The 115,343-nt window shown below is 32.9% G+C and carries 107 protein-coding genes, 2 tRNA genes and 1 other RNA gene (1 of these 110 running past the window's edge); 68 read left to right on the top strand and 42 right to left on the bottom strand.

The window, feature by feature from the left end:
• Window positions 1-329: 329 nt before the first annotated feature.
• The 25 genes from lpdA to IW18_RS02075 all read left to right on the top strand — a co-directional run bounded on the left by lpdA (window position 330) and on the right by IW18_RS02075 (window position 20,937).
• Window positions 330-1,718: a dihydrolipoyl dehydrogenase gene (gene lpdA / locus IW18_RS01955; protein WP_041515916.1), complete on the top strand. Its 1,389-nt coding sequence runs from the start codon at window positions 330-332 to the stop codon at window positions 1,716-1,718.
• A 216-nt stretch (window positions 1,719-1,934) separates the two neighbouring features.
• Window positions 1,935-2,558 (top strand): hypothetical protein, encoded by a 624-nt coding sequence (locus IW18_RS01960; RefSeq protein ID WP_041515917.1) that lies wholly within the window; start codon window positions 1,935-1,937, stop codon window positions 2,556-2,558.
• A gap of 457 nt (window positions 2,559-3,015) precedes the next feature.
• Window positions 3,016-4,092, top strand: a complete 1,077-nt coding sequence (locus IW18_RS01965; RefSeq protein ID WP_041515918.1) for a DUF1214 domain-containing protein — start codon at window positions 3,016-3,018, stop codon at window positions 4,090-4,092.
• Window positions 4,093-4,263: 171 nt separating this feature from the next.
• The gene (locus tag IW18_RS01970; protein ID WP_041515919.1) at window positions 4,264-4,698 is read left to right on the top strand and encodes a copper resistance protein NlpE; all 435 of its coding nucleotides are present in this window, start codon (window positions 4,264-4,266) and stop codon (window positions 4,696-4,698) included.
• Window positions 4,699-4,853: 155 nt separating this feature from the next.
• A complete protein-coding gene (locus IW18_RS01975; protein ID WP_041515920.1) occupies window positions 4,854-5,357 on the top strand; it encodes a TPM domain-containing protein in 504 nt (167 codons plus the stop codon).
• Between the two features lie 415 nt (window positions 5,358-5,772).
• Window positions 5,773-7,221, top strand: a complete 1,449-nt coding sequence (locus IW18_RS01980) for a DUF1214 domain-containing protein (RefSeq protein WP_084607902.1) — start codon at window positions 5,773-5,775, stop codon at window positions 7,219-7,221.
• 20 nt (window positions 7,222-7,241) lie between these two features.
• The gene (locus IW18_RS01985; RefSeq protein ID WP_084607903.1) at window positions 7,242-8,729 is read left to right on the top strand and encodes a DUF1254 domain-containing protein; all 1,488 of its coding nucleotides are present in this window, start codon (window positions 7,242-7,244) and stop codon (window positions 8,727-8,729) included.
• A gap of 178 nt (window positions 8,730-8,907) precedes the next feature.
• Window positions 8,908-9,588 carry a DUF4919 domain-containing protein gene (locus tag IW18_RS01990; RefSeq protein ID WP_041515921.1) on the top strand — a complete coding sequence of 227 codons (681 nt, stop codon included), beginning with the start codon at window positions 8,908-8,910 and terminating at the stop codon, window positions 9,586-9,588.
• 23 nt (window positions 9,589-9,611) lie between these two features.
• Window positions 9,612-10,043 carry a GNAT family N-acetyltransferase gene (locus IW18_RS01995; RefSeq protein WP_041515922.1) on the top strand — a complete coding sequence of 144 codons (432 nt, stop codon included), beginning with the start codon at window positions 9,612-9,614 and terminating at the stop codon, window positions 10,041-10,043.
• Between the two features lie 30 nt (window positions 10,044-10,073).
• Window positions 10,074-10,703, top strand: coding sequence for a hypothetical protein (locus IW18_RS02000; RefSeq protein WP_041515923.1), 630 nt, complete (start codon window positions 10,074-10,076; stop codon window positions 10,701-10,703).
• 12 nt (window positions 10,704-10,715) lie between these two features.
• Window positions 10,716-11,282: a DUF3592 domain-containing protein gene (locus IW18_RS02005; RefSeq protein ID WP_041515924.1), complete on the top strand. Its 567-nt coding sequence runs from the start codon at window positions 10,716-10,718 to the stop codon at window positions 11,280-11,282.
• A gap of 28 nt (window positions 11,283-11,310) precedes the next feature.
• Window positions 11,311-11,901 carry a hypothetical protein gene (locus tag IW18_RS22585; RefSeq protein WP_052480053.1) on the top strand — a complete coding sequence of 197 codons (591 nt, stop codon included), beginning with the start codon at window positions 11,311-11,313 and terminating at the stop codon, window positions 11,899-11,901.
• A 51-nt stretch (window positions 11,902-11,952) separates the two neighbouring features.
• Window positions 11,953-12,411, top strand: coding sequence for a hypothetical protein (locus IW18_RS02015; RefSeq protein ID WP_115098661.1), 459 nt, complete (start codon window positions 11,953-11,955; stop codon window positions 12,409-12,411).
• 29 nt (window positions 12,412-12,440) lie between these two features.
• A complete protein-coding gene (locus tag IW18_RS02020) occupies window positions 12,441-13,052 on the top strand; it encodes a hypothetical protein (protein WP_041515926.1) in 612 nt (203 codons plus the stop codon).
• A gap of 242 nt (window positions 13,053-13,294) precedes the next feature.
• Entirely contained in the window at window positions 13,295-13,780 is a 486-nt protein-coding gene (locus IW18_RS02025; RefSeq protein WP_041515927.1) for an SRPBCC family protein, read from the top strand.
• A 33-nt stretch (window positions 13,781-13,813) separates the two neighbouring features.
• Window positions 13,814-14,233 carry a hypothetical protein gene (locus tag IW18_RS02030; RefSeq protein WP_041515928.1) on the top strand — a complete coding sequence of 140 codons (420 nt, stop codon included), beginning with the start codon at window positions 13,814-13,816 and terminating at the stop codon, window positions 14,231-14,233.
• 141 nt (window positions 14,234-14,374) lie between these two features.
• Entirely contained in the window at window positions 14,375-14,743 is a 369-nt protein-coding gene (locus IW18_RS02035) for a nuclear transport factor 2 family protein (protein ID WP_041515929.1), read from the top strand.
• A gap of 82 nt (window positions 14,744-14,825) precedes the next feature.
• Window positions 14,826-15,248 carry a DUF1801 domain-containing protein gene (locus IW18_RS02040; protein ID WP_041515930.1) on the top strand — a complete coding sequence of 141 codons (423 nt, stop codon included), beginning with the start codon at window positions 14,826-14,828 and terminating at the stop codon, window positions 15,246-15,248.
• A 315-nt stretch (window positions 15,249-15,563) separates the two neighbouring features.
• Complete coding sequence (locus tag IW18_RS02045; RefSeq protein ID WP_052480054.1) at window positions 15,564-16,661, top strand: MBL fold metallo-hydrolase; 1,098 nt, start codon at window positions 15,564-15,566, stop codon at window positions 16,659-16,661.
• Window positions 16,662-16,712: 51 nt separating this feature from the next.
• The gene (locus IW18_RS02050) at window positions 16,713-17,837 is read left to right on the top strand and encodes a lactonase family protein (RefSeq protein WP_041515932.1); all 1,125 of its coding nucleotides are present in this window, start codon (window positions 16,713-16,715) and stop codon (window positions 17,835-17,837) included.
• Between the two features lie 213 nt (window positions 17,838-18,050).
• Entirely contained in the window at window positions 18,051-18,578 is a 528-nt protein-coding gene (locus IW18_RS02055) for a GNAT family N-acetyltransferase (protein ID WP_041515933.1), read from the top strand.
• A gap of 3 nt (window positions 18,579-18,581) precedes the next feature.
• Window positions 18,582-19,163 carry an LOG family protein gene (locus IW18_RS02060; RefSeq protein WP_041515934.1) on the top strand — a complete coding sequence of 194 codons (582 nt, stop codon included), beginning with the start codon at window positions 18,582-18,584 and terminating at the stop codon, window positions 19,161-19,163.
• A gap of 76 nt (window positions 19,164-19,239) precedes the next feature.
• Entirely contained in the window at window positions 19,240-19,707 is a 468-nt protein-coding gene (locus IW18_RS02065) for an SRPBCC family protein (RefSeq protein WP_041515935.1), read from the top strand.
• Window positions 19,708-19,881: 174 nt separating this feature from the next.
• The gene (locus IW18_RS02070) at window positions 19,882-20,250 is read left to right on the top strand and encodes an iron chaperone (protein ID WP_041515936.1); all 369 of its coding nucleotides are present in this window, start codon (window positions 19,882-19,884) and stop codon (window positions 20,248-20,250) included.
• 6 nt (window positions 20,251-20,256) lie between these two features.
• On the top strand, window positions 20,257-20,937 hold the full coding sequence (locus tag IW18_RS02075; protein WP_041515937.1) for a 2'-5' RNA ligase family protein: 681 nt from the start codon (window positions 20,257-20,259) through the stop codon (window positions 20,935-20,937).
• A 77-nt stretch (window positions 20,938-21,014) separates the two neighbouring features.
• On the opposite strand, the gene IW18_RS02080 is transcribed toward IW18_RS02075, so the two are convergent.
• From IW18_RS02080 to IW18_RS02090, 3 genes are read right to left on the bottom strand one after another with little or no spacing between them, the layout of a single operon-like run.
• Complete coding sequence (locus tag IW18_RS02080; protein WP_041515938.1) at window positions 21,015-21,377, bottom strand: VOC family protein; 363 nt, start codon at window positions 21,375-21,377, stop codon at window positions 21,015-21,017.
• 51 nt (window positions 21,378-21,428) lie between these two features.
• The gene (locus IW18_RS02085) at window positions 21,429-21,854 is read right to left on the bottom strand and encodes an SMI1/KNR4 family protein (protein ID WP_041515939.1); all 426 of its coding nucleotides are present in this window, start codon (window positions 21,852-21,854) and stop codon (window positions 21,429-21,431) included.
• A gap of 34 nt (window positions 21,855-21,888) precedes the next feature.
• Window positions 21,889-24,036, bottom strand: a complete 2,148-nt coding sequence (locus IW18_RS02090) for a cation:proton antiporter (protein WP_041515940.1) — start codon at window positions 24,034-24,036, stop codon at window positions 21,889-21,891.
• 318 nt (window positions 24,037-24,354) lie between these two features.
• On the opposite strand from IW18_RS02090, the gene IW18_RS02095 reads away from it, so the two are divergent.
• The 8 genes from IW18_RS02095 (at window position 24,355) to IW18_RS02130 (ending at window position 36,453) form a co-directional block, all read left to right on the top strand.
• Window positions 24,355-25,782 (top strand): L-serine ammonia-lyase, encoded by a 1,428-nt coding sequence (locus IW18_RS02095; protein ID WP_041515941.1) that lies wholly within the window; start codon window positions 24,355-24,357, stop codon window positions 25,780-25,782.
• Between the two features lie 92 nt (window positions 25,783-25,874).
• Window positions 25,875-26,693 (top strand): 3-methyl-2-oxobutanoate hydroxymethyltransferase, encoded by an 819-nt coding sequence (panB, locus tag IW18_RS02100; protein ID WP_041515942.1) that lies wholly within the window; start codon window positions 25,875-25,877, stop codon window positions 26,691-26,693.
• 218 nt (window positions 26,694-26,911) lie between these two features.
• Window positions 26,912-27,601, top strand: a complete 690-nt coding sequence (locus IW18_RS02105) for an RluA family pseudouridine synthase (RefSeq protein WP_041515943.1) — start codon at window positions 26,912-26,914, stop codon at window positions 27,599-27,601.
• 74 nt (window positions 27,602-27,675) lie between these two features.
• The gene (locus IW18_RS02110) at window positions 27,676-29,004 is read left to right on the top strand and encodes an aldehyde dehydrogenase (RefSeq protein WP_041515944.1); all 1,329 of its coding nucleotides are present in this window, start codon (window positions 27,676-27,678) and stop codon (window positions 29,002-29,004) included.
• Between the two features lie 123 nt (window positions 29,005-29,127).
• Complete coding sequence (locus IW18_RS02115) at window positions 29,128-29,916, top strand: DUF2189 domain-containing protein (RefSeq protein ID WP_041515945.1); 789 nt, start codon at window positions 29,128-29,130, stop codon at window positions 29,914-29,916.
• 94 nt (window positions 29,917-30,010) lie between these two features.
• Complete coding sequence (locus IW18_RS02120) at window positions 30,011-34,063, top strand: PAS domain S-box protein (RefSeq protein ID WP_041515946.1); 4,053 nt, start codon at window positions 30,011-30,013, stop codon at window positions 34,061-34,063.
• Between the two features lie 93 nt (window positions 34,064-34,156).
• On the top strand, window positions 34,157-35,011 hold the full coding sequence (gene ypfJ / locus IW18_RS02125; RefSeq protein ID WP_041515947.1) for a KPN_02809 family neutral zinc metallopeptidase: 855 nt from the start codon (window positions 34,157-34,159) through the stop codon (window positions 35,009-35,011).
• A 431-nt stretch (window positions 35,012-35,442) separates the two neighbouring features.
• Window positions 35,443-36,453 (top strand): DUF535 family protein, encoded by a 1,011-nt coding sequence (locus IW18_RS02130; protein WP_052480055.1) that lies wholly within the window; start codon window positions 35,443-35,445, stop codon window positions 36,451-36,453.
• A gap of 401 nt (window positions 36,454-36,854) precedes the next feature.
• Here the strand turns inward: IW18_RS02130 and IW18_RS02135 are convergent.
• From IW18_RS02135 to IW18_RS02150, 4 genes are all read right to left on the bottom strand, one after another.
• Window positions 36,855-36,928 (bottom strand) — tRNA-His (locus IW18_RS02135).
• An 88-nt stretch (window positions 36,929-37,016) separates the two neighbouring features.
• Complete coding sequence (bshB1, locus tag IW18_RS02140; RefSeq protein ID WP_041515948.1) at window positions 37,017-37,733, bottom strand: bacillithiol biosynthesis deacetylase BshB1; 717 nt, start codon at window positions 37,731-37,733, stop codon at window positions 37,017-37,019.
• 117 nt (window positions 37,734-37,850) lie between these two features.
• Entirely contained in the window at window positions 37,851-38,915 is a 1,065-nt protein-coding gene (locus IW18_RS02145; RefSeq protein ID WP_041515949.1) for a chorismate-binding protein, read from the bottom strand.
• Window positions 38,916-38,920: 5 nt separating this feature from the next.
• Window positions 38,921-39,352 (bottom strand): PaaI family thioesterase, encoded by a 432-nt coding sequence (locus IW18_RS02150; RefSeq protein WP_041515950.1) that lies wholly within the window; start codon window positions 39,350-39,352, stop codon window positions 38,921-38,923.
• A 241-nt stretch (window positions 39,353-39,593) separates the two neighbouring features.
• Between IW18_RS02150 and IW18_RS02155 the strand changes: the two genes are divergently transcribed.
• The 5 genes from IW18_RS02155 to IW18_RS02175 all read left to right on the top strand — a co-directional run bounded on the left by IW18_RS02155 (window position 39,594) and on the right by IW18_RS02175 (window position 50,418).
• Window positions 39,594-41,108, top strand: a complete 1,515-nt coding sequence (locus tag IW18_RS02155; protein WP_041515951.1) for a hypothetical protein — start codon at window positions 39,594-39,596, stop codon at window positions 41,106-41,108.
• Between the two features lie 340 nt (window positions 41,109-41,448).
• On the top strand, window positions 41,449-45,102 hold the full coding sequence (purL, locus tag IW18_RS02160; RefSeq protein WP_041516133.1) for a phosphoribosylformylglycinamidine synthase: 3,654 nt from the start codon (window positions 41,449-41,451) through the stop codon (window positions 45,100-45,102).
• 391 nt (window positions 45,103-45,493) lie between these two features.
• Window positions 45,494-47,896 (top strand): TonB-dependent receptor domain-containing protein, encoded by a 2,403-nt coding sequence (locus IW18_RS02165; protein WP_041515952.1) that lies wholly within the window; start codon window positions 45,494-45,496, stop codon window positions 47,894-47,896.
• Between the two features lie 132 nt (window positions 47,897-48,028).
• Window positions 48,029-48,460 (top strand): hypothetical protein, encoded by a 432-nt coding sequence (locus IW18_RS02170; protein ID WP_041515953.1) that lies wholly within the window; start codon window positions 48,029-48,031, stop codon window positions 48,458-48,460.
• A 179-nt stretch (window positions 48,461-48,639) separates the two neighbouring features.
• Window positions 48,640-50,418, top strand: coding sequence for an AMP-dependent synthetase/ligase (locus tag IW18_RS02175; RefSeq protein WP_041515954.1), 1,779 nt, complete (start codon window positions 48,640-48,642; stop codon window positions 50,416-50,418).
• Between the two features lie 117 nt (window positions 50,419-50,535).
• Here IW18_RS02175 and IW18_RS02180 read toward each other — a convergent pair whose 3' ends face one another.
• From IW18_RS02180 to IW18_RS02205, 7 genes are all read right to left on the bottom strand, one after another.
• Window positions 50,536-51,039: a hypothetical protein gene (locus IW18_RS02180; protein WP_041515955.1), complete on the bottom strand. Its 504-nt coding sequence runs from the start codon at window positions 51,037-51,039 to the stop codon at window positions 50,536-50,538.
• 110 nt (window positions 51,040-51,149) lie between these two features.
• On the bottom strand, window positions 51,150-51,308 hold the full coding sequence (locus IW18_RS23140; protein ID WP_160113202.1) for a hypothetical protein: 159 nt from the start codon (window positions 51,306-51,308) through the stop codon (window positions 51,150-51,152).
• A gap of 1,064 nt (window positions 51,309-52,372) precedes the next feature.
• Window positions 52,373-53,470 carry a slipin family protein gene (locus IW18_RS02190; RefSeq protein ID WP_041515957.1) on the bottom strand — a complete coding sequence of 366 codons (1,098 nt, stop codon included), beginning with the start codon at window positions 53,468-53,470 and terminating at the stop codon, window positions 52,373-52,375.
• A gap of 464 nt (window positions 53,471-53,934) precedes the next feature.
• A tRNA-Ser gene (locus IW18_RS23145) sits at window positions 53,935-53,992 on the bottom strand.
• 386 nt (window positions 53,993-54,378) lie between these two features.
• Window positions 54,379-55,800, bottom strand: a complete 1,422-nt coding sequence (locus IW18_RS02195) for an RtcB family protein (RefSeq protein WP_041515958.1) — start codon at window positions 55,798-55,800, stop codon at window positions 54,379-54,381.
• A gap of 72 nt (window positions 55,801-55,872) precedes the next feature.
• Window positions 55,873-56,439, bottom strand: a complete 567-nt coding sequence (locus IW18_RS02200) for a hypothetical protein (RefSeq protein ID WP_052480056.1) — start codon at window positions 56,437-56,439, stop codon at window positions 55,873-55,875.
• A gap of 38 nt (window positions 56,440-56,477) precedes the next feature.
• A complete protein-coding gene (locus IW18_RS02205) occupies window positions 56,478-57,101 on the bottom strand; it encodes an AbiV family abortive infection protein (protein ID WP_041515959.1) in 624 nt (207 codons plus the stop codon).
• Between the two features lie 246 nt (window positions 57,102-57,347).
• Between IW18_RS02205 and IW18_RS02210 the strand changes: the two genes are divergently transcribed.
• The 9 genes from IW18_RS02210 (at window position 57,348) to IW18_RS02250 (ending at window position 69,938) form a co-directional block, all read left to right on the top strand.
• Window positions 57,348-57,962: an HD domain-containing protein gene (locus IW18_RS02210; RefSeq protein WP_041515960.1), complete on the top strand. Its 615-nt coding sequence runs from the start codon at window positions 57,348-57,350 to the stop codon at window positions 57,960-57,962.
• Window positions 57,963-58,202: 240 nt separating this feature from the next.
• Window positions 58,203-59,240, top strand: a complete 1,038-nt coding sequence (locus tag IW18_RS02215) for a helix-turn-helix transcriptional regulator (RefSeq protein ID WP_041515961.1) — start codon at window positions 58,203-58,205, stop codon at window positions 59,238-59,240.
• A 221-nt stretch (window positions 59,241-59,461) separates the two neighbouring features.
• A complete protein-coding gene (locus IW18_RS02220; protein WP_041515962.1) occupies window positions 59,462-59,920 on the top strand; it encodes a MarR family winged helix-turn-helix transcriptional regulator in 459 nt (152 codons plus the stop codon).
• A 50-nt stretch (window positions 59,921-59,970) separates the two neighbouring features.
• Window positions 59,971-62,361: a 3-hydroxyacyl-CoA dehydrogenase/enoyl-CoA hydratase family protein gene (locus IW18_RS02225; protein ID WP_041515963.1), complete on the top strand. Its 2,391-nt coding sequence runs from the start codon at window positions 59,971-59,973 to the stop codon at window positions 62,359-62,361.
• A gap of 30 nt (window positions 62,362-62,391) precedes the next feature.
• Window positions 62,392-62,772: a four helix bundle protein gene (locus tag IW18_RS02230; RefSeq protein WP_041515964.1), complete on the top strand. Its 381-nt coding sequence runs from the start codon at window positions 62,392-62,394 to the stop codon at window positions 62,770-62,772.
• A 32-nt stretch (window positions 62,773-62,804) separates the two neighbouring features.
• Window positions 62,805-63,986 carry a thiolase family protein gene (locus IW18_RS02235; RefSeq protein ID WP_041515965.1) on the top strand — a complete coding sequence of 394 codons (1,182 nt, stop codon included), beginning with the start codon at window positions 62,805-62,807 and terminating at the stop codon, window positions 63,984-63,986.
• Window positions 63,987-64,164: 178 nt separating this feature from the next.
• Window positions 64,165-65,970, top strand: a complete 1,806-nt coding sequence (locus IW18_RS02240; protein WP_041515966.1) for an acyl-CoA dehydrogenase family protein — start codon at window positions 64,165-64,167, stop codon at window positions 65,968-65,970.
• Window positions 65,971-66,268: 298 nt separating this feature from the next.
• Entirely contained in the window at window positions 66,269-67,360 is a 1,092-nt protein-coding gene (locus tag IW18_RS02245; protein WP_041515967.1) for a glycoside hydrolase family 18 protein, read from the top strand.
• 88 nt (window positions 67,361-67,448) lie between these two features.
• A complete protein-coding gene (locus tag IW18_RS02250) occupies window positions 67,449-69,938 on the top strand; it encodes a mechanosensitive ion channel family protein (protein ID WP_041515968.1) in 2,490 nt (829 codons plus the stop codon).
• Window positions 69,939-70,005: 67 nt separating this feature from the next.
• Here the strand turns inward: IW18_RS02250 and IW18_RS02255 are convergent, their stop codons facing one another.
• The 3 genes from IW18_RS02255 to IW18_RS02265 form a co-directional block, all read right to left on the bottom strand.
• On the bottom strand, window positions 70,006-70,491 hold the full coding sequence (locus IW18_RS02255; protein WP_041515969.1) for a hypothetical protein: 486 nt from the start codon (window positions 70,489-70,491) through the stop codon (window positions 70,006-70,008).
• A 73-nt stretch (window positions 70,492-70,564) separates the two neighbouring features.
• Complete coding sequence (locus tag IW18_RS02260; protein ID WP_041515970.1) at window positions 70,565-71,086, bottom strand: DUF4251 domain-containing protein; 522 nt, start codon at window positions 71,084-71,086, stop codon at window positions 70,565-70,567.
• A 32-nt stretch (window positions 71,087-71,118) separates the two neighbouring features.
• The gene (locus IW18_RS02265; RefSeq protein WP_041515971.1) at window positions 71,119-71,553 is read right to left on the bottom strand and encodes an META domain-containing protein; all 435 of its coding nucleotides are present in this window, start codon (window positions 71,551-71,553) and stop codon (window positions 71,119-71,121) included.
• A 211-nt stretch (window positions 71,554-71,764) separates the two neighbouring features.
• On the opposite strand from IW18_RS02265, the gene IW18_RS02270 reads away from it, so the two are divergent.
• From IW18_RS02270 to IW18_RS02285, 4 genes are all read left to right on the top strand, one after another.
• Complete coding sequence (locus tag IW18_RS02270; RefSeq protein WP_041515972.1) at window positions 71,765-72,292, top strand: superoxide dismutase family protein; 528 nt, start codon at window positions 71,765-71,767, stop codon at window positions 72,290-72,292.
• Between the two features lie 118 nt (window positions 72,293-72,410).
• The gene (locus IW18_RS02275; RefSeq protein ID WP_041515973.1) at window positions 72,411-73,613 is read left to right on the top strand and encodes an LETM1-related biofilm-associated protein; all 1,203 of its coding nucleotides are present in this window, start codon (window positions 72,411-72,413) and stop codon (window positions 73,611-73,613) included.
• Between the two features lie 156 nt (window positions 73,614-73,769).
• Window positions 73,770-74,630: a hypothetical protein gene (locus IW18_RS02280; RefSeq protein ID WP_041515974.1), complete on the top strand. Its 861-nt coding sequence runs from the start codon at window positions 73,770-73,772 to the stop codon at window positions 74,628-74,630.
• Entirely contained in the window at window positions 74,630-75,307 is a 678-nt protein-coding gene (locus IW18_RS02285) for a hypothetical protein (RefSeq protein ID WP_041515975.1), read from the top strand. The genes IW18_RS02280 and IW18_RS02285 overlap by 1 nt, the downstream gene beginning before the upstream one ends.
• A gap of 47 nt (window positions 75,308-75,354) precedes the next feature.
• Here the strand turns inward: IW18_RS02285 and can are convergent, their stop codons facing one another.
• From can to IW18_RS02305, 4 genes are all read right to left on the bottom strand, one after another.
• Window positions 75,355-75,993 (bottom strand): carbonate dehydratase, encoded by a 639-nt coding sequence (gene can / locus IW18_RS02290; protein WP_041515976.1) that lies wholly within the window; start codon window positions 75,991-75,993, stop codon window positions 75,355-75,357.
• Window positions 75,994-76,118: 125 nt separating this feature from the next.
• Window positions 76,119-77,768 (bottom strand): SulP family inorganic anion transporter, encoded by a 1,650-nt coding sequence (locus IW18_RS02295; RefSeq protein ID WP_041515977.1) that lies wholly within the window; start codon window positions 77,766-77,768, stop codon window positions 76,119-76,121.
• A gap of 80 nt (window positions 77,769-77,848) precedes the next feature.
• On the bottom strand, window positions 77,849-78,130 hold the full coding sequence (locus tag IW18_RS02300) for a hypothetical protein (RefSeq protein WP_041515978.1): 282 nt from the start codon (window positions 78,128-78,130) through the stop codon (window positions 77,849-77,851).
• A gap of 133 nt (window positions 78,131-78,263) precedes the next feature.
• Window positions 78,264-78,743: a Dps family protein gene (locus IW18_RS02305; RefSeq protein WP_041515979.1), complete on the bottom strand. Its 480-nt coding sequence runs from the start codon at window positions 78,741-78,743 to the stop codon at window positions 78,264-78,266.
• 109 nt (window positions 78,744-78,852) lie between these two features.
• Here IW18_RS02305 and IW18_RS02310 point away from each other — a divergent pair, with 109 nt between their 5' ends.
• Window positions 78,853-79,794 (top strand): LysR substrate-binding domain-containing protein, encoded by a 942-nt coding sequence (locus IW18_RS02310; protein WP_041516135.1) that lies wholly within the window; start codon window positions 78,853-78,855, stop codon window positions 79,792-79,794.
• 32 nt (window positions 79,795-79,826) lie between these two features.
• Here the strand turns inward: IW18_RS02310 and IW18_RS23325 are convergent, their stop codons facing one another.
• Together IW18_RS23325 and mnmD are read right to left on the bottom strand one after the other, a co-directional pair.
• On the bottom strand, window positions 79,827-80,024 hold the full coding sequence (locus IW18_RS23325; RefSeq protein ID WP_017496117.1) for a hypothetical protein: 198 nt from the start codon (window positions 80,022-80,024) through the stop codon (window positions 79,827-79,829).
• Window positions 80,025-80,189: 165 nt separating this feature from the next.
• Complete coding sequence (mnmD, locus tag IW18_RS02320; RefSeq protein WP_041515980.1) at window positions 80,190-80,855, bottom strand: tRNA (5-methylaminomethyl-2-thiouridine)(34)-methyltransferase MnmD; 666 nt, start codon at window positions 80,853-80,855, stop codon at window positions 80,190-80,192.
• Window positions 80,856-81,164: 309 nt separating this feature from the next.
• Here mnmD and IW18_RS02325 point away from each other — a divergent pair, with 309 nt between their 5' ends.
• The 3 genes from IW18_RS02325 (at window position 81,165) to IW18_RS02335 (ending at window position 83,324) form a co-directional block, all read left to right on the top strand.
• Window positions 81,165-82,235: a branched-chain amino acid aminotransferase gene (locus IW18_RS02325; RefSeq protein ID WP_041515981.1), complete on the top strand. Its 1,071-nt coding sequence runs from the start codon at window positions 81,165-81,167 to the stop codon at window positions 82,233-82,235.
• Window positions 82,236-82,320: 85 nt separating this feature from the next.
• The gene (locus IW18_RS02330) at window positions 82,321-82,899 is read left to right on the top strand and encodes a Crp/Fnr family transcriptional regulator (RefSeq protein WP_041515982.1); all 579 of its coding nucleotides are present in this window, start codon (window positions 82,321-82,323) and stop codon (window positions 82,897-82,899) included.
• 68 nt (window positions 82,900-82,967) lie between these two features.
• Window positions 82,968-83,324, top strand: a complete 357-nt coding sequence (locus tag IW18_RS02335; protein WP_041515983.1) for a DUF4406 domain-containing protein — start codon at window positions 82,968-82,970, stop codon at window positions 83,322-83,324.
• A 50-nt stretch (window positions 83,325-83,374) separates the two neighbouring features.
• Here the strand turns inward: IW18_RS02335 and IW18_RS02340 are convergent, their stop codons facing one another.
• Complete coding sequence (locus tag IW18_RS02340; RefSeq protein WP_041515984.1) at window positions 83,375-83,755, bottom strand: pyrophosphohydrolase domain-containing protein; 381 nt, start codon at window positions 83,753-83,755, stop codon at window positions 83,375-83,377.
• A gap of 81 nt (window positions 83,756-83,836) precedes the next feature.
• Between IW18_RS02340 and IW18_RS23330 the strand changes: the two genes are divergently transcribed.
• The 5 genes from IW18_RS23330 (at window position 83,837) to IW18_RS02365 (ending at window position 86,880) form a co-directional block, all read left to right on the top strand.
• Window positions 83,837-84,025: a hypothetical protein gene (locus IW18_RS23330; RefSeq protein WP_041515985.1), complete on the top strand. Its 189-nt coding sequence runs from the start codon at window positions 83,837-83,839 to the stop codon at window positions 84,023-84,025.
• 189 nt (window positions 84,026-84,214) lie between these two features.
• The gene (locus tag IW18_RS02350) at window positions 84,215-85,354 is read left to right on the top strand and encodes an SRPBCC family protein (protein WP_041515986.1); all 1,140 of its coding nucleotides are present in this window, start codon (window positions 84,215-84,217) and stop codon (window positions 85,352-85,354) included.
• A gap of 61 nt (window positions 85,355-85,415) precedes the next feature.
• Window positions 85,416-85,958, top strand: coding sequence for an RNA polymerase sigma factor (locus IW18_RS02355; RefSeq protein WP_041515987.1), 543 nt, complete (start codon window positions 85,416-85,418; stop codon window positions 85,956-85,958).
• A gap of 33 nt (window positions 85,959-85,991) precedes the next feature.
• Window positions 85,992-86,405 carry a hypothetical protein gene (locus tag IW18_RS02360; RefSeq protein WP_041515988.1) on the top strand — a complete coding sequence of 138 codons (414 nt, stop codon included), beginning with the start codon at window positions 85,992-85,994 and terminating at the stop codon, window positions 86,403-86,405.
• 16 nt (window positions 86,406-86,421) lie between these two features.
• On the top strand, window positions 86,422-86,880 hold the full coding sequence (locus IW18_RS02365; protein WP_041515989.1) for a hypothetical protein: 459 nt from the start codon (window positions 86,422-86,424) through the stop codon (window positions 86,878-86,880).
• Between the two features lie 84 nt (window positions 86,881-86,964).
• Here IW18_RS02365 and IW18_RS02370 read toward each other — a convergent pair whose 3' ends face one another.
• Window positions 86,965-88,026, bottom strand: coding sequence for a beta propeller repeat protein (locus tag IW18_RS02370; RefSeq protein WP_041515990.1), 1,062 nt, complete (start codon window positions 88,024-88,026; stop codon window positions 86,965-86,967).
• A gap of 120 nt (window positions 88,027-88,146) precedes the next feature.
• Between IW18_RS02370 and IW18_RS02375 the strand changes: the two genes are divergently transcribed.
• The 3 genes from IW18_RS02375 to IW18_RS02385 all read left to right on the top strand — a co-directional run bounded on the left by IW18_RS02375 (window position 88,147) and on the right by IW18_RS02385 (window position 92,949).
• Window positions 88,147-89,466, top strand: coding sequence for a hypothetical protein (locus IW18_RS02375; RefSeq protein WP_041515991.1), 1,320 nt, complete (start codon window positions 88,147-88,149; stop codon window positions 89,464-89,466).
• Between the two features lie 134 nt (window positions 89,467-89,600).
• Window positions 89,601-91,574 carry a KUP/HAK/KT family potassium transporter gene (locus IW18_RS02380; protein WP_041515992.1) on the top strand — a complete coding sequence of 658 codons (1,974 nt, stop codon included), beginning with the start codon at window positions 89,601-89,603 and terminating at the stop codon, window positions 91,572-91,574.
• A gap of 145 nt (window positions 91,575-91,719) precedes the next feature.
• A complete protein-coding gene (locus IW18_RS02385; RefSeq protein WP_041515993.1) occupies window positions 91,720-92,949 on the top strand; it encodes an RsmB/NOP family class I SAM-dependent RNA methyltransferase in 1,230 nt (409 codons plus the stop codon).
• A gap of 75 nt (window positions 92,950-93,024) precedes the next feature.
• Here IW18_RS02385 and IW18_RS02390 read toward each other — a convergent pair whose 3' ends face one another.
• Window positions 93,025-94,065, bottom strand: a complete 1,041-nt coding sequence (locus IW18_RS02390; protein WP_041515994.1) for an AMP-binding protein — start codon at window positions 94,063-94,065, stop codon at window positions 93,025-93,027.
• 7 nt (window positions 94,066-94,072) lie between these two features.
• Window positions 94,073-95,002, bottom strand: a complete 930-nt coding sequence (locus tag IW18_RS02395; protein ID WP_041515995.1) for a CPBP family intramembrane glutamic endopeptidase — start codon at window positions 95,000-95,002, stop codon at window positions 94,073-94,075.
• Between the two features lie 112 nt (window positions 95,003-95,114).
• Between IW18_RS02395 and arsC the strand changes: the two genes are divergently transcribed.
• The 3 genes from arsC to fumC all read left to right on the top strand — a co-directional run bounded on the left by arsC (window position 95,115) and on the right by fumC (window position 100,110).
• Entirely contained in the window at window positions 95,115-95,459 is a 345-nt protein-coding gene (arsC, locus tag IW18_RS02400) for an arsenate reductase (glutaredoxin) (RefSeq protein ID WP_041515996.1), read from the top strand.
• Between the two features lie 96 nt (window positions 95,460-95,555).
• Window positions 95,556-98,000 (top strand): outer membrane beta-barrel family protein, encoded by a 2,445-nt coding sequence (locus tag IW18_RS02405; RefSeq protein ID WP_041515997.1) that lies wholly within the window; start codon window positions 95,556-95,558, stop codon window positions 97,998-98,000.
• A gap of 724 nt (window positions 98,001-98,724) precedes the next feature.
• The gene (fumC, locus tag IW18_RS02415; protein ID WP_041515999.1) at window positions 98,725-100,110 is read left to right on the top strand and encodes a class II fumarate hydratase; all 1,386 of its coding nucleotides are present in this window, start codon (window positions 98,725-98,727) and stop codon (window positions 100,108-100,110) included.
• A gap of 145 nt (window positions 100,111-100,255) precedes the next feature.
• Here fumC and IW18_RS02420 read toward each other — a convergent pair whose 3' ends face one another.
• Window positions 100,256-101,464, bottom strand: coding sequence for an NAD(P)-dependent oxidoreductase (locus IW18_RS02420; RefSeq protein WP_041516000.1), 1,209 nt, complete (start codon window positions 101,462-101,464; stop codon window positions 100,256-100,258).
• Window positions 101,465-101,704: 240 nt separating this feature from the next.
• Between IW18_RS02420 and IW18_RS02425 the strand changes: the two genes are divergently transcribed.
• The gene (locus IW18_RS02425) at window positions 101,705-102,907 is read left to right on the top strand and encodes a serine hydrolase domain-containing protein (protein WP_041516001.1); all 1,203 of its coding nucleotides are present in this window, start codon (window positions 101,705-101,707) and stop codon (window positions 102,905-102,907) included.
• A 67-nt stretch (window positions 102,908-102,974) separates the two neighbouring features.
• Window positions 102,975-103,370: a transfer-messenger RNA gene (gene ssrA, locus IW18_RS22875) on the top strand.
• Here ssrA and IW18_RS23150 read toward each other — a convergent pair.
• From IW18_RS23150 to IW18_RS02485, 14 genes are all read right to left on the bottom strand, one after another.
• Complete coding sequence (locus tag IW18_RS23150; protein ID WP_041516002.1) at window positions 103,325-104,881, bottom strand: recombinase family protein; 1,557 nt, start codon at window positions 104,879-104,881, stop codon at window positions 103,325-103,327. The two genes, ssrA and IW18_RS23150, sit on opposite strands and share 46 nt — an antisense overlap.
• Window positions 104,865-105,029 carry a hypothetical protein gene (locus tag IW18_RS23155; RefSeq protein ID WP_160113201.1) on the bottom strand — a complete coding sequence of 55 codons (165 nt, stop codon included), beginning with the start codon at window positions 105,027-105,029 and terminating at the stop codon, window positions 104,865-104,867. Before IW18_RS23155 ends, IW18_RS23150 begins: the two co-directional genes overlap by 17 nt.
• A 70-nt stretch (window positions 105,030-105,099) precedes the next feature.
• Entirely contained in the window at window positions 105,100-105,384 is a 285-nt protein-coding gene (locus tag IW18_RS22885) for a hypothetical protein (protein ID WP_084607904.1), read from the bottom strand.
• A gap of 14 nt (window positions 105,385-105,398) precedes the next feature.
• Window positions 105,399-106,421, bottom strand: coding sequence for a hypothetical protein (locus IW18_RS02435; RefSeq protein WP_123902536.1), 1,023 nt, complete (start codon window positions 106,419-106,421; stop codon window positions 105,399-105,401).
• Window positions 106,422-106,463: 42 nt separating this feature from the next.
• A complete protein-coding gene (locus IW18_RS02440; protein WP_041516004.1) occupies window positions 106,464-107,261 on the bottom strand; it encodes a hypothetical protein in 798 nt (265 codons plus the stop codon).
• Between the two features lie 28 nt (window positions 107,262-107,289).
• On the bottom strand, window positions 107,290-108,135 hold the full coding sequence (gene traN / locus IW18_RS02445) for a conjugative transposon protein TraN (RefSeq protein ID WP_041516005.1): 846 nt from the start codon (window positions 108,133-108,135) through the stop codon (window positions 107,290-107,292).
• Window positions 108,136-108,153: 18 nt separating this feature from the next.
• Entirely contained in the window at window positions 108,154-109,437 is a 1,284-nt protein-coding gene (gene traM / locus IW18_RS02450; RefSeq protein WP_041516006.1) for a conjugative transposon protein TraM, read from the bottom strand.
• A 4-nt stretch (window positions 109,438-109,441) separates the two neighbouring features.
• The gene (locus tag IW18_RS02455; RefSeq protein WP_123902534.1) at window positions 109,442-109,936 is read right to left on the bottom strand and encodes a hypothetical protein; all 495 of its coding nucleotides are present in this window, start codon (window positions 109,934-109,936) and stop codon (window positions 109,442-109,444) included.
• A gap of 14 nt (window positions 109,937-109,950) precedes the next feature.
• Entirely contained in the window at window positions 109,951-110,559 is a 609-nt protein-coding gene (gene traK, locus IW18_RS02460) for a conjugative transposon protein TraK (RefSeq protein WP_240475525.1), read from the bottom strand.
• 29 nt (window positions 110,560-110,588) lie between these two features.
• On the bottom strand, window positions 110,589-111,698 hold the full coding sequence (gene traJ, locus IW18_RS02465) for a conjugative transposon protein TraJ (RefSeq protein WP_262488145.1): 1,110 nt from the start codon (window positions 111,696-111,698) through the stop codon (window positions 110,589-110,591).
• 99 nt (window positions 111,699-111,797) lie between these two features.
• Complete coding sequence (locus IW18_RS02470) at window positions 111,798-112,433, bottom strand: hypothetical protein (RefSeq protein ID WP_041516010.1); 636 nt, start codon at window positions 112,431-112,433, stop codon at window positions 111,798-111,800.
• Entirely contained in the window at window positions 112,430-113,059 is a 630-nt protein-coding gene (locus tag IW18_RS02475; RefSeq protein WP_041516011.1) for a hypothetical protein, read from the bottom strand. The genes IW18_RS02470 and IW18_RS02475 overlap by 4 nt, the downstream gene beginning before the upstream one ends.
• A gap of 15 nt (window positions 113,060-113,074) precedes the next feature.
• Window positions 113,075-113,755 carry a hypothetical protein gene (locus IW18_RS02480; RefSeq protein WP_041516012.1) on the bottom strand — a complete coding sequence of 227 codons (681 nt, stop codon included), beginning with the start codon at window positions 113,753-113,755 and terminating at the stop codon, window positions 113,075-113,077.
• Between the two features lie 28 nt (window positions 113,756-113,783).
• Window positions 113,784-115,343, bottom strand: the 3' portion of a protein-coding gene (locus IW18_RS02485) for a TraG family conjugative transposon ATPase (protein ID WP_041516136.1). 903 nt of this gene lie beyond the right edge of the window; the window shows 1,560 of its 2,463 coding nt (coding positions 904-2,463); its start codon lies beyond the right edge, outside the window — the gene reads right to left on this strand; it ends in the stop codon at window positions 113,784-113,786.

Consider the following 115,343-nt stretch of genomic DNA (forward strand, 5'->3'; position numbering starts at 1 on the left):
TTTAATTAACAATTGATAATTAATAATTAATAATTATTTTGTCACTCTGAGCGAAGTCGAAGAGCTTTTCATCTTGAAAGGTCTTCGACTTCGCTTTGTTAATGAAAGTTTTATTTTACAGCTTAAGAAGAAAAAAACAGTAATTTATAATTTATAATTCATAATTAACAATTCAGATTTCACATTTTCACATTTTACCCTTTTACATCTTACTATTTTTTTAAAATAATTCCTTAAATTCGCAATCACAAATAACAAAAGAATAAAATCGAAAAATGAGTTTCGGAATTAAACTTCATTTTCGGTATTAAATACTAAAAACCAAAAAAATGAAATACGACGTTATTGTTTTAGGAAGTGGTCCTGGCGGATATGTAACAGCTATTAGAGCTTCACAATTAGGCTTTAAAGTAGCTGTAGTTGAAAAAGAAAACTTAGGTGGAGTATGTTTAAACTGGGGATGTATCCCAACAAAAGCATTATTAAAATCAGCTCAGGTTTTTGATTACTTAAAACACGCTTCTGACTACGGATTGAAAGTTTCTGACTTTGATAAAGATTTCCCTGCTGTTGTACAACGTAGCCGTGGTGTTGCAGAAGGAATGAGCAAAGGAGTTCAGTTCTTGATGAAGAAAAACAAAATTGACGTTATTGAAGGTTTTGGAAAACTAAAACCAGGAAAAAAACTTGACGTTACAGACAAAGACAATAAAGTTACTGAATATAGCGCTGACCATATTATCATCGCAACTGGAGCTCGCTCTCGTGAGTTACCAAACTTACCGCAAGATGGTGTAAAAGTAATTGGTTACAGACAAGCAATGACATTACCAACTCAACCAAAATCTATGATTATTGTAGGTTCTGGAGCAATTGGAGTTGAGTTTGCACATTTCTACAACTCAATGGGAACTGAAGTTACTATTGTAGAATTTATGCCAAACGTAGTTCCTGTAGAAGACGAAGATATCTCAAAACAATTTGAGCGCTCGTTGAAAAAAGCCGGAATTAAAGTGATGACTAACTCATCTGTTGAGCGCATTGATACAACTGGTGCAGGAGTAAAAGCATTTGTTAAAACTGCTAAAGGTGAAGAGGTTCTTGAAGCTGATATCGTTCTTTCGGCAGTTGGAATTAAAACAAACATCGAAAACATAGGATTAGAAGAAGTTGGAATTGCTGTTGACAGAGATAAAATCTTAGTAAACGCTTACAACGCAACTAATATTCCTGGATACTACGCAATTGGAGACGTTACTCCTGGACAAGCTTTAGCTCACGTAGCTTCGGCAGAAGGAATTAACTGTGTTGAAAAAATCGCTGGTTTACACGTAGACCCAATCGATTACGGAAACGTTCCTGGTTGTACATATGCAACTCCAGAAATCGCTTCTGTAGGTTTAACTGAAAAACAAGCTAAAGAAAAAGGATACGAATTAAAAATTGGTAAATTCCCATTCTCAGCTTCTGGAAAAGCTAAAGCTGCCGGAACTCCAGACGGATTCGTAAAAGTAATCTTCGATGCTAAATACGGAGAATGGTTAGGATGCCACATGATTGGTGCTGGTGTTACCGATATGATTGCTGAGGCAGTTGTAGCTCGTAAACTAGAAACTACAGGTCATGAAATCCTTAAATCTATTCACCCTCACCCAACAATGAGCGAGGCTGTTATGGAAGCTGTGGCTGATGCTTACGGCGAAGTAATTCACTTGTAAAAATAGACCGTTTTACGGTTACATATAATTTTCAATTTAAAATATCCGATTTGTGAAAACAAGTCGGATTTTTTATTTATAAAAGTACTACCCATAAAAATATAACGCTGTAAAACGCCAATTTTTAAACCTTTTATATTACAAAAATGACTTCTTGTGTATTTTTTTAAGTCAATAAAAATATAAGTTTGCCGATCAAATTAAACTTATAAATTAATGAAAAAGTATATAATAATCGGTCTGACTGGTTTATTTTTCTCTTGTGGTAGTACAAATCCTAAATCAAGCGCAGTAATGACATTAAAAAATGGAACAACTTTGACTGGCTTGATGACGGACCCGTCACATTATGTTGGTTCAGCTACTAAAAAATTATCAATAAAAACTTCAGACGGAAATCTAAAATATAAAAATGAAGAAATCGAAAAAGTTACAGTTCTAGGTGTCGAAAAAATTTATATGCCTTTATTTGATCACAAATTTATGTCTTTAAAGAAAAACGGAAAAATAAAATATCAATGGATGACTCCGGTAAATATAGCTAAAGGCAAAGCATCACTTTATAGTGGCGAAAAAGAACAAACTAATCAAAAAGGAAGATATATTGGAACAACAACTTTTTACTTTGTCTGGAAAAATGGAGAAGAAGCTGCTAACTATTTCACCAGTACTGCGCTTGGGTTAACAATTGGAGAAGGTAACGCATACCGAACAATGATCGAGCATGTTTTTTCAGACTGTCCCGCATTGATAAAAAAATCACAAGATGAGAAGTATAAGCCAAAAAACAAAAGTGCGATTGATGTCGTAAATGAGTATAATTCACTTTGTGGAAAATAAATTAATAACTGCACAGACATAGAAGTAAATTAGCGAATAAATAGTTTCTAAACAATTACAGTAAGTGTCAATTTAAAAAATATCCGATTTGTGAAAGCAAGTCGGATTTTTTTTATCGCTTTTTTAAACGACAGATTTAACCTTATTCTATTCAAAAATTGACTTTTTAAACTTGAAAAAATAATATTCTTCCAGTTTTTCTTTTTTTACTTAAAATTGATTGTATTTATATTACAATCACAAATTATTCACAAGAATATTTTAAAATAAAAGCAAGTAAAAAAACAAATAAAACACTGAAAAACAATTAAATAAAAAATTAAATATTACTTACAATATCTTTTTTTTAGTAAATTTAATCCTCCAAAATAAGATCTTGATTTCTTTTATCCCGATTTGCACGAAATAAAACAATTAAAAATTTGCAATACATATAAATTTAAATCCTCTCTTAAAAATGAAAAAAAAACTAATTCCGCTAATTGCAATACTTGCTTTAGCAGCCTGTAATAACAAGGCATCAGACAAAACGACTTTAAACGATTCTATACAGAAACAAGAAAATAGTTCAACATCCCAAACTGATGCAGCCTTAGTTACTGTCAAAAATTTTATTAGAGCAGAAACTGATATGTACTTTAATACTATCATCAAACAGGCTGGTACTACTGGTAAATTTTTCCATTATACAGAATTGATGCCTATAGACAATCAGACTGTTATTCGTACCAATCGTGATGTATTGTATTCAGCAGCTGTATTTGATCTTGATGCAGGGCCTGTAACTGTTACACTGCCTAATCCTGGTAAGCGTTTTATGTCTATGATGGTTACAGATGAAGACCATTATACAAAAACCGAATATGCACCTGGTACTTTTACTTATTCAAAAGATAAAGTTGGTACTCGCTACCTTATGTTAGGCATACGAACATTTATTGATCCAAATGATAAAAATGATCTTCAAAAGGTTAAAGATTTACAAAATGCAATTAAAGTAGATCAAAAAGACAAAGGAACATTTGATATTCCTAATTGGGATAAAAATAGCCAAAAGCGAATTCACGACTCATTAGTTGAAGTATCTAAAAAATACCCCGACACCAAAGGAATGTTCGGCTTAAAAACGGAAGTTGATCCAGTTCGCCACTTAGTTGGTACTGCTACTGGATGGGGAGGAAACACAGAAAAAGATGCCATGTATCTTCAAATTCAGCCCAAAAAAAATGATGGTAAAACGATATACCGATTAAATGTCAAAAATGTTCCGGTCGATGGCTTTTGGTCTATTAGTGTTTATAATAAAGAAGGGTATTTTCAAAAAAATGATTTAGATGCCTATTCTTTGAATAACATCACTGCAAAAAAAGATAAAGACGGTTCAGTAACTATACAATTTGGCGGTTGTGATGGAAAAGTTGCCAATTGCATTCCTATTATGCCTGACTGGAATTATTGGGTTAGATTATATCGTCCGCAAAAAGAAATTTTAAATGGAAGCTGGAAATTTCCAGAAGCACAACCATTAAAATAATATTCTTTTATCGTTTAAAACTTAATTCGTTTAAAATAAAAATCAATTAATCCGATTTGTGAAAGCAAGTCGGTTTTTTTTGCTTAACACATTCTTAAAAGTAATAAAAAGACTACATTTGCAATGTTTTTAATATTACAAACACATTTATTACAATTAATTTTTTAAAAGATGAATTCAAAAATTTTACAATTGGCCTTGATCTCTCTATTTATGATAAGCTGTGGAAAGCAGAAACCGCCACAAAAACTAAGTCTTAATTCAAAAGCAGAAGTAATTAATTCCCAAAACCCATTAGACTGGCCAGGAACTTATAAAGGAGTAATTCCATGTGCAGATTGTGAAGGAATCGAGCAAGAAATCACATTAAATGACAATAACACATTCACTTTAAAATCTATTTATTTAGGAAAGCTGAAAAACAACAAATTTGAAGAAACAGGAATCTTAATTTGGGATAAAACTGGAAATATTATTACTGCCGAAACCAAAGACAAAAGTTTTATAGTTTCTTATATTATAGATGGAAATACTTTAATCCAACTTGACAACGAAAAACGTGAAATTACTGGACCACTAGCCGAAAATTATAAACTAAGAAAATAAAAACTCATCCCAAATCCGATTTGCTTTCACAAGTCGGATTTTTTATTTCTTCAAACAAAATCAAAATTTCATTCATTATTTAGTAACAAACTTCAAGGTGATATATAATAATAAAATCTTATTTTCGCGGCACCAAATCAAAGCTTAAGCCTACAATGAAAAAGACATTCTTCATCATTACAATTTTCTTATTTTTATCAAGTACTATTTTTGCCCAAACCAAAAAGACGACAAATCAAGATTCACAAACCATATTTTCAAAATCGTACGACTATGTAAACGATTATGAAAAAATACTAACTCCAAGTCAGATTACAGGTTTAACAAACACTTTAAAATCAGCTGAAAAAAATTCTGGTCATAAAATTATTATTGTAACAACATCCTCGATAAAACCATACGCTAATATTCCAGAATATGCGTTGTATCTTAATACTTATCTGAACAATAAACTAAAAATGAACGCTGCCGTTTTAATCGTTTTAAGCAAAGACTTAAGACAAATTCAGCTTCAAGCCAGCGATCAAATAGGAAACAAACTTAACTACGACGAAACCAGAGAAATTATATCCAATTATGCCTTGCCTGAATTTAAAAAGGGAGATTTTCATAAAGGATTAGAAAAAGCCGTAGCTCAAATTATAGTAAAACTAAAATAGCGTTTTAATAAAACTTACATTTTCATACAGCATCCGATTTACATAAAGTAAGTCGGATTTTTTATTGGTACACATTTATCACTTATTTCAAAAAAAAACTCGCATTATTACTTCCACAATTCAATACAAAAAACTGAATACCAATTATGTATCAAAATAAACATTTAACTTATAATGTTTTTTTGTATTTTTAACTATGCTAAAAATCTGACAGTAACTAGATTTATACGCGCCAGCAACAGAAAGAATAGACTAAGTATATACCCCATTACAAACTTCTTTCAAATTTGAGAAAAAGTTCAATTTAACATTCAGTGCATTTGGTTAATAAAGTTAGATTATTGCAAAAGTTGAAAATTACCAAAGGCTGAAAAAATGAAATAATAAAATTTATAATCACCAATAAATTACTATTATGAAAAAAAATCTTCTTCCATTATTACTTGTGCTAATCCTTACAGCCTGCAATCAAACCCCAAAAGACAACAGAGAAAAATTAGACAATACAGATACTATTACAACAGCATTTAAACCTGCTAATATAAAGGAAGAAATTCTTTATCAGCGAGGTATCGAAGCCGCTATTTGGGGAATGCCAGCCGTAAATTATCAATTAATGTATGATGCTCTTGCTAAAATAAATGGTAAAGACAATCAGGTTGTAATTTGGCCAAAATTACTAGATTGGAAAAATCAAACCTTAACACCAAATCCAGATGTAATTTATTTAATGCCTTTTTTCAATACAGAAAAAGTTGGCCCCGTAGTACTCGAAATTCCACCAGCAGATAATGGTGTTTTTAACGGTAGTATTATGACCTACTGGCAAAATGCGCTTGAAGATGTAGGCCCAGGAGGTGTTGATAAAGGTAAAGGGGGCAAATATCTATTTCTTCCACCAGGTTATGATAAAAACAAAATCCCGGCGGGTTACATTCCGCTACAATCAGATACTTTTCGTGGTTATGCCCTACTTCGTTCAGTCTTAAAAAGTGGTAGTGCTGCAGATGTTGCTACGGCAGTTGCTTATTCTAAACGCATAAAAATGTATCCACTGAGCGAAGCATCAAAAAATCCAGCAACAGTTTTTGTTGATGCTAGCGATAAAGTTTACGAATCTAATATACCATTTGACTTTAGTTTTTATGAAACTCTAAATAAAATCGTTCAGTTTGAACCATGGTTAGATAGAGATCGCGCAATGATTGACCCTCTAAAAACAATAGGTATAGAAAGAAACAAACCATTTAGTCCAGACAGTCGCACAAAAGAAATATTGGCACAATCTGTTAAAACTGCAAGAAAATGGCTTGAGTATAATTATGAAGCGATTCCTCCTTTCTTTAAAGATACGCACTGGTTTTTCCCTGCCAATGAAGATAATATTCGAAGTGTAAAAAGCACCTACTCTATCACTGAAATTTATCCTATAGATAATAGAGCCGTTTGCTATATGATAGCTTTTTTTAGTGCTAAACATCTTGGTGAATCTCAGTATTATTTAATGCAAATAGTAGATAAAGATGGGAATTCACTTGATGGAAACAGCCACTACAAGGTAAATGTTCCTGCAAACGTCCCAGTAAAACAATATTGGTCAATGACAGTATATAATCGTGAAACCCATACTTTCATTCGCGATAAAAAGTGGGCAGCTCGATCTTCTCAAACACCTGGTTTAAAAACAAATCCAGATGGGTCTGTAGATCTTTATTTTGGTCCAACTCCACCAGAAAGTGGCGAATCGAACTGGGTGCCAACAGATTCTAAAGGTAAGTTTGAAATACTAGCTCGATTTTATGGCCCTAAACCAAATTTATACGATCAAAGTTGGAAATTAAATGATATACAAAAAGTGAAGTAACTATTTATAATATAAAAAAGATGAAAAAGAAACTTATTTCACTGCTAGTAATACTTACCCTAGCATCGTGTAATCAGAATAAAAACACAAATAATAACATATCAGTTTCGGCGGAAACCGATACCTTAAATAAATCAGCAAATTTATTACCCCCTGGACCAGATCTCAATGTAAAAATCACAGAATCTTATGCGAGACAAGTTGCGAGAGACGCTTACTTCTGGGCATGGCCAATGGAAAACATTTATAATCGTCGTTTAGCTTTTAAACAGGCTCCTAAAGTTGGTCTTATGAATGGAGTACTACCATTTGCACCATTAAATTCATTAGCGATGCTTCACGATTATATAAAACCAGAACAGCGCTGGGTCGCTTGCCCAAATCAGGATGTCGTTTACGGTGCAGCTATTGCCGCATTAGACGAAACTCCAGTAATAGTTCAAGTACCAGATTTTGGCGATCGCTTTTGGGTGTATCAAGTAGTTGATTTACGAACGGACTCTTTTGCACAATTAGGTAAAATGTATGGAACAAAACCAGGTTTCTATTTACTCGTTGGCCCAAACTGGAAAGGTTACGTTCCTAAAGGAATTACAAAAACATTTCGATCTAAAACAGGAACAGCTTTCATTGTACCAAGAGTATTTCAAGATGATTCTCCTCAAGACAAAAAAGCAATTCAAAGCGTTATTAATACTATTGATGTATATGCTTTGGATAAATTTGATGGTAAAATGAAAAGTCAGGATTGGAGTAAACTCCCATCTTTAAATTCGCCCACAAAAGATGGTGGCTCGGGTGAAACCAAATGGGTATTTCCTGATTCTTTTTTTGATGAACTGCCAATTGTTTTAAAAGATGCACCACCATTGCGTGGTGAAGAATCTCGTTATGCACAAATACTTGCCGTAATTGAAGCTGCAAAAAAAGATCCTGCACTGAAAAAAGCAATAATAGAAGAAGCTCATAAAGCTGATAAAGAACTAATCGACCCATTACTACAATTTAAAAACTGGGGAATACCACTTGCCAATAACTGGACAACCGCCAATAACTGTGCTGCATTTGGGACAGATTATTTTACGCGAACAGCTATTGCAAAATCAAATATACTGGTAAATGCAAGTGCCGAAACCAAATATTTTTATCAAGATCTAGATTCAAATAGTACAAAATTAAATGGTTCAAATCAATACACAGTAACTTTTGCAAAAGGAAAAGCACCACAGGTAAAAGGTTTTTGGTCGCTCACATTATATGATGAACATCATTTTTTTTCGCCTAATGCAATAAAACGTTATTCTGTAGGAACAAAAAACAAAGACTTAAAATATAATACTGATGGCTCGCTTACTTTATATGTTCAAAATTCAGAACCGCTAGGAGATAAAAAAGCCAACTGGTTACCCTGCCCAAAAGGTATTTTTTGTCTGTATTTTAGATGTTACTGGCCAGAAGAAAAAACAATTAAAAATGAATGGACTCCGCCCGCAGTCGTAAAAACATAAAAAATAACGCAAAATTATACTATGAAATATTTCAATCCGATTTTACAAAAAGTGAATCGGATTGATTGTTTTTTTGGCGTGACCTTTCGGCTCGGGATATTCAATATATCTTTTGCTAAATATCAAGCATTAATTTGTACTTTAGTTTTACCAAAACCAGAAACTAAATCCTAAAACTATGATTAGAAAACTAATATTCTTAACCATTTTAACAATAGGAATAAATGCTTTTGCTCAGGAAATTGCTTTTAAAATTCCAGATTATAAAGCAATCGAAAAAGAAATTAAAGATAAAAATTCGACCTATTATTATCCCAAATTAATGGAAAGATTCGTTAGCAACGACACACTTTTAAACCAAGATGAATATCGACATTTATATTTTGGATATGTATTTCAACCAAAATATAGTGCCTTCTGGACATCTCCAAACGACAAAAAGCTTCGCGAATATTACGGTAAAGAAAAATTAGAACCCGCAGATTGCGACGAAATTATTAAACTCGCCAATCACTCTTTAAGCGAATTTCCTTTCGATATAAGATTACTAAACTTTCTTGGTTATGTTTATCATACCAAAGGAAATGAAGACATGGCAAAAAAAACCTCCATAAAGTTTCACAACATTATAAATGCCATCTTATCATCGGGCGACGGAAAACAATGTGAAACGGGTTTTCATGTTCTCGTTGTATCGCACGAATATGTTGTGCTAAACCTCTTTGAACTCGAAACAAAATCCCAGTCATTAGTAGGGAAATGTGATTATCAAAGTTTTGAAAAAGGCAAATATAAAGTAGACGGAATATACTTTAATATTGAAAAAATGCTCGAAAACGAAGCTAAAGCATTTAAGTAAACATTTGGTAATTTAAAGACGTGATGAAAATAGCTGCAATCAAAAAAACCGATTTTGAATCTTTACGAAACTTATACTTTACAGTAAGACGCAGATCGTTTTCATGGCTCGATCCATCACTTTTTCAATTAAAAGATTTTGACAGTGATACAAAAGGCGAAATAATCTTAGTAGCTTATGATAATGATATCCCAATTGGGTTTATTTCGATTTGGATGAAAGATAATTTTATTCATCATTTGTATATTGACCAACACCATCAGGGAAAAAACATTGGAACCGAATTACTGAAAGCCGCAATTGTACAAACACATTTACCAGTTACCTTAAAATGTCTTGAAAACAATACTAATGCAATCGCTTTTTATCTTAAAAAAGGCTTTGTAGCAAGAGAAAGAGGACAATCTGAACATGGAGAGTATATTCTATTTGAATTATCCAAAAATATAAATTAAACAACACCCCAAAAACCAATTAAAAAAACAATGACTTTAACTGAATTACCTATTGATCTCAAAAAAATAATTGAAAATGAAAAAATCGATTTTTCGACAAAAGCAAAACGAAAATATCCTTTAAGCAAAACCCGAATCGGGTTATTTTTCGCCTTTGTATGGTGCGGTTTTGTTGCCTTTATGGCTTATGCTTTTTTGGGTCCATTACTTAAAAACGAAGAAGTCAATTTTACATCAAATGGTACTCCTGTAACCGCAAGTTGGGACGATTTAAGCGAACTTTTGGTACCTGGATTAATTATTGGACTGTTTTCTGTAATTGGATTAATATTACTTTTTTATTCTGTTAAATCGCTATTTCAAAAAGGAAGTTATTTTGTTGGGACTGAAACCCGACTGATAGAATACAACAACGGAAAAACGATCATTACAGACTGGGAACAATTTAGCGGAAACGTAAAAATAGAGTCCAAAAACAATTTGGGCGATTTAGAATATGAATTGAGAACCGGTAAAATGCAAAGCCGAAAAAACGAATCGGCAAAATTTGTTCCGGACATCATTTACATTTCAGGAATTGAAAATGTTTATGATATAGAAAAAAAATGCAAAATCAGGATTAAGGAAAATGACCCTACTCCTGTCGTTTTATCCAATTAGAAATCAATAAAAATGAATTTAAACAATTGGCAACTTGACATTACAGCTACCATATTTGTATGCATCTTTTTTCCACTATTCATCTATTTTAGTTATTGGTTATTTATCTCTGGAATTATCGGATTGTATCGCATGATAAAAAGCAGGAAATGGAAATCGACATTGGGTAAGATTACCAATGCTGAGATAAAATATACTGAAATTAATGTTGATCATGAAACAAGTTCCAGAGCTGCAATTGTAAAAGAATATACTTATACAGTCGATGGTAAAGAATACAAATCAGATCAAACTTATGCCTCAGATTCTCTTTTTTCAAAAGATTATAAAAGTTTAAATAAACCCTCAACAAAATACGATTTACATGATTCAAATATGAATTTTATAAACAGCGATAGAGAAATAAAAAATATGATTGGCACACCTACAAGAGTTTATTACAATCCTAAAAAACCTCATAAAGCTTGTTTGGTTCCAAGAGTTCACGGCCAAATATTCATCGGGATTTTTATGGGATTAATTGCAAGTTCAGGAATTACATATCTCACTTTTCATTTTGTAAAACCTTTATTTAATTAGAATCTATTTATAAAACCATTATATCCAAATGAAAACAATAACTAAAAAAGATATCGATAAACCAATTGGAGGTTTATTCTTTATGATTATCAATACAACCATCTGGACTTTTATTGCCGAATATTATCTTGAAAATAAAGACTACAGACTTATTGGAATCTTTTTAGGATTTATCATAACAGCGTTTCTGTACTTCTATTTTACATTTACCAAAGCGCAAAAAACGCTAATTGAAAGTAACGAAGAAAAAACGGTCGAAGAAAAAAGCAACGAAAAATGGTTCTTAATAATTTTTGGTCTGGAAGGCTTGGCAATACTAATTGCCAAGAATGTTTTAATGAATATACATCATGACGAATTGTTTATTTCGTTTTTTGCATTAGCAGTTGGTCTGCATTTTTTTCCGTTAGCCAAAATATTCAACCGTACTTTCGATTATTATATGGGCGCCTGGACTTGTTTGTTTGCAATCATTGGCATTTATTTAATAACACAAAAAACAATTACGGTAAATCTTACCAACGTATTCGTAAGCTTAGGTTGCGCAATTGCAACCATTTCTTACGGCATTAGAATGATAAACGAAGGCAGAAAACTACTCTTGACTGAGACAAAATAATAACTACGATTTTTATAATTATAAATAGCAATCGTCTTATAAATCTAAACCATGAATCTAAAGAATATAAAAGCCTACAACTTATTCCTGATTACTTCAATAATAATTTTATTGATAGGTTTCTATCGCAGTACAGATCCTAATTCATCCTTAGATCTTAACGTTCATGATACTTATTTTGTAATGTCAAATTACCACTGTACTATTGTTTTGTTTTCCTTATATTTTTTAACAGGGCTTTTGTATTGGGTATTCGAAAAATTGCCCAAAAAGCATCTTATAACGCCTTTAACCGCAATTCATACTTTTATTTTGATTGGCAGTTTTGTTTTTTACTGGATAATTATTTTTTACAGTAAGCAACTAAAAAGTGATCCAAACTTTCCTTTGCTTGACTATGGAAACCAGTTAATTAATATCACACTAGTAAATGAATTTTTATTGATTATTTTTATCGCTATACCTATTTTTATTATAAATTTATTGATCGGATTGTTTAAAACAAACTAAATTCTTTACAATCTCTCTGCCAACTAAATATGATTAAAGAAACTGAATTACCCGAGGTAATAATAGGAAATCCTAGTTTACTTCAAATAGGTTTTAGCATTATGGGGTTCTTATTTCCTTCAAGTATTATTTTTTTAATTTGCAGCAGTGATTGGATAACCCGTAACGATACAGAAACTAATTTGATATGGATAATTGTGTCAATATTCGCTTTTTTTGCCTTAGGAAGTCTATTCATGCTGTTTAGTTCAAAAAAAGTTACACTAACCAATACAGAATTGACTATTTCATATCCTTTAATTTTTTACAAGCGAAATATAGATTTTGACGATGTTTATAAAGTTAGAGAAACTAAATATAATATTCAAGGTTCCCAAAACTTTTCGACTTATGATATTTACAATGGCAACAAAATTATAATTGAACTTTATAACTCGAAGAAAATAATTGTTACTTCTATGGAAATTACAAATTATACTATTCTTGCAAAAAATTTAAAGAATATAACAACTTCCTACTTTAAGCTAAAAAGTAACTATACCAACTTAAAAAACTCACAAGGGTATGGATGGTTGATTTTTATAATTGTATTGACATTTTCTCTATTGTTTTCTCTCATTCAGAAAAAGTATTTCTTATAAAAGACAAACGTTTAATCTAGCCCCGATGGGAGCGGTATCCTTTTTCCAGCTCCTTTAGCTGGGAAAAGATATAGTGTACAGCGGGACTAAAGATTCTGATGAAAATAACTTTTCTGCTCCCTAAAATTTCAACAACCACAATTTAAATTGTCCGAACCCCTCCTTAAAATTGTCCACAAACACCCCTAACTAATTGATTTTTAAAAGATAACTTTGTTCTCTAACTTTCTAAATCAAATAAAATGAGTGCAACAAATTTTACCACAACAATAAAAGTAGATCAATCTCCAGAAGAAGTTTTTAATGCTATTACAAATGTTCGCGGATGGTGGTCTGAAGAAATCGAAGGCAATACAACAAAGCTTAACGACGAATTTGAATATCATTACGAAGATGTACATCGATGCAAAGTCAAATTAATTGAGGTTATTCCAAACAAAAAAATAGTTTGGCTAGTCGAAAAAAACTATTTTAAATTTACAGAAGATAAAACTGAATGGACTGGTACCAAACCAACCTTTGAAATCTCAGAGCAAGATGGCAAAACAGAACTTCGTTTTACCCATTTTGGTTTGGTACCAGAATATGAATGTTTTGACATTTGTAAAGAAGGCTGGACGAATTACATTCAGAATAGTTTACTAAAATTAATCACCACCGGAAAAGGCGCACCAAATGCCTCCGGAAAACCTCAAACAGAAACAGAAAAGAAATTATCTTCGAAATAATTTTCATAAATTCGTAGCTAAAAAACTAAAACTATGAATCCCATTATAAGAAACATTTTGGCTGTTATTGCAGGACTTTTTGTTGGAAGTATTGTTAACATGTTTATTATTTTGGCAAGTAGTTCCATCATTCCGCCTCCAAATGGTGCAGATAATACAACCATGGAAGGTTTAAAAGCAACGATGCATTTATTTGAACCCAAGCATTTTCTTTTTCCCTTTCTAGCGCACGCCATTGGAACATTTGCGGGAGCAGCAACAACAGCAATAATTGCCATAAGCTATAAAACAAAATTGCCTTTAATAATTGGCGGTTTCTTTCTAATTGGAGGAATTGTAAGTGTTTGTTCCCTGCCTTCTCCAATTTGGTATACAGTTGTAGATTTAGTTTTTGCTTATATACCTATGGCTTATCTGGCAATAAAATTATTTGCTAAAAATCGATCAATCTAACTTTTCTTTCTCTCTTTTCGACACTCCCATAATACATTCTGAAGCTATTGTAAACTTCATTATATACTAAAGTTAAGTCAGTTTTTTTTTCATTTAAGATTGTAAATTTCATAACTTAGTTTGTTTTTAAATTTTGAAATCATGACTAAGAAATTTATTGCCAAAGAGTTTCTAAAACTCGCTGCAAACGGGCATTCGCACGAGGCCTTTCGTTTGTATGTTGGCAAGAACTTTAAACATCATAATGCCTATTTTAAAGGTGATCATGATACTTTGATGCTGGCGATGGAAGAATCTTCAAGAAAAAATCCAAATAAAATTTTTAAAATTTATCACGCTTTAAGCGATGGAGATTTCGTTGCAGTGCATTCTCACGTAAAACAAAACTCAGCCGACTTAGGTGCTGCTGTTGTACATATTTTTAAATTCGAATCTAGTAAAATAATTGAACTTTGGGATTTAGGACAATTAATTCCAAAAGAAAGAATTAACGAGAATGGAATGTTCTAAAATAGTTTTCGATAGTAAATAGTTAACAATGAAACAAAAACATTTGACAAAAAAGTAATTTACTGAATCAAAAATAAAACCAATGGCAAAGAATAAAACAACCGAAACCCAAAGCAGTGTTATGGATTTTGTAAATACGGTTGATGATGAAGTAAAAAGAAATGACACACTCGAACTGATAACAATAATGCAAAAAGTAACCGGTTCGCAAGCTAAAATGTGGGGGCCAAGTATTATTGGGTTTGGCAGTTATCATTACAAATATGCTAGCGGTCATGAGGGCGACGCGCCACTTGCAGGATTCTCACCAAGAAAAAGCGCTATTTCACTATATCTTTATTTAACCGAAGAAAACAGAGAAGAGTTATTACCAAAATTCGGAAAGTTCAAACCATCAAAAGGTTGTATTTACATTAAAAAACTGGTAGATATTGATATCGAACTGCTTAAGAAAATGGTTAAACTTTCGGTCGAAAATTTAAATAAATTATACCCCTCAAATTAAATTACGGTAACTTAATAGATGAAAAGATTTCTATCAGAACACAACTCACAATCTGAAAATGACCATTTTATATTAGAATGTATCTTTTTTTTAATCATTATAGTAACTATTTGTGTCTGTATTCGCAATCGCAAAAAACTGTATGCTAAATTTGTAGATATTATTACCAATGCATTTTTTGAAAATTTTCGCCTACTAACAGGATTACTAATTTTAATTGTAATCTCTAGTATGTTTGTTTATAAATTTATTAAGCAAATTCTATTCTAAGTTTTATTTATCGGTTTACATAACAATACCACAAACTAAACAATTATGATCTTAACAATAATACTTCTTTTACTAGCAGTTCTTATTTACTTTTTACTTCATCCAAGATATGGAAAAAAACCATCTGGCGAAAGACTCGCTTTGATTCAAAAATCTCCACAGTATAAAAATGGAAAATTCGAAAACGAAAGCTTTACCCCAGAACTTGCTGAAGGTTACGGTTATTTTGACGTTCTAAAAGATTTCTTCTTTAAAAAAGTAGATCGTAAAATCCCCACAGATGTAATTCCGTCAGTAAAAACCAATTTACATGAAATTCCTTTAGATCAGGATATTTTAGTTTGGTTTGGACATTCGTCATACTACATTCAACTTGAAGGAAAACGTTTTTTAATAGATCCCGTTTTCAGCGGCAACGCCTCGCCTATTTACGGAACCACAAAAGCTTTTAAAGGAACCGATATCTATACTGCAAATGATATTCCGGAAATTGATTATTTATTGATTACGCACGATCACTACGATCATTTAGATTATAAAACCATTATGGAACTAAAACCTAAAATCAAAAAAGTAATCTGTCCGCTTGGAGTAGGTTCTCACTTTGAATTTTGGAAATTCCCTCTTGAAAAAATTATCGAAAAAGACTGGCATCAAAAAGTAGATTTAGATCAAAATATAAGCCTTTATACTACGCCATCAAGACATTTTTCTGGCCGAAGCATAAATCGTTGTAACACACTTTGGACATCATTTGTACTAGAAACCAAAGATTTTAAAATGTATTTGGGTGGTGATAGCGGTTACGACACACATTATGCTACGATTGGAGCTAAATTTGGCCCGTTTGATATCGCGCTTATCGACAACGGTCAATACAATCAAGCTTGGAAATACATTCATAATTTACCTGAAGATGTTATAAAAGCCATGCACGATTTAAAAGCCAAAAGAGTATTTCCGGTACATTCATCAAAATTCCCGTTAGCCTTGCATCCGTGGGATGAACCCTTGATTAAAGCAACACATTTAAACAGTTTATCAGCAAATCCAATTCCGCTAATAACACCAAAAATTGGTGAATTAGTAGAACTAAAAAACGAAAAACAAGAATTTCTACAATGGTGGAAAGGAGTTCACTAAAACCGAATCTCTATTTAACAAACTAAAAATTAAAATTATAACATCAATAAATTGAAACTTAAAACACTCATTCTTGCAATTACCTTTCTAGCAACATTTAATCTCTTTGCACAAAACACTTACGTTTTTTTAGGAAGTTATAACCGAGATAAAACAGCCGAAGCTATTCAGGTTTATCAATTAGATACACTAAAAGGCAAATTAAGCAAAGTGACTTCGGCAAAAGATATTATCAATCCCTCTTACCTGACTTTATCACCAAACGGGAAATATCTTTACGCTTGCACAGATACTAAAACACCAAATGCCGGTAGCGTTAGCAGTTTTGAATTTAATCCCGAAAACAAATCACTAACTTTTTTAAACAAACAATCAAGCGGTGGCGAAAATCCCGTTTATGTTTCGATTCATAAAAGCGGAAAATGGCTTGTAAACGCCAATTATACTGAGGGAAGTGTTTCGGTTCATCCGTTACTAGAAAATGGAAAAATCGATTCGCTTGCGCAGAATTTCCAATATATGGACGGAAGTACCAACAAAGAAAGACAAACCAGATCACACGTACATTCGGCAGTATTTTCACCTCAAAATGATTATTTGTTTTTGCCTGATTTAGGAGTCGATAAAATTCGTTGTTATCAATTTGATGAAAATAAAAAACAACCTTTAGTCGAAACAAAAAGCCCTTTTACAAAAACAGATTTAGAAGCTGGACCAAGACATTTCACTTTTCATCCCAATCAGAAATTTGGATATTGTATTGAAGAAATGGCTGGAGCGATTAGTGTTTATCAATATGAAAATGGAACTTTAAATAAGATTCAGAGAATTTATACACATCCGGACAAAATTAAATCAGGTTTTGAAAGTTCAGACATTCATATTTCACCCGACGGGAAATTTCTTTACGCCACAAATCGCGGAAAGGAAAATAATATTGCCATTTTTTCAATTGATGAAAATGGTCTTTTAAAAAACATTGGGTATCAGTCGACTTTAGGAAAACATCCGAGAATTTTCGCCATCGACGAAAGCGGGAAATTTTTAATTGCAACCAATGTTCTTACAGGAAATGTAGTCGTTTTTAAACGAGATCAAAAAACAGGAATGCTGAAAAAAACAGAGAATAAAGTTAAAATGGAGAATGTTTCCTGTGTTCAAATTAAGAGAATTTAATTATTGTTCTGATTCTCATTTTATGTCATTCTGAGCGAAGTCGAAGGGTCGTGCTAGAAACTCAACGAAGATTGGCGATTTTTTTTGTAGAATTACTGGTGTGATTTCTCCTTTCAGTCGAAATGACAAACACTGTAATAACACAATACGTAGATTTAAAAATTATTTTTAATCTTTTAATCTGGCTAAAACAATTTTAATAATACAATAAAAATGGCAACATCAAATTTTAATTTACAACCGGATTTTCTAGAAGATGAAATCACAAAATTAATTCCGTTACAAGAAAACCATTTTGAAGAACTTTATAAAGTTGCTTCAGATCCATTAATATGGGATCAGCATCCATCAAAAGATCGATACAAAATAGAAATATTTAAGCCTTTTTTTGAAGGAGCACTGAGCTCTAAAGGTGCTTTTTTAATTTTAGATAAAAAATCTAATGAGATAATTGGTACCACCCGATTTTATGATTACGATAAAGAAAAATCAAGTGTTGGTATTGGTTATACTTTTATTGGACGAAAATTTTGGGGTAAGTCTTATAACCAATCAACTAAAAAAATAATGATTGATTATGCTTTTCAGTATGTTGATTCGATACTTTTTCACGTTGGAATAGAAAATTTCCGTTCGCAAAAAGCGGTTTTAAAACTTGGAGCTACTAAAATAAATGAAATATTTTTTTCCGTTAACGACATAAATATGCCTCATTTTGAATACGAATTAAAGAAACAATAAATAATGAATAGAATAACAGTCTTTTGCGGTTCTAGTTTTGGTACCGAAGAAATCTATAAAGAACAAGCTATTTTGTTAGGACAAACTCTGGCAAAACAAAACATAGAATTGGTTTATGGCGGTGCAAATGTTGGTTTAATGGGGGCTGTGGCAGATGGTGTTTTAAATGCCGGCGGAAAGGCAATTGGCGTTTTACCAAATTTTTTAAGGTCTAAAGAAATTGCACATCTGGGTTTAACCGAATTAATTTTGGTAGAAAGTATGCATGAAAGAAAAACGAAAATGAATGATTTATGCGATGGCGTTATCGCATTGCCAGGAGGTTTTGGAACTCTCGAAGAACTTTTTGAAATGTTGACTTGGGCGCAACTAGGGCTTCATAAAAAACCAATTGCAATTTTAAACATCAATGGTTTTTATGACTCTTTAATTGAATTAACTGAAACAATGGTCGAAAAAGGTTTGCTGAAAGATGTCAATCAGAAAATGCTTTTAGTAAGTGATAATATCGACGATTTATTAGATCAAATGAAAAATTACGTACCTCCAACTGTCGGAAAATGGATTGATAAAGGCAAAGTGTAAAGTATTATTCTTAAATTAGATTCCTCAAAAAAAATCAGGTTTTAAGTTTCAAGTTTCATAATACACAATAAAAAAAATGAAAGCAGAAAACAACCACTTCGCAAAAGCCGAAATGCTGATCAGAAAACCTGTTTCAGAGGTTTTTCAGGCTTTTATAAATCCCGAAATAACCCGGAAATTTTGGTTTACAAAAGGTTCCGGAATACTAGAACAAGACACAAAAACGGTGTGGACTTGGGAAATGTATGGCTTTTCTTTGACCGTTACTACTCATGTTTTGCAGGAAAATAAAAAAATAGTGATCGAATGGGGAGATCCAGACGAAACTACAATTGTAGAATGGCTTTTTAGTCCGCTAAACGAAAACGAGACTTTTGTGAGCATTACTAATTCTGGTTTAAAAGGAGATTCTGATAAAATAATCGATCAGGTTCGCAATTCAACTGAAGGTTTCACACTGGTTTTGGCTGGTGCAAAAGCGTATCTGGAACATAAAATTCAGTTGAATTTAGTTTTAGACAGATTCCCGAAAGGTTTAGCTTAAAACACGTATTTAACGATAAAGACTTAGAATCGCAAAGTTTTCAACATTATAAATACGTTGATTTAAATAGATTTTTATTAAAATCATTTTAATAAAAATCTGTGGCAAATAAATATAACTCTACACCTTTGCGAGACATTCATTAATCCAATCTTCAAAATAAATCGTAAATTAATGGAGACTAAGAAACCTACAAATATTGACGAATACATTGGAACATTTCCAAACGACGTACAGGAAATTTTAGAAAAAGTAAGAATGACTATTCAAAAAGCAGCGCCCGATGCCAAAGAAAAAATTAGTTATTCGATGCCGGCTTTTGAACAAAATGGAATTGTTGTTTATTTTGCTGCTTTTAAAAATCATATTGGCTTGTATGCTTTACCAAGTGGTCACGAAGCATTTTCGGCAGAACTTTCTAAATATAAATCAGGCAAAGGTTCAGTTCAATTTCCGTTAAATCAACCTATGCCTTTTGACTTAATTACAAAAATTGTAAAGTTTAGAGTAAAAGAAAATCTGGATAAAGTAAAAAAGAAATAACCATAAATGAATTTAGCCGAACACTACAATCAACTTTATACAAAATCTGCCAAAGAAATTTTGGCTGGAAATTATAAGCTAGATACTCAAATTAATTCCGTATCAGATTCTCGTTTTGGGATAACGCTTCTTATTCGTCCAAGCGAAAGTGTCAAAGCAAATATTCAGGTACTTTTAAAGGATTTAAAAGCCGTAGATAATACACAATATTACTATCCTGATTCCGACATTCACATTACGGTAATGTCGATTATTTCGTGCTACGATGGCTTTAGTTTAGATAAAATAAACGTTCATGAATACATCGAAATCATCGAGAAAAGCTTAATTGAAGTCGATCAAATCAATATCAATTTTCGCGGTGTAACGGCTTCGCCATCTGCTGTAATGCTACAAGGTTTCCCGTCAGACGAAACTCTTAACGCTTTTCGAAACAAACTTCGAGATAATTTTAAAAACTCAGATTTACAGCAAAGTATCGATAGTCGGTATGAAATTGCAACCGCGCATTCTACTATTATGCGATTTCAGGAAAAACTTAAAAATCCAGAAAAATTAGTACAAGTTTTAGAGCAATATCGCGACTATGATTTTGGAGAATTTAGGGTAAAAGAACTAGAATTAGTTTATAATGATTGGTATCAACACGACAAAAATACAATTCTCTTAGCCGATTTTTATTTGTAATTTTTTTCGTTGCGATTTTTTTTTGCCACGACTCGAGCGATAGCGAACAGGCAAAGCAATTTCGAGGCAAAAAAACTTTATTTATTAAACTTTCCAAAATGCCACAAAACGCCAGACGGATCATGCAAGAAACATTCGCTTCCCCAATCAAAATGTTTTGTTGGAGTTAATTTTACTCCATATTTCTCTGTTAGATTGAGTTTTAAAAGTTCGTTGTAATAATAATCAACATCTTCGACTTCAAGAAAAATCATGGTGTTTTCGTTCCAACTTTTATCATAATAATCTTGAAGATAAAAGGCCAAATCTCCAGTTTTAAAAACCGAAAACTTCGAATCTAAAACTCCTTCCTCGAATCCTAAATCCTGATAAAAACATCTAGAGATTTCAAAATCTTTAGCTCCAATAAATGGTCGGATTGATTTGGCTTTATGTTTCATGCTTATAGACTTACAATGATTAATATCCAAACAAATTTATTCATTATTCATTTAAAACCAATCAACACCATTATCTAAACGAATTAGAAAATCAGTAAAAGATGAACCAATTTCAATATTATACTTACTATCCAAATCTATAAAAGGCGAAAGGATTATTTTTATATTTTCATTTTCGTCAAATTCAATTCCAATGAATTCTCCACTTCCGTTTGATCCAATCCCAATTGTCTGTTGTAATTCGTTTACGATATTATAGCTTTCATTGGCTTCAATAATTTCTTCTAAACTCCAAAGCTTTATAAATTCGACACCAATAAATTGATCGAAACCAAAATAGTTTTCTAGATAATAAACATAATCTTCTGGAAGTTTTAAATTGGAATACGATTCAATGTCCGCTATTTCAATTGAAGATTTTAAATCTCTTTTAGGAAAAGAATACTTCACAGTCAGATTCACTAAATCTTTAGTCATAAAATCTTAAGAATTACTTTAAAATTACATTGTATTATCTCTTCTTCAAGATATTCCCTAAACCTCTACCAATTTGTTCAATTGTCTCGATTCCTTTTGTTAATGGCGTTGCTGTAAAATCTTCATAAGCATCCATTGAAGTTTCTTTACGGTCGTCTTGCGCATAAACCAAAATCAAGTTATTATTGGTAAAAAACTTCTCGAATTTTTGAGGCAGTTTATCAAAAATCGATTGGTACGAAACAGAACCTTTTCGAGATAAGTTAAAGACAATTAAATCGGTTGGTTTTATTTCTTCGGAAATTGATTCAAAATCTTCCCAATCCATAATGCTTTTAAAACCTAATTTTGCATTTAGCTTTAAATTTGTTGCAATTTGTTGAATGGTTTGATGCGTTTTATATTCAGCATAAATTACAATCGGAATACTTAATTCTTGCGATAATCTACATATTTTTTGTAGTAGAAGATGAAATCCAACTCCTCTTTCTGAAAAAGGCGGACAAATAAAAACCAATCTTTTTTCTTCGATAAATGATTTCTGAAACCTACAGATAAACAAACTTTTACCCACATTATTGATAATCGAATCTACATTCTCACCAAAAATCTTATCTAGAAAACCTGTTTTTCTTGGCCATCCAATAATCACAATATCCGACATGATTTCTTTTGAAGTTCTCGCAATTCCACTTGCAGGATTATGGTCAATTCTGGCAATCGTATTAATTTTTACTTCTGACGCCGAACCTTGAATTACGAATTTATCAACGGCTTTTCTATACTTTAAAATATTAATTTCGGCCTGATCATTATTGGGTACAATCGTTAATAATGTCACCGGATTTGATGATTTTTTATCTTTAATTAAAAGTGCAAAATCTAATAAACTCGCAGTAGCCGAAGTTTTTGCTAACGGAATTAAAATATGTTCGTCTAAAATTTCATCGCTTTTAGCATCTTCATGCGAAACTTCTTCTTCGCAAATTGCTATTTTTTTAGCTGCTTTTTCAGTTGCGAAAGAAGCAACAATACATGTAATTAAAATTAAGATAATGGTCCCGTTCAGGATATTTTCGTCAAGAATTTTAGCTTTAAATCCAACCAAAATAACCGCTAAAGTTGCGGCAGCGTGGGCGCTACTTAACCCAAAAATCAATTGTCTTTCAGTCTTAGTATATTTAAAAACGACTTGCGTAAAAAATGCCGCAATCCATTTTCCAAAAATAGCCACAACACTTAATGTTCCTGCAACAATTAGTGCTGTTGGTCCGCTAAGAATCACACTGATATCAACCAACATTCCCACAGAAATCAAGAAAAACGGAATAAACAATGAATTTCCAATAAACTCAATTCTGTTCATCAATGCAGACGAATGCGGAATTAAAGGATTCAACGCTAAACCTGCCACGAAAGCACCAATAATTGGCTCTACTCCTGCTACTTCGGCCAAGAATGCAGCGAAGAAAACTACCGAAAGTACAAAAATATAGTGGGCGTGTTTTTCACTTTCTAATTTTTTAAAGAACCATTTGGCAATTCTTGGAATCACTAAAAACATAATTGCCGAGAAAATAGCTAATGAAACCGTTAGTTTTATCCAAAAAGCCTGATTTAGATTGCCCTGACTACTTCCCATAATTACAGCCAAAATGATCAAAACCGCTGTATCTGTCAAAATTGTTCCTCCAACTGTAATGGCAACAGCTTGATTTTTTGCAATTCCAAGTTTGCTCACAATTGGGTATGCTACCAAAGTGTGCGTTGCAAACATACTTGCGGTTAAAAAACTGGCGTTAAAATCGTAGTTCAGTAAATAAAAACAAACCGGAAAACCAATTGTTAAAGGAAAAATAAAGGTGAAGAACCCAAATAACAAACTCTTATTTCGATTGGCTTTAAACTCATTCATGTCGAGTTCCAGACCAGCAATAAACATAATATATAAAAGTCCAATTGTCGAGAATAAATCGACTGCTGAGTTTTTTGCCAAAATATTCAGACCGTGAGGCCCAATAATAACACCGGATATAATAAGTCCAATAATTCCCGGAATATTTATTTTTTTTAGTAAAATAGGTGACAAGAGAATAATGAAAAGTATTAACGAAAAAATCAATACTGGGTTGGTAAGCGGTAACTCAAATTCTTGTAAAAAGTGCTTGAAAAATTCTATCATAATGTAATTTTATCTTCTTTGTAGTATTTTAATTTTTTGTGAAAAGTGGTATTAAAATTAAAATCAAATCTCAGAAGTTATTATTTACCGATTTATCTAAAATCAAACAAATCGGGATTCTTTAGTGATTGCTTCATTACAAAAATACCTAAAAAAAATGCGAACTTTTCACGAAAACCGCATATTAAGTAATAAAATTTGTTTCGTTGTCAAATTATTAATATTTAATATATTTTTTAACAAAATCGCAACATTTACAAACGAAAATAAATGTTCATTGCATTATTCAATTATCTTTGTCTTAATAAATATTGCACAATGGAAGAATGTATCTCTGTTTTTGATATGCTTAAAATTGGCGTTGGCCCCTCAAGTTCACATACTTTAGGGCCTTGGAGAGCCGCTGAACGTTTTTTAGAAGAGTTAAAAAACGAATCAATTTTAGACCAAATTAAACGTGTAAAAGTCGATTTGTACGGATCACTTTCGTTAACCGGAAAAGGTCACGCTACAGATTTGTCTGTTATGTTAGGTTTAAGCGGTCAAGATCCAGAATATATTCCGGTAGAGAATATTGCGGGAATCATTAAAACGATCGAAGACAGGAACGAAATTATTTTGGCCAACCAACACACAATTCCGTTTTATTTTCTTCAAGATATTGTTTTCAATAAAGACTTTCTTCCTTTTCATGCAAACGGATTAAAATTTACGGCTTATAAAGCCGATGATTCTGAATACGAATCTACTTTTTATTCGATTGGTGGAGGTTTTGTCGTGAAAGAAGAACGCACAAATGCCAAAATTAATGAGGTTATAAAATGCGCTTTCCCCTTCCCGATTCAAAATGCGGTTGAACTTTTAAATTATACGGTTTCAGAAAACAAATCGATTTCTGAAATTGTTTATGAAAACGAAAAGTCAATGCGCCCTGAAGCCGAAATTCATTCGGAATTAATGCGTATCTGGAATACGATGTTAGAATGTATGTACATTGGTTGCCATACCGGAGGTATTCTTCCCGGCGGATTAAACGTTCGCAGAAGAGCTTTTGATATGCACCAAAACTTAATAGGTTTATCTAATTATTCTGACCCACAAAGTTGGCTAGAAGAAATTAGAAAAACTGAAGTAAAATTTCGTCAAATCCTGAAATGGGTAAGTTGTTTTGCACTTGCCGTGAATGAAGTAAATGCTTCTTTAGGCCGCGTAGTTACTGCACCAACAAACGGAAGCGCTGGTGTAATTCCGGCTGTTTTAATGTATTATTTGGTTATTGAAAACCATAATGCAGGCGAAAAAGAAATCAAACAATTTTTAATGGTTGCCGGAGAAATTGGAAGTATCTTTAAAAAAGGTTCCACTATTTCTGCTGCTATGGGCGGATGTCAGGCCGAGATTGGCGTTTCGTCATCAATGGCGGCGGCGGCACTTTGTGAATTAATGGGCGGAACTCCTGCTCAAGTTTTAATGGCTGCCGAAATCGCAATGGAACATCATTTGGGTTTAACATGTGATCCAATTGGTGGTTTAGTACAAATTCCTTGTATCGAAAGAAATACTATGGGAGCTATAAAAGCTATAAATGCCGCAGAATTAGCCTTAGAAACAGACTCTAAAAATGCTAAAGTCCCGTTAGATAAGGTAATTAATACCATGTGGCAAACTGCAAAAGATATGAATTCTAAATACAAAGAAACATCAGAAGGTGGTTTAGCAATTGCCGTAAATATGGCCGACTGTTAGAATAATATTGTTTAATTTTGCAAACAAAAAAATCTCGTTTTAAAAGTAATTTCAGCTTTTAAAATCATTCATAAAACTAAAACTCACTCATAATGTCAGTTGCAAAAAAAGATTATAAAAGAATCACTACAAAATCCTTAATCGAAATGAAAAGCCATGGGGAAAAAATCTCTATGCTTACCGCTTACGATTATACAATGGCAAAAATTGTTGATACCGCAGGTGTCGATGTAATTTTAGTAGGCGATTCTGCATCAAATGTTATGGCTGGTCACGAAACGACTTTGCCAATTACTTTAGATCAAATGATCTATCACGCTTCATCTGTAGTTCGCGCTGTAGAAAGAGCTTTAGTTGTGGTAGATTTACCTTTTGGAAGTTACCAATCTGACCCAAAAGAAGCTTTGCGTTCTGCTATTAGAATCATGAAAGAAAGTGGCGGACATGCTGTAAAACTTGAAGGAGGAAAAGAAATTAAAGAATCTATCAAAAAAATATTAAACGCAGGAATTCCGGTTATGGGGCATTTGGGTTTAACACCTCAATCGATCTACAAATTTGGAACTTATAGCGTTCGTGCCAAAGAAGAGGAAGAGGCTGAAAAATTAATTGAAGATGCAAAATTACTTGAAAAAGTAGGATGTTTTGCTGTTGTTTTAGAAAAAATCCCTGCTGATTTGGCTCAAAAAGTTGCCGAAAGTATTTCGATTCCAGTTATTGGTATTGGTGCCGGAGGTGGTGTTGATGGTCAAGTTTTGGTTATTCACGATATGTTAGGAATGAACAATGAATTTAGCCCACGTTTCTTACGTCGTTATTTAAATTTATACGACGAAATGACAAAAGCAATTGGTCAATATGCTGCTGATGTTAAGTCTAGTGATTTTCCTAATGCTGGGGAGCAATATTAAGTTTTAAGGCGCTAAGGTTCTGAGTTGCTAAGGCTCTAAGGTTTCTTTTTTCAGGAACAAAGACTCAAAGTGACAAAGGTTCATAGCTTTTTAATTTCACTCTTATTTCTTGTAAAGACGCAAAGAATCAAATTTAAACTTTGCGTCTTTGCGTCTTTGCGAGAGATTCAAATCCTACAGGTTTCAATATAAAATTTAAAATTACTACAAGTCTAAAAATGAAAATTCTTTCTAATAAAGAAAACTTACAAGTATTACACGAAGACAATCATATTATTGTGGTTAACAAACGTGTAGGCGATATTGTGCAAGGTGATAAAACGGGCGACAAGCCATTATCTGATATTGTAAAAGAATACATTAAAGACAAATACAACAAACCTGGAGACGTATTCTTAGGTGTGATTCATCGTTTGGATCGCCCTACAACCGGAATCGTAGTTTTTGCCAGAACAAGCAAAGCTTTAACGAGAATGAACGAAATGTTTAGCAATCGTGAAACGCAAAAAACGTATTGGGCTGTTGTAAAAAATAAACCTCAGGAAAAATCTGCAAAACTCGTTCATTATCTAAAAAGAAACGAAAAGAACAATACTTCAAAAGCGCATTTAAAAGAAGTTCCAGACAGTAAACTGGCAAGTTTAGATTATACTGTTTTTAAGGAACTTCAAAATTATGTGGCGCTGGAAATTAATTTACATACTGGTCGTCATCATCAAATTCGTGCACAATTATCTGCTATTGGATCTCCAATAAAAGGCGATTTAAAGTATGGTTTTGACCGAAGTAATCCTGATGGCGGAATTCACCTTCATGCGCGCAAATTAGTTTTTATCCATCCTGTATCCAAAGAAAACATTACAATCATTGCACCTACTCCGGATGAGACGATCTGGAATGCTTTGTGATTTTATGATTTATTTGTTAAAATTTCAAAAATTATCGATTAACTTGCATAGAGAAAAACAAGTTAATCTAAAAAATGGACTATAAAAACGACATCGGATACAGAAAAGAAACGCTAAAGAAATTATTGTACAACATTCAAAAAAGCGAAGATTTAATTGTAAAAGCTTTGTACGATGATTTTAAGAAGCCTGAATTTGAAGCTGTTTTAACCGAAACGAATTATGTCATTTCGGATCTAAAAGACACCATTAAAAATATACATAAATGGTCTCAACGAAAACGCGTTTTTCCATCATTACTTAATTTCCCTTCAACTGATTATATCTATAAAGAGCCATACGGAAAAGTACTGGTTATTGCACCTTGGAATTATCCTTTTCAATTAGCTTTATGTCCACTAATTTCAGCCGTTGCTGCAGGAAACAGAGTTGTTTTAAAACCGTCGGAACTTACTCCACATACATCAGCGGTAATTGCTAAAATTATCGAGAAAACTTTTCATGTTAACCATGTTGAAGTTATCGAAGGCGGCGTCGAAGTTTCGAATAAACTGTTAGCACAACGATGGGATTATATTTTCTTTACCGGAAGTGTTTCTGTTGGTAAAGTTGTTGCCCGGGCTGCTGCCGAGAATTTAACTCCGGTAACTTTAGAACTTGGCGGAAAAAATCCTTGTATTATTGACGAAACTGCCAATTTAAAACTTGCAGCCAAACGTATTGTTTGGGGAAAATTTATTAACGCTGGTCAAACCTGTATTGCTCCCGATTATATTTTGGTTCAAAAAAATATGAAGGTTAATTTCGTTTCTTTTTTAATCGAAGAAATCATAAAAGCTTACGGTAATAAAATGGAGAAATCTCCAGATTTTGCCCGTATTATTAATACCAAAAACTGGGTGAGGCTGGATAGCATGATCGAGCGCGAAAAAGTAATTTATGGAGGAGAAACGGATGCAGAAAAACTTTATATTTCGCCAACTTTAATCGAAGAACCTGCTTTGGACAGTCCGGTAATGAAAGAAGAAATATTTGGTCCTATTTTGCCTATTCTTATTTACGAAACTGAGGCCGACATTGAAAAGGTGGTAAGTCGCTACGAAAAACCTCTTGCTTTTTATATTTTTAGCGAAAACAAATACTTTGCTCAAAATCTAATCAAAAAGTACTCATTTGGCGGAGGTTGCATAAACGATACAGTTGTTCATTTTTCTAATAAAAGACTTCCCTTTGGAGGCGTTGGTCATAGCGGTATTGGAGCCTATCACGGTCAATTAAGCTTTGATACTTTTTCACATCATAAACCTGTCGTAAAAAAAGCCAACTGGCTCGATCTCCCTATGAGGTACGCTCCTTACAAAGACAAACTTACTTCTCTTAAACGATTATTAGACTGGATTTAATAGACTAAAACATTTCAGTATTGTTTTGTAGATTTTTATACGGAATTGATTTAAAATATTATATTTACGCATGATAAATCTAACTAAATCATTAGACTATAAAATAATTTTACCTATTAAATAATGAAATCCACTCTTGATCAAATCAATGACATTAAAAATCACGGTTATGCACTAGATTTTTCAAATGTTTTTAATCATGCTTTCGAAAATTATAAAAAAATTGCTCTTTATGCCGGATTAATATTATTAGTCTTTTCAATTTTATTTGGTTTGCTTGCCTACGGTATTTTAGGGGCTATTATAGGATTCGATAAATTAACCAATGCCAATATTCTAAGTATAAAACCTGAAAATTTGTCTCAAATTCATTTAATATATTACATTGTAGTATCAGCATTTGTTTCGGCAATTTTCAGTCCTTTTACAGCTGGATTTTTAAAAATGGCTGATTGTGCAGACAAAGATCAGGAATTCAATGTTTCAACGATTTTTAGCTATTATAGAACGCATCATTTTTCGCAAATCTTTTTGGCAACTTTTATTATTTCTTTAATAAGTGTTGTAATAACATCCTTGTTAGAAATTCAAAAATTAAATAGTCTTGGATTACTAATTTCACTAACAATTACATTTTTTACGTTTTTAACCCTTCCACTTATTATATTTGGAAATCTAAGTGCTTTTAATGCTATAAAATCAAGCTTCATTATTATTAGTAAACAACCACTAGTATTGTTAGGCTTAATGATTATGATTGTTGTTGCATTTTTTGTTGGACTTATAGCGCTCTGTATCGGAATATTATTTACAATTCCGTTTACCTATTCGATGACTTACGCTATATATTGTGCCATTTTTAATATTGATAAAGAAGATCCTATTGATTCTATCGGACAATCTGATTTTTAATAAAATAGAAAATATCGGATAAAAAAGGAGCCTAACCTACTCTACCGAAATTTTCAAAAAACTAATTAGTAAACCAAACATATCCCCAATATCTATGGTAGAAGACTATAGTATTTTCAATTCGTTGATTTCAGGAATTGCCTTGCTTGGTGGTGCCCTGAAATCAATTATGATGAATTGGTACGTCTTTTCTTCCAACATAATTTTTTTCAACAATCCTAAGCTTATTATCTTAGGCTTGGCCTTGTTTGGTTTTCTCTTTCTTCTGGTTTATCAGTTCTTTAAAATCAAAGCACGAATTGGTTATTTTATCGAAAAGAAACCAGAAATAGAAACTGAAAGTAGAGAGTATCAACTCTATATTTTATTTTTTGGTATTGCCGTTATCCTTATTGAGATTATAAATGAGATTTTTAAAATCCGGCCAAAAAGCTTATTAATTCAAAATGTAGCAATTGGTTTTGCCGTGCTTCTTATTTATTTTGCAACAGATAAAATAAAATTTCTACGCGAAAAAATCCAGCCAATATTTATATTCTTTTTCTTTGTTTATATAACTTATGTTGCCAGCAATATTATTAGACTTCCTAATGATGTTGTACCCATAATTGTCTTTTTAATTTCTTTTTACTTTTCTTACGGCATCTTAAAACCCATAAAGATTTATTGGATTTTTATAAGTTTAGTTTTTTGCTTTCTATCAGTAACTGTATTTTTTCATTTAATTTCAGTAAAATCTTCTGTACTCTTAATCAATTTTTGCATTTTAATTTTTATTATCAATCAAGTACGATATGCCGTATTATTAAACAATCGGGATAATTATAGATTTACTAATGAAATCGTACACAAAGGAAATTCGCTTACTATTGCAACCAACAACAAGAACGAAGTTTTATTTTGCAGCGAAACCATTACCTCTATTTTAGGCTATTTACCTGATGAAGTTATGGGATTAAAGTTTTGGAAACTAACCAAAGGAATTGACTTTATTGAAAACCTTGAAGCTTTAACGCATGAAGAGGACAAACTTTACATCAGGAAATTAAAAAGCAAAAATGGTGAGTTTAAATACATTCAATGGAAAGATAAAAAATTCTCTGATGATTTAATTATCAGTATTGGTCAAGATGTTACAGAACAAACTATTGTTCGAGATCAATACAAAAACTTGATTCAAACCGCAACTGATATTATTTTTGAAGTCGATGCCGATGGCTATTTTACATTTATAAATGATTTTGGTTTTTCTATTCTGGGCTATTCAGAAAATGAAATTATTTCGCAACATTACTCCAATTTTATTCATGAAAATTATCAGCGAAATGCCGTTGACTTTTATGAAAACTTAGAACTCAACGAAAATAATTTTCCAACAATTGAAATTCCAATTTTAAAGAAAAATGGAAAAAGAATATGGATTTCGCAAAAGATCATTATCCGTAAAAATGATTTAGGTCAAACTATTGGTTATGCAGGCATAGCGCGAGATATTACCGACATTAGAAACATTGAAAATGACAAAAAAAAGAGGCTAAAAAAAATTGAGGCCTATAACAATTCTACGAGTAAATTATCCACAACAAACTTTAGTCTTTACGATAATTTAAACAATGTCATCGATTTTATTATAAAAGAAGCTGCGACAGCAACTAAAACAAATCGCGTAAGTTTCTGGAAATACAATAAAGATTTAATCAGTTGTAAAAACTTGTTTAGTATTGACAATCAAAACTTAAGCGATAAAAAAATTCTGGATAAAGAATCCTACCCAATTTATTTTGAAACCTTAAAAAACAAAACCATTATTAATGCTCCTGATGTTTTTAATAAACTAGAAACATCTGAGTTTCAAAAACTTTACTTCACAAAAAATCACATCAAATCAATGCTTGATGTTCCTGTATTTTTGAGTGGTCAATTGATTGGTGTAGTTTGCTTTGAAACTACTGAGGAAAAAAGAGAATGGGACAATGAAGATATTAATTATGCCAGAACCATCTCTGACATAATTTCATTGGCTTTTTCTTCACAGATGCGTCTAGAAGCTGAGCGAAGATTAGAATTTAAAAGTCAACTACTTTCGGCACTTTCACTTTGTACAGAGAAATTTTTATTGAGCAAGACTCCGCACGAAATGTTTCACGAAACATATGAGCTAATTGGTAAAGCTGCCAGAGTCGATCATATGTATTACTACGAAAAAGACCTTACAAATGATACTGTAAGTCAAAAATACAAATGGTCAAGAGAAGGAATCGAACACCAAATAACCAAAATACAACAACTTACAAAAAATCATTTACAAGAAATTTACGAGGCGGCGCACAATAAAAAAATCGTTAACACGCATACTCGAAAACTTGGTGATACTTTTTTTAAACAATTATTAATTGACAACGAAATAAAGTCCATTTTGATTTTGCCTTTGTACATCGATGATATATTTATTGGTTTTATTGGTTTTGATGATTGTACAAAAGAAAGAAAATGGTCTGAGGAAGAAATTTACATTTTTCAGGTTCTGGCCAACAATATTTCATCGGCTTTAGAAAGAAACCGAAATGAAACCAAAATCATTGAAAGCGAAGAGAAATTCAAACTAATCGCCAATAATATTCCAGGCACCGTTTACTTATCAAAATTTGATGCTTTCTCTACCAAAATATTTCTTAATGATGAGATTTTAAACCTAACCGGCTATTCTAAATCAGAATTTATTGAGAACAATTTATCATTCTTATCACTTATACATCCTGAGGATAAAAATGACGTAATCAATAATCAAATTGATAATTTACAAAACGGAATGCCGCTTCATAATATTTACCGTATTCGACGAAAAACAGGCGAATATATCTGGATAGAAGAATTTGGGGATGTTATTAAAAAAGGGGATGAAATTGAATTTGTTGGCGGAATTTATTTCGATATTACCAATAAAAAAGTAACTGAAGACGCCATAAAAGCAAAACAACTTGCAGAAGCTGCCAACAAATCTAAGTCAGACTTTTTAGCCAATATGTCGCATGAAATTAGAACGCCTTTAAACGGGATCATTGGTTTTACGCATTTATTGATGAAAACCGACTTGGGAGAAATTCAGGAAAAGTACATGACCACTATTAATCAATCAGCACATTCATTGCTTGATATTATTAATGACATACTTGATTTTTCTAAAATTGAAGCGGGAAAACTGGAACTGTTTATTGATTTGTACGATATTAAAAAAGTACTCGGACAGGTTTTTGATTTAATTGTTTACGAATCGAACCAAAAAAATCTGCAACTAGAATTGAATATAGATCATGATGTTCCTAAATATATCTGGACAGATATTGTGAGAATAAAACAAATTTTGATCAATTTACTTTCAAATGCCGTAAAGTTCACGAATGAAGGTTTTATCAAACTGAATGTTTCTGTTGTTGAAAAAAATAAAAATAACAATTGTATCATTCGATTTTCTGTAATTGATACCGGAATTGGAATTCTTGAAAAAAATCAAAAAAAGATTTTTAAAGCTTTTTCGCAAGAAGATAGTTCTACAACGAGAAAATTTGGAGGGACCGGTTTAGGATTAACAATTTCCAATCAATTACTAGCTTTAATGGAAAGCCGACTGCAACTTGAAAGCAAAATAGATATTGGAAGCATTTTCTACTTTGATTTAAATTTAAAAACAAGCAATCAAAGTATTAACGAAAAATATAACGCCGAACGTAAAAAGAACAATTTCAAACTTAATACCAACAACATAAACCACGATCACAAAAAATTTACATTTTTAATAGTAGAAGACAATAAAGTAAACATGCTATTATTAAAAACCATTGTTAAAAATCTATATAGCACTGCCTATATATACGAATGTGAAAACGGATATGAAGCTGTAACGCAATTTGAAGCCATAAATCCTGATCTTATTTTTATGGACATTCAAATGCCAATTATGAATGGTTATGAAAGTACTAGAGCCATAAGGAACACGAACACAGGAAAAGAAATTCCGATAATTGCCGTAACGGCAGGTACTGAAAAAGAAGAAAGAAACAAATGTTTGTCTGCCGGAATGAACGATTATATCTCTAAACCCATAATGAAAGGCACTGTAGAGGAAGCTATGACGAAATGGTTAAAATAGTTAAAAACAAAATTGCATCTGATTAGCTGTTATTCTAAAAAAATATATAAATTCGTACATCGCAAAACTCAATAAGCTAAAATACAATTTAATATGAAATGGAAAGGCACAAGGGAAAGTGACAATGTCGAAGACCGAAGAGGAATGTCTTCTGGAGGAAAAACCATTGTAGGAGGTGGAATTATCGGTATTATTATTTTATTAGTAAATGTTTTTGGTGGAGAAAATGCTCAAATGATAACTCCAATTCTAGAACAAATGCAAGGTTCTCAATCAAATCAAACTGAAACTGCAGCTCCCTTAAGTAAAGAAGATGAAGAAATGGGACATTTTGTAAGATCTGTGCTGGCTAAAACCGAAGACACTTGGGACAAAGTTTTCGCAGAGCAAGGATTGACCTATAAAAAACCGAAATTGGTACTTTTTAAAGGCTCTGTAAACACTGCTTGCGGTGGAGCATCATCAGCTTCTGGACCATTTTATTGCCCGGGAGATCAAATAGTATATATGGATTTAGATTTCTTCGAAGAACTAAAAACTAAATTTGGTGCTAAGGGTGGTGATTTTGCCATTGCTTACGTTATTGCTCACGAAATAGGCCATCATATACAAACCTTACTTGGAACATCGGCAAAAACGCGACAGGCACAAGAAGGAAAAAGTGAAGCCCAAGCGAATAAACTTTCTGTTGCGCTGGAATTGCAAGCTGATTTTTATGCTGGTGTATGGGCACATGATAATCAACAAATTTTAGAAGCTGGCGATATTGAAGAAGCTTTAAGTGCCGCAAATGCGGTTGGAGACGATGCAATACAAAGCAAAATGCAAGGACACGTAGTGCCCGATTCATTTACACACGGTACATCTGAACAAAGAATGTACTGGTTTAAAAAAGGTTTCAAAACCGGAGATATTAATCAAGGAAATACTTTTGATGAAATAAGATAATTCATAAACCAAACTATAATAACCAAATGAAAAACATGACTTAGCTGTCATGTTTTTTTTTTGATCATTAATCAATTATACGATAAAGTTTACCAGATGTAACAAATTCACATCAATAATGATATTTTTTAAAAATGAATTTCCAAAAGTATAGATTAAAACAACGCACAATTTATAATTAATTATGGGTATTCTTTTATAAATAATAATTTATACGACTTACCTTTAAACAAAAAATTATTCTTCTTTTTTTTTGTAAGATTAAACTTTCTTATAGCGATATTCTTTTTAATTTAGCCGACGAAAATTCAAGCTCTTTTCTGAGTCATGCCTCAAGTTAAAAATGGGGCGAATATGATTATTTAATAAAACAATCATTAGAACTCAGGAGTGTAAAGTTTTTTCAACTTAATCAAATTAATTGAAGGATAATGCTAGAGAAAAAACAAGAAAAACCCTATGATGAATATTTAATAGGATCGGATTCCACTTTTACAAAAATTGCAACAAGTATTCCAATTATTTCCGCTGCAACACATGGCTGGCTACATGCATCTGTTGCCTTTGCAAATGAAAAAAGGAGCTATCGAAGAAAACAACAATTAAAAAGCTTCTTTGGTGCCCTCACAAATCCAAACTTTACATCTAAGTGGCACAAAATTCTAAAATCACCAGATTTTTCTTTTATAACGAAACATCGTAAAAGGATTTATATAAAACCATATAGAGTTTACATGTCGACCAAATGGACGAAGGAACAAAAAACAAAAGTAATCTGTGATACTTATAAATTTATTTTGAGCAAAAGTGAAACTTTTAAACAATTAATTAAATCCGGTGAAGTTTTAGAGTTAGCTAATTTTAATCTCAATGATGAAATTAAAGCATCGTTAACTTTAGGATATGATGAAAGATTCCGCAAAGAAGGTGAATTAGTTTTTTCATTTGAATGCAATGAGCTTGGAGGACGAATCGTAGCTGCTGCTTGTTCATTTGAAGAAATTAACTATCAACAATGGATTTGCAGAATTGGCTGTGTTCAGGGAAGCAAACAAAATTCTGAAAATTCATCAAAAATGGCTCAAAAACTGCTAAACGGATTGCGCCCTAAATCGCTTATTATTTTTGCCATCCAAGAGTTTTCTAAACAATTAGGATGCACCAGTGTATATGGTGCAGGAGATTCTATTCACGCTTATCGTCAAAAGCATGCTATACATCTTCCTTGGCTGCATACAATAAAATTTGATTACGATACCATTTGGAATGAATCAGGCGGAGAACAAAACAGTGAAGGTTGGTTTAAACTTCCTTTAATATCTTCCCGTAAATCAATGGAAGAGATCAAGTCACACAAGCGAGCTTTTTACCGCAGAAGATATGCTCAAATGGATGATATCTCGATGAAAATATCGGCATCCGTTAAAAAACATATCGCATAAAAACAGCTTTTTAAATTCTGTCTTTTATTAGTTAACTAGTGGTTTTTATTGTTACAGATATTCCACAAGTTTTCAACCATCGAAAATCATTCATAAGATTGGTCTTTCAAAGACGAAACGGATCAACGTTAAATACTGTAACGAAACATAAAATATATTCCCTTAATTGTTTTTTTACCGCAAAGAACACAAAGATTTCAATCTAAGAATGCTTTTAAAGCGCAAAGTTCGCAAAGTTAAGTCAACACAAAGCTTTGTGAACTTTGTCTTTTATAAAAGCTAAGAATAAGAAAAAAACTTAGCATTCTCTCTCCACAGGTTTCTTTGATCCGTTGTAACCTTGAAAAATAATAACGCATAAAAAAAAGCCTTGAATTTCTTCAAGGCTTTTCAAAAATCTGGGTGGCTGACCGGGTTCGAACCGGCGACCCTCGGCACCACAAACCAATACTCTAACCAGCTGAGCTACAACCACCATTTTTTCTTTGCGAGTGCAAATATATAACAAAGGTTTACTTCTACAAAGGAAAAACTGAAAAATTTTCATCAAAAAATGAAAAAAATTATATCAAATCACTTAAACTATTGATAGCCAAACACCTTTCAACAGTGAAACCTTCGGCAAAATCTTTACCAATTAGCCTTCCTAAATCTTGCGCACGATAATTTAAGCTTTCTAAAAAGTTTTTACTTGTAATTGGCGTAGCAGGTTCTTTTGAATTTGCATCATAAAATTGAGTTTTATAAGCCAAAACTGCCTCTACCTTCTTTTTTTCAAAACCAGTTATATCCACTACAAAATCCGGAACAATATTTTTCCATTGAATATAATGATAAACAAACTTAGGTCTCCAAGCTTCCTGATTCACTCCATCAATCGAAGTTTCGATTTTCATTAACCCAGACAAGAAACAAGCATCAGAAACCAACTTACTTCCTTTTCCGTGATCAATATGACGATCGTCAACAGCATTACACAATACTATTTCGGGTTTGTATTTTCGAATCATCTTAATAACCTCCAATTGATGTTTTTCGTCATTTACAAAAAAGCCATCGCGCATTGCTAAATTCTCACGTACCAAAACTCCTAATATCTTTGCAGCATCTTTTGCTTCCTGATCTCTAATCTCGGCAGTTCCACGAGTTCCTAATTCTCCTCGCGTTAAATCTACGATTCCAACTTTTTTACCCAGAGACACCTCTTTTAAAATTGTTCCCGCACAACCTAACTCTACATCATCCGGATGTGCGCCAAAGGCTAATATATCTAACTTCATTATGTTTTTTTATTTTTGCTTATTTCAGATTTCAAGCTTCAAGTCTCAGTCTCAGTTTTCAGTCACAGTCGCAATCACAGTTTAACTGTTTACTGAGACTGAAAACTGAGACTCTTTTTACTTTCTCAAAACCTTTTTCATTGTCATTGATTTATTAACGCTTTCCTCCCATTCCTTTTCAGGAATACTTTCTTTTGTAATTCCGCAACCCATATATAATATTGCTTTATTATCCTTGATTTGCATACTACGTAAATTTACAAATAAATCAGAGCTATTGATATTCTTTGCAAAACTGCTATTTAATTCCCCCAGAAAACCGGTATAAAAAGTTCTGTCGTAATTTTCGTTTTCGATAATAAATGCTTTTGCTTTTTTCTTTGGCAAACCACAAACCGCCGGCGTAGGATGCAATGTATCGATCACTTCTTCTAAAGTCGAATTTTCATTTAAAACTCCCGATATATCAGTTTTAATATGCCAAATCGATCCAGCTTTTAAACTGTAAGGTTCTGTAACCACAACAGACGACGCAACTTCGCGTAGTCTTTTTACAATAAAATCTGTAACATATTGCTGTTCGTCTTTTTCTTTTTGCAGCCAAGAAATTTCAGTTTCCAAATTGGCCTTTTGAGTTCCTGCCAAAGCAGTAGTTTCAAAAACATTTCCGCTCGCCTTTAATAATTGTTCAGGCGTTGCCCCCATCCAAAGTCCAATTTGCGGATGAAAAAAACAATACGAAAAAGTAGCAGGATATAAATGTATTAATCGTTGAAAAGCTATATTAAAGTCAAAATTAACTAAATCAACTTTTTCACTTCTTGACAAAACAACTTTCTTGAACTCTTCATTTTTAATCGCTTCTACCCCTTTTTCGACTAAATTTTCATACTGAAGTTTAGCCTCAGCATCAAAATTTAAATCTTCAATTTCTACGGGATTAAAATCAACTTTCGTTTGCTCTGCACTAATAATTTTAGATTCGCTTTCGGGAATTAAAACAAGTTGTTTTTCATCAAAAGAAGCAAAAACGAACCCTTTCTCGCTATAATCTGAAACCGTGTACAAAGTATCGTTCTGCTGTAAAAACGCAAAAATACTCGAAGAGTTAGGTTTAGAATAAATTACAAAAGGTAAATTTTGTTCTTGATGTTTTTTTATTGTCGAAAAAAAGTCATTCATAATTTCTATTCTGTTTTCTTTCTGTCCAAAACCATATTCGTCAGCTTACAAAGCGAAATCAAATTTCCTTCTTCATCTGTAATCTTAATTTCCCAAAGATGAATACTTCTTCCTTTATGAATAATACGTGCAGTTCCAAAAACCCAACCTTCACGAATACTTTTTAAGTGATTTGCCGAAATTTCAATTCCTCGAACTTCCTGCTCTTTTGGGTCGATAAAAAAGAATGATGCAGCACTGCCTACACTTTCGGCCAAAGCCACCGATGCGCCTCCATGTAACAATCCCATTGGTTGATGAACGCTTGGATTAACAGGCATTTTAGCCGTTAGAAAATCTTCGCCAGCATCAATATATTCAATTTTTAGCGTTTCCATCAAAGTGTTTTTAGAAAACTGATTGCAACGCTCTAATATTTGCTCTTTTGTATAATTCATTAAAATAGGCTTTAAAATCGTAAAATTAAAGAAAAGAAGAGATACAAATCAGAAAATCCAATCCTAAATTAAAAATCATTTAAGAACCTGTCAGTTTTTTGCTATTTTTACAAAAACAATCAAATATAATCTGTCGCCAAAATCTTTTTTTTCGCCACAGATTACACAGACTTACACGGATTATTTATTTTAAAACAGTAGGTAAAATCTTTTTAATCTGTGGCAAAAAAACTATTCAAAAATGCGTCAATACTTTGTACTTTTTATTTTCGGAATAATTCTAGCTTTTAGTTCTTGCCGAACTGATTTTGACACCGTTGCCAGCTCCGGAGATTTAAAGTTTTCAAAAGACACTGTTTACTTAGATACTGTTTTTAAAAACATTGGTTCAAGCACTTACCAACTTAAGGTTTATAATAGAAGTAAAAATGACATTTCGATTCCAACAATTCAACTCAAAAAAGGTTTAAGCTCAAAATACCGAATGACTGTTGACGGAATGAGTGGTAATAATGGTAAAATTTTTAAAGATGTTACGCTTTTAGCCAAAGACAGTTTGTATATTTTTATAGAAACTACTGCAGATATTACAGATGCTAATCCAACTGATTTTTTGTATACCGATGAAATTCAGTTCGACAGCGGTGCCAATCTTCAGCAAGTTGCCCTCGTTACTTTAATACAAGATGCTGTTTTTTTATATCCAAAACAAAATCCTGACGGAACTAAAGAAAAAATTCAAATTGACGGAAAAGCTGTTGATGGTTTTTATTTGAATGAAAACGATCCTGTAAACGGAAATGAGTTACTTTTTACCAAACAGAAACCTTATGTTATTTATGGATTTGCTGGAGTTCCTCAAAGCAAAACAGTTACTTTTGAAGCCGGAGCACGAGTTTTTTTTCATGCTAATTCAGGACTTTATATAGACAACAAAGCTTCGTTACACATCAATGGAACGGTATCGACAACTGATAAATTAGAAAATGAAGTTGTTTTTGAAGGGGACAGATTAGAATCACTTTATGATGACATTCCAGGACAATGGAATTCTGTTATTTTATCCAACGGAAGTACAAATCATACCATAAATCATCTTACTTTAAAAAATGCCATTATTGGTTTGAATATAAAAAATCAAGACAATACTACAATTCAATTAAAAAACACACAAATTTACAATTGCGTCGAATACGGAATACTAGCTCAAAATGCGCGCATAAACGGAGAAAACATTGTAATTAATTATGCCGGATTAGCAAGTTTATCCTGCGTTTATGGCGGAAATTACAGTTTCACGCACTGTACTTTTAATAATAGTTGGTCAGGAAGTGCGCAATTTGCAGTTAATCTAAGCAACAATCTTGCTGGCCAAACTCCAGAAACAAATCCTTTGACACAAGCAACTTTCAATAATTGTATTATTTATGGCTCGGGAACAAACGAATTTAATTTGAATAAAAATACAAGTGCAGCATTTGTTTATCAATTAAACAATTGCTTGTTAAAATTTAGCAGTACGACAACAAATCCGGATTATCAATTTAAAACTGATGCTGTACATTACAATAACATTATTCTAAACGGAAATCCGAAGTTCTATAATGTTTCGCAGAATAAATTTAACATCGATAATACTTCTGCCGCTTTCGCGAAAGGGAATCAGGCGTATATTATTCCGCAAGATATTTTAGGAGTTACGAGAACTTCCCCACCAGATTTAGGAGCTTATCAGAGTGCTGTTTTTCCAAAGTAAATTTTGCCGAGAAGGAGCTAAGAGGCAAAGTTTATTCTCATTTTATGTCATTTCGACGAAGGAGAAATCTCCGCAACGAGAGTCAAATCTTTGTAGAGCTTCTCGCGGAGATTTCTCCTTCGTCGAAATGACAAACAGGGCAATTAATGATTACTTTAATTAAAACTTTGCAACTTTAGGACTTTGCGAGATTAAAAAATAAACTTCTAAAATGAACTTATATAACTTATATGGTTCAAAAAATCCTGTAATTTTTTTTCAAAAGAGTTTGTTTTCAAATTTGCGCTTGCTATTTATTTACACTAAATTTGCACCTCAATACAACAAACTACACATCACAATGATCCATTTCTTTGAAAACCAAAGCAAAACTGTTTTTGCCGTACAAACGCAAAACGAAATTTCGGCTCAAGACATTTCAAAACTAAACTGGCTTTTTGCCAACTCTAATAAGATCGAAAAATCCGCATTGACGGATTTTTTTGTTGGTCCTCGCGCCACAATGATCACCCCTTGGAGTACAAATGCTGTAGAAATTACTCAAAATATGGGTATTCCGGGCATTATCAGAATTGAAGAATTTCATCCGGCAACGGAAGATTTCACTGATTTTGATCCAATGCTTTCACAAAAATTCAATCAATTAGATCAGGAAATTTTCACGATTAATGTTCAACCAGAACCAATTTTGGAAATCGATGATATTGCCACTTACAACAAAGTTGAAGGTTTGGCTTTAAGTCAGGAAGAAGTTGATTACTTAGACAATCTTGCTGTAAAACTAGGAAGAAAGTTAACTGATTCTGAGATTTTTGCTTTCTCTCAAGCGAATTCAGAACACTGTCGTCACAAAATTTTCAACGGAACTTTTGTAATTGATGGTGAAGAAAAAGAAACTTCTCTTTTTAAATTAATTAAAAAGACATCACAGGAAAATCCTAACGATATAGTGTCTGCTTACAAAGACAACGTTGCTTTTGTAAAGGGACCAAAAGTGCAGCAGTTTGCACCAAAAACAGCTGACAAACCAGATTATTACGAGATAAAAGAATTTGATTCGGTTTTATCTTTAAAAGCAGAAACACACAATTTTCCAACAACAGTTGAGCCTTTCAACGGAGCTGCAACAGGTTCAGGAGGAGAAATTCGTGACCGTTTAGCTGGTGGTCAAGGTTCACTTCCATTAGCTGGAACAGCAGTTTACATGACTTCATATTCTCGTTTAAATAATGACAGAAAATGGGAAAATGCTGTGGCAGAAAGAAAATGGTTGTACCAAACTCCAATGGATATTTTGATCAAAGCTTCAAACGGAGCTTCTGATTTCGGAAATAAATTCGGGCAACCGCTTATTACAGGTTCAGTTTTAACTTTCGAACATTCAGAAAACGACCGTAAAATTGGTTACGATAAAGTAATCATGCAAGCGGGAGGAATTGGTTACGGAAAATTAGATCAGGCAATTAAAAAGAAACCACAAGAAGGTGATAAAATCGTAATTCTTGGTGGAGAAAATTATAGAATTGGTATGGGTGGAGCTGCGGTTTCATCTGCAGATACCGGAGCTTTTGGTTCAGGAATTGAATTAAATGCAATCCAACGTTCAAATCCAGAAATGCAAAAACGTGCTGCAAACGCGATTCGTGGTTTGGTTGAAAGCGACAATAACCCAATTGTTTCGATTCACGATCACGGAGCGGGCGGACACTTAAACTGTCTTTCTGAATTAGTAGAAGAAACTGGAGGTTTAATCGATTTGGATAAATTACCTGTTGGAGACCCTACACTTTCTGCAAAAGAAATTATTGGTAACGAATCTCAAGAAAGAATGGGATTGGTTATTGGTCAAAAAGATATTGATACTTTACAAAGAATCGCCGACAGAGAGCGTTCGCCAATGTATCAGGTTGGAGATGTTACGGGAGATCACCGTTTTACATTCGAATCTAAATCAAATGGTTCAAAACCGATGGATTATGCTTTAGAAGATTTCTTCGGAAGTTCTCCTAAAACGGTTATGACTGATAAAACTATCGATAGAAAATATGCTGATGTTGCTTATGACAAGGCAGATTTCGAAAAATATTTACAAGACGTTTTACGTTTAGAAGCTGTTGCCTCAAAAGACTGGTTAACGAATAAAGTTGACCGTTGTGTAGGTGGAAAAGTGGCTAAACAACAAAATGCAGGTCCGTTACAATTGCCTTTGAATAATGTTGGGGTTATGGCGCTGGATTATTTAGGAAAAGAAGGAATCGCAACTTCTATTGGACACGCTCCTATCGCTGCTTTGATTGATCCGGTTGCAGGAAGTAGAAATGCTATTGCAGAATCATTATCAAACATTGTTTGGGCGCCAATTAAAGATGGTTTAAAAGGAATTTCATTATCTGCAAACTGGATGTGGGCTTGTAAAAACGAAGGTGAAGACGCTCGTTTGTACGCTGCCGTTGAAGGTTGTTCCCATTTTGCAATCGAATTGGGAATCAATATTCCAACAGGAAAAGATTCACTTTCGATGAAACAAAAATATCCAAACGACGAAGTAATCGCGCCGGGAACGGTTATTATTTCGGCTGGAGGAAACTGTACAGATATTAGAAAAGTAGTTGAACCGGTTTTACAGAAAAACGGAGATTCTATCTATTATATCAATTTGTCTCAGGATGATTTCAAACTTGGAGGTTCATCTTTTGCACAAATCAGAAACACAATCGGAAACGAAACTTCTACTATAAAAGACGCTGCTTTCTTCAAAAATGCTTTTAATACAGTTCAGGAATTAATCGGCGAAAGCCAAATTTTAGCCGGACACGATATCGGAAGCGGTGGTTTAATTACAACTTTATTAGAATTGTGTTTTGCTGATGTAAATCTTGGAGCAAAAATTGATTTCAGCGCTTTCGCGGAAAAAGACTTATTAAAAATCCTTTTCGCTGAAAATATCGGAATTGTTTTTCAAGCTAAATCTGATGAAGCTGTTGAAGCTAAATTGAAAGCTAACAATATCGAATTCTTCAAAATTGGTTCAGTTCAGGAAACTGCAACTTTAGAATTTGGTGATTACAAATTAGATATTCCAACTTACAGAGATATTTGGTTCGAAACTTCTTATTTATTAGATCAAAAACAATCTAAAAACGGAAGAGCAAAAGCACGTTTCGAAAACTATAAAAATCAAGTTTTACAATATACTTTCCCAGCGCACTTTACAGGAAAAAAACCAGAAATTGACAATTCTAAACCAAGACCAAAAGCAGCTATTATTCGTGAAAAAGGAAGTAATTCTGAGCGTGAAATGGCAAATGCCATGTACTTAGCCGGTTTTGATGTAAAAGATGTTCACATGACGGATTTAATTTCTGGTCGTGAAACTCTTGAAGATATTCAGTTTATTGGTGCAGTTGGAGGATTTTCTAACTCAGATGTTTTAGGTTCTGCTAAAGGTTGGGCGGGAGCTTTCTTATACAATGAAAAAGCAAAAACAGCTTTGGATAAATTCTTCAAAAGAGAAGATACTTTATCTGTTGGAATCTGTAACGGATGTCAATTGTTTATGGAATTGGAAGTGATTAATCCAGAGCATGAAGTTCACGGAAAAATGCTTCATAACGAAAGTAACAAACACGAAAGCATCTTTACTTCTGTAAAAGTTCAGGAGAATAATTCGGTTATGTTATCAACTTTAGCCGGAAGTACTTTAGGAGTTTGGGTTTCTCACGGAGAAGGAAAATTCAATTTACCTCTTGCTGAAGAAAACTACAACATTGTTTCTAAATATGCTTACGAAGGATATCCTGCAAACCCAAATGGATCTGACTACAACACGGCAATGATGTGTGATAAAACAGGAAGACATTTAGTAATGATGCCTCACATTGAACGTTCGACTTTTCAATGGAACTGGGCTCATTATCCAAAAGACAGAAATGACGAGGTTTCGCCTTGGCACGAAGCTTTTGTTAACGCAAGAAAATGGATTGAGAAAATCTAAAAAATATATTTTTATTAAAACGCCCGATAAATTCGGGCGTTTTTTTTGCCCCGAATTACAAGATTTTTTTTGCCACAGATTAAATGATTATCACAGATTTCTCTAAAGCTTTGCAAATCATTTTAATCCTTTAATCTGTGGCAAAAAATTACTTTTTCTCAATCTTGTCATTCCGAGGAACGAGGAATCACACGCGGGATTCGACAAAGATTATCAACAATTGTTACTGTTGTTATGCGTGCGATTCCTCGTTCCTCGGAATGACAAACTTTGTGTTGATTAATAATACATAAGTAAAAAACCTTTTAATTTAAACTACTCTAAGACTAATTTAATAATATCTTAAGGCAGCTTAAGCAAGCATAAATACATGGATAAATATCTTTGTCTCATGAAAAATTTGATGCAAAAACTAGCCTTTCTATTTCTTTTACTTTCTATTAGCCAATTTTCTTTTGGACAAAAATCTTCTATTAAAGGAACTATTTCTGACGGAAAACTTCCAATTGAATTTGTTGATGTTGTATTAAAAAACACAAGCGATTCTACAAAAGTTGCGAGCTATGCTGTAACAGATGCATCTGGAAATTTTTTATTAGAAAATGTACTTTCAGGAGATTATAAATTACAATTCAAATTAATTGGATTTAAGACTTTTACTCAAAAAGTAAAACTTAATGGTGCTCCAATTTCTATGGGAAATATAACGTTACAAAACGACACTAATTTATTGAATGCTGTTGTTGTAAAATCTCAGAGAAAACAAATTGAAAAAACTGACGGTGGTTTTATCTTCAATGCGGTTTCGAATATTACGCAAGCTGGCGGAACTGCAACTGATATGCTAAAAAACATTCCTACTGTTTCTGTTGATGCTGATGGCGGAATTACCTTGAGAGGAAAATCTCCGATGATTTTAATTAACGGAAAAAACTCGGCAATTACCAATATGGATCAAATAGCTGCGAGCAGTATCGAAAGCATCGAAGTTATTAGCAATCCAACTGCAAAATATGATGCCAATGCCGAAAGTGGAATTATCAATATTAAACTCAAAAAAAATAATCAGAGCGGTATGAATGGCGCTGTGGTTTTGGGTGGCGGATTTGGCGCAAAAGGACGATTAAACAGTTCTGTTCTTTTGAATCATAAAACTGATAAATGGAATTTTGGTTTAGGCTATGATAATCGTTTTGCCGGAAGAACTAAAAAAATAAAAGGCGAAAGAACCAATTATCTTATAGATGATGAGCATTTTATTAACCAAAACAGAAGCGATCAACGAACTGAAGGCTTACAGAATTTAAAATTCAACATTGATTTTTCTCCAAATGAACGAAACAGTTTTTCGTTTGAAGCTTTAGGAAATATGGAAAGTCAAGATAATGACGAAACTTTGCATACGCTGGTAAACACAAATACGAATCAGTTTTTCTCTAACAATGTTAGACATTCTTTAGAATTAGAACGTTCAAAAGTTGGTGAACTGGCTTTTAGTTATGACAGAAAATTTGCCGATGATCGAAAAAGCCTAAATGCAAATATTACATCTTCGTTTAATAAACATAGAGAAAATACGGATATCGATACTTTTTATTATGATCAATATAATACTCAAATTGGTGATGCATTTTTGCAAAGAACACACAATTATGAGCATGAAAATATTTCGAACGCAATTGTAAATTATGCCGTTCCTGTTTCTGAAAAATCGATTATAGAAACAGGTTACAAAGGAACATTCCGATTTTTTAATTCGGATTTTCAAAGTGCTGATATGGTTAATGGCGAATATGTCGTAAATCCGTTAGTAAGCAGTGGCTTTAAATACAACGAACAAATTAATGCTGCTTACGGAATGCTAAACTCTTTTATTGGAGAAGAAGAAAATCCAAAGTGGAAATATAATTTAGGATTGCGTGCAGAGCAGGTTTCGAACAATGGTAAAACAGCAAACAACAGTGATAATTTTTCTAATCATTATTTAAAGCTTTTTCCATCGGCATCGCTTCAAATGAATTTAGCATCAGATCAATCTGTAAAAATTGGTTACAGCAAACGTATTAACCGTCCGGATCTGGATGATTTAAATCCATTTATAGATATTACAGATGCATTGAATCCTCATGGCGGAAATCCGTATTTAAAACCTGAGATTATTCATATTGCCGAAATGAGCTATAACAAAGACTGGTCAAAATATTCGTTCTCGACCAATGCTTTTTATAGAAATGCTACAAATACAATTAGACAATATGCAGAACTTCGCGATAATGGCGTTATTTTCTTGTCACCTCAAAATATTGGAAGTACCATTACTTATGGTTTAGAAACTATTTTTAACTTAAAACCGGTTGGCTTTTATGATGCAAATATTAGCATAACTGCTTTTCAGCAAAACATAAACGCATCTAATCTAGCGCAAGATGTGGTGAATAATGCTTTTAGTTGGTACGGAAAAATGATTAACAATTTTGTTCCGTGGAAAGGCGGAAAACTACAAATTATTGGAAATTATAATTCGGCTTTAGCCACAGCACAAGGAAAAAGAATCCCTATTTATAATGTCGATATGGGTTTTCAGCAAAAACTAGGAAGAGGAAATGCCAGACTTGGCTTAGTCGTAACCGACATGTTTAATACGCTCGAAAGTGGCTATAAAAACAATACTTTATTGTTTAGCAATAATCGAACTTCAAAATCTGATACGCGTGCTCTAATGGTAACTTTTGCTTATACTTTTAAATCTGATTTTAAAGAAAAACTACTAGAAAATCAGTTTTCGACGGAGTAATATTTTGATAAAATAAAAAAATCATTCTTGTAATTTGGATTCATTTTTCTAATGAAATTTGAACTATATTCGCCAAAAAATTGTGCCACCAATTTTTTTAAGCATCTCCAAAAACAATTAAACCTACACAGAATGAAATCCTTTTATTTATTACTAAGCACGTTGTGTTTTGTTTCTACAACTTCTTATTCTCAACTTCATGTAGATCAAATTACTTACAACGGCCGAGATCATTTTATTACCACTACTATTGGTTATCCCGTGCCTGGAACTTTTGTTACTACCGGACAAAAAGAACCTATTACTGTACTAAATCCAGACGGAACCGGAGTTATTCAATCTAACGATTTAACTAAAACAAAGATCAACTGGGGAATCGAATGCACAGACGAAGGTGTTCCGGTTTTTAAAGAAGGTTTTAATAGTGCGTCGTATACTTTTTGGTACAGACTAAATGATAGCCTTGACTGGACTTACTCTCAATTTTCGATTCACTTCGCCAAGAAAAAAATGTTCTTAATGGGAGAACGAGTTAAAGAATACGTAGATTATAGCGTTCAGTAATCTACATAAATCTTATACCTGAAAATAAATTTTTCTTGTTTTTTCGAAATTTTACTACAAAAAAGAAAACGTTTTCGTAGAATTTCTAAAGTACCTATAATTTTTATTATAAAATTCTGTAAATTTAAAAATTATACCCTTTTTTTATTTAATTTGCAATAAAATTCAATATATTAAACATGGTTTCAATCACACGCCTTTTTGATTTTCCCTATTATCAACAAGAAACTTATGCCCTTCCAGTTGCATTAGCAACCAAAAAAAATGGAGTTTGGGAAAAAACATCTAGCCAGGAATATATTGCAAAAGCAAATGCTGTTTCGAGAGCATTATTACGTATAGGCGTTCAAAAAGATGATAAAATTGCTTTAATAACATCAAACAACCGTACGGAGTGGAATATCATGGATATTGGTATTTTGCAAACCGGAGCACAAAACGTTCCTATTTATCCAACAATTTCCGAAGAAGATTACGAATATATATTAAATCATAGTGGTAGTATTTACTGCTTTGTATCTGATGATGAAGTTTACCAAAAAGTAAAAGCGATACAAGCAAATGTACCAACTCTAAAAGAAGTTTATTCTTTTAATGAAATCCCGGGTTGCAAACATTGGTCAGAATTATTGACTCTTGGTGCCGATGAAAGCAACCAAAATGAAGTTGAAGCCAGAAAAGACAGTATTCAAACAGATGATTTGGCTACTATTATTTATACTTCCGGAACTACAGGAAGACCAAAAGGCGTTATGCTTTCGCACAAAAATATTGTTTCGAATGTATTAGACAGCGCACCAAGAATTCCGTTTGATCCAGGAAAAAGCACTGCTTTGAGCTTCTTGCCTATTTGTCATATTTTTGAAAGAATGATTTTATACATCTATCAATATTATGGTGTTTCGGTTTATTTTGGTGAATCTATTGATAAAATTAGTGACAACTTAAAAGAAGTTCGTCCAACAGTTATTACAGCTGTACCAAGACTTTTAGAAAAAGTTTACGATAAAATTTATGCAAAAGGTGCTGAATTAACAGGTATTAAGAAAAAACTATTTTTCTGGGCTATCGATTTAGGCCTAAGATATGAGCCATACGGAGCAAATGGTGCTTGGTATGAATTTCAATTAAAAATTGCCCGCAAACTTATTTTTAGTAAATGGAAAGAAGGTTTGGGTGGAAATTTAGATTTAATGGTTTCCGGAAGTGCTGCATTGCAACCGCGTTTAACGAGAGTTTTTGCTGCCGCAGAAATTCCGGTTATGGAAGGTTACGGTTTATCTGAAACATCGCCTGTAATTGCCGTAAACGATCAAAGAAACAGAGGTTTCAAGATTGGAACTGTTGGAAAAGTAATTCGCAATGTTGAAGTTAAAATTGCACAAGACGGAGAAATTCTTTGCAAAGGACCAAACGTAATGTTAGGCTATTTTAAAGATCCTGAAAAAACTGCCGAAGCTTTAATTGACGGATATTTTCATACGGGAGATATTGGAGAGATTGACAGCGAAGGTTTCTTGAAAATTACTGACCGTAAAAAAGAAATGTTCAAGACTTCTGGCGGAAAATATATTGCACCTCAACTAATTGAAAATGCCATGAAACAATCGCGTTTTATTGAGCAAATTATGGTAATTGGTGAAGGCGAAAAAATGCCTGCCGCTTTTATTCAGCCTAATTTTGAATTTGTAAAAGAATGGGCGAAAATTCATAAAATAACTTTAGGAAACACAGATTCAGCAATTAGTGAGAATAAAGACGTTATTAAACGTATTGACGAAGAAATTGAAGGAATCAACAAAAAATTTGGACACTGGGAACAAATCAAACGTTTTGAGTTAACTCCAGATGTTTGGTCTATCGATGGCGGACAATTGACTCCTACTTTAAAATTGAAACGTAAAATCATTAAAGAAATTTATAAAGATCTTTACTTTAAAATCTACGATCACAATTAAAAATCAAAATAATTAACCAACGAAAAAGGCTGTCTTTTATAAGACAGCCTTTTTTTATTTCACGAAGATTTCCTTCAATTTACAAATTGCGTTTTTGCAATTCTGCACTTCTGTTTACTAGAAGAACATGCTTTTAAAATCTCGAAAGAAACTTCTTTTCTTAGACTTTTTTTCAAGCTTTTCTTTTTTTACAGAACTCTTTTTTTCAAAAATTGCTTGAACTTTTTCAATTCGTTTAACTGGTTTTATTTCTTCGGTTTTAGAATTTTCGTAAAACCTTTTAAAAGGACGTGGCTCAAAGTCAACCAAAATAGCTGCCATATTTATAGCATCGATATTTGACAGCTCTGTTTCGCCTTTAAAGAACGTCTCGATAGGTCTAAACTTATCTTTTTTCTCCTTAAACTTATTCTTTTTACTATGATCGAAATCTAATCCTAATAAATTACTAAAAACGTTCAAGTCATCTTTTGTTGGGTTATTTTCGAAAATCAACCAGCATAAATCACGAAGTACTCCACGAGAAGGTTTGTACAAATAATCAAAGTATTTACCTTCTTTTTCGATCTCGTATTTTTTTCTAATTGCTTTTTTATATTTTTCTAATGTATTGTTTTGCATGGTATTTTTATTTTTGCAATTCTTGGAAGTCTCAAGAAATCGAAGGTTTTTCTGGAAAATTCAATATCACAAAAGTTTAAAAGCACCATTGCTTTACTAGAGAAACATCTCTAAATGATATATATAATTTCCTTAAAATTCACCTTTCTTTTCCATAGGTTAATAAGTTCTAAATCCGTTTCTTTACTTGAGGCAAACGGTAACTCACCAAATTCCACTTTATCTGTTTGACCACTATAGTCTGACCTAAGTCCTATTTTTTGATTCATCCTAAAATTTTTATTGTTAATTTTTTTTAAGCTTCTGAAGTACTGAGGTGCTAAGTCACTAAGTTTTTTTTTAGCACTCTGAACCTTTGTCCCTTTGTTCCTTGCCGCCAAGGCATAAAAAAAGCACCCAATTAAAGGTGCTTCATAACAAATACGATATAATTATCCTATTGTCTATATTGATGCACCAGCATGTAAAAGCATTCACTATTCGAAGTCGTGGCCGCTAATCCTTTGTTGTTTATGTATAATTTAAAACTCATATTGTTTTATTTTTAAAATTGTTGTTGTTGTTGTTGTTGTTGTTCTGCGAAACTTATTGTTTCAATTTTGTTAGGCAAAGATAATGTCGAAAAAATCATATTTCCAAATCATTTTCAATATTATTTCACTGACTTATAATTAGTTACGTAAAAAATAGAGCAAAGGAATCCCTGTCCGCAAACTGGTGCAGATTTATCTTTTATCAAATGACTGTTACTCACCAGATTACTTTTCAAGATTATATTTCGCTATTTTTATTAATCATTAAACATTTGGTTAATTATTTTTTTTAATATTTTTGGTTATGGTCTGTTTTTCATCTTTTTGTCGTCATGTTGAGCGAAATCGAAACTTTTTTTTTGTCACACTGAGCGATTTTTATTGTCACACTGAGCGAAGTCGAAGTGCTTAAAACAAAAAAAGCACCCTCAAATAAGGATGCTTTTATATATTTATGTTGAGTTTAAACTCTAAAATTTATATTTCAATTTCATAAAAATACTTATTGCATCCTGTCGCTTCAACTGGAAAATCTCCGGCTAAAGGTTCAAAACTAAGGATTGCTGAAAGTATCATCTGTATTTTTCTATTTTTTAATTACAGATACAAATATAATATATTTTGTATTAATTTAACAAATTTTGCTAAAAATAAGATTTTTACAACAATTACCTTAATGATTGCTATTTTACACAGTTCGCATTTCTTTCTTTGTGGAGCCCACGTCCCACTTGCGAATTCACTTAAAAATCAAAATAAATAACCTAAGAAAAAGGCTGTCCTTTACGAGACAGCCATTTTTATTTCACGAAGATTTCCTTTAATTGACTGATAACGTTTCCGCCACCTGAAATTGTGATTTCACCAATTTTATCGGCAATTTTCTCTACATATTCCATTTCTTTCAATTTCCACAACATTTCGTTATCTTCCATCAACTTTGCAGTGTTCAATAAACTTCTGGTTGCGGCGGTTTCTTCTCTTCTCATGATGCTGTTGGCTTGCGCTTTTTTCTCGGCAACCAAAACCTGATTCATGATTTCTTTCATATCTCCAGGCAAAATTACATCTCGAATTCCAGCATCAGAAATCACCAATCCCAAGTCGTCGATCTTAGCAGTTACTTCTGCCAAAATCGCTTCGGCAATTGTGTCCTTTTTGCTCAATAATTCATCCAAAGTCAATCCGCCAACAAAAGCTCTCAAAGCCAATTGCATCGCCACATACAATTGTTTATCAAAGTCTTTGTTATCGACCAAAGCTTTCATGATATCAACCACTTGGTATCTCACAAAAAAGTTGATTCTTAATCCTGCTTTATCTTTCGTCAACAATTCTTGTCCAGAAATCTCAACTTGTTGTTGTCTGGCATCAACAGTTTTAACTTCAATAGTAATGGCGTTGTTCCAAAAGTAGTGTGTTCCGGCTTTTAACTCCTTTACAAAAGTTCCGTTTACAAACAACAAAGCTTTATAATTACTAGACACAATATACTTTCTTGTAAAAAGTCTCAATTGAGCATTTTCTAATAAATTGACAGCAACATTCTCTGTAATTTCAATTTTAGAAACATCTACTTTTGTGAATTCATTTTTTACAATACCTTTCCAAAACGCATATCTACCCGCAGGCAAAACACCTTTAAAGTTTCCGTTTACAAATTGCAAAACAATCTCATTATCGGCAACCTCAACAATTTGCAACATCAAAGCCAATTTTTCGTTTTCCAACAAAATATTCAACTCAAATGGCGCTTGAAAAGCTGTATTCATATGGTAAGTCATCACATTTTTGTCTCCAAAAATCCAATGTAAACCTGCTTCTAATACATTCACTAATTTTCCGTTTTCGAATACCAAACCCACTTGGTACGCCTCGATTTTAATTCTTTTTATCATCTTCATTTTTTTTAAGTTTGCCCGTTAGGTTAATTATTTATTTACCACAGATTTCACAGATTAAAATGATTTCTTTCATATAAAATTCACTTTATTTTAATCAGTGTGAATCTGTGAAATCTGTGGCATTATTTTTTCTTTTCTATAAAAAAACTTCATTGTCTCTCTCCTCCGAGAAAAACGGACGAACAGTTTGCGGTTTGTTTACTCCTATTGTTTGCGGCTCTATTTTGTAAAAGCGATTCTAAGAATCCTTAAACAATCAAACCGAAAAGAAAATGAGTATTTCAAAATACATTTCTGTTCGCACTGGTCTTATCGTGAGTGTGAAATTTTAGCCTCGTCCCGATTCCGAAGTTTCGGAACTAGACTAAAATTTCACTGACAAAGACAAATCAGTTTTTTCCTGGTCATCTTTTTAAGAGTGATGGTCTCTAGCGACAAGCCGCTGTCAAACTGAACCTAAATCAGTGCAGGATTCGAACCTGCGAATTTTCTATTGTTCTTGCCAACTGAACTATCGCATTACTGCGAATGGGAGTCGAACCCATGACCTATAGAGTGAGATCGTTTTTTGGAAAACAACCTAAAACCTCCAAATCAAGTTGCATAGAAAAACATAATACGCTTTTGCGAAAAGTTCTCTACAATGGTGCTATACAGAAACACGCAACAGGACTTGTTTGATATTGTAAATCAAAGTCTCCTTTGATGTATTTCAGTTTATAAAAGAACTTGTTTTATTTCTTGAGCAAATATTCAAATTCTAGTGCGCAATTATTTTGCGCAGTAAAAAATTATTTTTTTTCAAAAGTCTTTAAAACAAAAAAACGCCTTGATTTTCAGGGCGTTTTAGTTTAAAATCTATATTTTTTTATTGATACAATTTTTGTATTCTTTTATTTTAATTAATCTTCTCTACTTCCATCATCTGCCATTCTCACTAATTTTGGTATAAATTTGGCTACTACATCAACTAAATCCTGTTGTGCTTCCATAACCTGATATATATCCTTATAAGCCATTGGTGCCTCATCAAGACCAGCACCAATAAGTGTTACGCCATGATCTTTCAAGATCGATTTCATCTCTGTTTGCGTAATACTTTTTATAGCTTTTGTTCTACTCATTTGTCTTCCTGCTCCGTGCGAAGCCGAGTTTATGGCGTTCTCTTCTCCTTTTCCTCTCACCAAAAATCCCGGTGCAGTCATGCTTCCCGGAATGATTCCCATCACGCCTTTTCCTGCCGGACTCGCTCCTTTTCTATGCACAATAACTTCTTCACCATTCCAAACTTCTTTCCATGCAAAATTATGATGATTTTCAACCTTGGCTAAAATATTAGCACCTAAAGCTTTTTCCATTTTATTATGGATAATTTCATGACAGGCCGAAGCATAATCTCCTGCAAGATTCATCGCCATCCAATATTCCTGCCCCAATTGTGAATTCATATCCAAATAGGCCAAATTTCTTGCAACTTCGGGAAGTTTACAAACGTCTTTGGCAATTTTAGTATATTGTCCGGCAATTGTTGCACCCATTCCGCGCGAACCCGAATGCGTTAACAACGCAACATATTTTCCTTTCGGAATATTTAAAACGGCATCATCTTTTGCAAATTCCATAATTCCAAATTCTACAAAGTGATTTCCACCACCTGAAGATCCCAATTGCGACCAAGCTTTATCTTTTAAATTTTTCACAAACGGATTCATATTAAAAGCATCGTTTTCTAAAACCGCATGATCTGATTTGTATTGACCATGAAATCCATGACCTGCTCCAAAAATGGAGTTTGAAATTAATTCTCTTTTAAATTTAGCTTCGTTTTCAAAGTAAAAATCTTCCGGAATATCATAAACAGACAATGCCATTCTACATCCAATATCAACTCCAACTCCATACGGAATAATGGCATTTTTAGTGGCTAAAACTCCACCAATTGGCAATCCGTAACCTTGATGTGCATCTGGCATTAAAGCTCCTGCAACAGTAACAGGTAATTTCATGGCTACTTCCATTTGTTTTCTGGCGCCATCTTCTATATGATCTAATCCGTATGCCGAATACGCATTTGGCGTTTCATTTAAAGCAATAAAGTCTTCTGGTTTCTCATTCGATTTTTCGATTAAAGCCACAGCCAATTTGTTGAAGATTTTATCGTCTATATAATTTTCAGGATTTTCTAAGACGTTTTTGAAATTAGCAATCATTTCATCTCTTGTGAATCTGTTTATTTTGGTATTTATTTTTAAGGCAATCCCAATTATTTTTCCTTCAGGGAATCCTAATTCTAATATATCTGTACCGTTTATTTGTGTGTTCATTGTTTGTATTTTCTTAAGAGGCAAAGTTGCAGATGCTCATAGAGGTAAAGTTTTTTTTTACTACTTCGCTAGTTATCTGGGTATAAAGCGACCGCCTTTTCCTTCTTGTAGCAATAAAATATCATGAATTCTACTAATTTCATTTATAATTGGTTCAATTTTATATTCCACATTGAAAATCTTAAAAATACCCATATCATAAAAATATGCTCTAAAAACTGTCCTAATATCATCTACATAACTTATTGGTCCCACATATTTTGGCATGACTGTTCCACTATTAAATTCTTTCAAAAAATCATCTAATTTCTCGTCAAAATGTTCTATAAGATTTCGCATATCTCTATTTTTTAAAACATTTGAATCATCAACAAGATAAACTTTACGTAACTCTTTTCCTCTAATTTTATAATACCCGTTCTTTGAAGGCCAAAAAAATCGAGAAATCCCTCCTGCTGTAAGAATGATGTTTTGAAGTAAATCTAATATCAAATCATCATTTTGACAATCATAATATTCATTTTCAAAAATGTCATTTAATGATTCAACATCATTCAAAATTGAACTTGTTTTATTTAATAACGATTCTATGTAGAAAACTTCATTAAAAGGATGTATTGTATATTCTGAATTTTCCATGTCTATCAATTTATTTTTCTAAGATTCAAATACTAATTTTAATCAAATTTTGAGTTTAGAAGTTCTTCGATCTTTTTCTTAGTTTCTTCAGATAATTCTCTTTCATCAAAATTATTTCTAGTTTCAAAAAGAACATCATAATTTTTAACTCCAAGTTTTATAAATGAGCTTCCAACTTGTAATCGGAATTTTGCATTTTGAGAAATCTTATCTAACATATTTTTAGTTATAATTTCTGATGGTTTATAAAATTCTTCATCTTTAAAAGAGGCGTAAAGACTATAATTTTTATAATTATTAGAGACAGTAACATCAACTCTCTCAAATATAAATTCTTCTATTAATTTTTTCGAATAAGAACTTTTTTCAATTGCTAAAGCAAACATAAAATCTATACCTTCAGAAGTTTTAGTTTTAACCGTATGACTAGTAAAATCTTTAAAAAACTTTTTTGTCTCTTCAACATCTTCTATATTTCCATTTAAGACAAATTGAAATACTAAAAATGCTTTTCCTACTTCTTCAATCGAAAATTGAAAAAGCGTGTAAGCTCGTGCATTTCTATTATATTTTACTAAAATCTCTGCTTCTTCAATTAGTTCTTTAGCATTATCCAAAGCTTTTTCGATAGCATCAAAATATTTATTCTTGTTAACTTTCATAAAGTTTTATTTAATTTATGTATTTAAAAAACTACGAATGCATTACAAGACTCGTGGTTTAAATTTAATCTATTAATAATTATGTCACAACTTCCGAGATTATATACCAATCATTTGTTTCAACTCATTACCAGTTTCATTTTTTAGAAATAAAATTTGTTTTTATTTCTGGACAAAGATTTCAAAACCACTACGCAATTATTTTGCGCAGTAAAAAAAGAATTTTAAATTTGAGTAAAAAACAAGATGAATTTACAGAAAATTTATTCTGAATTACTTTTGAAAATTGGCTTTTCGGCAAATGAAATTCAGCAAAACTGGTTGGAATTAGAAAAGGCATATTCCAAAAAATCAAGGCATTATCATAATCTCACGCATTTAGAAGAAATGATTGATGGTTTTGAAACGTATCGCGATAAACTTCAAAATCCGAGTGAAATATTATTTTCTATTTTTTATCATGATTTTGTGTATTCCGCTTCTAAAAAAGATAACGAACTCAAAAGTGCCGAATATGCTTTGGCGATTTTACCTGAAAATGTCAGCATAAATAAACAATTAGTTTTTGATGCTATTTGTGCTACACAACAACATCAACAAAATTCTATTGAAGACATTAATTGGTTAATCGATTTTGATTTGAAAATCCTTTCTAAAGATTGGGACGATTATAAAATCTATTTCGAGCAAATTAGAAAAGAATACCGCATTTATCCTGATTTTCTCTATAAACCTGGACGCGCAAAAGCGTTGAAACATTTTTTGGAGAATGAGTTTATTTTTCAGACTGAGGAATTTAGGGATTTGTATGAGGAGAAAGCGAGAGTTAATATTGAAAAGGAAATTTCATTTTTAATATAAAGTATATCTGTAGAGACGCACGGCAGTGCGTCTACGCAACGAATATCCACAATACGTTAGACGCACTGCAGTACGTCTTTACGGAAAATTGGAACGAAAATAAAATCATTGAAAACGAGATTTCACTATTAACGTAAATGCGTGAGGGATTGAGGCGGTATCCTTTTATGAAGCGATAGCGGAATAAAAGATTTAGCCGAAAGCCCGACCCGGAGGGACACGCCCAAAACAACATAAACCATGTCACAAAACAAAAATGCCTTAATACGATATAAAACCATCGACAAATGCCTGCAAAACAAATACAGGCAATGGACGCTTGAGGATTTAATCGAATGCTGTTCTGAAGCTTTATTTGAGTACGAAGGTCGTGCAAACCCAATAAGCAAACGAACGATTCAGATGGACATTCAATTAATGCGGAGCGAAAAACTGGGTTACAATGCACCAATTGTCGTTTATGACAAAAAGTATTATAAATATGAAGACGAAGATTTTACAATAACAGATATTCCGCTAACGGAAACGGATATGAATGTTTTGACCGAAACGGTTTCGATGCTAAAACAATTTAAGGATTTCTCTTTGTTTAATGATGTATCGGATATTTTACAACGTTTGGAGGATAAAATCTACTCGGAAAAGTCGCATACCAAACCGGTTATATATTTGGATAAAAATGAGAAACTAAAAGGACTGCATTATTTAGATGAAATTTATCAGGCGATTATCAAAAAAATCGTTCTTGTAATAACCTATAAATCGTTTAAATCTAAAGACGAAAATAAGTTTCATTTTCATCCTTTTATTTTAAAGGAATTCAACAACAGATGGTTTTTGGTTGGCAAGAAAAAAGAGTCTGCTCCTATTAGCAATTTGGCACTTGATCGAATCATTGCCATCGATTATGATTTTAACCTTCCTTATATAGAAGAAGATTTTGATGCCAATTTGTTTTACAAAAACGTAATTGGCGTAACGGTTAATACGGGTTCACGCCCCACAAGAATTGAACTTTGGATTGATGCCATAAATGCGCCTTATGTATTAACGAAGCCTTTGCATGAATCTCAGCGGTTGATTAAAGAAAATGCGGACAAGAGTATTATCATTCATTTGTTTATTACTTCAAATTACGAGATGGAACGCATTTTATTGGGGTTTGGTGACGGAATCGAAATTCTGCGGCCAGAAAACCTCCGAAATCGCATGAAAAAGATCCTTATAAAGGCTTTATCTAGATATGAAGCCAAACATAGTTCTGAATTAAAACCATAATTTTTTACAAAAAACGGAATTAAACCCTGAATAAATACCATAAAGCAATTTTTACAGCATTAAAATTGTTAAAATCTAAAAAAAGAATAGTATATTTCAGTTAAAATTAAACCATAAACCACTCTAAATCAGAGTTATTTTTTTATTAACCAAAAAATTATGAAAAAATAATATGCACGCATAGTATTTTTTGATTATATTTGAAATCGATATAGTTACCTATGAAAGAGAAAACAATAGATTATATTTTGAGAGCTACTTGGCAAGCCGTTTCAAGAATGTACAATGAAGAAGCTGCCAAATACGATGCCACTATGGCAACCGGTTTTGCTCTTTTGAGTATCGATAAAGAAGAAGGTACTCCATCGACCGCTCTTGGCCCAAGAATGGGTATGGAAGCCACGAGCTTAACCAGAACATTAAAATCAATGGAAGACAAAGGTTTAATTGTTCGCAAAAAAAACCCAAGTGACGGTCGCGGTGTTTTAATATACTTGACGGACTTTGGAAAAGAAAAAAGAGAATTATCTAAAAATACTGTTCTAAAATTTAATGAAACCGTTAGAAAACATGTCTCAGACGAAAAACTGAAACATTTTATCGAAGTTTCGGAAATCATAAATGAGTTAATTCAGGACAAAAACATATTTAATCAAACAGAGAATAAAGAGAATGAATAGTTTTTCGCAAACAGATTCCTTTTCTACAAAAAAACAAATATTAAGTACCTATGAAACGCACAATTAAAAAAGTTGCTGTAATTGGATCCGGAATTATGGGTTCAGGAATAGCTTGTCATTTTGCAAATATTGGTGTTGAAGTTTTACTTCTAGACATCGTACCGCGTGAATTGACCGAAGCTGAAGCTAAAAAAGGATTGACACTTGAAAGTAAAGCCGTTCGCAACCGTGTGGTAAACGAACATTTGGCGAATTCATTAAAATCGAAACCATCTCCTATTTACAGCCAAAAATTCGCAAGCCGAATCACAACTGGAAATACAACAGATGATATGGCAAAAATTGCCAATGTCGATTGGATTATCGAGGTTGTTGTGGAGCGTTTGGACATTAAGAAATTAGTTTTTGAACAAATCGAGAAATTCCGTAAACCGGGAACTTTGGTTACTTCTAACACTTCTGGAATTCCTATTCACTTTATGAGCGAAGGAAGAAGCGAAGATTTTCAACAACACTTCTGCGGAACTCACTTTTTTAACCCTGCGCGTTACTTAAAATTATTTGAAATTATTCCTGGTCCAAAAACTTCGACTGAAGTATTGGATTTCTTAAACGAATACGGATCTAAATTTTTAGGAAAAACATCTGTTGTTGCTAAAGATACTCCGGCGTTTATTGGAAACAGAATTGGTATTTACGGAATCCAAAGTTTATTCCACTTGGTAAAAGAAATGGGATTAACGATCGAAGAAGTTGATAAATTGACAGGCCCTGTAATTGGTCGTCCAAAATCGGCTACTTTCCGTACTGTTGACGTTGTTGGTTTAGATACTTTGGTACACGTTGCCAACGGTATTTATGAAAACTGCCCTAATGACGAACAACACGAATTGTTTAAGCTTCCTGATTTTGTCAATAAAATGATGGAGAATAAATGGTTAGGAAGTAAAACAGGTCAAGGTTTTTATAAAAAAGTAGATAAAGATATTCTTTCTTTAGACTTAGATACATTAGAATACCGCGCTGCTAAAAAAGCAAATTTTGCTACTCTTGAACTAACAAAAACTATCGATAAACCTATCAATCGTTTTAAAGTTTTAGTAAAAGGAACAGACAAAGCGGGAGAATTTTACCGTAAGAGTTTCGCTGGAATGTTTGCTTATGTATCAAACAGAATTCCTGAAATCTCAGACGAATTATACAAAATTGACGATGCCATGAAAGCTGGTTTTGGATGGGAAAATGGTCCATTCGAAATTTGGGACGCTATTGGTGTTGCAAAAGGAATCGAAATCATGAAAGCAGAAGGTTTAGAGCCTGCTGCATGGGTTAACGAAATGCTAGCTTCAGGAAGCGAAAGTTTCTACTCTGTAAAAGAAGGAGCTACTTATTTCTACAACATTCCAACAAAATCACAAGTTAAAGTTCCTGGACAAGATTCATTCATTATCCTAAACAACATTCGCGAAAGCAAAAAAGTTTGGAGTAATAGTGGTGCAATTATTCAGGATTTAGGAGACGGAATTTTGAACTTAGAATTCCAATCTAAAATGAATACAATTGGTGGCGACGTTCTACAAGCTATCAATAAAGCAATCGACTTATCTGAAAAAGAATACCAAGGTTTAGTTATTGGTAACCAAGCAGCGAATTTCTCTGTTGGTGCTAATATCGGAATGATTTTCATGATGGCAGTTGAGCAGGAATACGACGAATTGAACATGGCAATTAAATTATTCCAAGATACAATGATGCGTGTTCGTTACTCTTCTATTCCAGTTGTAGTAGCGCCTCACGGAATGACTTTTGGTGGTGGATGCGAAATGAGCTTACACGCTGATAAAGTGGTTGCTGCTGCTGAAACATATATGGGATTAGTTGAGTTTGGTGTTGGTGTACTTCCTGGTGGTGGTGGATCTAAAGAAATGGCTTTGAGAGCTTCAGATTTATTCCGCAAAAATGATGTCGAATTAAACGTTCTTCAAGAGTATTTCTTAACAATAGCAATGGCAAAAGTTTCGACTTCTGGTTATGAAGCTTTTGATACAGGTCTTCTTCAACACGGAAAAGATGTTATTGTAGTAAACAAAGATCGTCAGATTGCCGAAGCTAAAAAACATGCTTTGTTAATGGCAGAAGCGGGTTATACGCAACCTATCAGAAGAACTGATGTGAAAGTATTAGGAAAACAAGCTCTTGGGATGTTCTTAGTTGGAACGGATCAAATGGAAGCTGGAAAATACATTTCTGAGCACGATAAGAAAATTGCAAACAAACTGGCTTACGTAATGGCTGGTGGTGATTTATCTGAAGCGACTTTAGTATCTGAACAATATTTATTAGATATCGAACGTGAAGCTTTCTTGAGTTTATGTACAGAACGTAAGACTTTAGAGAGAATTCAATATATGTTAACTAAAGGAAAACCTTTAAGAAACTAGTATCAAGTAATAAGAATTAAGTATTAAGAAATGCACCAGTTTGAAAAATTAAAGATTTGGCAGAAAGCAATGGATATAGCAGTTCATGTTTATGAAATCTCAGCATTGCTACCAAATGATGAAAAATTCAATTTAATTCATCAAATAAAAAAATGTGCTGTTTCTATTCCTTCAAATATTGCTGAAGGTTCAGGTAGAAATTCAGATAAAGAATTTATGCATTTTTTAGGAATTGCGAATGGTTCAACTTTTGAATTAATAACCCAATTAATACTTGCTAAAAGACTTAAGCTTGTTAATGAAGATTTAATTCAACCAACTATTAATCAATTAGTAGAAGTTTCGAATATGAATTTTTCATTTCAAAGATCATTAAAAGATAAAATCAACAAAACAATTGGAAAATCTTAATACTTAATTCTCCAATCTTAATACAATCATTTATGAAAACAGCATATATAGTAAAAGCATATAGAACAGCAGTTGGAAAAGCTCCAAAAGGGGTTTTTAGATTTAAAAGACCTGATGAATTAGCTGCAGAAACCATTCAGTTTATGATGGACGAACTGCCTGATTTTGACAAAAAACGTATCGATGACGTTATGGTAGGAAATGCCATGCCAGAAGCTGAGCAAGGTTTGAACGTTGGACGTTTAATCTCTTTAATGGGATTAAAAGTAGAAGATGTACCTGGTGTTACGGTTAACCGTTATTGCGCTTCTGGATTAGAAACTATCGGAATGGCAACTGCTAAAATCCAATCAGGAATGGCAGATTGTATCATTGCTGGTGGAGCTGAAAGTATGAGTTTTATTCCGATGGGAGGTTACAAACCAACTCCGGATTATAAAGTTGCTGCTGCAGGTCACGAAGATTACTATTGGGGAATGGGTTTAACTGCGGAAGCGGTTGCCAATCAATATAAAATTTCAAGAGAAGATCAGGATGAGTTTGCTTATAACTCTCATATGAAAGCCTTGAAAGCTCAAGCTGAAGGAAAATTCGACAAACAAATCGTTCCAATTACTGTTGAGCAGACTTTTATCAATGAAAACGGTAAAAAAGAAACTAAGTCTTATGTTGTAAAACAAGACGAAGGTCCAAGAGCTGGAACTTCTGTTGCTGCTTTGGCGGGTTTAAGACCTGTTTTTGCTGCTGACGGAAGTGTAACTGCCGGTAACTCATCTCAAATGAGCGACGGTGCTGCTTTTGTTTTAATCATGAGTGAGGACATGGTTAAAGAATTGAATCTTGAGCCAATTGCAAGACTTGTAAATTTTGCTTCTTCTGGTGTTGAACCAAGAATCATGGGTATTGGTCCCGTAAAAGCAATTCCGAAAGCCTTAAAACAAGCCGGTTTAGAATTAAAAGATATTGACTTGGTTGAGTTAAACGAAGCTTTTGCTTCTCAGTCTTTGGCCGTAATTCGCGAGTTAGGTTTAAATCCTGATATCGTAAACGTAAACGGTGGAGCAATCGCTTTAGGTCACCCTCTGGGATGTACAGGAGCTAAACTTTCTGTTCAGTTATTCGACGAAATGAAACGCAGAGGTAACAAATACGGAATCGTTTCGATGTGTGTTGGAACTGGACAAGGTTCTGCAGGGATTTACGAAGTATTGTAAGAAAGTATTATTAAGTAAAGTATACATTCAGTTTGTCATTTCGACGAAGGAGAAATCTCCGCGACGATTTTCAACACAGCTGATAATCTTTGTAGAGCTACTTACGGAGATTTCTCCTTCGTCGAAATGACAAGATTGTGTACAAAAAACATAAACAAAAAATAAAAAAACATTAGCAATGGCAGATACAATCGAAAAAAACGTAACCCGTGGTGGTCAGTTTTTAGTTAAAGAAACAAAGTGCGAGGATATCTTTACCCCAGAAGATTTCTCTGAAGAGCAGTTAATGATGCGCGACTCTGTAAAAGAGTTCGTTGACAAAGAATTATGGGCACACAAAGATCGTTTTGAGAAAAAAGATTACGCTTATACTGAATCTTCTATGCGTAAAGCTGGTGAACTTGGACTTCTAGGAGTTGCAGTTCCAGAAGAATACGGTGGATTAGGAATGGGATTTGTTTCGACAATGTTGGTTTGTGACTACATTTCTGGAGCAACTGGTTCATTCTCTACTGCTTTTGGTGCTCATACAGGAATTGGAACTATGCCAATTACTCTTTATGGTACCGAAGAACAAAAGAAAAAATATGTTCCAAAATTAGCTACTGGAGAATGGTTTGGAGCTTATTGCTTAACAGAACCAGGTGCAGGATCTGATGCTAACTCAGGAAAAACAAAAGCTGTTTTATCTGAAGATGGAACGCACTACTCTATTACTGGACAAAAAATGTGGATTTCGAATGCAGGTTTCTGTAGCGTTTTCATTGTTTTTGCTCGTATTGGAGACGATAAAAACATTACAGGTTTCATCGTAGAAAACGATCCGTCAAACGGAATTTCTATGAATGAAGAAGAGCATAAATTAGGAATCCGTGCATCATCTACTCGTCAGGTTTTCTTCAACGATACTAAAGTTCCTGTTGAAAACATGTTGTCTGAAAGAGGAAACGGTTTTAAAATTGCAATGAATGCTTTAAATGTTGGTCGTATTAAATTGGCTGCTGCTTGTCTTGATGCTCAAAGAAGAGTAACTACTGGAGCTGTAAAATATGCTAACGAAAGAATCCAATTTAATACTGCAATTTCTCAGTTTGGAGCAATCCGTTCTAAATTGGCCGAAATGGCAACTAACGCTTATGCTGGCGAAAGTGCTTCTTACCGTGCTGCAAAAAATATCGAAGATAGAATCGCTGCTCGTGAAGCAGAAGGAACTACTCATCAGGAAGCTGAATTGAAAGGTGTTGAAGAATATGCTATCGAATGTTCTATCTTAAAAGTTGCTGTTTCTGAAGACATTCAAAACTGTTCTGATGAAGGAATTCAGATTTTTGGTGGAATGGGATTCTCTGAAGATACTCCAATGGAAAGTGCCTGGAGAGATGCTCGTATTGCACGTATCTACGAAGGAACAAACGAAATTAACAGAATGCTTTCTGTTGGTATGTTGATCAAAAAGGCTATGAAAGGTCACGTTGATTTATTAGGACCAGCAATGAAAGTTCAAGAAGAATTAATGGGAATTCCATCTTTCGATACTCCGGATTTCTCTGAATTGTTTGCTGAAGAAAAAGGAATCATAGCAAACCTTAAGAAAGTTTTCTTGATGGTTGCTGGTAGCGCTGTTCAAAAATATGGACCGGATTTAGATTCTCACCAACAGTTATTAATGGCTGCTTCTGATATCTTAATCGAAATCTACATGGCTGAAAGTACAATCTTGAGAACTGAAAAATTAGCCAAAAATCAAGGTGAAGAAAAAGTTAAAGAGCAAATTGCAATGGCAAAATTATACTTGTACAAAGCAGTAGATATCGTAAACTCTAGAGGAAAAGAAGGAATTATTTCTTTTGCCGAAGGTGACGAACAACGTATGATGTTAATGGGATTAAAACGTTTTACAAAATACACAAACAATCCAAATGTTGTAGCTTTAAGAGAGGTTATTACATCTAAATTAGTTGCAGAAAACGAATACTGCTTCTAAGATAAAAATAGTTTTTAGCTTTTAATTTGTTTAAACCCGCACTAATCCGAAACAGTGCGGGTTTTTTTATTTTTTTTATTTTGCCACAGATTACAGGATTTTCACAGATTTTTTTAATCATTTTAATCTTGTAATCTGTGGCATTCTTTTGTAGAGGCACACAGCAGTGCCTCTACACTACATTACGATATCATTTCACAAATATTTATTAAAATTAAGTTTATGTTACAGTATCAATAGTAAATTTTAAATCCTAATGTTTTATATTTAGCATTCTAAAAACGCTAAAAATCATAAAATGAAACAAATTAACTTAATTGCATTGCTTTTATTGTGCAGTTTTACGACAACTATTTTTGCACAAAAAGGCAAAAAATTCGACATTATTGCCTATTATACTGGTGATGATAAACTAATTAACGAATATGAGGTCAATAAACTAGATCAAATTATTTTTAGTTTTTGTCATTTAAAAGATGGAAAACTAAGTGTTGACTCTCCAAAAGATTCTATTACTATTAAGCATTTAGTTTCTTTAAAAGCTAAAAATCCACAATTAAAAATTATTCTTTCTCTTGGTGGCTGGGGTGGCTGCGAACCATGTTCTGCTGCATTTTCGACAGCCGAAGGAAGATTGACTTTTGCTAAATCTGTAAAAGAAGTTAGTAACTATTTTAAAGTTGATGGTTTAGATTTAGATTGGGAATATCCAGCAATTGAGGGACTGCCTGGACACTTATACCAAGCTGCTGACAAACCAAACTTTACTGAATTGATTAAAATTTTACGTTCTACTTTAGGTAAAAAATACGAATTAAGTTTTGCTGCCGGAGGTTTCCAAAAATATCTGGATGAATCTATCGACTGGAAAGCAGTAACTCCACTAGTAAATCGTATCAATATTATGAGTTACGATTTGGTAAACGGTTATTCTAAAGTTACAGGACACCATACTCCGTTATACAGCACAAATCCAAAAGAAGAATCTACAGACAGAGCCGTGACTTATTTATTAAAACAAGGTGTTCCTGCTGATAAATTAGTTATTGGTGGCGCATTTTATACCAGAACTTGGAAAAATGTTGCGAACATTAACAACGGTTTATACCAAGCCGGAGAACACATCGCAGGTGTTGACTTCAAAAATTTTGCTACTACTTACACCGAAGCAAATGGTTGGAAGTATTTTTGGGACGATAAAGCAAAAGCTGCATATTGGTACAACGAAAAAGAAAAAACTTTTGCAACAGGAGACGATTTAACTTCTATAAAAGCAAAAACTGAATATGTTAAATCAAAAAAACTGGGAGGAATTATGTTTTGGGAACTTCCTCTAGACAGTTTTAGAGATGGAATGGTAAATGGCATTTACGAAGTACGAAGCAAATAATTTGAGTCAGACAAATAACCTAAAAAGTAATTTTTTAGGTTATTTTTTTTTGTAGTATTTTTGATATCACCACCAAAAACAAATTACTATGGCTTTTTATAATATAACCAACCGTTTATTTTTTTATAAAAACGCCAAACTCAAAGCAACGGTTTTAAAAACTGTTTTTATACTTTTCTTTTTCGTAGAAACTTCCTTTTCTTACGCTCAAAATGTCACTTCAAAAAAAGACCAGGATTCTACCAATAATAAAATAGAAAATTTATTAAAACTTGACCAAGAGAAAAGTAACGCACTCTTTAAGGAAAATAAAATTAGCAGAGAACGATCTTTATTATTTGATGCTATTTCTAAAAATGTTCAAGTTGCCGATCTTACTTTAAAAACAGGAATTGACTACAAAGGTTTTACTACCGAGCTGAACAATGTTATTAAACTCAAAAAAACCGCAATCGACGGTATAATCAAGAATAAAAACGATTTTCAAACTCTTAGAAACATTACTGTAACCTCGATAATGTTAAAGGAGCTGCAAACAAGATTAGATATTCAGCTTGCTAAAATCAAAAAGAATAATCTTGAATTGAGCGAAATGCAAACTAAAATTGATTCTTTAATGATAAAGAAATCTCTTTTTACAGCTCCTAAAGATTCCATACGAAAATCTTTGTATTACGAACGATATTCACAAATGAATGCGGATGTCATTTCCTTAAATAAAAGATTCAAAAATGCATTAGACAGTATTAGTAAACTTCAAATACTAGCAAACAAATTTAAGTATGATCTTCAAAATGATATTATCGAAACAGATAATATTAGAAAAGATGAGTTTACAAATTTATTCGATTCTGACGGTAAGATTTTTGAAAAAGGCACCAACAAAATGGGCTTTGAAGAATCTTTTTTTTATTCGCTTACCAAAGAGCTAATCATTTTGATATTCTTTATAAGCAATCACTTTGATACTATAGTTTTAATGTTATTGCTGGCTATAGCATTAATTATTTACCTTTTATTTCTTAAAAACAAATACAAAAAAGAAGGCGTTTATCATCAAATAGAATTCTCAAAACAAATATTAAAACATCCTATAGCTTGTGCAATATTAATTTCATTTACGTTATTTAATTTTTTCTTTATTTACCCTCCTTTTGCTTTTACAGCTTTAATTTGGCTGATTTCTATAATTGCATTAACAGTAGTAAACAAAGAATACTTTTCATCTAAAGATAAATTTATATGGAAAATTTATGTCCTTTTAATTCTTATTAGTTTATACGATAATAACATTTTAATTCACTCTGTAAAAGAAGTTTATTTGATTCTCTTTTTGGCATTGGCAACAGCTGCATTTAGTATTTACAATCTAATAAAGAATAAGGAAGTACTTAAACCACTTTTTAAATACACACTATATATTGTAACTGTCTTCGAAATAATATCCATGTTTTTTATATTAATTCACCATAATTATAACTTAGGAAAATTGCTTATGGTAAATGGTATTATAACGATTTTAATGTATTACCTATTTACAAACACTTATCGTTTGATTGCTGATATTATTAATTATTCTAATTTTTTAAGAGAAACAAATGAAGAAAAACAATTAGAAATAAACGATTTAGAAAAAGTAAATTTTACTACTAAAACCAATATCTTATTCCTTATTGGATGGCTGATTTCTATTGGAAAGAACTCTTACTTTTTTCATACTCTTATAGATCCAATTATAGATTATTTTAATAAATCCCGTACGATTGGTGATATTAATTATTCGTATCAAAGCATTTTTATTTTCTTTTCCATCCTTCTAACCTCAGTTCTTATTGCAAAAATTGTTTCTTTTTTAACCAGTGGTTCAGCTCGAAGTTCAACTGGAAACAAAGGAAATAAATTTGGAAGCTGGTTGATTTTAATTCAAATTGCCATTTTTAGCATCGGAATTAGTCTTGCTTTTATTTCATCGGGAATTCCGGTCGACCGCTTAACCATTATTATTAGTGCACTTGGTGTCGGAATTGGATTTGGCCTTCAAACATTAGTAAACAATTTGGTCAGCGGACTTATTATTGCTTTTGAAAAACCTGTTAATATAAATGACACAATTGATATTGGAGGACAAACCGTAAAAATGAAATCTATTGGTATTCGAAGTAGTGTTGTGGCTACTTTTGATGGCGCCGATGTTATTATACCAAATGGAGATTTATTAAGTCAGCATTTAACAAACTGGACATTATCGAATACCAAAAAAAGAACTGACATTTTGATTGGCGTAGCTTACGGAACTAATCTTGAAGAAGCAAAATCATTATTGAATGAAATTTTACAAAACCATTCTTCGGTTTTACAAAGTCCTGAACCAATTATTTGGGTTACGCAGTTTGGAAACAGTTCGATTGATATTGTTGTTAAATTTTGGGTAAATCACATCAATTTTGCCAACGATGTAAAAAGTGATTTAATTATTGCTATTGATAAGACTTTTAGAGCTCATAACATCGAAATTCCTTTTCCACAGCAAGATGTTTATATTAAACCAAGTAACGACCACATAACTGAAAAAGAATAAAACAGGAAAAAAAAATCGGCAACTATCGAAAGATAACTGCCGATTTTTTTAAATAAATAAAGAGAATTTACTGCACTTTTGTTTTATCTAATTCTCCAATAAATGGAATCGCATTTTGAATTTCGTCACGAATTGTAGTTTGTAAATACACTTCTAACTGAATAAATTTTGCGGCGTTGATTGACCCAATTGCTTTTTTAGCCTTTCCATAAGTCTTAGTATACAATTTTTCGTAATTTAAATTATTTTTCAATGCACCTTTTGCCAACTCATCTGCCTTTGCATCTGTAAGTGTTGCGTAGTTTGTTGCATAATCATTAATCAATTGAAATTTTGTTTGACCAAGCGCTTTGCGTTCTGCTTCATAATCATCATAAACCTTTGTAAAAGCTACAGATTGAGTATCTGATAAATTCATATACTCTTTTACAAGATCACTTTTAGATTTTCCGTAAATACTTTGTACAACGTCTACATCTTCTTTAAACGAAGATTGTGCGTAAGATGAAAATGAGGCCACGGCCATAACAAGAATAAGACTTAATTTTTTCATAGTTCTGATTTTAAAATTATTTTAAAGAATTAATATGGGTAAGCACAATGAATTTTTCATATTTTTTTAATCTCTATTTCTTAACCTCTTCTGTTTTAGGCGCTCTAATCTCACCATCATAAGATATAAATGCTCTGTTATTACTTGTTATTGAAAGTGATCCTCTTCCGTTAAAGAATATAGTAAACAAAAGATTGTACACATCGTCTTTGCCTTTTACAGTGGCACTTAAAGTATAGTTTTTTTTCTTTTTCTCTATTTTTATATTTTCAGGAATACCTTCAAATTTCATTCCGCCATCGCCACCATAAGGAACACTGAAAGCGCGACCAAAAAAAGGCAAATCGCAAGTAGTTTTTTCAGGATTGAATTTTAAAAAATAGGTATTGTAATCTATAAAAATAAGTCTTCCTCCTTGCGGAGTAACTTTCTCTGCCTCAAAATCAAATTTCTTCGAATCTATTAGGGCTTCGATTTCTTTTTGTTTTTTTAAAGCTTGTTCTGCTTTTATCTCCTTGCTTGTTTTTTGCTGTGCATAAAGAGCCAGATTCAAAAAGCAAAACAACACTAATAAAATAGATGATTTAGTTTTCATAAAAAACATTTTGAGAGGGTTAAAAAGCTATTTTACTTTTTGGTAAATCGCATCATAGCTATATCTCCAGAGATAAAATTCAAAGTTTTACCATCATCAGTAACATCATATGACGTTATTTTGGGTAAAGTACTCATAAAAACCTGCTCGCCTTGCCCATCCATACACATCATTTTGGTCACGGCCATGGGTTGATTAAAATCAATTTTATTACCTGTTACAACAAGTTTTCCCGTAAAAGAATTACAACTGTTGTTCCCAGAAACTCGGTTTTCTTTTATATCAAAATTAATCGTGGGCTTTTTATTTGGATATAAACCCTCAAAAGCAATTCTTGGACCCGTAATATAATTAAGTTCCCACGTTCCTTCAAGTTTAGAAACTGAATCACTTTTTTGCGTTTTAGAAGCGTTACAAGAAATCAATACAACTCCCAAAAAAAATAAAGTTAAGACATTCTTTATCATAATTTTAAAGATTAAATTAATACACAATGAATACTTATAAATAAAACTTACAATTCGAGGTTATACGAATTTACGCAATAATTTTTGGTTCTGCACTTTAAAACTACATTAAATTACAACCAATAGTTTTAGTTTTTTTTAACTATTAACCCCAATCAATGTCGTGATTTTATGTTAAATTTACTTAATCTTTAATTTAAAAGCCTCTTATATGAAAAAAATAATTGTTTCCTTCGCTATAATTACAGCTTTAGTTGTTGGCTGTAAGACTAATACAAAATCAAGTGATGCTAAAACCTTAACTGTAGCATTAGAGCCAAAAAGCAATAGTACAGTTGCCGGAACAGCTACTTTTACTGAGAAAAATGGTAAAGTAACTTTTGTAGCAAAAATGAGTGGCCTACAACCTGGTGTTCATGCTATACACATTCACGAAAAAGCAGATTGTAGTTCTGCAGATGGAAGTTCTGCTGGAGGACACTGGAATCCAACTTTTAAAAAACACGGAAAATGGGGTTCAGCCGAATATCATAAAGGTGATATAGGTAACTTTACTGCTGATGCAAAAGGTAACGGAACTATAACTTTAACGACTGACGAATGGTGTATTGGTTGCGGAGATGCTACTAAAGATGTTTTAGGAAAAGGTTTAATTGTACATCAGGGAACTGATGATTTTACAACTCAGCCAACCGGAAATGCAGGCGGTAGAGTTGCTTGCGCAGGAATCATTAAGTAAAATAATCATTAGAATAGGTAATAACCACTATATTTTCACAAAATGTAGTGGTTATTTCATTTTAAATCTAGTCGAACACAAGAAAAAGATATAGCTTTGCAGCAATAAATTTAATGCAATGATTAACCCATCAGCACACGGCTGGATAGATAAGTTTTTTAGTGAGCAAAAGTTTTCAGAAGCAATACCTTTTGAAACTGCTGATTCGTTTTACTATAAAGTTAGAGAAACCGGATTTATCTACGGACACATTATTGCTATTGATTCTCAAATTCCAATTCCTATTAAAGGTTGGTTCAAGACCGAAATTTCTAAAGTTGCTTTGTTAAACACTTTATATCATGTGTTTTGCTTAGAAAAAAGAAGTTCTGAACCCAAAAATTTTATTACTGAAGTTTTAAAATTTTACAAGGAAATGAATCCGGAGGGATTTAATTTATTCAAAATTTTACTTCCAAAAGATACACCTTCACTTGCATTAGAGAATATTATAGATCAACGTGTTCAAACGAATGATAGCATTATAAGCAAAAACTTTTCGCATTTGGTTACCAATGCCCTTTTGTTTATTGATGTTCTGGCTTTTAGACAATATTTAGAAAAAGGTGCAATTCCAGAAAAATACCTTAAAAGAATTGAAGAAACAGTTCTTGGTATTGTAGCATTGGCTTTAAAAACTAAAACAGTCAAGTCGCAACACGACGATTTATTGATTAAACTTTTTGAAGCTTCAATTCGATATTCGAAATTTTCAAAAGTTACGGTTGATACATTAGAGACTTTACAACTGGATTATTTTAATAATAAACTCGAACAATATTATTTGATCGACATGGCCGGAATGGCTTTGTGGAGTGATGGCATTGTCGAGAATGAAGAATCTTACTTTTTATATTCGTTAGGTTCAATGATGAACATCTCTGACGATTTTGTAACTAAAAGCATTGATACAACAAATACTTTTATAACTACTCACAAAAAGAAGATTCCATATTTTAATTACTCTAATCCTGTAAAACACTTTTACGATCAAATGACGCAAAGCGTTGTAAAACTAATTGTAAGAAACAAAAACAGGCTGGTTAAGGAAATTATTCAGAGTAAAGAATTAATGGTGCTATTAGCTTATTCTACTACCAGAGATTTGGATGCCAAAGAAAAGAAGAAAGTAAAAAAACAGCTTTTAGATATTTGTAAAACGATTCCATCGTTAACAATATTCTTACTTCCCGGCGGAAGTTTATTATTGCCAATCTTAATAAAGTTTATCCCAACATTGTTACCATCGGCTTTTAACGAAAATCTTGACGAAAACGAATAAAAAAAATCGCCCTTTTGAAGGGCGATTTTTATCAACATTCCTAAAAACCGCAAAACCTATTCTCTTTCTAAACTTATTCTATTACTTTTTTATCTTTTACTAGCCCTTAATGTTATAGAGATAAAATATTTTTACTTAAACTGTAAAAATATAAAAATGGGACCATCAATTAGTTTTGGAGATTATGAGCCAGAAGTTGTACCTGAGCCTTGGGAGGAGTATCAATATAGAGATTTATATAGATCTTACTATCCTCAAAGTATTTCAATGAAAATAAATGGATTATTTCATTGTATTACCGCTTTGACATCTTTAGAATTGAATAAATGCTACACTGATCCTGCTGAAAGAGGAGATATTTCAAGAACTCCAAGAAATTGCTATTTGAGTGCCCTAACCATCTACATGGATAATAAAGGACGTCTAATAAAAGGAGAAAAAGTCAATACAACATTTAGATTAAAGTATGTAAATGGAGAACATATTTTAGATTCTTCTACCAAAATACGAAAAGAATTAGAACGGTGCGTTGACAAAAAAGAACTCCATAATCTGGTTATAAAAAATAAGCAGATTACATTCAGAAATGGAAAAATATATTTACTAGAAAAATTTCACGAATACATTATACAAGCTTCTATTTGTAACAGAAGAACGTATGTAAATTATACTTATTTAAAAGTTTCTGAAAACAGAGATGATTTAAATAAAAAGTTAAATCTTTTGGGAATTACAACTGCCTCTGTTGGCTTTGCACCAGGAAAAGCACCTGTAATTGCTGATTACGCAATAAAAATTTTAGGATTTGCCTTAAGTGCCGAGCCACGATTTAGTCTTGCAGAATACACTTATCCTGTTAACGGACCTGTTTATCTTGATGAGCAAACCCTATATCAACAGTACAAAAGAGAAAATGCAAATGGTTATGTTTCTCCACAGAGGAAAGAAGGCGATCCATTTATCGTAAAAAAAGATATATTAAAAGAATTACAAGAATACGGATTAACAATAAATTGATGAAAAATATAGTTTTATTAATCGTTGTGCTAACATTTATATCTTGTCAAAAAAAAGATACAATAAATCATTTTTTAACCAAACCCATAACTAAACAAGATTTGGAAAAGAATGGCTTTTATAAATATTCATACATAGCAACATCAGATGACCATGATAAAATTGATGATACTATCAAATCTATTTCAAAATATGACATGTATTCTAATGTAAAGCCAGAAATAAATAAGGAAGGAAAAAGGTGCCCAACCCAATTATGGAATTTCGATAAGGAAGATTCTATAAAAAAAAGAAAAAATTTGGATTATTTCAAAAATGATTTAAAAAGTAAAATGATTACATACTTATTTAGAAATGAGACCTTATTCTATAAAGAAATAGATGTCGATTTTTTTGACAAATCTCACAATCAGACACCTGGATTTACAAGTTGGAAAAAGATTATCAACTACTACAATATTCTGAAAATCCCTATAACACCTGTAGTAAAAAATACTAATACAGGAGAGTTGTACACAAATCTGTTTTTAGTTGACAATTACAGAACACGTTTTTTTTTCTCAGAAGAAGAAAAATACTATGGTATGTTTACAAATTATTTAAATAATTTCACTTATTATGATATTCGTCTCCATTGGTATTCTGGTGATGTATTCGAAATATATTACTTCGATTAAATGAAACGAATAAAAAAAATCGCCCTTTTGAGGCGATTTCTTTTTTATTATAGATTATTCAATTGATAAACATCATCAAGTTCATCATTCGAACTAATATTTACATTCAAATCAGTTACGAAACCAGAATTCAATCCGTAAACCCATCCGTGAAGCATTAAATCCTGACCGTTTTTCCAAGCTCCTTGTACGATCGAAGTTTTTGCTAAGTTGTAAACTTGCTCTTTAGCATTGATTTCAACAAAAGCATTAAAACGTTCTGTTTCATCTTCAATAGAGTTCAAATACTTATCGTGCAAACGATACTCATCTTTAATGTGACGAATCCAGTTGTCGATAATTCCAACAGACATATTTCCCATTGCAGCTTTTACACCACCACAACCGTAATGTCCACAAACAATAACGTGTTTTACCTTTAAAACATTTACTGCATAATCTAAAACACTCAACATATTCATATCAGAGTGTACAACCATATTAGCAATATTACGGTGTACAAAAACTTCTCCTGGTTTAGCACCAATAATCTCATTTGCAGGAACACGACTATCAGAACATCCAATCCATAATAATGGCGGAGATTGTCCTTTTGCTAAATCAGCAAAATAATTTGAATCTTTTGCTAAAGAATCTTCTACCCACTTTTTATTATTTTCTAATAACTGCTCATAAAACTTTCTCATTGTATTTTTTGTTTTTTGAATGGTATTTCAACATGTTTAAACATATCAAAAATAACTTTAGTGTAAAGTTATCTAATTTTTAATACTTCTCACAATCAAGAAATACCTTAATTTATTTAATTTGTTTAAAATTCTTCGTTTGTCACCTCTTTTTTAACCAAAGCTCTTTTTGCAACATCATAATAATGCTCAATCGAAACGTGGTTATTTAGATCTGGTGAATTTTCGAGCTCGTAAGCTTCTTTAAAACCTTTTAGTTTTACTTTAATATTTTCATCGACCGCTCTGGTTTCTTTAAACTCGCGAATCAAATCTAAAACGTCATGTGCAATGTATTCAGTATCTTCGGCACTAATGATTACTTTTGAGTTTTCTGGAATCTCATTCAAAGTCAACTTAATAGCTGCTTTATTCAAGAATGAAACTTCTTGTGCTAAATCGATATGAATAACATCTCCATCCTCGTATTCTTCTTTTTTAAAGCTGTAAGCTCTTTTTAGGTTTCCTCTCAATACAAAAATTACACTGATGATAATTCCTAAAGCAACTCCTTTAAGTAAATCTGTTGCTACAACAAATACTAAAGTGGCAACAAAAGGTATGAATTGGTATTTTCCTTTTTCCCAAAAATGCTTGAATGTAGCAGGTTTAGCCAGTTTATATCCAACCAAAATTAAAACAGTAGCCAAAGTTGCCAATGGAATTTTGTTTAAAAGTGCAGGAACTGATAAAACACTTATTAGTAAAAGTACACCGTGAATAATGGTCGACATTTTAGATTTTGCTCCTGCATTATTATTTGCAGACGATCTAACCACTACAGATGTCATTGGTAAACCTCCTAAAAGCGAACTTAATATGTTACCAATACCTTGCGCTCTAAGCTCAACATTTGTATTAGTATAACGTTTTTGCACATCCATTCTATCAGCAGCTTCAATACAAAGTAATGTTTCTATAGAAGCTACAATGGCAATTGTAATACCAACTACCCAAACTTGCGGATTTGTAACAGCGGCGAAGTTTGGAGTTATTAAAATAGATTTAAATTCATCAAAAGATTTTGGAACTGGCAATGAAACCAAATGTTCTTTTGCAATTGCCAATGAGCTTCCTGTAGAAACAAAAAATTCATTTAAGGCTATACCGATAATAACAGCTACAAGTGCTCCCGGAATTAATTTTAATTTCTTCAAAAAAGAAACTTTATCCCAAGAAATTAATATTACTAATGAAACAAGTGAAACAACGACTGCTCCTAAGTGTATGTGATTTAATACATCGAATAAAAATGAAAATGAATTACTTCCGTCGTTTTGAACGAAAGCCTGATCTCCTTCAAAATCAGCATCATAACCAAATGCGTGAGGCAATTGTTTTAAAATGATAATGATTCCGATACCCGCCAACATTCCTTCAATTACATTGGTAGGAAAATAATTTGAGATACTTCCGGCTTTTAAAAACCCTAATGCTAATTGAATTAATCCAGCAATAAAAACAGACATTAAAAAAACATCGAAAGCTCCAAAATCAGTAATAGCGGTTAAAACGATAGCTGTTAACCCAGCTGCTGGACCCGAAACACTAATGTGTGATTGGCTTAAATAACCTACCACAATACCACCAATAACACCCGAGATAATTCCAGAAAATAAAGGCGCACCAGAAGCCATTGCAATACCTAAACACAATGGAAGAGCCACCAAAAAGACCACCAAACCTGAAGCAAAATCAGATTTTAGGTTGGCAAAAAGATTGATTTTTTTTGTCATAATACAATACTAAAAAAATTATTCATTAAAGAGTAGCCGCATTTATACAAATGCAGTTTAGTTCAAAATAATCGGAAGTATTATACTAAATTGGGAGGAGGAGCAAATATGCTCGGAGAAATATTATCTAATTTTACGATATTTTCAGAAATAATCGTTTTCTTTTGAATATAAACAGGTATTAATACTTCATGCTCTAATATTGTAGCATGAACCACCGATTTAAGTTCTTTATGAACTTCCTCTTCAGCGCAATTAAAAGATATAGTCGTATTAGTACCTTTCTTTATCGCCTGAACAATTGTTGGGGTAGATAAGAAGGTAATAAATATGAATAATAATATGCGAGCGATTAATTTCATTGAGGCAAAAATAGTGTTAAAGAAATAAAATCAAAGCGCAGAGGCAAAAATTTTATACAAATTTAACAATCATAAAAAAGCAGAACAATCAAACGGGACTGTTCTGCTTCTTAAATTATTCATAAACAATAAATTATAGTTCTTCTTCTAACCAAGCTTTCATCATCCAAATTGTTTTTTCCTGCTCTGCAATGAAATCACTCATCATAGAATTTGTTCCTTCATCATTAATTTCATCAGATTGTTTTAAAATTTCTCTTTCTATTTTTAATAAATCTGATAAAGAGCTTACAATTAAATGAACTGCTTTTTCATCGTTAGAAATGTTTTTTCCAACAGTTAATTTATTGTTTTTTATATAATCATCAAATGTATGCAATGGAGTTCCACCAATTGTTAAAACTCTCTCTGCAATCATATCTATTTTTAATTGAGCATCTGTATACAACTCTTCAAACTTTACATGTAAATCGAAAAAACGTTTACCACGAATATTCCAATGTATTCCTCTTAAATTTTGATAATATACTTGAAAGTTTGACAACAGAATATTCAATTCTTTTACTAACAATTCTGATTCTTTTACCGGTAATCCTAAAATATTTGTTTTCATACTTTTTTCGTTTTATAATATGTTTACTACAAATTTAATTAAACTTCTTATAAAAGTCAATAAAAAAAAATTATATTTCCTTATTTTTGCATCACAAAATACTATCAAAATGACGATAACTCAATTACAATATGTGTTAGCTGTTGCAGAACACAAAAACTTTACTCTTGCTGCCGAAAAATGCTTTGTGACACAACCAACTCTAAGCATGCAGATTCAAAAAATTGAAGAAGAACTTAATATCTTGATTTTCGATCGAAGCAAAAAACCAATTCAACTTACTGATATTGGTCAAAAAATTGTAAATCAAGCCAAGAACATTGTAAACGAAGCTGACCGAATTAAAGATATCGTCGAACAGCAAAAGGGTTTTATTGGAGGAGAATTTCGTTTAGGAATTATTCCCACGATTATGCCAACGCTTTTACCAATGTTTTTAAACAACTTTATTAAGAAGTACCCAAAAGTTAAACTCTTAATTGAGGAATTAAATACGGATGAAATTATAACAAAACTAAAAAATGGTCATCTTGATGCTGCAATTGCCGCAACTCCGCTTGAAGACGAAAAAATAAAAGAAATTGTTTTGTACTTTGAGCCTTTCGTAGCTTACATTCCAGAGCATCATGCAAGTTTTCAGAAAGAAGAAATTGAAGTTTCTGATTTAAATTTAAATGAAATTTTACTTTTACAAGATGGACACTGTTTTAGAGATGGAATTTTAAACTTATGTAAAAACGGTTCTGACATCGAGCAAAATAATTTTCAGATTCAAAGCGGAAGTTTTGAAACCCTAATAAAATTAGCCGACGAAGGTTTAGGCACAACGTTACTACCGTACTTGCACACCTTAGACTTAAAAGATTCCGATAAACTAAAACTACGTAACTTTAAGGAACCAAAACCTGCTCGTGAGGTAAGTTTAATTTACCCTAAAAGCGAATTAAAAATGCAAATCATTGACGCTTTAAGATCGACAATCGCTGGAGTTGTAAAAGGAGCAATTGTTTTTCAAAACGTGCAAATCATTAGTCCACTACAAAAGAAATAATAATAAAAAAGGAGCCAATTTGGCTCCTTTTTTTATACTTTAATTAGCAGTAAACTCTGTTTTAATTCTGGTTTTTCAATAATGAAATTTAATAACCATTCTTGTAATTGTTCCATTTCGTACGGTAACAGTGTTTTGATAGCTTTTTCTAGTTCTTTACAGAAAAGTATCGGGTCGAAACTTACTCTCTCAAGTATTGATTTCGTGTAATCAAACATCATTTTTGACATAATAAAATAAGATTTTCGGGGGTTATCATTATTTTTAAACTCGCACAAATTTAATCAAATATCATTCATAAGCACTCTTTTTAACTTATTATTTTAAAAACTTTGGCAACGAATACGTTTTCTTATTATATATAAATCAATCTAGAATCATTCTAAACAACTCATTTATACCTTTTTAAATGCGCGAAACATCTCACGTTTACCTGGAGGACCTGCCAATTTTTCTACTGTAAAACCAACCTCAATCATACTTCTTTTAACAACTCCGCGTGCAGCATAAGTTACTAAAACTCCATTTGGCTTTAAACTGTTGTACATTTTCTGAAAAATCTCGGTACTCCAAAGTTCCGGCTGCACTCGATATCCAAAGGCGTCAAAGTAAATCAAATCAAAAATTTCTAAATCATCGATTTCATGAAAAAATTGTTTCCTTTTGGTTAACGAGAAAGCATCGCAAATTTCAGTTTTTTTATCCCAATCAGATTTATGCATTTTCTCAAAAATGTTCTCAAATTCCAATGCGTCAAGTTCAGATACATAATTCATTTCTAAAACCTCATTCGCTTCAACCGGATACGCCTCTACCCCAACATAATCAATCTTCTGATTTTTTTGTTTGCTTTCTAAAAAAGTAATGAAAGCATTTAAACCGGTTCCAAAACCAATTTCTAGAATACTAACTGGATTCTTTTCGAATAGTGAAAGTCCATTTTTAATAAAAACATGTTTTGCTTCCTGAATTGCACCATGCTTAGAATGGTAACATTCGTCCCATTCCTGCAAATGAATTGTCGTTGAGCCATCTAGCGTCTTAATTATTTCTCTTTTCACGTTTTTCGAAATTTATAATCTGATTTTAATAGGTTTTAGCCTCTTTCAAGAGTCAAATTTAATCAAAACAAATGCGTAAAGCCTTAAAAATAGGCACTTTTTTCATAAATTCTTTATAAAACTATCCTAATTTTTTGACTTTATTATAAGATAAATAAATCGCAGTTAAAAGGCATAAATAATGCAGTTTTACTAAGTAAGTTATATATTTTTACTTAATTTTGCATTCAATAAATTCTATTTAACACCAAATCATTACTTTAGAATTTATATGTTGCAATGAAAATTACATAAAAACTTTACACAATTATGAGTACAACTCAAACAAGCAAAATTGAAATCAGAAAAGCCACTTCGTCAAAAATAAACGAAGTAGACTTTCAAAACTTAAGCTTTGGTGCTGTTTTTACAGACCATTTATTCGAATGTGATTTTAAAAATGGAGAATGGCAAAATCCAGTCATTAAGCCTTATGCTCCAATTTTAATGGATCCTTCATCAAAAGTCTTTCATTACGGACAAGCTATTTTTGAAGGAATGAAAGCTTACAAAGATGTCAATGATGATGTTTGGTTGTTTAGACCTGACGAAAACTACAAACGTTTTAATAATTCAGCAGTTCGTATGGCAATGCCAGAAGTTCCGGAATCTGTTTTTATGGATGGTTTAAATGAATTATTGAAAATAGATCAGGAATGGATTCAAAAAGGTAACGGAAGCAGTATGTACATTCGTCCTTTTATGATCGCTACCGGCGCTGGTGTTGTTGCAAATCCTTCTGACGAGTATAAATTTATGATTTTACTTTCTCCTGCACAATCTTATTATGCTGGCGAAGTAAAAGTAATTATTGCTGAACATTATAGTAGAGCTGCAAATGGTGGAATTGGAGCTGCAAAAGCTGCCGGAAACTATGCTGCACAGTTTTACCCAACTAACTTGGCCAACAAAGATGGTTTTCAACAAGTTATCTGGACAGACGATGCTACACATACAAAATTAGAAGAAGCGGGAACAATGAACGTTTTCTTTAGAATTAATGATACTTTATTGACTGCTCCAACTAGCGAAAGAATTTTAGATGGTATTACCAGAAAAAGTTTAATTGCAATGGCAGAAAAAGAAGGTCTTAAGGTAGAGGTTCGTCCTGTTATCGTTTCAGAATTAGTAGAAGCTGCTAAAAACGGATCTTTAAAAGAAATTTTCGGTGCTGGAACTGCTGCAGTTATCAGCGTTATTAAAGGTTTCTCTTATCAGGATGTTTATTATGAAATGACTCCAATCGAGAATTCATATGCTTCTTTATTAAAAGAAAAACTAACAAGTCTTCAAAACAAACTTTCTGAAGATACTTTTGGATGGACTGTTAAAGTTCAATAATTAAAAGATAAATACAGAAACATACCCGACAACTTAACAGTTGTCGGGTTTTCTATTTTATATTTGTCTTATATAACTATTAAAAATGATTGAGAATCTCGTTTTAAAAAATATATCTAAACACATTTCACTAAACGAAAATGAAACGTCTTATTTTCTTTCGATTTTAGAAGAGAAGAAATACGCCAAAAAAAATATTATTCTACAAGAAGGCGAAATATGTAGAACTATAAATTTTGTTCAATCTGGAACTTTAAGAGCCTTTTACAGAGATCCAGAAGGAAAAGAATCGACTATTATGTTTGCCATTTCAGATTGGTGGATCACTGATATGTCATGTTTTATCAATCAACAACCAGCTATGCTCAATATTGAGACAATTGAAGATAGCCTTATTCTCCATTTAAAAAAAGAAGATCTTGATGAGCTTTACACGAAAATCCCAAAGTTTGAACGATTTTTTAGAATCATTATGCAAAATGCATACATAAGGGAACAAATAAGAGTCATTCAAAATCTTTCTCTTTCTGCAGAACAACGTTATTATATTTTTTTAGAAAAATATCCGCAAGTTGCCAAGCAAGTTAGACAAAAACAAATAGCCTCGTATTTAGGAATCACACCCGAATTTTTAAGCATGATACGAGCCAACAAAAACAAATAAGCGTTTTCTTAAACTACATTATTTTTTTACTGCAATAACTTAGCGTGCTTTGTAAAAAACAAACAGATATGCTTATACTTATTGCCGGACCTTATCGAGGCGGGACAAATGATGATCCCAAATTAATTCAACAAAATTTAGATAAATTAGAAGCCGTAGCACTTCCTTTATTCAGAATGGGACATTTGCCTGTAATTGGTGAATGGCTCGCTTTACCACTACTCCATTTAGCAGATTCCAAACATATTGGAGATAGTGTCTGGGATGAAATACAATATCCTGTTGCACATCGTCTTCTTGAAAAATGCGATGCTGTTCTTAGACTTGAAGGCACATCAAAAGGAGCAGATAACGATGTTAGAATTGCTCAGGAAAGAGGATTAAAAGTTTATTACCGTTTAGAAGATATCCCAAACGCTGAATAACAAAAATTAAAAATCCCTAACATGTTCAAAAACGTATTAGGGATTTATATTTAAAGTAATTTCGAAAAATCTGGCTTAAAATAATTTGGCCCTTTCATTACTTTTCCATCTTCACGATAAATTGGCTGTCCATCTTCGCCAAGTTTACTCATATTACTACGTTGGATTTCATCAAAAACAGCTTCAATTTTATCTTGTAAACCATGCTCGATAATAGTTCCGCACAAAATATACATCATATCTCCCAATGCATCAGCAATTTCAACTAAATCATTGTTTTGAACTGCTTCAAGATATTCTTCATTTTCTTCCTTCATCAAATTGTAACGAAGTATTTTTTTATTTTCACCTAAATCAGCGATTGGCGTTTGACTATGACCTATTTTAAAAGCAGTATGAAACTCAGTTACTGCATCAAGTTGTTTCTTCATGATTTTATTTGATTAAATGAAATGCCAAATTAGCAACAATTCATATACAATTCTCTAAATTTGCCAAAAATAATTTTTACTATGTTTAGTCAAGGACAATTAATATTCGCGCTCTGTTTTTTTATTGCATTTGTAATCGTAATGATATTTGCTTATCGAAAAGATCTTGCATTACATAGAATTTTCTACAAAGGAAATTATAAAGTACTAATTGTATTCTTGCTTTTTATTGCAATTTTGTTTGTAATCAAATTCTTTTTCAAAAGATAATTCTAGCAATTTTCTTATTCTTACTAAATTAAATAATTTTAGAAGCTTTACAATTAAAGTTAGTCAAAATCGTTCTATTTGAAGTTATATTTGGCCAAACTTATTTTATAAAGTGTACTTTTATTGCCGTGTTATTAGGTTGACTACTAATAAAATTTATAACTTTACGACACCGAAAAACCTACTCAAATGAAGATTTTAAAATATTTATTCCTTTTTCTATTATTAAGCTTAGTTGCTCTTACTGTTTTTGTTGCTACACAAAAAGGTTTTTTTTCTGTAGAAAGAAGCAAAGTAATCAATTCGCCAAAAGCGACTGTATACAACTATGTAAATGATTTTAGAAATTATGAAGATTTTGAATCTTGGTCTGTTGAAGATCCTACTATACGAATGACTTTTCCCAATAAAACTGCCGGAAATGGAGCTTCATTTTATTGGACTGGAGCTGAAGGAAACGGAAATGCCATTACACTTAAAACCAAAGACGGCGAAAGCATTCAGCAAAAAATGAAATACGACGGAACTGAAGCCGATGTAAATTGGACTTTTAAAGATACTTTGGCAGGAAAAACCAAAGTAACCTGGAAAGCTTCTGGAACAATGAGTTTTTTGTTTAAAATCTATGCTGCATTAAACGGAGGTTCGGATAAAGTGATTGGAACAATCTACGAAAAAAGCCTTGCAAATATTGATAAAAACTTAGATTACGAGACTAAAACATTTGCAATTAAAGTAAATGGAGTGGTTAGAAAAACAGAAACTCCTTATATCAAACAAACTTTTACAAGCGAAATTCAAAAAGTAAATAAAAATGCCAAAATTGTTATTCCAAAACTTATTGAGTTTAGTAAAAACAATGGTTTAGATACAAATGGTAAACCATTTATTATCTATCACACTTATGATACCGCAACTGGATTAGCAAAAGTTTCAATTTGTTTGCCAACAAACAAGGAAATTATGACAACTTCCGGAAGTGATATTTCTGGAGGAAAACTAGATGGATTTGAAGCTGTAAAAACAACATTAACAGGAGATTATTCTCACACCAATGAAGCAATTGCTAAAACAACTGCCTTTATAAATAATGAAAAAATCACCCCGGATTTAAGCTGGTCTCACCTTGAAATTTTAACCATTAATAAATTTGATGTTAAAAGCCCATCAAAACTAATGACTGAAATCTATTTTCCAACAAAACCGAAAGCAGTTCCTGTTGTTAAAACTCCTGTTTATAGACCTGAAACAGAATCAGCTGCTCCAAAACCAGCAAAACCTGCAGAAACTCCTAAAACAAATACTGAAGAAGAGCAATCAGAGTTCTAAATAGAAAACTGATATTAAACCTTTTGTATTAAATTCATTCTAATAAGATAAATCAAAACATTTGACAGACGAGAAGGAATTTATTCTACAATTATTGAATCCTAAAACGCAAGATTTAGCGTTTCAAAAACTCTTGTCTGATTATCAAAAACCGTTGTATTCTCATATTCGAAACATTGTTTTGAATCATGATGATGCCGATGATGTATTACAAAATACTTTTGTAAAGGTTTTTCAGTATTTAAAAAATTTTAAGGGAGAAAGTAAACTTTTCTCCTGGATGTATCGCATTGCAACCAATGAAGCGTTGACTTTTTTAAATCAAAAAGCAAAATTAAGCGGAATAACATCTCAGGATTTACAAAACAAAACCATAGACAACTTAAAAGCCGATGCCTATTTTGATGGAAATGAGATTCAGATAAAGCTTCAAAAAGCAATTGTGAGCTTACCCGAAAAACAGCAACTGGTTTTTAAAATGAAATATTTTGAAGAATTAAAATACGAAGAAATCTCAGAAATACTAGGAACTTCGGTAGGCGCATTAAAAGCATCTTATCATCACGCTGTAAAAAAAATTGAAATATATATTACCACAAATTAAACCTTTTGTATCAAAAGTTATCTTATAGATATTATGAAAACATTTAAATTAGAAAACGAACCCAAAATAGCGACCGGCTTTAAAACTCCGGAGGATTATTTTGATAATTTTTCAGCAAAAGTTTTACAACAAATAAACGAAAAAGAAGTAAAAGTAATTCCGTTGTACAAACGCAAAAAAGTACTAACAATGGCTGCGGCTGCAGCAGTATTTATTGGATTAATGATTCCTGTTGTAAATAATTACAATGCTACTTCTAAAGATCTTGACGAAGCTACATTAGAAAACTATTTGGCTTATCAATCAAACTTGAACCAATATGATTTGATTCAAAACTTAGATACCAATGACATTCAAAAACTAAATAAAAATGTCGCAATAGAAGACGAAACTCTTGAAGATATATTATCTTCAAGCCCAAATATAGAGCACTTAATTTCTGAATAAAACAAAACTTTTGAAGATGAAAATCAAAAATATACTACCAATGATTCTGTTTTTAGTAAGCTTTTCCTTTTTTGGACAAAATGGAAAAACAGATGAAAAACGCGAAAAAATTAAAGCGTATAAAGTTTCTTTTTTAACGACTGAATTGGAATTAAACTCAACAGAAGCTGAGAAATTCTGGCCTATTTACAATACTTACGACGATAAACAATATGAGTTACGTCATGAAAAAATAAAAGCCTACATGCGCAAATTGGATGATGACAACATCAATTCTATTTCAGAAAAAGAAGCTTCGGCACTTTTGTCTCAAATTGAAAGCGCTGACAAAGAATTATACCTTTTAAGAGTTAAATATAATTCAGATATAAAGAAGGTACTTTCGGCAAAAAAAATATTAAAACTAAAAAAATCGGAAGATGATTTTAATAGAAAATTATTAAAACAATACAGAGATAAAGCAGCTAAAGATTAATTACCTGCTTACAACAAACAACAGCGATAAGAACCCTATATAATAATACTTACTTTATTATTTAGGGTTCTTGTTATTTCTAGACTATTTAAATCGAAGTCTGATAACTTTATTGTGACCCGCAGCAATTGCAGTATTTCTATTTACAAAACGAATGGTAAAAAGTTTAGAATCTGTAGATAACTGTGTCCAGTTTTCGCCACCATTTTGAGAATATTGTATTCCTTCAGAACCCACACAAATAATTTCTTTACCATTTCCGCCCGGAACATATTGCACACAAGAGGCGTATCCAAAGCCCATTCCCTGACCTATTAATTCCCAGGTTTTTCCACCATCTTTAGTAAAAGCTTTATTATCTGTTTTTTTATTTGGAAGTTCATAGTCGCCACCAGCAATAAATCCGTGTTTAGCGTCATAAAAATCAGCCGTAAAAATACCGGTCATTGTTTTACCCTGAACTATTGGAGTTTCACATACCTTCCAAGTTTTAGCTTTATCAGGAGAATAAAATACGCGTGCTTTTTTCCCTCCGGAAACTAACCACGTATCATTTCCTTTTATAACAATATTTGTGTTACTTGCCGCAAAAGCCGCTTCACCTTCTGCGTTAGTAGGTAATTTATCCGAAAGTAATTTTGTCCAGGTTTCCCCTCCATCTCGAGTCACAATAATAGAAAACGTATCTTCTGTTGGATCTCCAATTGCGATTCCTTCTTTATCATTCCAAAATTGCATACTATCGTAAAACACTTTCGGGTTAACTTCTTTGTAAACTAATTTTACTTTTTGTGTCTTTTTCGAAACCTGATAAAGTAAAGCTGGATTCGACACACTCAGCAAGAAAATATTGTTTGAATTTTGAGCGATACTTCTAAATTCTAATTTTAAAGTATCGCGATATATATGATCTTCAAATTTCTCTTTTTTATCTAAATCATAATACCCAAAACGAGAATTATCAGCCCCATACCAAATCTTATTTTTATCTACTATAATTGCTCTTATACTAATTTTATCCTGAAACAAAGTATCTATTTGTACTAATGTAAACCAATTGCTAAACATGGCTTTATCGCTATTATTCAGCGTTTTAAAAGACATTAATAAAACAAATGCACCAAAAAACAATATTACTTTTCTCATATAGGTTAAGATTTAATTGTTGCTAAAATACAATTATTTATAACATATAAAATAAGTTTTGTTTCTTTTTCTGGCACAGTAATTGGATATCTCAGAATATCAATCTTAATACGATTTAAAATGAAAACGAAACTAATTTTAATAGCACTAATAACATTAACGATAAGTTCTTGTCAAGCTCAAGCCGGAGCAACTGTATATGCAAAAAATTCAGACATAAGCGATAATTTAGATTTAAGAGCTGTGGCTTCTATTTTTGGTGAATCGGCAAATCTTCAAGATTTTGAAAGACGTTTGAATGATCCAAAATATCAAATATCAAATCTTGATTTAAATGGAGATAACGAAGTTGATTATTTACGTGTAATCGAATCTGTTGAAGACAGAACTCACGTTGTAATTATACAAGCCGTTTTAGATCGTGATGTTTATCAGGATATTGCCACTATAGATGTGGAAAGAAACAATTATAACAAAGTTAGCGTTCAAGTTGTTGGTAACACCTACTTATATGGAGCGAACTATATTTATGAGCCTGTTTACAATGTTGTACCAGTAATCTATAATTCATTCTGGGTTACTAATTACAGACCTTACTATTCAACTTGGGGATGGAATTATTACCCAACTTATTATACTGCTTGGACACCATATCCAGTATACAGATACAGAAACAACATTAACATATGTATCAACGTAAACAATCGTTACAATTATGTAAGCACAAGAAGAAGCTACAGAGCACCAGTTTTATACGAATCCAGACGTACTTATGGTTACGAAACAAGACGCCCTGATTATAGCTTTGCTCAAAGACATTCGAATGTAACAAATAGATATGATTTAGATCAAAGACGTGTTGCAACTAGAGAAACCAGTAGAAATCAAAATTCTTACAACACAAACAGATCTTACAATACACATAGAACTAATTCGGAAAGAGTTTCAAGTGGCGATTACAGAACTTCAAACAGAAATTACTCTGAAAACAGATCTAGTAGTGATAGAAACTATAATAATAATAATAATAATAATCGTGTAAGTTCAACAAATAGAGACAATTCAACTTCTGTAAGCACACCTGTAAGAGTTGACAATTCTACGAGAACAGATAATAGAAGAAATTACAACGAAAATAACACTAATTCTTCAAGAAGAAATTATGACAACAGAGTAAATACAAATAGAACTGCTTCAACTCAACAAACTGAAGTTCCAAGAAACAACTCTGAGAACAGAACAAATTCAGGAAGAACATATTCAAACACTCCAAGCCAGCGAACAGAAGCTCCTAGAAATTATTCTGAGAATAGAGGTAGTTCAGCAAGATCTGAAAACACACAACGTTCTGAATCGCCAAGAGCTAGTCAAGAGTCAAGAAGTAGTCAACCACAAAGAGAAAGTGGTTCTAATTCAAGAAGCAACGGTAGAAGAGGTTAATATTAAAAATACATTTCAACATAAATATAAAAAGCACAATTTAACGATTGTGCTTTTTTTTATCTTTTTAATTATAATTGATGCTAATTTGTTTTAAAACAGTAAATTTGCAACCGTCTTTTATAAAAACATACATGAGCGCATCGCATAAAAACTTACATAGTAAGTTGTCTATAGGGGGTTTATTGATAACATTAGGAATTATATATGGAGATATTGGAACTTCTCCACTGTATGTAATGAAAGCCATTCTTGGCGATTATGCAATTAATTCTGATATTGTTTTAGGCGGAATTTCTTGTGTTTTCTGGACATTGACTTTACAGACTACAATAAAATATGTACTTATCACTTTAAGTGCAGACAACCACGGAGAAGGTGGAATCTTCGCTTTGTACGCCTTAGTTAAAAAAACAAAGATTCAGTGGCTCATTGTGCCCGCCATAATTGGAGGAAGTGCCCTGCTCGCAGACGGCATCATAACCCCTCCTATCTCGATTTCTTCTGCTGTTGAAGGTATTAGAGCTTTTTACCCAACAATGGAAACTCAAACAATAGTTTATATTGTTATTGGTATTTTATTTGTTTTGTTTACTATTCAGCAATTTGGTACTAAGCTAGTTGGTAAGTTTTTTGCCCCAATGATGCTTATATGGTTTGCCATGTTAGGAACGTTGGGAACTATCCAAATCATTAGCCATCCGGAGGTTATTAAAGCAATAAATCCTTATTACGCTTATCATTTACTTTCTATACACCCTGATGGTTTTTTTGTACTAGGTTTTGTATTTTTATGTACTACCGGAGCCGAAGCTTTGTACTCTGACATGGGGCACTGCGGAAGAAAAAACATTAGAATTAGCTGGATGTTTGTAAAAACAACTTTAGTATTAAACTATTTTGGTCAAGCTGCATATTTAATTCACCATGAAGGAAGCACTTTACAACAATTAGGTGGAGAAAACGGAAATCCTTTCTATCTCATTATGCCACATTGGTTTCTTCCGTTTGGAATTGTAGTTGCAACTTTAGCAGCAGTAATTGCTTCTCAAGCTCTTATTAGTGGTTCATTCACTTTGATAAACGAGGCAATGAGATTAAATTTCTGGCCAAAAGTAAAAATTAAATATCCTACAGAAGTAAAAGGACAATTGTACATTCCGTCAATTAACTGGTTGTTATTTTTTGGTTGTGTTGGAATCGTTTTACACTTCGAAAAATCAGGAAATATGGAGCATGCCTACGGTCTTGCTATCATTCTATGTATGATTATGACTACTATTTTACTTAATTATTATTTAATAATGAAGAGAGTAAAACTGTACTTAATGGTTCCACTTATCACTATTTATTTATTAATTGAGTTCAGTTTCTTAATTGCTAATATCACAAAATTTGCGGAGGGAGGTTACGTAACGTTAATTATTGCAATGGCACTAATTTCGATTATGACGATATGGTATTTGGCTAAGAAAATTAATAAGAACTACACTAAAATTGTCAAAATTGACGATTATAAAAAGGTGTTAATGGAATTAAGTGAGGACTTATCGATCCCTAAATACGCAACTCACTTAGTTTATATGACGAATGCTAATCGTGTTGACGAATTGGAGGAAAAAGTAATCTACTCTATTTTACAAAAACGTCCAAAAAGAGCCGACATTTATTGGTTTGTTCACGTTAACATTTTGACTGAGCCTTATAAAACTCAATATAAAGTTACTGAAATTGCCAAAGATGATATTTATAGAATCGATTTTAATTTAGGATTTAGAGAACCTACAAAAATCAATTTAATGTTTAGAGAAGTAATTCGTGACATGGTGAAACGCGGAGAAGTTGATATTACAAGCCGCTATGAATCATTGAACAAAAACAATATCATTGGAGACTTTAAATTTGTATTGTCTGAAAAATTCCTTTCGAATGACAATGATTTAAGATGGCATGAAAATATTATTATGAACTCTTATTTCTTCATCAAAAAATTAAGTTTATCTGAAGAAAGAGCATTTGGTTTAGATAGTAGTTCTGTAAAAGTAGAAAAATTCCCAATGGTGCTTCATGCTCCAGAGAACATCGGACTGACCAGAATTATAAAATAAATCAATATAAAATACAATCAGAAAAACACTCTTTTAAACTTTATTAGAGTGTTTTTTTTCTTTTAAAAGAAGTTAAAATAACAATACTAATTAAAAATTTAACTTTCAATCAATTAATAGTACCTTTGCAACTCAAATATTTAAAATGAGATTACACAGAAATTTAGTTTATACTACCATAGATTCATTAAATGCAATTTTCAACGAAGGAGAATATGCAGACAAAGTGGTAGCTAGAGCCTTAAAAAAAGACAAACGTTGGGGAAGTTCTGACAGGAAGTTTGTTGCTGAAACGATATACGAAATTGTTCGTTGGAAACGATTATACGCAGAAATTGCCGAAGTAAAAGAACCTTTCGATAGAGATAATTTATGGAGAATGTTCGCTGTTTGGGCAGTTTTAAGAGGGTATCCAATTCCGGATTGGAGACAATTGGAAGGAACTCCTGAAAGAAAAATCAAAGGACGTTTTGATGAACTTTCGAAAGTTAGAGCGCTTAAAGAATCTATTCCGGACTGGATGGATGAATTGGGTGTAAAAGAATTAGGAGAAACAGTTTGGGCTAAAGAAATTACAGCTCAAAACCAACCTGCAAAAGTTATTTTAAGAACAAATACGCTTAAAGGAACTAAAGAAAACCTGAGAAACACGTTGATGGATTTGAATATTGAAACAGAATATTTAAAAGATCAACCGGAAGCTTTAGTTTTAAAAGAAAGAGCAAATGTATTTTTGACAGACGCTTTTAAACAAGGACTTTTTGAAGTTCAGGATGCCAACTCGCAATTAGTAGCTGGTTTTCTTGATGTAAAACCTGGAATGCGTGTGGTTGACACTTGCGCAGGAGCTGGAGGAAAAACATTGCACATTGCTTCTTTAATGGAAAACAAAGGACAATTGATCGCAATGGATTTGTACGAAAGCAAATTGAAGCAATTAAAATTAAGAGCCAAAAGAAATGGCGCCTTTAATATTGAATACCGCATTATTGACACTACAAAAGTGATCAAGAAACTACATGAAAAAGCAGATCGTGTTTTAATCGATGCGCCTTGTAGCGGTTTGGGAGTTTTAAAAAGAAATCCTGATGCTAAATGGAAATTAAAACCTGAATTTATTGATAACATTCGTAAAGTTCAGGCAGAAGTTCTAGAAAGCTATTCTAAAATTGTAAAACCGGGCGGAAAATTAGTTTACGCAACTTGTTCTGTATTACCATCAGAAAATCAAGAACAAGTTGAAAAGTTCTTAAAAACTGAAATTGGAAAACAATTCACTTTTATTAAAGATCGTAAAATATTGGCTTCAGAATCTGGTTTCGACGGATTTTATATGGCATTATTGGAACGTAAAGATGCTGTTATTAAAGAGTAATTAATTCCATATATTTAAAATCCCAAATTCTAACTTTATAATTGGAATTTGGGATTTTTTATTTATTTGAATTTCTTAAACCAAACTTGGTTTGCGCAATAACTTTCCGTTTTCATTCTCTTTGAATTTTGGAACAAAAACAATTTCTTTTGGTTTTTCATATTTCCCTAAAACATCAAAAAAGTCTGGAGCAAAATCTTGTTTTTCGCCCTCAATAACCAAAATTAATTTTTCGCCTAAAACAGAATCGTGAACTCCGGTTACAAAAAACCTATTACTTATTTTATCGACCAATTTAGCCTCTATTTGCTCTGGAATTAACTTTACTCCACCACTATTTACAACATTATCGATCCTTCCTAAAAAAACAAATTGATTCTCATCTATCAACTCAACCAAGTCATTTGTAACTATAGGCTCATCAGAAATAGACGAAACATAAATTACCAGACAATCACGATCGTCTTTTGCAATTTTCACGTTCGGCAAAACCGAAAAGGCCTTCTCACCCACTCGTTTTGCAGCGATATGCGTAATAGTTTCCGTCATACCATAAGTTTCGTATATTTCAGTTTTCAACGGTAATAACTTCTCTTCTAGCGCACTATCAATTTTAGCTCCACCAATAATTAGTTTCTTAACGTTTTTTAATTTATCAATAGAATTTTGAACTTGTAAAGGTACCATTGCTACAAAATCATATTGGGTTTTATTCAAAGCCAATGGTTCTGTACTTGGCGAAACCACATCAATATCAAGACCTAAAATTAAACTTCTTACCAACATCATTTTTCCCGCAATAAACTGCGTTGGTAAACAAAGTAAAGCCTTATCCCCAGGTTGCAATCCAAAAAAATCACCTGTCGCCAAAGCCGACTGAATCATTGCTTGTTTTTCTAATCGTACCAATTTTGGAAGCCCAGTGGTTCCAGAAGTTGTCATTTCGATATACTCCTTATCATCAAACCAATCCAATAAAAACTCTCCTATTGCTTGTTCGTAAATATCCCCCTCTTTAATGAAGCTATACCCTACGCGACACAAGTCTTTTCCGTTTAAATGATAACCATTTAATTTAAAATAATTATGGACATTTTTGTGTGTTAATTTTGACATGACTATATTAATTTGAAGATTTTATACTTTTTATATTCCCTGTTAATCGCTCTTTCCAATTCGTCCAATTGTACTTTTTGCTAAAAATAAAAATCAAAATAGGATAAACAACTACAACCGGCAAAATTACATCGAAACCTGCTGATGGCTCTGACAGATCTTTAAAAATTGAATGAGTTTGAAAAACTGTCCAATCTGATGTAACTAATAATGCCCCAACTAAATTATTGGCAGCATGAAAACCCAAGGCCAGCTCCATTCCTTCATCCATAAGCGTAATTATACCCAAAAACAAACCTGTGCCTATATAATAGATCATTATAATATTCCCCATTTTAGTTACTTCTGGATTAAACCAGTGCATAGAACCAAAAATTAGCGAAGTCATTAAAAGTGGAAACCATTTATTTCTTGCTAAGTTAGCAAATCCCTGCATTAGATATCCTCTAAAAACATATTCTTCTGTAGTGGTTTGTATTGGAATTAAAACTGATCCTATTACCACCAAAATCAAAAACGGAACTAATTTAAAATTCCAGACAAAATTTTCGGGCGCATTAAAATAGAGAAACGAGAAACTTAAAATCGAAAAAAACGACCATAAAAGAAACGAAAACAAAATCCGATTCCAATCTACTTTTTCTCTCGAAGTGGTAATCGATAATAATGTTTGATGGTGCAAATATTTTACAACAAACCAAATTCCCGCAAATGCAAAAACAAAAGACGCCATGACCAAAAATAAAGTAACATTTGGATCAAAAATCTTAAACGCAGAATCATTATCAGTAGGAAAAGCTCCTTCGCCATTATAATTAAAATAAACCGCCAACGAAAAGGGAATCTGACCAATAAATGAAGCTGTAATGATAAAAATTGACCCTATAAGGTATTTCCAAAAACTATTTTCAGGTTTAATTCCTTGTTCTAAAAACATATTATAATAATTTAAAAATGAGAATTCGATTTGATAAGTAAATCATACTTTTGCTCTTGCTAAAATACCGATTTTTAACTCAATTGTCTTACAACCCATTAAATATAACAAAATGATTCAAATTTACCATAATCCACGTTGCGGAAAATCAAGAACTTGTTTGGCTTTTCTTGACAACTCAAAACAAGACTACGAGATCATTCCATATCTTACTGAAACTCCAACTCACAATGAACTAAAGAGTTTACTTAAAAAATTAGATCTAAAGCCACTTCAATTAGTAAGAACTAAAGAAAAAATCTGGATCGAAAATTTTAAAGCAAAAACGTTAAGCGACGACGAAATTATTCAGGCAATGGTCGAAAATCCAATTTTAATCGAGCGCCCAATTGTTGTAAAAGACGGAAAAGCAATTATTGGCAGAGATATCGATTTGGTTGCTGCCTTTTTAGACTGATTATAAAATATTACATTAACATTATTTTATGATTTTCCTCTTTAAACCAAAGGCTACATTTGTCGTCTAAAGAGTAATTGAAACCAAAAAAAAACAATGAAAAAAATCAAATTTGCTGTACTACTTGTATTTTTCCTTACAAGTTTTTACAACTATGCCCAACAAGCGCCTCCTTCTAAAAACAAGGTAAAAGTTACTGGTAAAGTTTTTGAAAAAGTAACAAAACAACCACTTGAATATGCAACCATATCAATCACAGCTTTAAATGACACCAAAGTTATTGCTGGAGGAATCACCAACCCTAAAGGTGAATTTGATATAGCTGTTGCTCCGGGCACTTACGACATAAAAGTGGAATTTATTTCGTTTAAACCAACATTTATTAAAGCAAAAAATATTCAGGGCGATACTAATTTAGGTGTTGTAAATTTATCTGAAGATGCAGCGCAGTTAAATGAAGTTGTTGTTCGCGCCGAAAAATCAACAGTCGAAATAAAATTAGATAAAAAAGTATACAATGTTGGTCAGGATATGATGGTAAAAGGCGGAACTGTAAGTGACGTTCTGGACAATGTACCATCAGTTTCTGTTGATACCGAAGGTAACGTAAGTTTAAGAGGAAGTGACAACATCAGAATATTAATCGACGGACGACCATCAAACGCTATAAATGTTGCCGAAGCTTTACGTCAGCTTCCGGCAGATGCTATTGACAAAGTTGAAGTTATTACAAACCCCTCAGCACGTTATGACGCTGAAGGTGGATCAGGAATTATTAATATTATCCTTAAAAAAGGAAAAAATCAAGGTTTAAACGGAACTTTTATTGCTTCTACGGGACTTCCAGAAACATACGGTTTAAGTGCAAACTTAAATTACAAAACAGAGAAATTGAACTACTTTACAACTGCAGGATACAACCACAGAACAAGTGAAGGTGGAGGTTTAACCAACTCTCAGTATTTTAATCCAGACGGAACAATAAAAAGCTACCTTGACGAAGATCGTGACACTAAAAGAACTTCTGACGGATTTAACGGAAGAGCTGGTATCGAATGGACGGTTGCTCCAAATACTTTCTGGACAAACGCCATCAATTATCAAAAAAGCAGTGGCGACACAAGAGACTTAATCAACTATACAAATTTTGATGCTGGTCACAATTTCACAGGTACATCTTACCGTTTAAACAATGGTGATACTGGAAGCGAGAATGTAGAATATACTTCGAATTTAATTAAAAACTTTAACGATAAAGGTCATAAATTAACTGCCGATTTATCTGTTTCAAGAAACAGCGACGATAGCAATAGCCTTATCACAGGTTCAGACAATTTCAATAACACTCTAAACGATCAGGTTCAGAAACAAGTACAAGTACAAGCCGATTATGTTTTACCATTAGGTAAAGGAAGTCAGTTTGAAGCCGGATATAAAGGAAGTTTTGGAGATTTAAACAATGAATATTATGTTCTTGATGATCAAGGAGCAGCAATTCCAAGTTTATCAAATACTTTAGAATACAAAGAGAACATCAATGCATTGTACACGCAGTATGGTCTTAAAGTAAACAAATTCTCTTATTTATTTGGTTTACGCTGGGAAGACACAAACATTCATGTAAATCTTTTAGAAACAAATGATTTCAATACTAAAAAGTATAACAACTTGTTTCCAAGCGCCTTTATAAGTTACGAAATATCAGATCAGAGCAATTTTACAGCAAGTTACAGTAAGCGTTTATCCAGACCAAGAGGACGTTTCATGAACCCTGCAACAAATTACTCTAGTAATATTAATATTTTTCAAGGAAATCCAGATCTAGATCCATCTTTAACAGACAAATATGATATTGGATACATTAAACGCTGGGACAAAGTAACCTTTAATACTTCTGCTTATTTTGAAGACACTAAAGACGTTTTCAGCTTCGTAAGATCTCCAACAGGAGAAACTGTAAACGGAATTCCAGTTATTTTAAGCCGCCCTATTAATTTAGGTAAAGAGCAAAAATTTGGTTTTGAATTTACCTTAAACTACACTCCATTTAAATGGTGGAAAGTAAACAGTAACTTCAACCTTTACAACGTAAAAACTACTGGAGAAAACAGTTATACTGATGCAAACGGAGATTTAGTAGTACAAAATCTAGATAATCAAGCAAATTCATGGTTTGCAAGAATCAATTCAAAACTAACTTTACCATACAAAATAGACTGGCAATTAACAGCCATGTATAATGGAGAACAAAAAACGGCACAAGGTAAAAACCTAGGTCAGTTTGGTATGAATACAGCATTTAGTAAAGATGTTCTAAAAGACAAAGCAACAATTGCGTTCAATATTAGCGATGTTTTCAATTCAAGAATCATGAGATCTTATACTTATCTTGAAAACCAAACCTCTTATGGTGAAATGCAATTCCGTAAGCGCCAATTCAATCTATCGTTCACTTACCGTTTTAACAAACCAAAAAGCGAGAGAGATAAAAACGCAGCACCTAAAAATGAAGGTGACGGCGGTGGAGATTTTCCAGGATAAAACGCTTTAAAATTTCAATAAAAAAATTCCAAATTCCAATTAGCAACCGTTAATTGGAATTTGGATTTTTTTATTTGGAATTTAATTTAACATAGGCATAAAAAAAAGGACTCGTAAAAACGGGTCCTTTTTTTATGAAATCAATCTAAAATTAAATTGATTGTTCTTGTTTCTTCTTTGCTCTTTTCTCTTTGATCATTTCCCAGCTTGCTCCCGTTACCCAATAAGATACGAAACCAACTAAGAAAAACATCAACCAAAACCCTATAGTTAGTATGGTCAAGAAAAGTAAAAAACCTAAGTACTGTGAAAATTCAAACATGTTTTCCGGAATTTTTGAATGTAAGGACAAATGTAGGTTTTATATTTTTCCTTAGCAATTAAATCCAAATCAATTTTTATAAAAACACAATTATCCGTATATTTAAACTCATTTTAAATAAGGATTTTTTTCAATTATTATTTAACTATCTAAATCAGAAGAATATGAATGTTTTCAGGAGCTATTTCCCGCTATCCGTTACAATCTTTTATGTCCGCCGAGGCAGGACATAAAAGGATTTTCACTTCTATCGGGGCTAGGCATTCATTTTCAAGATAAATTTTACAAACATCAAAATAAAGAATCCGTTTTAATTAGCGTTTTTACGAAGTAAATCAGCGTCATGCGTTCCATTTACCACAACGTTTCACATTTTACAAATAACTTTTTACATACAACATAATGAAATATAGAATAGAAAAAGACACAATGGGCGAAGTGCAAGTCCCAGCCGATAAATATTGGGGAGCACAAACAGAACGCTCTAGAAATAATTTCAAAATTGGAGCTTCGGCATCGATGCCACAAGAAATCATTGAAGGGTTTGCTTATCTAAAAAAAGCAGCTGCATATGCTAATTATGATTTAGGTGTTCTACCAATAGAAAAACGAGATGCAATCGCAGCCGTTTGCGACGAAATTTTAGACAGAAAACTAGACGACCAATTTCCGCTGGTGATATGGCAAACAGGATCAGGAACGCAAAGCAACATGAATGTAAACGAAGTAATTGCAAATCGCGCTCAAGTATTGAAAGGATTTAATATTGGCGAAGGCGAGCAATTTATAAAAGCAAATGATGATGTAAACAAATCACAATCATCAAATGATACTTTTCCAACCGGTATGCACATAGCTGCATACAAAATGATTGTAGAAACTACAATTCCCGGTGTCGAAAAACTACACGCTACTTTAGCTGCAAAAGCAAAAGAATTTGCAGCTGTTGTCAAAATTGGACGTACGCATCTTATGGATGCAACTCCCCTAACATTAGGGCAAGAAATTTCTGGATATGCCGCCCAATTGTCTTTTGGGTTAAAAGCATTAAAAAATACTTTAGCACATTTATCTGAAATCGCTTTAGGCGGAACTGCTGTTGGAACTGGATTGAATACTCCAAAAGGTTACGACGTAAAAGTAGCCGAATATATTGCAAAATTTACCAATCATCCTTTTGTAACTGCCGAAAACAAATTTGAAGCTTTGGCAGCGCACGATGCTATTGTTGAAACTCACGGGGCTTTAAAACAATTGGCCGTTTCTCTAAACAAAGTAGCCAACGATATTAGAATGTTAGCTTCTGGACCACGATCAGGAATTGGAGAAATTCATATTCCAGAGAATGAACCGGGATCATCTATCATGCCTGGAAAAGTAAATCCAACGCAATGCGAAGCGTTAACAATGGTTTGCGCACAAGTAATAGGTAACGACATGGCGATTGCAGTTGGCGGCATGCAAGGACATTATGAATTAAATGTATTCAAACCTGTTATGGCAGCCAATTTTTTACAATCGGCACGATTAATAGGTGACGCTTGTATTTCATTTGATGAACATTGCGCACAAGGAATCGAACCCAACTATAAACGAATTAAAGAATTAGTAGATAATTCATTAATGCTAGTAACTGCTTTAAACACCAAAATAGGATACTATAAAGCTGCTGAAATTGCACAAACAGCTCATAAAAACGGAACTACCCTTAAAGACGAAGCTGTTCGTTTAGGCTACGTAACTCCAGAAGATTTTGATGCTTGGGTAAAACCAGAAGAAATGGTTTAAATTAATTATAAATGGTTAATTGTGAATTATTAATTAATCAAGGCAGTAAATAAATGCTTTATTACTGGCGTAAATACAAAAGAGCTTTCTAGAATTTAGAAAGCTCTTTTTTTATAAATCTTGCAATTGAAAAACAATTTACATTTTACAATTCACAATTATCAACATAATCTTGCAGATAGCTAAATCTTTCGGTTAGTTTTCCTTTTTCGGTGATTTTTGCACGTTTTAAAATTCCGTCCTTATCTCCATTAAAGAAAGCAGGGATTACATGTTCCATAAATTGTTCTCCAAAACCTTCACTGGCATCTTTTGGTAATTCGCAAGGTAAATTATCAACCGCCATTACCACAACAGCAGCAGGATGAAAAACATCAACTTCTTTATCTTCTAAAGGAAAATAGCCATACAAAGGTTCTGCAATAGTCGAAGAACGCAAAGTACAAGCAATTGGTCCTTTTACATCGCATGAAATATCTGCCACAACTTTTAACTTGCAGTCGCTTGCATTCAACATCTCTCGAGTTAAAATCATAGGAGCACCATTAGCATAAAAATGTCCGGCAAAATAAATATCTGTTACTTTGGTGAATTTTTCAAAATCAGAAACATACTCTTCCGGATGTGCTACAAAATCTGTAAAATCCAGAGACTGATCATCAATACGTTTGTTGTATTCTAAAACATCCAACTGCACATAAACAGCTTGCGCATATTTTTTAGTCAAATAATTATCAACAGTAATTTCTTTTATTTTAATGGCATCTAAAATTTCCTTAGCCCCCATGCCAACCTTTCCGGTTCCGGTTATTACAAACTTTAAAGCTGGCATTGTAATACGTTTCAAATGCATAATTAATGCATCTCTACCAGATAAAGTTTCGGCTTTTGGCAATTTAAATAATTCGAATTTTATTCCAAAAGCTCGAATACCGTTATAAACACCAACCATTCCGGCATATCTTCCAAAACCAATCAAACGACGATTATGAGCATCAACAATTGTTTCATGGTCGTACAAATCGATATTCTTTTCTAAAATCGCCTGCAATAACTTTCTATTATAAGGCTGCTTCTTTATAGTATGCGAAAAAAAGAAATAGGCTTTATTTGGAATTAAATTTTCGACAGGAACTTCTTTTACACCAAATAAAACATCACAATCAGAAACATCATCTGTTACGGTAATGCCCATGCTTTGATATTGCACATCCGAAAAAATCCTAATATCTGAACTTTCCACTTCGACAATAGCATCATGATAAAGTTGCTTGAGTCTTGTAAGCTCATTAGGAGCAAAAACAACTCTACGATCTGGCGGGGTTTTTCTTTCTTTTATGATTCCAAATTTCATTTAAACAGGTTTAAAGTATTTATTAATATAACTTTTTACTTATTATTTGTTTCAAATATAACAAATTTAGTTAAAGTTTTGTTGTTGAATTACAATTTTAAATGCGTGAAAAACGTTAAAACCTGACTAGCAAACGACTAATTAAACAAAATCTTAATTTTTTGTTAAAACAAGCGCTTAGGCAAACAAAAAACGGCGAAACATAAATATTGAATTCTATATATTTGTTTTTAAAGAATGATGAAAATGAGTTTCCTTAAAAAGACAAAGATAGCACAAATACTTCTCCTAATTTTAGTTTTAAGTTCATGTGGAAAAGATAAAAAAACGAGTACTGACACTACTTCAACGATAGAGGATACCTTACCAAAGATGAAGCCGTTAGGTCCGGAAAAAAGACTTACACAAGCCTACTTAAACTCAGTTACGGGAAGAATAAACCATTTTTATAATAAAAACTGGCCCAACAATACCATGAATGGAGGTTTTTTGGTAGCTAGAAATGGTCAAATCATTTTTGAAAGATACAATGGATATGCTAACAAAAATGAAGAGACAAAGATCACAGCAGACACTCCTCTTCATATTGCATCTGTAAGTAAAGTCTTGACAGCAACAGCGGTCTTAAAATTAGTTAACGCAAACAAACTTGATTTAGATCAAAAAGTAAATACAATTTTAAAAACATTTCCTTATCCTGATTGTACGGTAAGAATGTTGCTAAGTCACAGAAGTGGAATGCGAAATTATGCTTATTTTACAGATCGTGATAAATCGGTTTGGGACAGACATGATCAATTAACAAACAAAGATATTTTGAATATCCTTGCGACAAAAGACATTGGGTTAGAATCAAAAACCGGAACACGCTTTAGTTATTGCAATACCAACTATGCAATGTTGGCTCTAATTATTGAAAAGATAACAGGACTTACCTACAAGGAGGCCATGACTCAAATGATTTTTAAACCTTTGGGAATGACGAATACTTTTGTTTTTGACAACGAAAAAGACAGAAAAAAAATTGTTCCATCCTATAAAGGTAATGGTGTAGAAATTGGTTTTGATTATCTGGATTGTGTTTATGGTGATAAAAACATCTACTCAACTCCGCGTGATTTATTAAAATTTGATCGCGCCAGAAATGCTCCGGACTTTTTGAAACCTGCACTTCTAAAAGAAGTTTACACAGGATATAGTAACGAACGTAAAGGTGAAAAAAATTACGGTTTAGGTATTCGAATGATCAATTGGGATTCCGGACAAAACTTTTACTTTCATAACGGTTGGTGGCATGGTAATACCTCATCTTATATTCCGTTAATGAAAGAGCACGTTACTATTATTGCATTATCAAATAAAATGACAAGAAACACCTATGCGGTTCGTAAATTGGCTCCAATATTTGGTGATTATCCTTTTAATTTTAAAGATGAAGAATAATATTATTTTTCTCTAAAATTTATTACAAAACTAACTTCAAATAGTATAAATTTGCAAACTCATTTTTGGGGTCGACTGGTTTTGACAGCAAGTCGAATTGAAAAGTAAGCACGTCGAGCATTGAGACCTTGCTCGTAAATATAAGATCTTACAATTTTACACGGCGAAAATAACTACGCTTTAGCTGCATAATCTGAATTATAGTAAGATTAGCCACGTCCCTATCAGATAGGGAAGCTGGATTCTCCTTGAAAGCCTTGGTTTGTGGCGGTCAGTACAGGGGAACCGTAAAAATAAACCTAGATTTCCATGAGCTTCGGGTGGAGATCGAAATTAAGAAGATAAGTGTTGAGTGGTTGTTCCTGACCTAGCTCAACATCGAAAATCCAATCAGGAAATAAACGTGTAGAAAGCTCTTTAGTTGCTTGTTTGGACCCGAGTTCGATTCTCGGCGACTCCACTGAACGGGATGATTGCTAAATCATCCCGTTTTTTTTCATAAATCAAGCATCCTTTTTCCTTCATTAATGCGGTGTTATGAGTAAAAACACTTCTCATTGTAGGTGTTCGATAAATGCCTTCTTGATAGTACAAATTGCTATCGAACACCATATTTATAAAATCTCTTTTCTGCAAAGTATTTGATTTATTGTAGACATAATGCATATCAGTAAGTAAATTTAAATTATTTTCCAAAATTAAAAATACATTACTTTGATCTGTATTAAGTCTTTCAATGGTCTGTTTCAAATTTTGTATAGTACCATTGTAAGTTGCATACCATCTATCATAAGTTTCTTTTGCAATTTCATTTTTAATCCACTTTTCTTCAACTGAGAACATTTTTTCCTGTACACTTTCTAATTCAAGTTTTTTTTCTTGAACTCTTTGTTTATTAGCGTTCATTTCTACTTCAATAGAATTATTGCAACCATCTTTTATTTCACGAATCCTCTTTTCGGGCAAACTCATTAACTCGCATACATTCTGAAATTGATTGTGAGCCTTTATTGCACTTATATTATTGTGTTTAGAAGAATTACATTTATAGTAATAAAAATATTTCCCAGATTTTCCACGAGATGGCGCTCCTGTTAATGGCACACCACAATGACATTTTAATAATCCACGTAGTGGAATATTTTCATCAATTATTGTCCTTGTTTTTTCTGGCTTTTTCATTTTGCTTTGCACCATTTGCCATGTACTCATATCAATAATAGCTTCATGAATTGCAGGAAAAAGACCACCAGGATATTCTTTATACGCTTGAACATTTAACATACCAGCATAAACAGGATTACTGAGGACTCTTTCAATAGCTGTATTACCTTTCTTTTTAAATCCAAGTTCATTCGCGTTTTTTTTGATAAGATATAATGGAACGTCCAGTAAATAAGAATCATAAATAAATTTTACAATTTTAGCCTCTGACTCATTAATTATCAATCTGCGATCTTTTCTTTCCCCCTCTTTAATATATCCAAATGGAGCACTCGTTGCTATATATCTACCTTCCTTCGCTCTAGCTGTATAAAGCCCTCCTCTTATTTTTATGCTTCTATTGATATTATCTTCCTCAGCCAATAATAGTTGTAAACCAGCCCTAAAAAAACTACCAGGTGTATCGTAATCAAATGTAATCCCTTCAGTTACACTGACCACTTGAATACTATATCTTTTCTGAAGCATTTTTACCATATTCATTGCTTCTCCTGCGTCACGACTAAACCTGTCTAGTTGATCTACTAAAAGATAATCTACATTTTTATAATACTTCACAATGAAAGCTTGTAATTTTATAAAATCAGGACGGTCAAAAGTTTTAGCGCTTTTCCCTCTATCAATAAAGGAATCCACCAGTTCTACTTTATTAAATTGTAACCACTGATCGGTATACATTTCCTGACGTTCTATTGAACCGTTACTTTGTCCTAACTGACTAAATCGTAAATATCTAATTGCCCTTTTCATAATATTCCTTTAAAGTAGATGAAACAATTATTTCAATGATTAAATTTACTAACTTTTGTTCTCGTTCCTGTTCAAGAACTTCAAAAGTTTCAAAAATTATTTCATCTACATCAGGCCCTTTCAATTTCTCATTTTCATTATCCATCATACACCTCCTTACTTTTGATAGCAAAAGCCCTAAGCGGGCTTTATTAATTAAATTAAATTGATTCAATTACTTATATAGGAAAATAAATCGTACTCCGCTGATTTCTATTGCGTTTTGGCAGATAGCTAATGTAACCATACTCGTTTAGCTCACGCATGCATTTATGGTAGGTTACAGGCCCGGTTATCTTGGCTAACTTCATGATTTCATACCTATAGACCTCAATAGGATTAACAAAACCCTTTTCGGCTCTGAATTGAAGCAATGCCGCATATATACCAATATGAGTGATACTAATACGGTAATCTTTTTCAATAGCCTTAAAGAAATCAGACAAAGGTTTTAGTGTTTTCATTATTTTTTGGTTTATCAGCTTACACGCATACCATTTCTTGTGGAATGGTTCACCTGTTGACTCTCATTTGTCTTTTGCTGCTGTTTTACAGTTTCCATTGTTTTATTACCCAATGCAGTTGAGAGTGTTATTTTTCTCGAATGCTCGTCATAAATATTTACCGATTTAAACTGAGGGTTGGCCTCAATGTAAAACCGATGTTCATTTCCATTTTTAATCAAGGTTACAGGCAGCCTGTTTCCCTGTTTTAAAGCATCCTCTAATTTAGCGGCTTGAGTTTTATTTGATAATTCCTTTAAAGGAAGTTGCTGTAAGGCTTTTTCAAGATCATAACCATACCCGTAATGAAATTCTTTGATGCGGTGATTGCCACTTGCGTCTTTATCATTAAAATCCAGTTGGATCCAGGATTTTTCCTTCTGAATGGAACGTCCAGCTAATAAATTATATGCCTGTGTTGTATCAATAGAATTTCCTTGTTGTACTTTAAAATATTGGCTTCTCTCTTCATCAGGCTTTGATTTATTTTGCAAAGTGGTTTTATATGCTTCAAATTGATACTGTCCACTCTGGTCTTTTACAAAAGACAACTCGTGATCCAGTCGTTCTTTTTCGTTAATGTAATAGGAAACCGGAATAGTGAATTGCTCATGACCTTCTTTGATTTGCTGATCAATTTGATTTGACAAATCTCTAAAACCAATACGCTGCATCTGATAATACAGCGATTGGTTATTTTTTTCTTCCTTTTTTGCATCTTTCCGAACAGCAATTTGGTCTATGAGTGGTGCAATGATCAGTTTACGAATGAGTCTTACCAATAAATTAGGATAAAGTTGCTTAAGAATCTTGTTCTTTTCCTGCTTAAGCATCTGCAAAGCGAAACGTTCCTCAATATTTTTGCTGCCCTTATACTTTGTTCCAATACGCTCGTAATGATGCAGTTTTTCCTTAAGTAGTGACCTATTATTGGAAAGACTGAAATTAAACAGTTTACTAAAACGCTCTTCCCTGGAGCGCCACTGGTTTAATTCCATCTCTACTCTGTTTATGGGAAGTTGTTCGTTCTTCATCACTGCTTACATGGATTGACTTTTCTTTTTCTTCTTAGCTTCCTTTGGCACTTCTGGTCCATCATCATCAGTACTTTGGTTTTGCTTTTTACTGCCTTGCTTTTCAGAAGTTTGCTGGGTTTCGGATTGCTTTTCTTCTGTAGACTTACGATTATCAATGCGCTGTAAATTGCTGTCATATACATTAATTGTCTTGAATTGTGGGCTGGCTTCAATATACTGCTTAATCTCATTTCCTTCTTTTTGGAAAGTAGCGGATTGAAGGTTTCCCTTTTTCAAAGAATTTATCAAGTCTTCTTTGTATTTTGGGGTTTCCAGTTCTTTAATTGGATGTTTGGACAGCGTTGCTTCTAGATCATAACCGTAATTCTGATGGTAATGGTTTAGCTTAAAATTTCCATTAGTTTCAGTTTGTTTAAAATCGATTTGAACCCAAGAATTATAAATTTCTCCCTCCTTGTTGGTAAGATCTTTGTTTACTGATCTGCCTTCCATAAGATTGTAAGCTTCTTTCATGGTTATGTTGCTGCCTTTATTGATATAAAAAGTTTGCTCCAAATTTTCTTTGGAATTTTCTTTTTGCAGTTCCACTTTATAAGAATTAAAGAAATACAGATCACTTTCTTTTGACTTATTGAAATTTAATGTAGCTGCGGCAGTATCATTACCATATTGCGCATTATGCGTCAAAGTAAAATTAGGCTCTTCCTTCTGCATTTTTTCTTTTAATTGAGATTCCAGTGCTTCACCGAAACCGGTATACTTAATCTGATCTCTTAAGTATTCAAAATTTTTCTCGTTCATGATTTCAATTTTTTAATTATTAAATAGTTTATAATTTTGGAAGTACAGTAACCTGTACCAGTTTTGTATTCTTGACATGTTCTTCTAAATGTCTGCCGCCATTTTTCTCCATTAGCTGGATGGCTAAGTATTTTTTTTCCGGAATTGTAAATTTTGGCAGCGCAAATACAAATATGTTTTCTGCTTCAGCTTTAATTTTATCAATAGCATTCAGGATATAAATGGGCGTAATTTCAATTTCCTGTGAAGCAGTACGTTTTATTTTTTTAGTGTCGCGAATAAAAAAACGAAGCTGGTCGATCTCATAATTGATTTTAGAATTGTTGGTTATCTTTATCCTGTAGTACATTACTTCGTCACGAATAAAAATTCCGTTGAGCCTAAAATCAATATCGTATTTACTTTCCTTTTGACCTCGCAGCTTTTTTTTATCGTACAGCGCTAATTTTGAATATTCTTCAATATCCTGATCATTAATAATTGCATCTGAAAAATAAATTTCCTGTCCATCAGGCTTAGTTTTATTAAGGGTAAGATTCAGCTGCGGAAAATCTTCATTATAATCCAATACGAAAGAGTAGAGTTTGCCATCTGCAGTTACTACTGTAAGATTGGTCTGAAAAAATCCTTTTTGGGCAGCTTTGATCTGAAGGATGTTTTCCAGTCCTTTTGCTTTTTGTACGAGTATATCGGGACTTCCTTTGTCAACACTTTTTATGGCAAAAGGAAATACAATATTGGTTGTTTTTGAATAGGCTATCATTAGTGAGTCTGATTCTGTTTTGGATAAACAGTTTTTACTTGTTTGCTGTGCAAATACACCGATGGTCATCAATAATAAATACCCCATCACCAATAGTTTAAAATTTTTCATCTGTATCATTTTTAGTTTTTAATTGGAATTATTTTGTTTCTGCTTTTCATCGTGCAGCAGTACCTTATAACCAGCTTTTACAACTACTTTAACTAGCTTTACTTTTTTACTTAGAAGACTTTTTGCCGCTTCAATTCCGGCTCCTGCCGCCTGAGCACCCCAGGAATCATCCAATGATGCAACTCCCAACGTTTGCATGGATCGGTCAGCAGATGCTTTGGCAACATCACGATTAATAGCTCCCGGAATATAGATTCCAACAAGTCCATCCATATCATAAACAGACAAATCCACTGGAAATAAGGAGTTGCTGTATCTGATACTGCTAATGTTGATCGTTAGCCTTTCTCCTTTTAAGGAAGCTGTTCCAAACAGAAAATTGTCTTTTACGATTTTAACTCCGTTTATGAAAATGTCATTCATGAGTCGGAACTTAACTATGGATCCATTTACAATCGTTTGTGTTTCATGAATAATCGCTTCTACGGTATTCTGCATCAAATCATCATACTCAGGTTCGTCCAGAGAGTAAAATCTATTCAATCCTGACTCAGTATGATTAACAGTTTTGTTTTGTAAAGAAGAAACTGGATCTTCTTGCTCCTTGGTGGAAATAGTAAAGATTTGTCCACGCTCAGCCTGGGAAGCTTTCTTTAATTTTTCCTGTACCCTGTTAGGATGTTGGATATCCAAAATACTTTCCAGCATTCCACCGAGCTCTTTTAGTTCCGGATCCTGGCTTTCCTGTCCATCATTCATGGACTGCATCATTTGTTCCAGCCTGTCAACATCATTGGAATGCATTGCCGTTTGATTAGATTTTGGATTTTTTATATAATCCTTGTTTTGCTCCGGAATTGGAACAGGTGTATTAATTACTTTTTGCAATGCTTCCAATTTTTGATGTACTTTTTCTTCGTTTGGATCACGATAAACAGACTTATTTAAGCCATTTCTTTCTTTTCTTCGAGTAACAGCACTGCTGTCCTCGGTCGAATCAATCTGAAAGGACTGGCTCAAATAATTAGGATCTTTTTTAATAAGTTCATCAAGCTTTGCAGAATCAATTGCAGCCAGATCGTAGTAATTCATCTTATCCAGCGGAAGTCCTTCTTTCAGGTTCGCATTGGGAAGTTTTAGATTAAAACCTTTTTGCTGTGTTACTGCTGAGTTAGCGGCATCCATTTTTCCACCGCCCAATGCCCAAAAAATGGCAGTTAGAAATGGCAATACTAATATTGGCAATACCAACTGCATCTTACGCTGCTTTAGGACTTTTAATGATTTCGTGTTTTGTTCCATGATATTAATTTTTAAGATGTGAGTAATAATAATTTTCGATTATTGTTAGGCTGTCCAGAAGTCCGGGACGGTCTGACACAATACTGTCATACGTTTTTTTTCCTGTGGGACTGCGGCCGAGACTATCCATGTATTTCCTAAAACTTGTAATTTTTTCAAATTCTGTTTTACTAATAATTGTACTGAGTTCAAGAGGCTTTTCCTTTAAGGGTATTACATTGGCTGGTTTGGTTATTGGGATTACAGTAATATTTTTAGTTGGATTACCTGAAAAACTTTTCACAATCAGATAAATACTGCCTCCGCCTGTAAACACTATAAAGGTGAATAGAATCACAATCCAGTTAAGACGTGTAAAATGAGTCGTTTTAAGTTCCAGCCAATGGGCGCATTTATACTGTAATCGCAGATTAGCCTGTTCAAACTTTTGCCATAGATTATTTTTAGCCCTTTCCATAACATTGTTTTTTTCGCTGTTTCTTTTAAAAGTGAATTTCATGACGTGCAGTTTTATTATTTTCTATTTTCCGTACTTATATCGCGATTTTCAATAGTATTCCATCGCTCGATTAGAAAGCCATGTGGATTGTTATCGCTTCTCGATACGTTACGAAGGTTACCTTCAGTGATAAGGTTCCGATGTGCGATGCTGGTGGTACGAATGATATTTTGTGTAGCATAACATCTGAATCCATACGGGTAGTTGTTAAGATCAATAGTTACACTGTCAATCTGTATCGTCTGGCTGACGTTTCCCGATATGATACCGGAGTAATAACCATTTTCTTTTAAATCATCGTAAACCCGTTTGGCACTGTCATCCGCCAGATAAAGAGCCTTTGTTACATTGCTTTTAATTACTTTATCATCCGGGTCAAGAGTGAAAAAGAGCTTATGGAACGTTTTTACATGATCTCTGGCTTCTACAGGAATATTATCTTTTCGGTCTGAAGCATAGGCTTCCAGTGCTTTTCCGTTAGCCAGTATATAAACCTTGTTCTGCATTTGCGATACGAGTGAGAAACTCTTATAAAGTGAAAAGCAGCTAATCAGGATACACCCAGTAATGACAAGCATCGTAAAACTGCGGACATGCCGAAAAGCAGTGTCAATATTTTTCATTTTACTAAACATAAGTTTTGAATTTAGGATTAAGATTTACCTTTTAATTTATCGGCCATATAATTCTCCTTGTCTTTGAAGTAGGGTGCAGAATTACCGGAATTCGCCATGCTTTGATACATACGCCCTGCAGCATTCCCCATTGCATCCGCTGCCATTGTAGTGCCTTGAGACGCAGTACTCATCACTGAAGTTGTAGAACTACTAAACATACTGGTCACTTTTTGCCCTAGTGCACCGCCACCTCCGGCATGAACAATGTAATTGGCAACAGAAGGGACAGTGAAATAGCCAATAATTCCAATAATCATAAAGACCAAATAGGCAACATCAGTCCTGCTAAAGAATGTATCTCCATATTCTCCAGCTTGGGCTATGTCAATTTTTAGCATATTCTCCTGAATTTTTCCGATGATGCTTCCAAATATATTTGCCACAGGGAGCCACAGATAGATGTTGATGTAACGTGCCAACCAGACGGTCAGCGTATGCTGAAAACCATCAAAAACCGAAATACCGAAAACGATTGGACCTAAAATAGAAAGTACCACCAATTGAAAAGTCCGCAGTGTATCGATACATAGCGAAGCAGATTCAAATAATACACGCAGTATTTCGTTCATCCATTCTTTTACTGAATTTCGGAAATTATAAGAGGCTTTACTCATCGCAAATTTGATGTCATTTCCAATACCATCCAGCATTCCCTGACCACTTGGATCTGCATCATCATGGGTATATCGGTACCATTTATCCTGATCGCCGCTTCCTGTAGAACCCACATACATTTTCCAGGGATCAGTCTCTTTGAGCGCTTCTTCTTTTTCTTTAAGCAGTCTTTCAATCGCTTTATTCGATCCCTCTACCATTGCAGCAGTTGCCGTAACGGTAGGTTTCATAACACCATTAATCATATACAGGACAGACGGGAAAATCATAATGCAAAATCCGATAACAAAAGGACGAAAGAGCGGATAGAAATCTATGGGTTCGGCACTTGCAATATGTCGCCAAACTCTTGAGGCGATATACCACATCGCTGCAAAACCGGCAAGTCCTTGTCCGACGCCAATTAGGTTACTACATAAAGGCATCATTTCATCATACAATTGTTCCAGTACACTATGCAGACCGTTCATATCGTCTGCAATTCCTTGGGCCTGAATCGTAAATGGCAATATCATTGCAAGAAGCACAAGTATTATTTGCTTATTTATCTTTATCATAACACTGGATATTTAGTTATTTAACTTATAAATACTGCGCATTGCGCGGGTATCATTATGCTCTTTTGCACGCTGTAAAGCCAGTACAGTCGTATTATTGTTGAAGTTTCTCAGAAACAAAAGTTTGTCCTGCATATCTGCATATATTTTGTCAATAGCAGTTAGCCTTTCATCATCTGACATTCGCATTTTATTAGCAGTAATCACCGAGGTCAGTTCATCAAGATTTCTAAGACTTTGTTTAAACAGATTATCGTACACCCTTTCGAAATAGGCAATTTCTTCAGGATTAAAATTTTTACTGTCCCTGAAGCGGTTAAAAGCGGATTTGTATTCTTTTACCAAAAGCACCTGATAATTTACAATATCACCAATACGCCTGTAATTCTTAACTGTGGGACTAACCTGCATGAGCGCATCAAGAAATGTTTCATGAAGGTTGAAATTTCCTTCAGACAAATCTTTTACCGTATTATAACCTCCACTTAGTATTTCATAGCCCTTTTTCATATCCTTTAAAATCTGTTTGAACTGGGCCAATTTCTCTATGTTCAAAATCAATTGCTGGATTTCCTGTTTTTGGGCTGTTATGGGGGATGGAAATAGCAATCCGGTAAACACAATTCCTATAATCAGTAATTTTTTCATGGCAAATCAGTATTAATGCCGTTTACGACACGGCTGTTTTTTGCTTCTTTCAATTCGGTTGCTTTTGATACAGCCAGGATTTTAGTTTCATTACTGAAGCTCTCAGAAAAAGCGTAGTTATCCAGCATATTCTGGTAAATCATATCAATGCGTTTCATTCGCTCGTCATCTTTCATCTCTAACTTTCCGTCCGTAACGATTGTTAGAAGCTCATCCAGATTGGTATCACAATTTTTGATTAACCTTTCAAAGACCCTTTTGATATAATCGACTTCATCTCCGTGGAATAAATCATCCTGCCGGATTTGCTGATATAAGCTTTTGTAGCTTTTCATGATTTTTATCTGGAGGGCTATAATTTCTGTTACCCTTGCATACTTTCTTATTTTCGGGTTGACGGCCTTTAGCGAATTGAGATAATCAGTATGAAGACTAAATTCTCCACGTTTGAAATCTCCTATGGTATTGAGTCCTTTTTTGACTGCCGAATAGCCTTTTTGAGCATATCCGATATAGACTTGCAGGGCTGCTATTTGCTCTAAAAGCATCCTTTGCTGTTTTGCCTGTGCATGAAGATTCCCTGTGGTCAGTGCAGTAAAAAGCACTACTAAAAATATCTTTTTCATGATTTTATTGTTTGTTTACGGAATTCCGTAAAATTGTTTAACGGATTTGACATCATGCTCTGTTTTGGCTCTTTGAAGGCTCAGTAGTATATTCTGTCTGTTGAAGAGCGTCAGGTCATCATAATTGATATCAATTTGATCCGCAGCACTATTAATGATCTCCAGTCTTTTGGCATCACTCATCTGTGTGGTAAAAGAATCCAATACAAGAAAGATCTGATCGATGTTTTTCAGGCTTTCATCGAGTATCCCTGAATACACACTTTGCATATAATCGAGTTCGCTGGTATTAAAATGAGCATCTTTTTGAAATAGGTTCCACGCTCTTTCGTATTCATCTACCAAACGAACCTGCTTTTCACTGATATCTTTGATACGCTGGTAATAGGTAATAATGGATTTAACTTTTGCCAGTTCCTCGTAATAATTCTTATAGAGTTCTTTTTGTTTCTGGGTCCAATCGGAAATCTCATCCAACTTTAGTTTGGAGAGGATATTTTCTATTTTTTTCTGTGCATTCTGCAACCAGATCGTTTTGTTTTGCAGTTTTTGGATCCTAAGGTCAATAGCCTTAATTACTTTTTTGGCAACCGCTTTTACGATTTCCAAAATAGGTATTGCCGTTGCCGGTCTTGCCGGAGTGCTGATCAGTAAAAAGCACAACAGGCAAATCATGATTTTCTTCTTTGTTTCCATAATTATTGTTGTTTAGTTTTTATAATTTTTATGCTCTTAAGTCATTAGCAAGTGCTGCAATCCCTTTTCTAATGTCACCATCAAATTTCTTAGCGTACGCCTGTACTTTTACTTTTTCAGTTTCTTCGGTTGTGTACGCGTAATATTCCTCAAGGGAAACCTCGGTGCGGTATACTTTAGATTGCATGCCTCCAAGCGAAATGAATACTTCTTTGTATTTCTTATCAGGATCATTGGCTTTGTTTACAGATAATACGAGTGCTTTTTCTTTTTCAGTAAGCCCAAGCAGTTCCTGGATTTGTTCGAATTTATTTTGATACTTGCTTTGGTCCAGTAATATCTTGCAGTCACTGTTATTGATGATGGCTTGTTTAACGACTGGAGAAGAAATAATATCTTCTACTTCCTGAGTCACTACAATGGCTTCCCCAAAGAATTTACGAACAGTCTTGAATAAATACCGAATATATTCTGCCATTCCTTCCTTGGCAATAGCTTTCCAGGCTTCTTCTATAAGGATCATTTTACGGACTCCTTTAAGCTTGCGCATTTTACTGATAAAGACTTCCATTATAATGATGGTCACCACTGGAAAGAGTATCGGATGGTCTTTGATATTATCGAGTTCAAACACAATAAAGCGTTCTTTTAACAAATCTAGATTCTCGGTAGCATTGAGCAGGTAATCAAATTCACCTCCCTTATAGTAAGGACGCAGTACATACAGAAAATTGTTTACATCAAAATCCTTTTCCTTTACCTTGTCACCTTCCAATATGGATACAAACTCATTTTTCAGAAATTCATAAAAACTGTCAAAACATGGAAATAAATCGGAATTGCTATCTAACTTTTCATAGTACAATTGCAGTGCATTGGACAGTGCTACATATTCACTTCGATTGAAAGTTTCATTGTCTTTTTTCCAGAGTGCCAATAAGAGTGTTTTAATACTTTCTTTTTTCTCGGTATCCAGAGAATCTCCTTCGCTGATATAAAAGGGATTAAACCGGATCGGGTTCTTTTCATCATAGGTAAAGTAGTAACCCTTTACCATATCACACAATCCTTTGTAGCTGTGTCCAACATCAACAAGTACAACATGAGTTCCTTGTTCATAGTAACTTCTAACCATATGGTTGGTAAAAAATGATTTACCGCTTCCCGAAGGCCCCAGTATGAATTTGTTCCGATTGGTACAAATTCCCATCTTAACAGGCTCATCACTAATGTCTACATGAACTGGTTTTCCAGTCAAACGATCTCCTAATCGAATTCCCGTTGGACTAAGGGAAGAACGATAGCCTGTTTCCAGATTCAGGAAGCATGTCGCTTGTTCTGTGAACGTATCGAAGGTGTCATTCATTGGGAAATCTGCGGAATTCCCGGGAATTCCTGCCCAAAAGATTTGTGCGGCACCTACTGTTTCCTGTTTTGCAGCTGCATCCATCTGAGCTAGTGCTGAAGAAACTTTGTTTTTTAAATCTTTGAGTTCTTCTTTATTCTCCGTCCAGATCAGTACATTAAAATGTGCCTTTACAGGCAGTCGCTGCTGGCTGATAGCCTCATTAAGAAAATCATTGGTAGC

Origin of the sequence: Flavobacterium hibernum, from assembly GCF_000832125.1 — a bacterium.
GTDB lineage: Bacteria > Bacteroidota > Bacteroidia > Flavobacteriales > Flavobacteriaceae > Flavobacterium > Flavobacterium hibernum.

Excerpts from the sequence above, each read along its gene's own strand:
- lpdA (WP_041515916.1), top strand. The coding sequence starts at position 330 with ATGAAATACGACGTTATTGTTTTAGGAAGTGGTCCTGGCGGATATGTA.
- IW18_RS01960 (WP_041515917.1), top strand. The coding sequence starts at position 1,935 with ATGAAAAAGTATATAATAATCGGTCTGACTGGTTTATTTTTCTCTTGT.
- IW18_RS01965 (WP_041515918.1), top strand. The coding sequence starts at position 3,016 with ATGAAAAAAAAACTAATTCCGCTAATTGCAATACTTGCTTTAGCAGCC.
- IW18_RS01970 (WP_041515919.1), top strand. The coding sequence starts at position 4,264 with ATGAATTCAAAAATTTTACAATTGGCCTTGATCTCTCTATTTATGATA.
- IW18_RS01975 (WP_041515920.1), top strand. The coding sequence starts at position 4,854 with ATGAAAAAGACATTCTTCATCATTACAATTTTCTTATTTTTATCAAGT.
- IW18_RS01980 (WP_084607902.1), top strand. The coding sequence starts at position 5,773 with ATGAAAAAAAATCTTCTTCCATTATTACTTGTGCTAATCCTTACAGCC.
- IW18_RS01985 (WP_084607903.1), top strand. The coding sequence starts at position 7,242 with ATGAAAAAGAAACTTATTTCACTGCTAGTAATACTTACCCTAGCATCG.
- IW18_RS01990 (WP_041515921.1), top strand. The coding sequence starts at position 8,908 with ATGATTAGAAAACTAATATTCTTAACCATTTTAACAATAGGAATAAAT.
- IW18_RS01995 (WP_041515922.1), top strand. The coding sequence starts at position 9,612 with ATGAAAATAGCTGCAATCAAAAAAACCGATTTTGAATCTTTACGAAAC.
- IW18_RS02000 (WP_041515923.1), top strand. The coding sequence starts at position 10,074 with ATGACTTTAACTGAATTACCTATTGATCTCAAAAAAATAATTGAAAAT.
- IW18_RS02005 (WP_041515924.1), top strand. The coding sequence starts at position 10,716 with ATGAATTTAAACAATTGGCAACTTGACATTACAGCTACCATATTTGTA.
- IW18_RS22585 (WP_052480053.1), top strand. The coding sequence starts at position 11,311 with ATGAAAACAATAACTAAAAAAGATATCGATAAACCAATTGGAGGTTTA.
- IW18_RS02015 (WP_115098661.1), top strand. The coding sequence starts at position 11,953 with ATGAATCTAAAGAATATAAAAGCCTACAACTTATTCCTGATTACTTCA.
- IW18_RS02020 (WP_041515926.1), top strand. The coding sequence starts at position 12,441 with ATGATTAAAGAAACTGAATTACCCGAGGTAATAATAGGAAATCCTAGT.
- IW18_RS02025 (WP_041515927.1), top strand. The coding sequence starts at position 13,295 with ATGAGTGCAACAAATTTTACCACAACAATAAAAGTAGATCAATCTCCA.
- IW18_RS02030 (WP_041515928.1), top strand. The coding sequence starts at position 13,814 with ATGAATCCCATTATAAGAAACATTTTGGCTGTTATTGCAGGACTTTTT.
- IW18_RS02035 (WP_041515929.1), top strand. The coding sequence starts at position 14,375 with ATGACTAAGAAATTTATTGCCAAAGAGTTTCTAAAACTCGCTGCAAAC.
- IW18_RS02040 (WP_041515930.1), top strand. The coding sequence starts at position 14,826 with ATGGCAAAGAATAAAACAACCGAAACCCAAAGCAGTGTTATGGATTTT.
- IW18_RS02045 (WP_052480054.1), top strand. The coding sequence starts at position 15,564 with ATGATCTTAACAATAATACTTCTTTTACTAGCAGTTCTTATTTACTTT.
- IW18_RS02055 (WP_041515933.1), top strand. The coding sequence starts at position 18,051 with ATGGCAACATCAAATTTTAATTTACAACCGGATTTTCTAGAAGATGAA.
- IW18_RS02060 (WP_041515934.1), top strand. The coding sequence starts at position 18,582 with ATGAATAGAATAACAGTCTTTTGCGGTTCTAGTTTTGGTACCGAAGAA.
- IW18_RS02065 (WP_041515935.1), top strand. The coding sequence starts at position 19,240 with ATGAAAGCAGAAAACAACCACTTCGCAAAAGCCGAAATGCTGATCAGA.
- IW18_RS02070 (WP_041515936.1), top strand. The coding sequence starts at position 19,882 with ATGGAGACTAAGAAACCTACAAATATTGACGAATACATTGGAACATTT.
- IW18_RS02075 (WP_041515937.1), top strand. The coding sequence starts at position 20,257 with ATGAATTTAGCCGAACACTACAATCAACTTTATACAAAATCTGCCAAA.
- IW18_RS02080 (WP_041515938.1), bottom strand. The coding sequence starts at position 21,377 with ATGAAACATAAAGCCAAATCAATCCGACCATTTATTGGAGCTAAAGAT.
- IW18_RS02085 (WP_041515939.1), bottom strand. The coding sequence starts at position 21,854 with ATGACTAAAGATTTAGTGAATCTGACTGTGAAGTATTCTTTTCCTAAA.
- IW18_RS02090 (WP_041515940.1), bottom strand. The coding sequence starts at position 24,036 with ATGATAGAATTTTTCAAGCACTTTTTACAAGAATTTGAGTTACCGCTT.
- IW18_RS02095 (WP_041515941.1), top strand. The coding sequence starts at position 24,355 with ATGGAAGAATGTATCTCTGTTTTTGATATGCTTAAAATTGGCGTTGGC.
- panB (WP_041515942.1), top strand. The coding sequence starts at position 25,875 with ATGTCAGTTGCAAAAAAAGATTATAAAAGAATCACTACAAAATCCTTA.
- IW18_RS02105 (WP_041515943.1), top strand. The coding sequence starts at position 26,912 with ATGAAAATTCTTTCTAATAAAGAAAACTTACAAGTATTACACGAAGAC.
- IW18_RS02110 (WP_041515944.1), top strand. The coding sequence starts at position 27,676 with ATGGACTATAAAAACGACATCGGATACAGAAAAGAAACGCTAAAGAAA.
- IW18_RS02115 (WP_041515945.1), top strand. The coding sequence starts at position 29,128 with ATGAAATCCACTCTTGATCAAATCAATGACATTAAAAATCACGGTTAT.
- IW18_RS02120 (WP_041515946.1), top strand. The coding sequence starts at position 30,011 with ATGGTAGAAGACTATAGTATTTTCAATTCGTTGATTTCAGGAATTGCC.
- ypfJ (WP_041515947.1), top strand. The coding sequence starts at position 34,157 with ATGAAATGGAAAGGCACAAGGGAAAGTGACAATGTCGAAGACCGAAGA.
- IW18_RS02130 (WP_052480055.1), top strand. The coding sequence starts at position 35,443 with ATGCTAGAGAAAAAACAAGAAAAACCCTATGATGAATATTTAATAGGA.
- bshB1 (WP_041515948.1), bottom strand. The coding sequence starts at position 37,733 with ATGAAGTTAGATATATTAGCCTTTGGCGCACATCCGGATGATGTAGAG.
- IW18_RS02145 (WP_041515949.1), bottom strand. The coding sequence starts at position 38,915 with ATGAATGACTTTTTTTCGACAATAAAAAAACATCAAGAACAAAATTTA.
- IW18_RS02150 (WP_041515950.1), bottom strand. The coding sequence starts at position 39,352 with ATGAATTATACAAAAGAGCAAATATTAGAGCGTTGCAATCAGTTTTCT.
- IW18_RS02155 (WP_041515951.1), top strand. The coding sequence starts at position 39,594 with ATGCGTCAATACTTTGTACTTTTTATTTTCGGAATAATTCTAGCTTTT.
- purL (WP_041516133.1), top strand. The coding sequence starts at position 41,449 with ATGATCCATTTCTTTGAAAACCAAAGCAAAACTGTTTTTGCCGTACAA.
- IW18_RS02165 (WP_041515952.1), top strand. The coding sequence starts at position 45,494 with ATGAAAAATTTGATGCAAAAACTAGCCTTTCTATTTCTTTTACTTTCT.
- IW18_RS02170 (WP_041515953.1), top strand. The coding sequence starts at position 48,029 with ATGAAATCCTTTTATTTATTACTAAGCACGTTGTGTTTTGTTTCTACA.
- IW18_RS02175 (WP_041515954.1), top strand. The coding sequence starts at position 48,640 with ATGGTTTCAATCACACGCCTTTTTGATTTTCCCTATTATCAACAAGAA.
- IW18_RS02180 (WP_041515955.1), bottom strand. The coding sequence starts at position 51,039 with ATGCAAAACAATACATTAGAAAAATATAAAAAAGCAATTAGAAAAAAA.
- IW18_RS23140 (WP_160113202.1), bottom strand. The coding sequence starts at position 51,308 with ATGAATCAAAAAATAGGACTTAGGTCAGACTATAGTGGTCAAACAGAT.
- IW18_RS02190 (WP_041515957.1), bottom strand. The coding sequence starts at position 53,470 with ATGATAAAAAGAATTAAAATCGAGGCGTACCAAGTGGGTTTGGTATTC.
- IW18_RS02195 (WP_041515958.1), bottom strand. The coding sequence starts at position 55,800 with ATGAACACACAAATAAACGGTACAGATATATTAGAATTAGGATTCCCT.
- IW18_RS02200 (WP_052480056.1), bottom strand. The coding sequence starts at position 56,439 with ATGGAAAATTCAGAATATACAATACATCCTTTTAATGAAGTTTTCTAC.
- IW18_RS02205 (WP_041515959.1), bottom strand. The coding sequence starts at position 57,101 with ATGAAAGTTAACAAGAATAAATATTTTGATGCTATCGAAAAAGCTTTG.
- IW18_RS02210 (WP_041515960.1), top strand. The coding sequence starts at position 57,348 with ATGAATTTACAGAAAATTTATTCTGAATTACTTTTGAAAATTGGCTTT.
- IW18_RS02215 (WP_041515961.1), top strand. The coding sequence starts at position 58,203 with ATGTCACAAAACAAAAATGCCTTAATACGATATAAAACCATCGACAAA.
- IW18_RS02220 (WP_041515962.1), top strand. The coding sequence starts at position 59,462 with ATGAAAGAGAAAACAATAGATTATATTTTGAGAGCTACTTGGCAAGCC.
- IW18_RS02225 (WP_041515963.1), top strand. The coding sequence starts at position 59,971 with ATGAAACGCACAATTAAAAAAGTTGCTGTAATTGGATCCGGAATTATG.
- IW18_RS02230 (WP_041515964.1), top strand. The coding sequence starts at position 62,392 with ATGCACCAGTTTGAAAAATTAAAGATTTGGCAGAAAGCAATGGATATA.
- IW18_RS02235 (WP_041515965.1), top strand. The coding sequence starts at position 62,805 with ATGAAAACAGCATATATAGTAAAAGCATATAGAACAGCAGTTGGAAAA.
- IW18_RS02240 (WP_041515966.1), top strand. The coding sequence starts at position 64,165 with ATGGCAGATACAATCGAAAAAAACGTAACCCGTGGTGGTCAGTTTTTA.
- IW18_RS02245 (WP_041515967.1), top strand. The coding sequence starts at position 66,269 with ATGAAACAAATTAACTTAATTGCATTGCTTTTATTGTGCAGTTTTACG.
- IW18_RS02250 (WP_041515968.1), top strand. The coding sequence starts at position 67,449 with ATGGCTTTTTATAATATAACCAACCGTTTATTTTTTTATAAAAACGCC.
- IW18_RS02255 (WP_041515969.1), bottom strand. The coding sequence starts at position 70,491 with ATGAAAAAATTAAGTCTTATTCTTGTTATGGCCGTGGCCTCATTTTCA.
- IW18_RS02260 (WP_041515970.1), bottom strand. The coding sequence starts at position 71,086 with ATGAAAACTAAATCATCTATTTTATTAGTGTTGTTTTGCTTTTTGAAT.
- IW18_RS02265 (WP_041515971.1), bottom strand. The coding sequence starts at position 71,553 with ATGATAAAGAATGTCTTAACTTTATTTTTTTTGGGAGTTGTATTGATT.
- IW18_RS02270 (WP_041515972.1), top strand. The coding sequence starts at position 71,765 with ATGAAAAAAATAATTGTTTCCTTCGCTATAATTACAGCTTTAGTTGTT.
- IW18_RS02275 (WP_041515973.1), top strand. The coding sequence starts at position 72,411 with ATGATTAACCCATCAGCACACGGCTGGATAGATAAGTTTTTTAGTGAG.
- IW18_RS02280 (WP_041515974.1), top strand. The coding sequence starts at position 73,770 with ATGGGACCATCAATTAGTTTTGGAGATTATGAGCCAGAAGTTGTACCT.
- IW18_RS02285 (WP_041515975.1), top strand. The coding sequence starts at position 74,630 with ATGAAAAATATAGTTTTATTAATCGTTGTGCTAACATTTATATCTTGT.
- can (WP_041515976.1), bottom strand. The coding sequence starts at position 75,993 with ATGAGAAAGTTTTATGAGCAGTTATTAGAAAATAATAAAAAGTGGGTA.
- IW18_RS02295 (WP_041515977.1), bottom strand. The coding sequence starts at position 77,768 with ATGACAAAAAAAATCAATCTTTTTGCCAACCTAAAATCTGATTTTGCT.
- IW18_RS02300 (WP_041515978.1), bottom strand. The coding sequence starts at position 78,130 with ATGAAATTAATCGCTCGCATATTATTATTCATATTTATTACCTTCTTA.
- IW18_RS02305 (WP_041515979.1), bottom strand. The coding sequence starts at position 78,743 with ATGAAAACAAATATTTTAGGATTACCGGTAAAAGAATCAGAATTGTTA.
- IW18_RS02310 (WP_041516135.1), top strand. The coding sequence starts at position 78,853 with ATGACGATAACTCAATTACAATATGTGTTAGCTGTTGCAGAACACAAA.
- IW18_RS23325 (WP_017496117.1), bottom strand. The coding sequence starts at position 80,024 with ATGTCAAAAATGATGTTTGATTACACGAAATCAATACTTGAGAGAGTA.
- IW18_RS02325 (WP_041515981.1), top strand. The coding sequence starts at position 81,165 with ATGAGTACAACTCAAACAAGCAAAATTGAAATCAGAAAAGCCACTTCG.
- IW18_RS02330 (WP_041515982.1), top strand. The coding sequence starts at position 82,321 with ATGATTGAGAATCTCGTTTTAAAAAATATATCTAAACACATTTCACTA.
- IW18_RS02335 (WP_041515983.1), top strand. The coding sequence starts at position 82,968 with ATGCTTATACTTATTGCCGGACCTTATCGAGGCGGGACAAATGATGAT.
- IW18_RS02340 (WP_041515984.1), bottom strand. The coding sequence starts at position 83,755 with ATGAAGAAACAACTTGATGCAGTAACTGAGTTTCATACTGCTTTTAAA.
- IW18_RS23330 (WP_041515985.1), top strand. The coding sequence starts at position 83,837 with ATGTTTAGTCAAGGACAATTAATATTCGCGCTCTGTTTTTTTATTGCA.
- IW18_RS02350 (WP_041515986.1), top strand. The coding sequence starts at position 84,215 with ATGAAGATTTTAAAATATTTATTCCTTTTTCTATTATTAAGCTTAGTT.
- IW18_RS02360 (WP_041515988.1), top strand. The coding sequence starts at position 85,992 with ATGAAAACATTTAAATTAGAAAACGAACCCAAAATAGCGACCGGCTTT.
- IW18_RS02365 (WP_041515989.1), top strand. The coding sequence starts at position 86,422 with ATGAAAATCAAAAATATACTACCAATGATTCTGTTTTTAGTAAGCTTT.
- IW18_RS02370 (WP_041515990.1), bottom strand. The coding sequence starts at position 88,026 with ATGAGAAAAGTAATATTGTTTTTTGGTGCATTTGTTTTATTAATGTCT.
- IW18_RS02375 (WP_041515991.1), top strand. The coding sequence starts at position 88,147 with ATGAAAACGAAACTAATTTTAATAGCACTAATAACATTAACGATAAGT.
- IW18_RS02380 (WP_041515992.1), top strand. The coding sequence starts at position 89,601 with ATGAGCGCATCGCATAAAAACTTACATAGTAAGTTGTCTATAGGGGGT.
- IW18_RS02385 (WP_041515993.1), top strand. The coding sequence starts at position 91,720 with ATGAGATTACACAGAAATTTAGTTTATACTACCATAGATTCATTAAAT.
- IW18_RS02390 (WP_041515994.1), bottom strand. The coding sequence starts at position 94,065 with ATGTCAAAATTAACACACAAAAATGTCCATAATTATTTTAAATTAAAT.
- IW18_RS02395 (WP_041515995.1), bottom strand. The coding sequence starts at position 95,002 with ATGTTTTTAGAACAAGGAATTAAACCTGAAAATAGTTTTTGGAAATAC.
- arsC (WP_041515996.1), top strand. The coding sequence starts at position 95,115 with ATGATTCAAATTTACCATAATCCACGTTGCGGAAAATCAAGAACTTGT.
- IW18_RS02405 (WP_041515997.1), top strand. The coding sequence starts at position 95,556 with ATGAAAAAAATCAAATTTGCTGTACTACTTGTATTTTTCCTTACAAGT.
- fumC (WP_041515999.1), top strand. The coding sequence starts at position 98,725 with ATGAAATATAGAATAGAAAAAGACACAATGGGCGAAGTGCAAGTCCCA.
- IW18_RS02420 (WP_041516000.1), bottom strand. The coding sequence starts at position 101,464 with ATGAAATTTGGAATCATAAAAGAAAGAAAAACCCCGCCAGATCGTAGA.
- IW18_RS02425 (WP_041516001.1), top strand. The coding sequence starts at position 101,705 with ATGAAAATGAGTTTCCTTAAAAAGACAAAGATAGCACAAATACTTCTC.
- IW18_RS23150 (WP_041516002.1), bottom strand. The coding sequence starts at position 104,881 with ATGAAAAGGGCAATTAGATATTTACGATTTAGTCAGTTAGGACAAAGT.
- IW18_RS23155 (WP_160113201.1), bottom strand. The coding sequence starts at position 105,029 with ATGATGGATAATGAAAATGAGAAATTGAAAGGGCCTGATGTAGATGAA.
- IW18_RS22885 (WP_084607904.1), bottom strand. The coding sequence starts at position 105,384 with ATGAAAACACTAAAACCTTTGTCTGATTTCTTTAAGGCTATTGAAAAA.
- IW18_RS02435 (WP_123902536.1), bottom strand. The coding sequence starts at position 106,421 with ATGGAATTAAACCAGTGGCGCTCCAGGGAAGAGCGTTTTAGTAAACTG.
- IW18_RS02440 (WP_041516004.1), bottom strand. The coding sequence starts at position 107,261 with ATGAACGAGAAAAATTTTGAATACTTAAGAGATCAGATTAAGTATACC.
- traN (WP_041516005.1), bottom strand. The coding sequence starts at position 108,135 with ATGAAAAATTTTAAACTATTGGTGATGGGGTATTTATTATTGATGACC.
- traM (WP_041516006.1), bottom strand. The coding sequence starts at position 109,437 with ATGGAACAAAACACGAAATCATTAAAAGTCCTAAAGCAGCGTAAGATG.
- IW18_RS02455 (WP_123902534.1), bottom strand. The coding sequence starts at position 109,936 with ATGAAATTCACTTTTAAAAGAAACAGCGAAAAAAACAATGTTATGGAA.
- traK (WP_240475525.1), bottom strand. The coding sequence starts at position 110,559 with ATGAAAAATATTGACACTGCTTTTCGGCATGTCCGCAGTTTTACGATG.
- traJ (WP_262488145.1), bottom strand. The coding sequence starts at position 111,698 with ATGAACGGTCTGCATAGTGTACTGGAACAATTGTATGATGAAATGATG.
- IW18_RS02470 (WP_041516010.1), bottom strand. The coding sequence starts at position 112,433 with ATGAAAAAATTACTGATTATAGGAATTGTGTTTACCGGATTGCTATTT.
- IW18_RS02475 (WP_041516011.1), bottom strand. The coding sequence starts at position 113,059 with ATGAAAAAGATATTTTTAGTAGTGCTTTTTACTGCACTGACCACAGGG.
- IW18_RS02480 (WP_041516012.1), bottom strand. The coding sequence starts at position 113,755 with ATGGAAACAAAGAAGAAAATCATGATTTGCCTGTTGTGCTTTTTACTG.